Genomic DNA, 115,343 nt, shown 5'->3' with positions numbered 1-115,343 from the left:
CCGTAGCTTTTTCTTGGCCTGGCGGCGGTGTTGCATCAAAGACTCGCAACTCATTGCGGGAGAGACGTTGTGTCATTGTTGCCGCAAAATTGATTTCATATTGTGCACCTGGATCTACTTCCCCGGCGCGGCTGACTAAGGCGCGAATTTCATCGGCGCTGGTGACCAACTGTGCACGGCCTTCCTGAATGCGCTGGTGACAGCCCAGCGAGCCGCTAGTGGTTATCGGCCCCGGTACAGCCATGGCCACGCGTCCTAGCGCTTCTGCCCAGTTGAGAGTATTAAGTGCGCCGGATCGAAAAGCCGCCTCCATAACTACGGTGCCGTGACTGAGTGCTGCTACTAAACGATTGCGCGTTAGGAACCGGTGTCGCTTCGGTGCGGTTTCCGGTGCGAATTCAGAAATAACGCACCCGTTATCCGCGATCTTGGCAAATAGGTTGGCATTGCGAGCCGGATAGTCCCTATCGATGCCGCACGCTGCTATAGCTACCGTGTGCCCGTTGTTGTGCAAAGCAGTTTCATGCGCCACGGTATCAACGCCTAGGGCGCCGCCAGATATAGGAGTCCATTCGTGTTGAACCAATCCGGACACTACGTTTTGGGTTGCCTGCCAGCCATAGCGAGAAATGGCGCGAGTGCCAACAATCGCTACAGCCTGAGCAACCTCCTGCTTCACAGGGGCGCCACGCACCCAGAGGCTGTGCGGCGGCAGTGCTTGGTCATCAAAGGTAGCTGGGGCTTCCCCGCTGTTTTGATAAAAGCCGAATGCGGAATCAAACTCCTCCGTTGGCCATTCTGGGCTTTCTGCCGTGATGAGCCGAGCCCCAACGCGTTCTGCTGCTGCCATATCCTCCGCTTGACGCAGCCAATCATAACGGGAGGCCGTGCGCGCAAGCAGCGGTCCTATCCATTCGGCACGATGGTAGATTCCATGGGCGATTTCCTCGGCCGGATACTGCGTAAGCAGGGCCTGCAAGGCAGCGGAAGGGCCTTCTACCACGCGGTTGAGGTATACCCAGGTGGCATAAGGGGTGGAGAGATCTAATTCGCTCATGCCGCGAGCCTTCCCGCGTTGATGGAGCCACGCAGGTCGAGTGCGCGTCCCACCTCATCCAAGTCCGGCTGCATCTTTCCTGCTAAATCAGCTAAGGTCCACGAAAGCCTGAGCACACGGTCCACCCCGCGCTGGGAAATTTCGCCTTCCGCCAGGTAGGCGGACAACATGACCATTGCAGCATCTGCAGCCGGCCGCTTTCGGCGCAAGTAGGACGAAGGGACCTCGCCATTGGTCCGCGCGGAAATGCCATCCGCCCACCACCGCGCAGCGGCACGCTCGCGGGCAGCGGCAACTCGCTCGGCAATGACTGCGGAGTCTTCTTCGCCCTCCGCGTTAATCGTCGCCGCCTGCCCACTTAAGGTGACCACCATATCTAGACGGTCCCGGAGCGGACCGGAGAGGTTGGACAGATAGTTCATGCGCTCGTGGGGGTTACACCTGCACTGCGAAGGATCTTCTGCCGAGCACCTACACGGGTTTGCTGCCATGACCAGTTGGAAGCGAGCAGGATAGATAACTTCTCGGCGCGAGCGCGCAAGCCGTACTTGCCCTTCTTCCAACGGGGCACGCAGGCCATCGAGTACCGGTGCGGCAACCTCGCTGACCTCGTCGAGGAAGAGCACACCATTGTGAGCCAGGCTTACCGCTCCTGGGCGCGGATGCCCGGATCCGCCACCCAGCAGCGCGGCCCGAGTAACCGAGGCATGCGGGGCGATAAACGGAGCATGCTCAATGACCTCACCTGGCGTTCCGGTAAGCGAATGAATCGCGGTGGTCTCTACCTGCTGATCCGGGGTAAGTGTAGGCAGGATGGTGGGCAGACGGGAGGCAATCATGGACTTTCCCGCCCCGGGAGGGCCAATCATCATAAGGTGGTGCCCACCGGCCGCAGCAACCTCGGCGGCCCATTTTGCATTAGCTTGGCCCGCGATATCGCAAAAGTCCAAGCGCATCGTGGCTGCAGGCGCAGCTTCGAGCGAGCCAGAAAAACTCGCCGCCTGCGGTAACCCTCGGTTTCCGCACGCCCAGCTAAAAGCCTCTTTCAAAGATGCTGCGACGAGTACGTCCAAATCCGGCACCAAGGTTGCCTCGGCTGCGTTACCCGGCGGCACGATAAGAGTTGATATTCCCTGCTCCCTTGCGGCTAGGAGGGCCGGAATAATACCTGCGACGGGCCGAACGGATCCGTCGAGACCGAGCTCTCCCAAAACCAAGGTGCGCTGCAGCCGCCTCGCGGGCGAAGGCGAATTGCCAAAGCGCGGAAAGTCACCTTCTGCCTGCGCCGCCAGGATCGCGAGCGCTATGGGTAAGTCAAAGTGGGAACCGGATTTGGGAAGCGACGCTGGAGACATCGAGACGACCACCTTGGTCTTGGGCCAAGGAAGGTGGGAGTTAAAGGCTGCAGTCTTGATCCTATCCCGCGATTCAGAGATCGCGGTATCCGTCTGCCCCACAACATGTATCCCTGGCAGGCCGTGGCCAACGTTCGCTTCTACATCGACTAGCTGTGCTAGAACTCCGTTGAGGGACATCGTTAAGCAATTACCTAGAGCCATCTTCAACCCCCTTGAAGTGTTCTAGCGCAAATCCCTGCCCGCGCTCCAACAACGTTATAACGTCGAATCGCACCGAAGACAGTGGCTTTCCATCGAGCCACTGCGCTGCAGCCTTGCGAAGGCGCGCTAGCTTCTGCGGGGTTACGGCTTCTGCTACCCCGAAGCTGGGAGTAGCGCGCGTTTTAACCTCAACAAAGACGATGGTTCCGTCCGCCTCGCGCGCGATGAGGTCAATTTCTCCTACCCTATAAGAGACATTAGCGGCAATAATTTCGGCCCCGCGTTCACGGAGGTAGCGCGCGGCGAAGGCTTCTCCCCTTTTCCCTAAGACTTGCTTATGGCGAGGCTTCTTCGTGGCTAGGTGGTGTTCTGAACTAAATTGCATTGCAGTTTATCCTTGTGCGTCGTGAAATTCATCGGCCTGCACAGAACACCGCAGCTAGCATGGGGTGCACAAGGTGTACAAAACGGAAAGTGCCCAGGCTGTGGATAACTATGCTTCGAGGCACTGTTATCCACAACCAGGGCACAACGCTTGTAGTGCCGAGTTGACAAAATTACTCCGGCATCATGAATTCAGGCTTATCCAGCTCTTCGATATTGACGTCCTTGTAGGTAATGACGCGAACATAGCGCACAAAGCGGGCGGAGCGGTACATATCCCATACCCAAGCATCGGACATGCGCACCTCGTAGTACACATCAGGTCCAGAGGTATGCGGAATGAGCTCTACCGCATTAGCCAGGTAAAAGCGCCGCTCAGTTTCAACGACATAGGAAAACTGACTGACAACGTCTCGGTACTCGCGGTAGAGGGACAGCTCTACCTCAGCCTCGTAGTTATCGAGTTCCTCTGCACTCACGGTGGACCTCCAGGTTGTGGGTTAGCTCGCTTAAGCTTAGCGCGCAGGAGGCTAGATTCTAGCTAGGCACGCGCGGCGAACTCCGCATGAGCGCGGCGGACATTGTCATAGCTCATCCGGTGTTCCGGGCACGCTCCAAGCGCCGAAATTGCAGCCTCGTGTGCCTTAGTCCCATAGCCTTTGTGCTTGGCCAATTCATAGCCGGGATAGCGCGCATCAAGGTCGCGCATCAGGTGGTCGCGACTCACTTTTGCCAAGACACTTGCCGCGGCGATACACCGCGCGGCTGCATCGCCGCCGATGATGGGCAGCTGGGGTTGGGTAAGGCCGGGGATAAAGAGGGCGTCGCTAAGCACATAGCCTGGGCGGATATCCAGGCGTGCTACCGCCCTGCGCATACCGGAAATATTAGCGTGCTGGATGCCGCGCTTATCGATGTCCCCCGCGCTAATGTGCACCACAGACCAGTCCACAGCCTTGTCCTTAATGAGTGGAAAGAGCCGCTCGCGCTGCCGGGGAGTCAGTTTTTTGGAATCGCTAAGCTCCGCCAGCTCCTTGATCGGGCGATTAGGCATAATGCAGGCCGCGATGGTGATTGGCCCGCAACACGCGCCGCGCCCGGCCTCATCCACTCCAGCCACCGGCCCGAGCCCAGCCTTGCTCAAAGCCAGCTCATAGGTGCGTCGTTGCTTAAGCCGCCGCATGCGAAATCTCTGGGTGTTCCACCCCACCCCACCGCGACAGAGGCAAGATGACAGCCTCAACTCGGCCGCGAATATTGTCCACTGGCACGGTGCCTTGTAGGTTATCGCCCAAGTGCGCACGCGAATCGAGGGAGTTGGTGCGATTATCTCCCATTACCCAGAGATGCCCCTCCGGGACGGTGACGGGGCCGAAGTACTCGCCGCCACACTCCTGGGAGCCAACACCGGGGTCTACGGGAATCTCCGGTGGATCAAGCACGAATGATTGATCAATCGGCTGACCATCCACCATCACCGAAGGATCACCAGCCTCACAGCTCACCGTTTGTCCGCCGGTAGCAATTACCCGCTTGACGAGGATATTTTCCCCGTTGGGCAAAAGCCCAACTGCCGCCAAAGCATTCTGCGCACCTCGCACAATAATATTGCGCGAGCGTGTGACCTGAAACTCGTTATTCCACGACTCCGGCCCTTCGAAGACAACCACCTCCCCAGGTTGTGGGTCTGTGAAGTAATAGCTGACCTTCTGCACTGCGATGCGATCGTTTTCGCAGCCGGGACAACCATGCAGAGTAGGTTCCATCGACGCAGAAGGAATGACATACATCCGTCCCACCAATGCTTGTAAGAGCACCAGCAGGACAAAACCTGCCACCACGGGGAAGAAAAAATCCCGGGTGCGCAGGCGTTGGGAAGAAGGTTTATTCCTGGATGTCCGGGTCATCGATGCCACCGATGCGGGTAAACGGCCAGAAGACGAACTTCACCTTGCCGCGGACATTTTCCACCGGTACTGTGCCGTGGAATTTATCGGTCATGTGATAGCGAGAATCTGCCGAGGCCGTGCGATTATCACCCATGACCCAGATATTGCCCTCCGGTACTTCCACGGGACCAAAGTACGGGCCTCCACAAGCTTCCGAGCCTGTCGACTTATCTACCGGGTACGTTGGCGGGTCTTGCACGTAGTCTTGCTCGATGGGCTTGCCATCAACCATGATTGCAGAATCACCCTCCTGGCAAGACACTGTCTGCCCACCGGTGGCAATCACGCGCTTAACCAGGGTATTTTCATCGGGCGGCGCCAAGGATACAAAGCTCAATGCATCCTGCACCCCGTGGATTACCGGGTTGGACGAGCGCGGCGAGACATAGCTGGAATTCCAGTCCTCGGTGCCTTTGAAGACGACAACATCGCCTGGTTCTGGCTCTCCATCGCCGTAATAGGAGATCTTTTCCGTAAAGATACGGTCATTCGTACAGCCCTCGCAGCCATGCAGTGTCGGCTCCATCGAGCCGGAAGGGATCACATACTGCCGTCCGATAAAGTTCTGGAAAAGGCCCACGATAACAAGGACCGTTGCCACGACCAGAAGGGTTTCCAGCAGCCACGGCATGTCTTTTTTCTTGGTTGCCCCTTCGCCTTGCGGGGAGGCGATCCCCTCTACGGGGTTGGCCCCCTCACCTTCAGGCGACTGTTCCTGCGAGATGCTGTCTTTATTCACGCGCTAAATCCTAGCAACCCCACGTCCCGGTTCCCGCCTTATCCCCCTCGCGGCTGGAGAATTCACAGGCAACTATCCGGTTAAAGCCTGCCGGCTGACACCAGGAAATAGCTGGCAATAGGCACAAAAATCCCCCTTGCGCCCACAAGGGTGCAAGGGGGATGGTGGCGCGCAGCGCACTACTACTAGCGACGCTCCTTGATGCGAGCCTTCTTACCGCGCAGATCGCGCAGGTAGTACAGCTTCGCACGGCGGACGCGGCCGCGGCGGGAGACCTTGATGGACTCCAGGTTCGGGGAGTGAACTGGGAAGGTACGCTCAACGCCGATACCGAAGGAGACCTTACGGACGGTGAAGGTCTCACGGATGCCGGAGCCCTGACGACGGATGCAGATGCCCTTGAACAGCTGTGCACGCTCGTTGTTGCCCTCGATAACCTTTACGTTTACGTCGAGGGTATCGCCTGGGCGAAAGGACGGGATATCGTCGCGCAGCTGTGCTGCATCGACCTTGTCAATAATGTTGGACATGCCAATATTCCTTTTCAGTTTGGGACAGAGGACCCTAGCGGCGCTAAGCCTAACCGGTTCGTGCCCGTTACATAGAACGGTCACCTATTTTTCCATATGTACCTGCAGGAACCAAATTTCCTTCCCGGCACTTCTTTCTCTCCCCCGCCCAAGCTACGCCGCCGCAGCTTAGGAGGGAAACTGCTAAGCGGCCGCCCCCACCACCGCTAGGTGAAGTTTGCGCAGGTGATTGGATGGGTTCCACCTCGCCCGCATCATGGTTCCGACAACATCGTGGCAGAATCCTCCCTCCGGACTGCAAAAGCTCCCACCGTAGGCAACGATGGAAGCAAAAGCAGCAGGCAAAAAGGCTAGCCCACGGCGGCTAAAAGCCTGCTTTCTTCAGGGCATCAGCCATGGCACCACCACCGCCGGAGCCACCTCGACCGCCAGTGCGGCCGCGCGAGCCACCTCGGGAACCGCGCCCGGATTTGTGTCCGGAGCGCTTCCCTTCTCCCCTGGCGGCAGAGTTTGCGGCATGTTGCGCATCGCCACGGCGCTTGGGAGCCTGCTGCCCCGGTTCATCATCGAGGCGCAAAGACAAACCGATGCGCTGCCGCTCGACGTCGACCTCCATGACTTTTACCTTGACCACTTGGCCAGAGCGCACAACCTCGTGCGGATCAGAGACGAACTTATGGCTCATGGCAGAAACATGGACGAGGCCGTCCTGATGTACTCCTACGTCGACAAAAGCGCCAAAGGCCGCCACGTTGGTAACTGTGCCCTCAAGGATCATTCCCGGGGTGAGATCGGAGACCTTATGTACCCCCTCTTTGAAGGTTGCGGTCTTAAATTCCGGACGCGGGTCGCGGCCGGGTTTATCCAGCTCAGCGATGATATCGGTCACCGTAGGGATACCAAAGGTCTCATCTGCAAAATCTGCTGGGGCCAGCTTGGAAAGTACGCGGGTATTGCCAATAAGCTCGGAAATGCCCAGACCGGTCTTTTCCGCAATGCGGGAGACAACTGGATAAGCCTCAGGGTGCACGGCGGAGGCATCCAATGGATCGGTGCCGCCATTGATGCGAAGGAAGCCGGCTGACTGCTCAAACGCCTTAGGTCCGAGACGCGGCACCTTCTTCAGTTCCTTACGGGAAGCAAAGGAGCCGTTTTCATTGCGGTAAGCCACAATATTGGCAGCGATGGTGGAATTAACTCCAGCCACCCGCTCCAGCAGCGGGACGGAAGCAGTGTTGAGATCCACGCCCACGCCGTTCACGGCACTTTCCACCACACCATCAAGGGTGCGAGCGAGCGCGGTCTGGTTAACATCGTGCTGATACTGCCCCACCCCAATAGCCTTCGGATCGATCTTTACCAGCTCCGCCAGAGGATCCTGCAAACGACGAGCGATGGAGACTGCACCACGCAGCGAGACATCCATATCGGGGAATTCCTCCGCCGCCAGCTGCGAGGCAGAATACACCGAAGCGCCGGACTCTGAGACTACGACGGGCGTGGGACGCTGGCCTCCGGCCTGTTTGATGAGGTCCGCAATCTCCTGGGCGAGCTTCTCGGTCTCACGGGAGGCAGTACCATTTCCGATGGCCATAAGGTCCACCGAATGCTTGGCGCACAAGGTAGACAAGGTCTGTAGCGCCTGGCTCCACTGATTCTGCGGCTGGTGCGGGTAGACAATAGTGGTATCGAGCACTTTGCCGGTTTTGTCCACAACCGCACACTTGACGCCATTGCGGTATCCCGGATCCAGTCCGATGGTGGCACGCTGACCTGCCGGCGCAGCAAGTAGCACGTCCCGCAAATTGGTGGCAAAAATCTTGAGCGCACCTTCCTCTGCCACTTCTTTCAGGCGCATACGTACATCCAGGCTGGAGGAAATATAAAGCTTGGTGCGCCAGCCCCAATGGACGGCGTCAGCAAGCCACTTGGAGGAGCGATCCAGTTCAAAGCGGGAGGCAATAACGTCCTCATAGTCCGCGTCATCGCCAGCATCAAGCTGCAATTGCAATACGCCTTCATTCTCGCCCCGCAGGAGCGCCAAAATGCGGTGCGAGGGCAATGTGTGGAAAGACTCGTTGAAGGAGAAGTAATCCTTAAACTTCGCCCCTTCTGCTTCCTTGCTCTCAATGACGTGCGCGCCCATAACGCCTTCAGTAAACATGCGCTCTCGCACCTCACCCACCAGGTCAGCGTCCAGTGCGAAGCGATCCACCAGGATGGCGCGGGCGCCGTCGAGGGCTTTCTTTGTATCTTCAAAGCCCTCGCAAAGGAAGGCCTGCGCTAGATCTTCTGGGGTGGCGTGAGGATCCGCGATGAGCTTATCGGTCAGCTCTTCTAGGCCGGCCTCGCGGGCAATATCCGCCTTAGTTTTACGGCGCTTCTTATACGGCAGGTACAGGTCCTCCAGGCGCGCCTTGGTTTCGCAGGCAAGGATTTGTTTCTTCAGGGCGTCGCTAAGCTTGCCCTGCTCCTCAATCGCCGCAAGGATGGTCTCCTTACGCTCCTGCAATTCCTTCAGGTAATTCGCGCGCTCCTCAATAGTGCGCAGCTGGGAGTCATCCAGCCCGCCGGTGGCCTCCTTGCGGTAGCGAGCAATAAAAGGCACGGTATTGCCCTCCGTAAGGAGCTGCAACGCGGTGGAAATCTGTGTTTCCTTCACGTTGAGCTCGGCGGCGATGGTTGCCGCAATATTCACGTGGTCTCCTCACTCTTTTCTCGAGGTTTGGGATTAGACCCACCCAATTTACCGCACTGCCCCTTCACCGCCTTCGCTTGCCGACGCCCCTCTCAACGCAAAAACCTCCTTTCCAGCAAGGAAAGGAGGAAGGTGCGGCGCGTGCTTAGTGGATAACCACGCGGGCGTTATCGCCGCCGGTGCAAGTAACCCGGGCGGAGCTACCGGAGCAGTACATGGTGTAGGTACCACCGGTGGTCGGCGAATGGACGCTCAAGGTGACGTTAGTGCCGCCACCCGCAACCCAGTTATTCATAAAAGTGGTGTAGACGTTGCGAGCAAAAGGACTGGAAGTCGGGCCAGTCGCATAATAGTTAGGGTAATCACCCCAGGAATGTCCATTGCTGGAGCCAGCGGAACCAGCCTGTGCCGGTGCTGGTGCCGGGGCTTCCTTGGTCTCGGTCACCGTGACCGGGCTGGAGTCCTCATCCTCTGCAGAATCCTTGGAGGAACCGGACTTCTTGCCGGACCCCGACCCAGCTCCGGATCCGCTATTCGCATCCGCCTGCTGGAATTGGCTATCCCCTGCAGCGCTATCCGTAGAGTCACTCTTGTTATTGGTCACGAACATAATGACCATGGCAGCCACCGCGATTACCGCCACAATGGCTGCGATAATCGCAGCGATCGTGGCACCGCTGACGCCGCCATTGTTCTGCTGGGGATAATACTGTTGGTTGTACTGGGGCGGCTGCTGGTTAAATCCACCGTAATTATTGCTATTGGGAGCCGTCATGGTTTAGGGACCACCTTGGGAATAGAAGTTTGGAGGGAATGTCCCCTTACTATAACCCCAAACGGCCTAAGCGCTGCAGATTTAGCGTGAAAATGCGGCGATTAATTTTCTCGTCGGCGCCTATTGCGCAGCTTCCGCTCGCCATACCGCTGGGGTACCAAGCCCCATCTCTGTAAAACCGATTTCCGCGCTCCCCAACCACAGCGCTTCCGGGGGCAAACATTCCGCCACAGTGGGGGCCACGGTGGCTAAGGGGTGTGCGGTCTCACCGTTAACTATAAGCCGCCACACCGGAATTCCCTGCGGTCGCTGACCAAACCTGAAACGGTATTCCTGCGCTAAAGGGCTGCTCTCCGGGCATGACTCCGCTACCTGAATGACGAAAATGCTAGCTGGATGAAAGCCCTGAGCACGTAGCCTGTCAGGCAGTCCTGCGAGGCAATCCTCATTCTCTCGAGTTCCTAGAAGCACGGAAAGATCAGCACTAACCTCCATTAGCCTTCACCCTTAGCCTTAGCTTCCTGCTCCAACTGCGCAATGAAAGCCCTATCATCCTTGTCTAGCTCGGCTACTTCCAGCAGCTCGGGACGGCGCTGCCAAGTGCGCAATAATGCTTGTTCGCGCCGCCACTTATCCACCAAGGCGTGGTTTCCCGAGGTCAAAACGTCCGGTACGGCCAGACCCCGCCACTCTCGCGGCTTGGTATAGCTCGGGCCCTCCAAGAGACCATCAGAAAAGGAATCCTCTTCATGGGAGCGCTTATTGCCCAGCACGCCTGGAATGAGTCGCACGACGGCCTCTGCAATTACCAACGTCGCTACTTCCCCACCGATCAACACATAATCACCGATGGATACCTCGCGGACGCGGTAGCGACGCGCGGCATCATCCACCACACGCTGATCGATTCCCTCATAACGCCCGCAAGCAAAGACGATATGCTCCTCAGTCGACCACGCACGCGCATCCGCTTGACTAAACGGCTTACCCGTTGGGGTAGGCACAATGAGCAGTGGGAGGTCACTATCCTCCTCGGGCTGGGCGTCAACGGCATAGGCGTGCGCCTCTACTCCTTCAAGCTCATCGTGGCGGGGACGGTTCAAGTGCGGAAGGGCCGATTCTAGGTTCGGTGCACTTTCCTGAGCAGCAACACTATCGAGTGCCGGCCCCCATACTTCCGGCTTCATAACCATGCCAGGGCCGCCGCCGACCGGCGAATCATCGACAGACTTATGCGCATCAGTCGCCCACTGCCGCAGATCATGTACGCCTACTTCAAGGCGACCTTGTTCAATGGCTTTTCCTAAAAGTGCATGCCGCAACGGCTCCAAGTACTCCGGAAAGATGGTGACAACATCAAGCCTCATAGGTCCAGCAATCCTTCCGGCGGGTCAATGGTGCACGTCCCTGCTGCAAGGTCCACGTCAGGAACAATGGCATGCACGAAAGGAATGAGTGCTTCCTTGCCAGTGTCGAGATTTACCTCTAGCAAATCTTGGCTTCCACCGTGGATGACCGACGTAACCTCACCAATGTTTTTGCCCGCCAGAAGTACGCGTAGTCCTTCCAGCTCATGGTCATAAAAACCGCCATCATCGCTATCGAGCGGCGCGGCGAAAAACTTCGTGCCGCGCAGGCTATCCGCCACATTGCGGTCTTTTACTTCTTCGAAGGTAACGAGCAGCCTTCCCTTGTGAGTGCGGACTGCCTTGATAGTTAGCGTGTGCTCTTTTTTGCCCTGCGTGCCATGGAGCGCTTCCCCCACCGCAAAGCGCACCTCCGGTTCGTCAGTAGTGGCCTCGATTACTACTTCACCCTTCACGCCGTGCGATTTAATCACGCGACCAATCATCAATTCCATAGCGGAAATTCTACAGCACGAGCCTTTTCCCTTGTCAGTGATGGGTTTTCAGCTACTTCGAAAAAGTTCCAGTTTTTGGGGCTCATTGTCGTTAAAGTAGGCACATGAGCGATTTACCTACCAATTCCCCGGATACTTTTGGCACGGCTTCCCATCTGGGCACTGCTTCCGCTATGACTACACTTAATTTGCTCGATATCGCACCGGATACGGATCTGCAGCGGCCCCGCCCAGGCGTACAGCGCGTCTTGAGCACCGATGGCGCTAATCTCATTCTCTTTAGCTTTGCACCAGGACAGTCCCTACCGGACCACAAGGCCGCTCATCCCATTACCGTGCAGACGCTCCGCGGGCAGCTCAACTTCACCTATGGTGAAGAAACCGTCACCCTTACGCCGGGCACGATCGTGCATCTTCCTGCATATGAGGTGCATAAAGTCGAGGCTGCAGCTGCGGATTCCGGTACCTCTACCCCCGCAATTTTGTTGCTCACTATGCTGACAAAATAGTTTATAGGAACATAAGTTTCGGTGATAAAATGACTCTCATGGAATCGCATAATAAGCCTTACCATCATGGAAACCTCCACGATGAGCTGCTCCGCATCGCAGTCCAGCTAGGCAAGCGAAGCGGCCCCAATGCCATCACGGTCCGTGCCGTTACCCGCGAAGCCGGAGTATCCCCTACCTCCGCCTACCGCCACTTCAAGGATCAAGAAGAACTACACGATAAGGTAGCAGAGCTTGCCACCGACGAACTGGTCCGGCGCCTGCATGAGACTACTAAAGCTGCCGGGCACTTGGATTTTCCAGAGCACTTGGTGCAAATCGGTTACGCTTACCTCGAGTTTGCCTTGGATGAGACCAATTTCTTCCGTTGCATGTTGGAATGGAAGGCGCTGCGCTTCATGCTCGGTGTGGATCCACACACCGAAGATGATCCGAAGATGGATCACCTTCAGCAGATTCGCGATTTCTTCGCCCTTCTCGCCCGCCACGCGCAAGCTTTGGACAATACTACTGACCCCACATATTTCATGCAGAACGCCCTTTTGGCATGGTCTACCATCCATGGCTTTACCGTTCTTGCCGTCAACGGCCCCATGTCACAGCTACCACGCGAGCAAATCCTAGAACTTTTTGCTCCGGTTGTTGCCGGCGGCCTGCGTGGCATGGACTTTAAAGATCCGTCTAATGTCTACAGTCGCTATGCCGACTACAAGCCACAGAGCTAAGGGAAACATTCACCCTCCCCCACCCGTTGTAGCTTGCTGGGTTTCACCGTGCTTTTCTAAAAAGATGACCGCGCACGCAACTCCACCAAGGACATGCGTGCGCGGTCATCTTTTTGGGCCGGTTGATTTCATCCACACAGCACAAAAGCCCCACCTACACGACTTGCACAGTGGTGTAGGCAGGGCCCGAAGGTAGAAGCGCTGTGCGCTGAGCAAAGGAAGGCAGATTACTCTGCAGACTCCTCGGAAGCTTCCTCAGCCTTCTCCTCGGCCTCGGCATCAGCTTCGCCGGCAGCAGCAGCGGCAGCCTCTGCAGCAGCCTCTGCAGCAGCAGCTTCCTCAGCGGCCTTCTTCTCAGCCTCTTCCTTGGCCTTCTTCTTCTTTTCGGTGATAGCCTCGATGGTCGGGCCGTTGTTAGCCTCAGCCAGTGCCTCGTTGAAGATCTCCAGCTTGGACTTCTTCTCCTCAGCAACCTTCAGGGTGCCTTCTGCACCAGGCAGGCCCTTGTGCTTCTGCCAGTCACCGGTGACCTTCAACAGAGCAAGAACCGGCTCGGTTGGCTGTGCGCCGACGGACAGCCAGTGCTGCGCACGCTCAGAATCGATCTGGATGAGGGAAGGCTCTTCCTTCGGGTGGTAGATACCAATGTTCTCGATTACCTTGCCGTTACGACGGGTGCGGGCATCAGCAATAACAACGCGGTACTCAGCAGCGCGGACCTTGCCCAAACGCTGCAGCTTAATCTTGACAGCCATGACGGCTCCTTTTCTAGTCACTGGGCAGTACAGACGCGCACCAGGTAGTGCGCCGGTTCAACCCTTGGATTTAATCTGCGTGTGACATACCGGCCGACCGTAGACGGGAACGGTGCTACGCAGAATATTACGTTCTGTGGACTACCTAGCCCGGAGTATCCGAGTAGATAACCTGAAGTATTTTAGCGCGAGTATCTGCAATTTTAAAAATCACGACGCCACTCACGCAGGTTCGTTATGCCATCGATACTAAAGCAGAGTAGCCTTAAGGGCCGAATATAGACATTTGGTTTCATATGTATGGCGCGCCTTCTGCCTCACTGTAAAGGCGTTGACGCACGAAAAGACAGTTTATGACTAAAGAATCACCGCGAAATTTCCGGTACCGCTATGACCTTGATGGTCTTCGCGGTATTGCCATCGGCCTAGTAGTTATCTACCACGTCTTCGTTGGACGCGTCTCCGGCGGCGTGGACGTATTCTTGCTGCTATCCGGCTACTTCTTCTTGGGCTCCCAGCTGCGCTACGCCAGCAAGCCCAACGCTTCTTTAAACCCTTGGTGGCCCATCTGGCGCACCCTGCGACGTTTGGTACCCAGCTTAGTTTTGGTCATTGGCGTGACCTACATTCTGGTGCGCATTTTCACCCCACAGCTCATGCGCACCGAGCTCACCCAGCAGATCACAGCCACCATGCTGTACTACCAGAACTGGGAGCTAGCGGAACAAAACGCCGACTACACGGCGGCCGCAGCGGATACCTCCCCGCTGCAGCACATGTGGTCCATGGCCGTACAGGGCCAGTTCTACATCATGGGCATTGCCTTTGCGACCATCTTGGCAGCCATCATGAAGTTCCGGCCGAAGCACCAACCACTGGGCAAGCGCAGCTTCCCCACAGTCAACCAGATTGCGGGCCCGATCCTCATTGTGGCCACCATTGCCTCCTTCGCCTATGCTTCACGCCACGGCCTCTACGGCACCCCGGAGAACTACTACTCCACCTGGTCACGCGCTTGGGAGTTGACCTTGGGTGCTGTCCTAGCCATCTACGGTTCCGCCTGGAAGATTCCGCCCCGCCTTTATGACCTCTTTACGGGTTTGGGCCTTGTGATGCTCATCTTTACCGGTGCCATCATCGCCGATACCACCGCGTATCCTGGCCCGCTTTCGCTCTTGCCGCTGGGCGGCGCCGTGCTCATCATCTTGGGTGGCGGTGGCAAGATTTCCAAGGCCATGGCCTCCAAACAGGCCCGCTGGCTGGGCGATGTAGCCTATCCGCTCTACCTATGGCACTGGCCTCTGCTTATCCTGTCCACCTCTTATTTGGGTCAAGAAACCCCATCGTGGTGGCTGGGCGTTATCATTATCGCCATTTCACTGGTGCTGGCGGACCTCACGCACCGCTTTTTGGAGCGGCCACTGCGCCAGCATCGCAAGCGCCCCACCGCCGAGGATCTGCCGGTACGCAAGGGCCTATCGACATTGCGGAAGCCGGCAGGCGCTGCTCGCGGCGTCGGTGGTGTAGTGGTTGCTGCGGCCGTTGTCGGCCTTCTGGCCATTCAGCCGCTGTGGATGCGCACGCTTGATGATGCCGACGCAGAACTTCTGAATCCTTCCCTCTACCCCGGTGCGACGACGTTCATCAATCACCTCACCCCACCGGATAATGTAGAGATTAAGCCTGACCCAATTCTGGCCGGCGGCATCCAGCCACCAGTGGCTGCTAATTGGTGCTTTGTTCCGGATAGCCAGCCCGCTGATTTCTTCTTCGAAACCCGCAAAGACGGCAAAACTCCGTGCATTTTCGGTGACACAAACGCAGAAAAGGAAGTCTATTTGGTTGGCGGCTCCCACGCGGAACAGTATTCTTCCGCGCTTGACCGCCTGGGCAAAGAAATGGGCTTTAAATTGGTTCCGTTGCTACGCCAAGGTTGCCCCATCGAGCTGGGTGACGATGTCACCGTGACCCCTGAGTGCGCCGAATGGGGCAAACTAGTGATGGATCGCATCGAAGAAGCAAACCCAGCCTTGGTGATTTCAAATACCACGCGCCCGCAAAATGAGTACGGCACGGGCCCCGATGCTGTTCCCGCTGGATACCAGGCATTTTGGGATGAATTAGCCGAGCGGGATATCCCCTTCTTGGGCTTCCGCGATAACCCGTGGGGCTTCGATGAGGAAGGCCGTCCGCGCGAGTTCGATGAGTGCTATGTAGCCACCGAAGATGCCTATGGTTGCGGCATGCGCTTTGAGCAGGTCTACCAGCCCTATGACCCCGGTGCAGTAGTGCTCTCGAAGTACCAGAATATGCTCTCGGTAGATACCGCCCCGTGGTTCTGCGATGACAATGGTGACTGCCCAGTCATCATCGGCAATACGATGGTCTACCGCGACATGCACCACATCACCAATGCCTTCGCGGAATCGGCTATGCCAATGATTCGCGAGGCCCTGAAGCCATTCCTCAACGGGGAAAAGGTCCAACAGCAAGCCCCTGATATCCCCCCGGAGCAGGCCGCAGCAGCTGTGGAGCCGGCACCTGCCGCACCTACCGACGCCGGCAAGCCACATGCCAACCCAGTCCCCTACCCCAACGCTGTGCACGACGACGCCGTCTAGGCCATAGCGCACGAACACGCGCCAACGCCTATGAGCACGGGCGCTGGGGATAAGGCACCCAACTGCCTGCATAGAACGAAGGAGGCTCCCACAATAACGTGGGAGCCTCCTTTGCTATGCCTTAAGACTGAGGCAGACTATTTTTTGCCCTTGCCAAAGTCCAAGTTGTTGAGGTCAATATTTTCCATTCCCTTCGGCATCTTTGGCATGCCCGGCATTCCCGGCATGCCACCGCCGCCGCCCATTTGCTGCTGGAGTTTTTGCAGTTCTTCCATGGACGGCATGCCGCCACCACCGGGCATACCTGGCATTCCGCCCATGCCCGGCATTCCGCCCGGCATCTTCGGGCCGCGGTTTCCACCGCCGCCCTTGCCTTTCTTGCGCTTGCCGTTTTTGCCCTTGCGGCCCTTCGGCTTCTTCTTGGTAGCAGAGCGGCCACCCATACCACCCATGCCGAATTGGCCGGCCATCTTGGACATCATCTTCTTAGCTTGGTTGAAGCGCTCGATGAGCTGGTTGACCTCAGAAACGCTCACGCCAGAGCCATTAGCAATACGCTTGCGGCGCGAAGCATTGAGGATCTTCGGATCCTCACGCTCCTGCGGAGTCATACCACGGATGATGGCCTGGATGCGGTCCAGCTGCTTTTCATCCACCATGGCGGCCATCTCATTCATCTGCTTGCCGCCGGGCATCATCTTCAGCAGGTTGCCGATGGGCCCCATCTTGCGGATCATCAGCATCTGCTCAAGGAAGTCATTCAGCGTCAGCTCACCAGAACCAAGCTTGGAGGCGGCCTCCTCGGCCTTCTGATGATCCAAGGTGGCCTCGGCCTGCTCGATGAGGGAAAGCAGGTCACCCATGCCCAAAATGCGGCTGGACATGCGCTCGGGGTGGAAGACATCGAAATCATCGAGCTTCTCACCGGTAGAGGCATACATAATGGGCTTGCCGGTGACCTCACGAATAGATAGGGCCGCACCACCGCGGGCGTCGCCATCCAGCTTGGTGAGAACCACACCGGTAAAGTCCACGCCATCGCGGAAAGCCTCAGCAGTCTGCACAGCATCCTGGCCGATCATGGAGTCGATGACGAAGAGGACTTCATCCGGCTCGACGGCGTCGCGAATATTGCGCGCCTGCGTCATCAGTGTCTCATCAATGCCCAAGCGGCCGGCGGTATCGATGATGACCACATCGTGCTGCTTCTGTTTGGCCTCAGCAATGCCGCGCTTGGCGACGTCTACCGGATCACCGTGGGAGGTACCCATTTCATGCTCATTGGAGTCCAGGGAGGTACCCGGATCTGGCGCGAAGGTCGGCACCTCGGCGCGCTCGCCGACGATCTGTAGCTGCTGCACCGCACCCGGGCGCTGCAAGTCACAGGCCACCAGCATCGGGGTATGCCCTTGCTTGGCCAGGTGCTTGGCCAGCTTGCCGGCCAACGTGGTCTTACCGGCACCCTGCAAACCGGCGAGCATGATCACTGTCGGCGGGTTCTTCGCTAGGTTCAGGCGGCGAGTTTCGCCGCCGAGGATCTCAATGAGCTCTTCATTGACGATCTTGACTACCTGTTGGGCTGGGTTGAGCGCCTCAGAGACTTCCGCGCCACGGGCACGTTCCTTGATGCGCTTGATAAAGCCACGGACGACGGTCAAAGACACGTCAGCTTCCAGCAGCGCGAGGCGGATCTCGCGGGCGGTGGCATTAATGTCAGCCTCGGTCAGTTTGCCCTTACCGCGCAGGCCCGCCAGGGCTGACTGTAGGCGGTCTGATAGTGAGTCAAACACTACGGATGCGCTCCCTTAATTTAGATCGATCTAAAGTTCAACTATTTAATCTTAGTCCCTTGCCAGGGCCCTGGTCACATTCCCCACCACCGTAGCGCGGGAAGCCTCCCCGGCAAGGAAGACATTGACGATCATTGTCGCGCCCATAATCTCATGGCGCAGCCACACAAAGTCTGGCAATGCCTCTATCAAGTGCCCCAAAGCACCAATGCGCTCGACGGTACGGATCACCAAGATGCCGCCCACATCAAAAGCCGCGGTGGTTACTTCTCCCTCGATATCTGGCAGCTCCGTATAGGTACGGGAGTTATAAGACTGGATAAACCTTATCTCCTGGGCCGCTTCCTTGAGGGTCTGTTGTACGGTGCGGATGAAAAACTCCGCCTTATAAGTACCGTCATCCTCTTTGACGATATTGGCCCGCACGATGGTCCACCCCAAAGCGGACAGCAAGGCAAAAATGCGCTTGAGCTCCCCTTTGGAGGAGCCACACCAGGACACAGTAACTTCTTGGTCTTCCCAATCCACCGTAAGCGCAACGCCCTCAGTAGATAGCGGCACGTGCACCGCGGGGCGCTGAAGGACGCCTGGTTTGAGTGCTTCCAGAGCGCGAGAGACAATAAGCTTCTGCGCTTGCTCTACCCGCGGTGTCCAGACGCTAGGCCCTGTCGATTGCGCATCAGCCTTAGCCAATACCGCCAGCAGCGAAATAATCAGCTGATCGTAATGCGCTGCGGCCAACAATGCGTCACGAGCGGCATCGGAGAACGGGTCCATTGTCGCAGCTAGCCGCGCTAAGGTGGTATGCTCTGCCACCAGAATTTGAGCACGCGACCTATCGGCCACGCTCAACCGCATGCGGGCTGCCTGGCGAGCTATCATTTCCGCGCCTACCTGAGCGTGGGGGCGCTCGTAGCCCTTACCAATGTCATGGTAAAGCGCGGCCAGCAATAATAGATCAGGGCGAGCTACCGAGGTGCGCACCTCCGCGCACCGAGTAACCGTCGCAATGAGATGATGGTCCACCGCTCTGACGTGGCTGCGCTCGCGCGGCAACAAACCGCGCACATGCCCCCATTCCGGCACTAGACGTTCCCACAGGCCATAGCGGTCCAAATCCTGAATAACCCGCGGCGTATATTGCGGGGACGACAAAATGGCGAAGAAATCATCCACCGCTGCTCGCGGCCAGCGTGGCGGCAGATTCGGCAATTTTTGGAGCTGGTGCCAGGTGGTCTCGGCAACGGCATATCCCGTGCGCGCCGCGGCTGCCGCAACGCGTGTAAGCAACCACGGATCCTCCACATTCGGTTTGCGCGAAAGGTAGATAACGCCGCCCTCTGCCACCACGTCCACATCGAGTGGACGGCGCTGCCCGCGGCCCGCCGCCAGCGCATTTCTCCCCAGCACCCCTCGGGCGGTGGCCAGGCCGCGTTCTACGGCCTTATTAACAGTGGCTGCAGCGCCTACCAAAGCGGCGGTTAAGGCATATCGGTTTTCAAAGCCCAAATCCGCAGCCACGTCCGCGGCGAACTCGGGGTCTAAGATATCGCGGTGGCGTCGGGCTTTGACATGCAGGAGTGTGCGGACGTCGAGAAGCAGCTGCTTTTCGACGTCTAGATCAGGAAAGTCGCACAGGTTACCCAAAGCCATCGCGCGCAGAAGCTGAATATCGCGCAGTCCCCCACGGCCATTTTTCAAGTCTGGATTCGTCATTGCTGCTACCGCGCCCGAGCGCTTCCAGCGAATAATCGCGGTATCCACAAAGTCATCAAAGCCGCGCTGCAGCTGGCGCCGCCACGCTGCGAGCAGCTGTGCCCGCGCCTCATCCACTAATATCTTGCGCCCTGCGACAAAGGCCAAGTCCAACTGTGCAAAGCCAGCAGAAGCATCTTCTGCAGCAATCGCCGCACACTCCTGCGGGGTGCGCAGGGCATAATCTAGGCGATACTTGGCATCCCATACGGGCAACCACAGCTTCTCCACCAGCGCTGGGTCTGGATCGTGGCCCTCCGGATAGATAAGGATGACGTCAATATCCGATTGCGGGGTCATCTCATTGCGGGCGAAGGACCCGGTGGCAGCGAGCGCAGTCCCCGCTGGGAGCTCGAGGCTGCGCAATACACGAAGCGCCGAGGCATGGGCCTCGGCGCGAATCTGTGCGGCGTTAAGCATACTGGTTTTACAGTGCCGCCTCGCCGTGCTCCCCGGTGCGTACACGAATGGCATCTTCTACTGGGGTTACCCACAGCTTGCCATCGCCGATTTTGCCAGTGTAGGCAGCATCCACAATGGCGTTAATGATGTCTTCAGCGTGGTCATCCGCCGCTACTACTTCCAGCTTGACCTTAGGCACAAAATCGGTGGCGTATTCTGCTCCGCGATATACCTCGCTATGCCCTCGCTGCTGCCCAAAGCCCTGGCTTTCAGTAACAGTGAGACCGCGTACTTCCTGCTGCTCTAGCGCCTGACGGATTTCCGGCAGGGTAAAGGGCTTAACGATGGCCGTGATGAGTTTCATTGTTACTCCTTGTTTTCTCTTCGGGGCGGGCTAGAAGCACCGAATAGTGTGCATCCATTCTAGCCCGAGCACGGCAGTTGCTGTGCACTATATTCGCGTCATGAATCTAGGGCCCGGTGAATGCCACAATCCAGTAAAACCAAAAGGCGGCGAGCTCGTCTGCATTTCCGCCATTGAGCGCTATTGCAGATAAGACTCGCCGCCAGAAGGCGCTGAGGGTGACTAGATATCGTCTTCCTTGGCTTGCACGGTTTGGACTTTTTTGTGGTTATGCTTGGCGTGTTTGACGTCAGTAACTGTTACGCCGTAGATGGAACGTCCCAGGTAGAAGGAACCTACTGAACCGATAATCCACACACCGAAGCAGGCGATCAGGGCTTGAATGAGCAGCCACAGGGAAAAGCCATCGCGGCCAAAATCTACAACTAGTTTGGCCACGATAATCAGCGGTACCGCAAGACCCACGGTCGGCCCCAGCAGGTTAGCGCGCGTCAATGCGTCGGGCGCCCGCCACAGGGATATAACCGTCGCGACCACCAAAATGGTGGCGATAATAAGTAGCACCGAGGCGATAATCTCAGAAATAGCCATTTTATCGCCTGCCCTTCGAGATAATGCGGGCCATAGATAGCGTGGGCAGCACGCCCGCGGCAATGGCACCGAGGAGTGCAATGTAGTAGGCCATCGGGGCGTTATTGGTCATCGACCATGCCAAGTACATGCAGATCATGCCGTAGAACACGATGTCAGACGTAATTGCGCGAGTGAGCTCATCGCGTGTGCGCAGTGCAAGCACCACGCCGCACCATGTGGCGATGCCAATGATGAATACGCATACAAATACGACCCAGCCGAACGGGGACAGTGTGGCAAAATCAATCATCGCTCGGTCTCCTTCCTGCGTTTTATGTTCCGGGCATGACGCTTCGGCTTTTCGACGTCCGCTTCGCTTTCTGAAAGCGGAGTGTCCTCCGCCCGCGCCAAGTCAGGCGAGCGCATAAAGCGACCGACAGATTCGAGGGGATACTCGTAGAAAGCCTCATCCAATTGCGTCGTCTCTCCTTGGCCTGGGACGCCGTAGTCGATGTCTTTCACCCGTGGGGCAAGGCGCTGCTCCATATCAGCCAAATCAGCCACGATTGCCGCCGGGTCAGATCCCTGAACGGCCTGCACCAGCACGATACGTGGCAGCCCCTTGCGGGGTGGCTCGCGCAAACCCAGCGAAAGGGTTCCCGGCGTTGCGGTAATAGAAGAAGTAAACCAGAAGATCTCCCATGCTCCAGTCACACGCAGTGGATAGCGAATGATAACCGGGTGGTATTCGTTATCTGGCTTAAAGGCCGCCATTGCCAGGCTAATGCCGGCCACAAAGATTTCCTTAATGAGCCACAATGCATACACCACTGCGTTCATTTAACGGCCCTCCTGAATTTCATCGATATTGGGAACTGCAATCGGCTCGTCTCCCAAGACGGTTTCAGTATAAGCGGTGGTATCAAGCAGCTGCTCCGAGGCGCTATCCACAACGTCCAGAACGATCCCAGAGAAAATGAACATGCACAGCGAACCAAGGATGAGTGCGGCAGAGGGGGCCATGAGCTTTTTGCGGATGATCAGTTCATCCGGAACCTTATCTTCCGGCAAGCCCTTGCCCCAGAAAACCTTGCGCCATACCCGCAGCATGGCCAAGAAGGCGGCAAAGGAGGCAATGATAATAGCCGCGATAGCGATCCACGCCCACGCGCCTCCTACCCGGGCAATCTCGAAGACGATCATCAGCTTGCCCCACATTCCGGAGAACGGCGGGAAACCTACGACGGAGAACGCACCGGCAGCGAAAATCCACGCGATAATGGGGTCCCGACGAGCGAGACCGGACAGCTTGGTTAGCAGGCCCGTGCCGTAGGTTTCCTCAATGGCGCCAGAAGCCAAGATCAGCGAACCAACAGTCAACATGTGGTGAATCGTGTACATAATGCCGGCTGCTAGTGCGCGGCGTGGGTCATCAGAGGTAAAAGCAAGCATTACCAAGATGAAAGGCATGCCGTTGAGCATCTGATAGCCGAGCACGCGGCGAATGGAGTTCTCCGCTAGGCCGCCAAAGGCACCGATCATCATGGAGATGATCATGATCACGATGATCAACACATTCCAGCGCTGATCCAGACCGAATAGCTGCACGTAGAGGCGATAGAGCATGTACACGGCCACCTTGGTGTGCAGGCCGGAAAACAGGCCCATCACCGCAGCTGAGGTCCCCGGGTAAGTGCGAGGCAACCACGACTGCACAGGGAATACGCCGGCCTTGGCGGTGATTGCAATGAGAATCAAACCCGCGGCGACGGTGACGGGCCCGTTACCTGCTGCCGCACCCTTCAATGCGCCAAGGTTAACCGCGCCGGTAACCGAATACATATAACCCACGCCAACGACCAGCAAGGTGGAGGCGAAAAGGTTCACCAAGACGAAGGCACGTCCGGCCGCCAGACGCGACCAAGTACCAGACATGGTGATAAGGCCATAAGACGGCAGAAGCATAACCTCAATAAAGACGAAAAAGTTAAAGAGGTCAGCAGTAAGCAACGCACCGCAGACACCGGTAATCAAAATCAAGGTGAGCGATGGATAAAAGCGAGACTTGGTCTCCCCGCCCGCAATGGCAAACCAGTTGGCGCCAAAAGCGACAATCATCGTGGTGATGATCATCAACGCGGAGAAAGCATCCGCAGCAAACGGGATACCCACATTGCCTTGGTATAGGCCCACTGTGTGGGCAACTACCCCGTTGTTCATGGTGTACATCAGCAGACCCAGGCCAGCAAAGATTCCCATGCCCGGGATGATCAACATGATGGAATCGCGCACCGCACGCCACGGTGCCAGCAGTGCAAAGGCTGCTGCAATCAGCGGGACCGCTGGGAAGAGCGGAAGGAGTTGAGCTACAGCATCAGTCATTATTTATCATCCTCCTTCTGTTCAGCTGCCCCGCGCTCTGCTACGGGAGTGTCGTGGTCCACCTGACCGATACGGTCAAGTTGGTTGGTGGATTCTTCCAGAATCTGGCGATTTTGGGCGTCACGGCCCAAGGTTGAAAAGGCATGGTCGATGGTGTTGTCATCAACCGGCTCCACCACATCGGTGTCGTCGTTCTTGCCCATTGCCGCCATCGTCAACAGGATGGTCGAGGTTGCCATGGAAATAACCACCGCGGTCAACACGAAGGCCTGCGGCAGCGGATCTGCCATCTGGTCGTGTGGAACCTGGGAGGGGAAGGACTCGCCGCGGTAGGAGTACACGCCCGTAGCCAGCAGCATTAGGTTAGCTCCGTGTCCGAAGGCCATCATGCCCAACACGATGCGCACCAAACCGCGCTGCTGGATGAGGTAGACGGCACTGCCTATGAGCAAAGCAATAGTCAATGCAAGGATCATTACTTCTCTCCTCCTCGCTTAGGCATGGACCGTTTATTTTTCCTCTTCGTCCTTGCTTCCGATGGCGTCAGCAAAGCCAAAGGATCGGTCGAGGGGTTAATCGGGTCCGGATACGGATCATCGACATCCTCAAGCGAAATGCGCGGCGTGGTTGGCAGCGCGGAATTATCATCATGAATCCACGGCAGGAAGTCACGCTCCGTGCCAGGGCGCAGGTAACCGCCCAGGGCATTAATCGCCATGGTCAACATGCCCAACACCGCTAGGTAGATGCCCAAATCGAAGATGAGCGAGGTAGTCCAGTGCTGACCAAAGGCCTCAGCATGAATAGCCGCCAAGAAGCCACCGTTGCCAAGGCCGTGGTGCAAGTAGCCCACGAAGCCTGCAGCCAAGGCAGTGATAATGCCGATACCGGTCAAGTGAATCGGAGTCATGCGGCCGAAGACGATTTCATCAGATCCTCGGGACAGGTAGATAAGCCCGATTGCTGCGCCCATAATCAATGCTGCCGGGAAACCACCACCAGTGGCATTATGGCCGCGGAAGAAAACGATGACAGACATGATTACCAGCAACGGGATCACCACGTTTACGCCCTTGCGCAATGGCACAGAGTTCAGCTGCGACTGGCCAAATGGCGCAGGACGTGTACCTGACCTGAATGGGAATCGCGGCAACGTTGTAGTAATGGCTGCGATAACCACTGCAGCCATGCCCAGCACGGAAAGCTCGCCCAATGTATCGAGCGCACGGAATTCCACGATGATGGTAGCCACGACGTTATCGCCGCCGGTAATATCCGGCGCATTATCGAGATACCACATGGCCAGATCCGAACGCTCGTGTCGGCCCATGAGGCCCCACACGCCCAAGAATGCAGCAACACCGGCCAAAACTGCGATGACAATAGAGCCGGTCTTGCGGGACTTATCCTTCACCGGTTGGAAGGTTTCCGGCAGGTAGCGCAGCACCATCATCATAACGATGACAGATAGGGCTTCCACCATAAACTGGGTCAAAGCTACGTCCGGCGCCCCGAGCAGGAACATCTGCAGGGTTACACCAGAGCCGGCAATGCCGATCATGATGGCACCGGTCAAGCGGTTCTGAGTTCGCACCAAACCAAACATAGCCAGCGCGATGATTCCCAATGGAAGCAGATCCCATGGGTTATCCAGACCATCTACCCGCGGCTGCAGCGCTACCCCATCGACGCCATCGCGGATGAGCGTGGTCGCGGCCAACACGATAATCAAAATGACAATGGGCAGCATGTGGCGGGACGGATTATGCGAATCGGACATCTTGCCCAAGACTCGTCCCAGCCGCGAACAGCCCAACTGCAGAGAGTGCAGCAACTCATTGCCGCTGCGCGGCATAAACTTCTTGTCCTCAAAGCTTGCCCACATCGTCTTGCGGGCAAAGATACCGGCAATACCGGCGATAAGGACCACGAGCGAGATAAGGAAAGGAACATTAAGCCCGTGCCAGAGGGCAAGGTGCGAATGATGTTCCAGACCAACAGCAGCCACTGCATGGTCAATCGGGTTATTAAAGATTCCGAGTACAAATACCAGCGGCAGGGACATAAAGCCCGGTAGTGCGGCAGGCAGCCACAGGGAAACCGGAGCCTCGTGGACATGTCCCATATCGCGAGGTCCATCAAAGAAGGCGCCGAAGACGATCTTGGCGGAGTAGGTAAAGGTAAAGAAGGCGCCGATGGCGGCAACGATAAGCAAGATGACCTGGCCAGTGCCACCAATCGGGGCGTCTTCAAACGCAGTGAGCATGCCTTCCTTGGATACAAAGCCCAAAAGCGGTGGTACCGCGGCCATAGAGGCCGCGCCGATGACTACCGAGCAAAATGTCCACGGCATCTTATTCCACAGTGGTCCGAGGCGGCGAATATCGCGCGAACCGGCCTCGTGGTCGATGACGCCAATAAGCATAAACAGCGAGGACTTAAATAGCGCGTGCGCCAACGTGTGTACCAACGCTGCGGCGATAGCGAATGGGGTTCCCACACCAATGGTGGCGACAATCCAGCCCAAATGGGAGACGGTCGAATAAGCCGTGAGCTTCTTCAAATCCGTCTTTTGCACTGCAAAGACCGCGGACATTACCGCGGTACCCATTCCAACCACGATGAGCAGCCAATTCCATACCGCCACATCGTGGAAGATCGTGGAAAAGCGAATCAGCAGGTACACGCCAGCCTTGACCACTGCGGCTGCGTGAAGGAAAGCCGAAACCGGAGTGGCGGCGGCCATAGCCTCAGGAAGCCAAAAGTGGAATGGGAATTGCGCCGATTTGGTAAATGCAGACGCCGCGATCAACACGGCTACGGCCGCTGTTACACCGGGGCGCTGTGTCCATACCGGCGACGCCAGAATCTCAGATACCGCAGTCGATCCGGTCACTGTCGCAGCAATACCCAACCCGGTCAGCAGGGTCAATCCACCAACGAAGGTCAGGATCAAGGTGCGCTGCGAACCAGCTTCGCCGCCCGAACCGGAGCGCGCAATCAGCATAAAGGAAGCCAAGGAGACTAGCTCCCAGGCAAGGAACAAAACCACAACGTCATTGGCCAAAACCAGCAATAAAATGGACAGCGTAAACGCTGTCATCAAGGTGTAGAAGCTGGTATTACCCTCATTCTTAGGCAGATAAGCCGCCGAATACGTAAAGACGACGGCACCAATGACCAGCGCCAACATAGCAAAGAAAATACTCAACGCATCCCCGCGGAGAGCAAAACTTACGTCGACGCCCGGTGCGATAAAATCGCGCACCCAAGTGGCGTGGAAACTCAATTCCTCCCCGGCTGCAATGGCAGGAAATTCCTTGGCAATAAGGACCGCTGCAATAACAAAAAGGCCAGCTAGTAGATAGCCTGCCTTTCGGTCAATAACCTTTACGGTTACCGGTGCCAAGATCACTGCCAGCGCCGCGAGGAGGACTGCATAAAGTAGCGTCACGAAATACTTGCCTCACGAACCTTGGTCTAGGTTTAATGCGAATTTCGCATTAAATACAGCCCCTTCAGGCTACCATTCCCACCAAGGCCAAACCACATTGCAGCATTCCCTGGCGACTGATAAAAGGCGAGCACAACCGCCCCAATTACGCTTATAGTCAGAAAAACCACAGGCACTTAGCAGGACATTCTTCCATAGCAATTGAATTGCCCATTCCGCATAGTTTGCGAAGTGGTGATCCCAAATCGACGAAAAGAATTCGCGAGCAAGGTACACGCTGGAACTCAGCCAGGAAAACGAAGAACTCCCCCAGCACACCGTGGCGCACGCTCGCGCTTCCCGATATGCAGGGGGAGCTTTGAAGTTAGGCGTTATTTCTCGCCCAAGAGAGCGTCGACAAAGCCTTCGACCTCAAACGGTGCGAGATCATCGGCGCCTTCGCCCAAGCCCACAAGCTTGACCGGAACGCCCAATTCCTCTTGCACCTGGAAGACGATTCCGCCCTTGGCAGTACCATCCAGCTTGGTTAGGACGACGCCGGTGATATCTACTACCTCGCGGAATATGCGGGCCTGAGTCAGACCATTTTGTCCCACGGTAGCGTCCAGTACCAGCAGAACCTCGTCCACATCGGTCTTCTTTTCCACCACGCGCTTGACCTTGCCCAACTGGTCCATCAAGTCTGTGGAGGTATGCAGGCGGCCTGCGGTATCTACCAAGACCACATCTACTTGCTGTTCTACACCGCGAGCTACCGCGTCGAAGGCGACCGATGCTGGGTCAGCGCCCTCCTTGCCGCGCACGGTATCGGCGCCAACGCGGCGACCCCATGTCTCGAGCTGATCAGCGGCCGCAGCACGGAAAGTATCCGCCGCGCCCAGAAGTACCTTATGACCCATGGCTACAAGCACACGGGCAAGCTTGCCCGTGGTGGTGGTTTTGCCGGTGCCGTTAACGCCGACAACCATAACGATGGCTGGCTTACCCTCATTCGGCATGGCCTTAATGGAACGGTCCATCTCTGGGTGGCCTGCCTCGATGAGGCATTCACGCAGCATGGCACGGGCCTCGTCCTCGCTGGAGACGCCGCGCTCAGCAATCTTCTCGCGCAGGGAGTCAGTCACTTTCATAGTGGACTTGGTGCCTAGGTCCGCCATGATGAGAGTATCTTCTACTTCCTCCCAGGCATCTTCATCCAGATCGCCTGCGGAAAGAATTCCCATAAGTCCCTGGCCGATGGCATTTTGCGAACGGGACAGGCGTCCACGCAGACGCCCAAGGCGCCCGCCTGCGGGAGCAATGTCTTCCTGTGGTACTGGCGCTGGGGCTGGCTCTCCCTCTGGAGCCTCGGTCTGCTCCTTGGCTGCTTCGGCCGCGCCGGTTTGTGCCTCGGCTGCAGCCGCAGCCTCTTCGGCCTCCTCGCGGTCATCGACGCGCTCTTCAATGTCTTCCGCGTTCTTGTCTTCAACGACCTCGTCAAAGACTGGGGATTCCTCTGCTACTGCGGCGTCTTCCACAGCCACGGTATCTTCAGGAGCTTCTGCCTTTTCAGCAGCTGGCGAAGCCTCTTCCGCTGGCTCCTTCGGCTCGGATGTTGCTGCTGGCTGCTCGACCGATTCTGCGACATTATCCGCAGGCGTTTCTTTACTTTCTGCAGCCGCAGCTGCCGTACCCGCTACCCCTGCTGCACCGGCAGCGGTTGCCGCCGTGGCTCCAGCGCCCGTGGACGGGTTCTTTTCGGACTTATCTGGGAGAGAGTCAGTCGGCTGCTCTTTGACATCTGCCGGCTTCTTGGTCTCAGTAGTTTTATTGGTTTCTGCCGGCTTTGCCTGCTGTTGTGGTGCCGGCTTATTTTCCTTTGGTTGCTCTACCGCGGGCTTGTCGGCCGCAGCATCGGTCTTAGCCTGAGCAGGCTGTGGCTTGTCCGCAGGTGCTTGCGGCTTGGCCTGTGGTTGTGGGGTCTTGCCGCTAAGCTGCTCGTTGGCAATGTCGGTAGCATTAGGCTCTGCCTTTGCCTCCTGATGTGCCGGAGCTGACTTATCCGCAGCTGGCTGGTTCTTCACGGGCTTTTCCGCTTGCACCGGGCTTTTCTGCTTTTCCTTGGCACTACCGGCAGGAGCGAAGTTAAAGCCGGACTTAGCTTGATAATTGCCGGACTTTTGCTCCTGAGTAAGCTGCTTCGGTTCTTCCTCAGTGGGCTTGTCAAAGGACACCTTCTTGGCGTCGCCGCGTTTTTTGCCGATTACTACGAGAAGAATAATCAGCACAATGACGACGATCGCAATGCCGATCCATAACCATAAAGAATTCATGTCTCTATAGTGCCAGTCTTGCGGGCTCGCGGCACGCCAAACCCCCTCCTATCCCGGATAGAGGGGCCTACCGGCAGGCGACGCCCGCGGCTACCACCCTGGCTAGTCGCCCCGTGGAGCATCAACGCCCAGGCGGGTAGCGTCCTCGCTGGCTTGCTCTGTTCCAGGGGCACTACCTGCGGGATTCATGCGCTGCGAAATAACACGGGTGATACCGTCGCCGCGCATGGTCACGCCATACAGCACGTTAGCTACATCCATCGTCGGCTTTTGGTGCGTAATGACGATAAGCTGCGAATCCTTGCGCAACTCTTCAAAAAGGGCAATGAGGCGGCGCAGGTTGACATCATCAAGCGCTGCCTCAACCTCATCCATGACGTAGAACGGGCTGGGGCGGGCGCGGAAGATTGCTACCAGCATTGCCAGCGCGGTGAGCGACTTCTCACCACCAGAAAGCAAGGACAGGCGCTTGACCTTCTTGCCCGGTGGGCGCGCTTCCACCTCGATGCCGGTGGTAAGCATGTCCTCCGGCTCCGTGAGGATGAGGCGGCCCTCGCCACCAGGGAAAAGGGTCTGGAAGACCTTGGGGAATTCCGCTTCCACGTCATGCCAGGCATCGGTGAAAAGCTGTAAAATCTGCGCATCCACGTCCTCAATAACCCCGGCAAGATCCTTGCGGGCTTGGATGACATCTTCCAGCTGGGTGGACAGGAAGGAATAACGCTCCTCCAAAGCCTTATATTCTTCCAACGCAAGTGGATTAACCTTGCCCAAAGAATTCAAGTCCTTTTCTGCTTGCTTCAGGCGCGCATTTTCCGCCCCGCGATCGAAATCCTCGCCTGGGGTGTAGTCCTGCAAAAGGTCCGAAATCGCAATGCCGAGCTGCTCCACAATCTTGGCTTCTGCTTCATCGACGCGCACCTGTGCCTGCGAGCGAGCAATTTCTGAGTCATGAGCGCGGTTGGTCAACCGGTCCAGCTGCTGTCGCGCGGCCGAGACTTGCTGTTTTACCTGTTGCAACTGCGCGTTCAAGGAGGTGCGCTGCGCAAAGTAGTCATCGCGCTCAGCGGTGGCGCGCTCTAGCAATTGCGTGGCGCGCGCGGCCAAATCACGCGAATGCCTTGCCACTGCACCGGCCAATTCCCCTTGGGCTTTGCGCCGGGCCATGGCCTGCTCATGGCGAGCCTTGGCTTGGCGCTCATGCTGCGCTTGGCGACGCAATGCCTCGCCCTTCCCCGCTACCTGACCCACTTGGTCTTGAGCAGAGCGGGCTGCAACCTGCGCCTCCATCTCCATCGACTTAACCTGCTCTAATGCGGCCGAAGCCTCGTCACGTTCCGCCGAAGAAGGCTCATCTGGCTGCTCGTCCGCATCGACGCGGGCGAGCCTATCGCGGGCGTCGGCAAGCTGCTTGCGGGCTTCTGCGATCTTTACCTCAATCTCGGTCGCCCGCGCAGCGGCCTTTTCGTGTTCCGATTTATTGGCCTCGTATTGCTTAAGCAGGCGCTGATGATCACGCTTCCACGCGTCAACCTCGGTATCGTGTTCGCGCAAAGCAGCCTTCGCCGAAGCGGCGGTCACGCGGGCATCTTCTGCTGCAATCTTTGCACCTTCAAGCGTGCCGGATAGCTCTTCTAGCTCCTGCGTCGCAGATTCCAGCTGTTCCTCTGCCTCTGCGATGCGAGCGGTGACCTCTACGGTAGACGAGGCACCGGTGCCTACTTCTACCCAACCTTCGCCCAGCACCACGCCCGATTCGGTAACGGCGCGCAGGCGAGGATCCTCTGCCACCAATTTTTTCGCCGCCGCGAAATCGGGAACGAGCACGACATCCGCAAGGAGGCGGTGCAGCGCGGCGGATACCTCCGGAACCACAGCAATGTGGTCGAGCAACCACGAGGTTCCGGTGGGCAAAGTTGCATCCACGCGCCAGGAAGTGGCGGGGGCGGCCACGGAGACATCGATAAGCGCGGAACGCGTACCTTTTTCCAGGTCCGCAATGAGCTGAACGGAAATCTCGCCGGCCTGAGCCTCAGCGAAGGCGCCCAATGCGGCAGCAACCGCTGTCTCATATGAGGTGCTGATGAATGTGGCCAGCGGCTGGAACTGCTCACCTACATCGATTTTTTCTGGTGCGGTCTGGGCCAAGGTATCGATGCGGGAGCGCAACGTGTACACGGCGCGCTCGCGTTCGCGCTGCTCATCGCGCAGCTGTTCCAAGCGCTTATCAGCCGCACCCGATTCACTGGCCGCGCGCACATGTGCCTCCTCGAGCGGCTCGCGCTCGCCAGCCAAAGATTGCAGTTTATCCGCCACCTCATCCGCCTCTGCCTGGGCAGATTGAGTGCGCTGACTGGTAGAAGCAAGGGTTTCTTCTTGCCGCGCTAGCTCCTCTTCCGCCGAAGTAACCTGGCCTGCCGCCTTTTCCTCCGCCGCGATAAGGCGGACTACGCCCTCGCGCCTATCAGCAATGGCGCGCAGCTGGGCCATGTGTTCGCGCTCGGCCGCCTCGAAGGCTTCGCGGCGCTCTGCTACCTCTTCGCGGATCGCTTCCAGGCGTTCTGCAGCTTCTTCCGCCGCGGCGAGAAGCTCCGCATGCTCCTCATCTGCACGGGTGGCCCGTGCCTCTAGGTCCTCCGGATCTTGGCCAGAATAAGCCACCTGCGCACCAGCATTGGCCGCTCGCTCTTCCGCGATGCGCTGCGTGGCGGAAATGCGCTCAGAAAGCGTAGACAGATCGAACCACAGTTTTTGGGCGGCATCTGCCTTGGGGCTTATTTCTTCTAGTTGGGCTTCTACCTCTAGCTGGGAGCCTGTCGCTTCTTCCAGCTGCGCCGTAACTTCTTCAACCTGCTCGGCGAGAACTTCGGCCGTGCGCTCGGCCTCCTGAAACTTGCTGCGCAGCCGCACTACCCTATCGCCGGCTAAGCGCAGGCGGGCATCGCGCAGATCAGCTTGCACCGTGGCCGCACGCTGCGCGGCCTCGGCCTGGCGGGCCAAAGGCTTAAGCTGCTTTCCTAGCTCATCCGTAAGGTCCTGCAGGCGATCCAAATTGGCCTGCATGCCAGTGAGCTTTCGCTGCGCTTTTTCCTTGCGGCGGCGGTGCTTGAGCACACCCGCTGCCTCTTCGATATAGGAGCGCCGATCTTCGGGCCGCGATTCGAGGATTTCAGAAAGCTTGCCTTGGCCGACGATAATGTGCATCTCGCGGCCAATACCCGAATCAGAGAGCAGCTCCTGAATATCCATAAGGCGCGCCTTGGCGCCATTGATTTCGTATTCGCTGGCACCGTCACGGAACATTCGGCGGGTGACCGAAACTTCCGAATACTCGATCGGCAGCGCGCCGTCCGCATTATCGATGGTGAGGGTTACCTCGGCGCGCCCCAAAGCCTTGCGGTCGCCGGCGCCGGCAAAGATGACGTCTTGCATCTTTCCGCCACGCAGCGTCTTGGCGCTTCCCTCGCCCATGACCCAAGCTAGCGCATCGACCACATTGGACTTGCCGGAACCATTCGGTCCGACAACAGCGCAAATGCCCGGCTCAAATTTCAGAGACGTCGCCGACGCAAATGATTTAAAGCCTTTGAGCGTCAGCGATTTCAGGTGCATTTGGGTTAGTTTAGCAAGCTTAGAGCACGCCTGCCCAGCCGAGCCTCAAGGCTCGAAACTGCGGGCATGTGCTATGCATCAGCGTTCAATGAAGCCAGACTCTCCCTTGGGGGCAGCCCATTGCTCGACTACTAGGTCCACCGTTCCTGGCCGGCGAGTCATACTGGGCTGTTCTTTGAGGAGTCCTAGCAACTCCTCACATTTCTCCCGCGGTCCCTCGGCTACAACCTGAACCCGACCGTCGGCCAAATTAGTAGCATGCCCCTTCAAGCCGAGCTCGAGGGCACGGGAGCGCGTCCACCATCGAAAGCCCACGCCTTGGACGTGCCCGTGGACAAAAGCGGTCATTCTTTCCCTGGTCAAGCGGCCTCCCTAGCTCCTAGTAGTGATCTTGTTGACCCTTATCGCGCAGGACGCGGCGGTCCTCTTCGCTGCGACGAGTGACGGGGTCGGAGCCGTCCCAGCACTCCACGCCTTTAAGCTCCGGCAGCATATCGCGGTGGAATACCGGGTCAATGCCATGGCTGCGCTGCTCGTTGTAGTTCTTGAGCAGTTTGATGGCCACCCCGGATAGCGGCACGATGGCGAGGATATTGAGGATAACCATGGTTGCCGCGCCGGTATCGGCCAAGGCAAAGACCAGCGGCAAGGAGCCCACCGCACCGAACCAGACAAAGAAAAGTACGACGAGGCGGAAAATCACCAGCGCAGGCTTGCTCTGGGTGAGGTACTCCAGGTTAGACTCCGCCAAGTAGTAATTGCCCAGGATGGAAGAGAAGGCCAGGAAGAAGAGGATAAAGCTGACGAAGTGGATTCCCCACTCGCCCACCTCAGAAGATAGGGCTGCCTGGGTCAAGGACACGCCTTCTGCTTCTGCACCATAGGCAATCTCTGGTCCCAGCAAGATAATGAAAGCAGTGATGGTACATACCACCAAGGTGTCAAAGTACACGCCGAGGGTCTGCACCAAGCCTTGCTTGACTGGGTGAGATACGGCCGCAGTTGCCGCCGCGTTAGGGGCAGAGCCTTCGCCGGCCTCATTTGAAAACAGACCGCGCTGAATACCCTTCATCATGGCCGCGCCAAGACCGGCTCCCGCAATTTCCTTGATTCCTAGGGCGTGACCGACGATATCGCCAATCATTCCCGGTACCTTGTCAAAATTGGTAATGACGACAAAACCACCGATGAGCAGGTAAGCCACCGCCATAAATGGCACGATGACCTGGGTGATATTGGCAATGCGGTTCACACCGCCAAAGATGATAAGACCCGCAACCACGGCGATAACAATGCCGATAATGGAGCGGAACATCGTGTCATCGCGGTCAAAGGAAAAGGACACCGCATCCGCAATGGCGTTGGTCTGGAAGGCGTTATATACCAAGCCAAAGGTAAAGGCGATGGCGATGGAGAAAAGCACGCCGAGCGGTCCCCACCCCAAACCGCGCTTCATATAATACGCCGGACCACCGCGGTACCCATTGCCATCGCGGACCTTCCACAGCTGGGCCAAGGTTGACTCGATGAACGCAGTAGCGCCACCCAGGATGGCAATCAGCCACATCCAGAAGACGGCACCTGGGCCGCCAACGGAAATGGCCACTGCCACGCCGGCAACGTTACCGGTGCCAACGCGGGAAGCAGCTGAAATGGTGAAGGCCTTAAACGCGGAGATTCCGCCATAGTCTTCGTCCTCATCGCGGCCCTCCCCCTTGGGGCGCTCGACGACGGCGCGGAACATATCCGGCACCATGCGCACTTGCACCAAAGCAGTACGGATGCCGAAGAATAGGCCCGCAGCAATCAGCAGCCACGGCAAAATCCACGACCACACGCCGTCATTAAATGTCGTTACGACATTTTCAAGAAAATCCATGCAGAATAATTTACTGCCTTAAGGTTCACAACGTGAACCCCATACGCCATAAATTATTGACAATGGGGGCAAAAATGGGTGGACCGCCCTGAAATTATGCAGCGCTCCAAGGGCGTTTCACACCGCAGACAGGGCTGGCCAGCACGCCCATACGCGGCCAAGGAACGCGAAAAATACCCCGATTCGCCGTTCACATTTACGTACAGGGAATCAAAACTCGTGCCACCCACTTTTAGGGCCGCTGTCATGACCTCCTGAGCTGCTGCAAGCAGAGCAACAGCATCTTTTTGCCGCAAGGTCGAAGCTTTCTTGCGGGGTGAGATTTGCGCGTCCCACAGGGATTCATCAGCGTAAATATTGCCGATTCCAGAGGTCAGCGTTTGATCCAAAAGCGCGGTCTTCACTGCGGTCCTCTTCGCACGCAGGCGCCGTGCTGTAGCCGCACTATCGAAATCCGGTTCCAGCGGGTCAATGCCAATGTGCGCAATCTTGTCCCACGGCGCATACAACCAATACCCAAAGGTGCGCTGGTCAACAAAGCACACCTCTACCCCACCGCTCAGCTGGGCGGTAATGCGAAGGTGCGAAGATTCGGTGGCACCTATTCGGATCTGACCCGACATACCTAGGTGGATAAAGAGGACGTCACGGTGGGGGTCCATGGCATCTTCGCCCACAAATTCCAGCCACATAAACTTCCCGCGCCTGGCCACCGCAGAGATCTCTTTGCCCTCAAGGAGACCGGAAAGCGGCTCATCTTGGCCACGATTGGAACGCGGGTGTAACACCTCTACAGACTCAAAAGTCCGTCCCACCACGTGTGGTGCAAGGCCACGGCGGACGGACTCGACTTCCGGCAATTCCGGCATGCTCAGCCCTCTTTATGTGCAGTGCCTTGCACCAAAAGCGGAGTTTCGCGCAGGGTCTGGCAGGCCTCCTGAGCTGCCTGCTGCTCGGCCAACTTTTTATTGTGGCCCACACCATTTCCTACGGTCAGACCAGCCACAGTAGCTACTGCATTAAAGGTCTGGTCATGCTCTGGTCCGGTGGAAGTAGCCGAATAAACCGGCATCGGCGCCTTTAGCTCCGCGCACAGCTCCTGCAAAGAGGTCTTCCAATCCAAGTGGCGCCCGCTCACAGTCGCATTTTCGATCTTTTCCGCAAATAAGCGCAAGATGACGTCACGCGCCGTTTCAAAACCATGCTCGCGGTAAATGGCACCAAAGATTGCCTCAGTGGTATCCGCAAGAATGGAATCTTTATCGCGGCCACCAGTGGACTGCTCGCCCTTACCCAACAAAATGTGCGGTCCTAGGTTTATTTCCCGGGCGATATCAGACAGGCCGTAGCGCGAGACAATCGATGCGCGCATCTTGGAAATATCCGATTCCGGACGGGACGGGTAGGTGATGTAGAGCTGAGAGGCTACCGAAAGGCCCAGCACCGCATCGCCCAAGAACTCCAAGCGCTCGTTGTTTGGCAAGTGCCCATTTTCATTAGCAAATGAACGGTGGGTCAATGCTAGGCACAGGTGCTCTGGTTGCAATTCCACACCGAGCGATTCCAACAACGGGGAATGGTCTACTGCAGCGAACTCGGCAGCCAGTGCCTCTTCCCCAGTTAGCTTCTTCTTGCGGCTCATAGGAACTTCTCCAAACCAGCCCAGCGGGGATCGACCTTTTCTTCATCCTTTTCGCCAGAGATACCCGTGGTTACGCCCTCAGGCGTGTCAATCTCGCAGCCATCTTCGCATACTGGGGCAAAGGGAAGATTAAGGCCTGCCTCATCGATCACGGCCTGCAAGAGATCCAGCTCATCATCTTCAATCTCTGGAATCTCATCTCCGGATCCTTCGTCACCGTCTGAAGGGGTATCTCCCGAGACAAAGGATTCGTCGGCTGCAAAGACCTGTGTGACGTGCAAGTCCAACTGTGGGTGCAATTCCTTCAAGCAGCGAGCGCATTCCCCGGTCAGCTGTCCGGATACGTTGGCATCCACTAAGACACCTGCACCAAGAGGGGTCAAGGTAGCGTCTACGGTGAGCTCTTCGCCCTGCGGGATGGCGATCATCTCCACGCCGATCCTCTCAGGTGAGGGGCCGGTTTGGGTGCGTTGTTCCGGCAGTGCGTCAGCGCCTTGGGCGTTCAACAATTCGCCCACATCGAACTTCAATGGTGATGTCATAACACTAGGTAGTCTACCTTGCCCCGCAAACTCCGCCTAGCGGCCCGCGCGAGGAAAGTTTCTGTCAAGAATCTGGCGTTTAATGTAAAAGGACATATGCCTTTGCGGATTAGCCTTTTCCCGAACGAAAGCCGTCCTTAGTCTGGAAGCATGACCTACCACTTGGCACTAGCCTCCACGGATCTACGCAGCATAGCGCTCGGTTTCACCGTGTTTAGCTGTCTTCCCGCTGCGGTGTTAGCTACTGCCGGTATGCTCGTTCACGCCACTCCACGCCCGGACCGTTCAGGCATGTACGGCGCGCGTGGCATTCGCCTCTTTACCGCACTCATCTGTAGCGTCGTTGCCGGTTTGGTAGCCGGTGCCATTTTAGTATTGCCCACCGGCATGGACCTTTCGGTCCTTACCGGCGCGCTCATCTTTTCCCTAAGCGCAGGTGCTATTACTTGGTTCTCCCGCGCGACCATTCCTACCGCGCTCATTTCTGTGGGCACGATGGTGCTAGCTACCGGTGCGCTCCTTAGCGTGTGTGCCGTGTGCTTTCCACAAAATTTCAGTGATAATCCCTTGACATCATTGTCTTCCTATTTCTTCACTGCACTCGTTGCGTTCCTTTTTCCAGGCTTGGTAACCGCGATTATTGCAGCATGCATGGCCGTCCAATCCGCCGCGCCTGCACACCTTCTCCCGCAGCAGGAAGACATCTCCGTTCCCCTACACACCCACATAACGCCTACTCCCCATGAAAAAGGAAAGGCCATTGCCGCTAAGCAACCTCGCACTCGTGCCACCACCTAATTTACTCAGACCAGCGGCGATGAATAAAGGCCCTATTTGGTGAGTAGACGGTGTACGACGAACCGCCTGCTCACCAAATAGGGCCTTTGGCCGTGCCTAGTGCATAGGTCTTTCCTAGCCCCTTACTCTACGGCCCGGTGTGCACCGAACCATAGAGCTTAAGGCCGATAAAGAAACTAAAGTTTTAGCGCTCGTTATAGCGGCGCTCATAGGTCTCGCCTTCCGCGTAACGTGTGTTGCTTGCGGCGCCGCCGGCGCGTCCCGGAGCCGAATAGTCGCCGCCACGGGAGCGCACTCCGGCGCCGCCGCGCAGGGCAGAGCGGTCGGAGTTTACTGTACGCAGCAGACCATTAAGGGTGGTTTCAAATTCGCTTAGCTTGCCATCCACAAATTCATCGCATTCACTGCGCAGACGGTTAGATTCGGTGTGGGCGGATTCCACAATGCGATGTGCTTCTTCATCGGCGCGGCGAACAACTTCTGATTCCGAAACCAGACGCTCTTGCTCTGCGCGGCCTTCAGCGACGGAACGCTCATATTCATCATTCGCCTGAGCGATAGTACGGTCTGCTTCCGCGCGGGCCTGCTCCACCATGGACTGAGCGCGAGCTTCAGCATCAGCCACCAGCTTGGCGGCATGCTGCTCTGCATGGGACACCGTGGCATCCGCCTCTTCGCGTGCGTGGCCCACAATGTCATCTGCTTGAGCATTAGCATCATTGATGGTTTGGTCCGCGCGCTCCTCAGCGCCGTGCAGGATTTCATCCTGCTTATCCAACACATCCTGCGCGTCATCAATCTCAACGGGCAGCGCGTTACGGAGGTCGTCGAGAAGCGCGAGCATTTCATGGCGCGGAACTACGCAATTAGAGGTCATGGGGAAGCCATGGGCCCCCTCCAAGTGCTGAACTAATTCATCTAGAGACTCAAAGACACGGTACATACCGCGAATTTTACATACCCTCACCCGCCATGCGTGGAGGCCACGCACCGAGTGTGTACTGCAGATTTTACTTCCACAACCGGTCTTGCCAGTCCGCGCCCACACATACAGAATTTATGGCACGCATATACAAAAACAAGCGCCCCTTTTACCGCCACGCTCTGTGGCGCAAAAGGGGAGCTTGAATAAAGGCCGATTTTTAGATGACGCCCTGTGCCAGCATGGCATCCGCTACCTTCTTGAAGCCGGCGATATTTGCGCCGGCTACGTAATCGCCTTCGCGGTCGTATTCCTTCGCCGTGTTGTCGATGTTTTTAAAGATATTAGACATGATCGCGTGGAGGCGGTCATCGGTGTAGTCAAAGGACCAAGAATCACGGGACGCATTTTGCTGCATTTCCAGCGCGGAGGTAGCAACACCACCAGCATTAGCGGCCTTGCCCGGCGCGAAGTTGATCTTGGATTCTTGGAATATGTGGACGGCCTCCGGGGTGGACGGCATATTGGCACCTTCGGCCACGTAGCGCACGCCGCCTTCCACAAGCTTTTTGGCCGAGTCGCCGTCCAGCTCATTTTGGGTAGCACACGGCAGTGCCACGTCCGCCCCTACTTCCCAGATATTTCCGCCCTCATGAAATTCCACGCCGCTGCCAGCCTCTTGTGCATAAGTGGAAATACGCTCACGACGAGTTTCTTTGACGTTCTTGAGAAGCTCGATGTCCACGCCTTGTGGGGTGGTGATATAGCCGGAGGAATCGGACATGGCCACCACGGTGGCGCCCAGTTCTTGGGCCTTCGCTGCGGCGTAGATGGCAACATTGCCAGAGCCAGAGACAATGACCTTGGCACCATCAAAGGACTCGCCATGGGTCTTCATCATTTCATTGGTGAAATAGACCGTGCCAAAGCCTGTGGCCTCGGTACGAACCAGGGAACCGCCCCAGGTCAGGCCTTTGCCAGTAAGGACACCGGATTCATGCTGGGTAGTCAGGCGGCGGTACTGACCAAAGAGGAAGCCGATCTCGCGGCCGCCGACGCCAATATCACCAGCTGGAACATCGCGGTATTCTCCGATGTGGCGGTGCAACTCCGTCATAAAAGACTGGCAGAAGCGCATGATTTCCACCTCGGACCTGCCCTTGGGATCAAAGTCAGAACCGCCCTTGCCACCGCCAATGGGCAGGCCGGTCAGGGAATTTTTGAAGATCTGCTCAAAACCGAGGAACTTAATGATGCCCAGGTTGACCGAAGGATGGAAACGCAGTCCGCCCTTGTAGGGGCCGAGCGCAGAATTGAACTGGACGCGAAAACCGCGATTGACTTGGATATCACCATTGTCATCGATCCACGGCACGCGGAAGATGAGCTGGCGCTCAGGTTCACAGAGACGCTCCACCAAGCCGTAGTCCGCGTACTGCGGGTCTTTTTCTAGGACAATCTTCAGCGAGTCCAGAACCTCAGAAACCGCTTGGTGGAATTCTGGTTCTCCCGCATTGCGCTTGAGCAATTTGTCGTAGTACTCAGAAATTTGGCTATCTACTGACATGGCGTGCATTCCATTCTGTGGACGTATAAGAACAGATACCAGTTTCCTATCAAACTACCGATAAAGCAAGCAGTTTCTAGACCTTGCATAGATCCGAACCGTCTTTACCAGCGACAATAAAGTAAAATATTTTCTGTAGAACGTTCGGATCTTCAGCCGCACAGACTCCTTTCGCAGGCGGGCTTTATAATCACGGGCATGCATATTGTCGTCGCGCCAGACTCGTTTAAAGGCACCGCCTCCGCGCCCGAGGCCGCAGCAGCCATTGCTATGGGGGTGCGCCAGGTTCTTCCCGAGGCCACGGTTACCACCCTGCCCATGGCCGATGGTGGCGAGGGAACCGCCGCCGTCCTCGCACAAGCGGCCGCAGCCGGCGGACAATCCGTCGAAAACATCACCCTGCCTACCACCGACGCCATAGGCCGCTTGACTCAGGCAAGCTATGCTCTGGCCGGAACCACTGCGTTTATCGACGTCGCCTCTGCCACCGGCCTGTCCGCAGTGCAGGACAGCCTTGATCCGCTGCACGCCGATTCTTATGGCACCGGCGTGCTGATTGCGGATGCAGAAACACGCGGCGCCACCTCGATTGTGCTCGGATTGGGAGGAACTGCCAGCATCGACGCCGGTATGGGCATCCTTACCGCGCTCGGCGCTGCCGCGCACGACGCCCGCGGCTACGCCCTGCCCAAGGGCGGCGCTCCCCTAGTTCAGCTCGATCACATTGACACCGCGCAGCTCAATATCAAGGCGGGCATGCTTGATTTCACATTGCTGGCAGATACCCGCGCTACTCCAGTACAGGCGGCAACCATGTACGGCCCCCAAAAAGGAGCGCAAGGCGAGCAGGTAGCCCTGCTGGCCGGTGCCATGTTGCAAACATGCGAAGTCACCGGCGCCGATGCGGACTCCGAATATTTCGGTGCCGCGGGTGGCCTTCCCATCGGCCTGCACTGGCTTTCTCGCACACTCTGGGGCTCAGATGAGCATGTTCGCGTCTTGTCCGGCGGCGCACATGTCGCCACTGCACTCGGGCTGCCAGAAAAAATATCCTCCGCCGATCTCGTCATCACCGGCGAGGGCAGGTTTGACGAGCAATCTTTGACTGGAAAGGCCGTCGGAACCATTGCGGCTCTCGCCCGGGACGCAGGCACGCCCATGGGCATCATCGCCGGTTCTTTCGAGCATGGAACGGACGCCTACTGCGCATCGCTTAGCCAAGAAGGCCCCCTGGCGCAACAGCTGGCGGCGGCCGCCAGGGACATCGTCAAGCAGCTCTAAGGCCGGATAGACAGCGACCACGGGAAGATAGCTGGCTGCTCATGCGCCAGCTCATCTTCCAACAAGACGTGGTCTTTCGGCAGCACTGCATGCGGGGTAAGAAGGCGCGAGAGCACCATGCCTAGTTGGTTAACCGAGCCGCTCACCCCTGTCACCGCAATGTCGTAGCGGTACACGCTCGCGTCCTCAAGGTCGCGGTCCTCATGCTCATCGCGATAATTTTGCCGCAGCTGTTCTTCCAACCCCTCTGGAAACTGCGGCGCATCGGGGCGAGTAACCTCAGCGGAGGCTAATGAACCGCTTTCTACCAACTTGTCGGTGGCAGTGGTAAAGATATCCGCGACGCGCTCTGCTTGTGCGTTGGGAACCAAAACATCAAATTGAATAACCGGCATAGCGCTAACCCTACCCAATTCCTAAGGTGTGAAACCATGTCTGATTCTGCCCGCATCGCCCAGCTCGTCACTTCCCAGCAGGCCGATCTGGAATGGCAGCAGGACTTTTATGAGGACCTGCACCGCCACCCCGAGCTTTCCCACGAGGAAGAGCGAACCGCCGGTCGCATCCGCGCCAAGCTCGCCGATTTTGACTGCGAGGTAGTAGAGAACATCGGGGGTTATGGGATGGTCGCCATCTTCCGCAATGGCGATGGACCCACCGCTTTGCTGCGCGCGGATTTCGATGGTCTGCCGGTAGAGGAGGCCACCGGTGTTTCCTATTCCGCTGCCAATGGAAATATGCACGCCTGCGGACACGACATGCACACCACCGCGCTGCTAGGTGCCTGCGCGCTTCTCGACGCCTCCCGAACCACCTGGTCCGGCACCTTCCTCGCCCTTTTCCAACCGGCCGAAGAGTCCTCCATGGGGGCTAAATTCATGCTGGCTGATAACCTCATCGACCGCGTCCCGCGCCCCGATATTTGCCTTGGCCAGCACATCATGCCCGGCCGCGCCGGCACGGTTCGCCACACCGCCGGCCCGATCATGGCCGGATGCGACTCCCTGCGTATCCGCATCTTTGGCAAATCCGCCCACGCCTCCATGCCCCATAACTCCATCGACCCGACCTACATCGCGGCTATGATCGTCACCCGCCTCCAAGCCATTGTGGGCCGCGAGGTCGCCCCGCACGAGTTCTTTGTCATCTCCGTAGGCGAGCTTCACTCCGGCGATAAAAACAACATCATCCCCGACTCCGCCGAGCTGGTACTCAATACTCGCTACTATGATCCCGCGCTGGCAGAAAAGGTCTATCACTCCCTCGAACGCATGGTTAAGGCCGAGTGTGTCGCCTCCGGAAGCGAGCAGGACCCCACTTTTGAGTACTACGCCCACGGCGAGGTCACCGATAATGACGCCGCTGCCCATGCCCCAGTAGGCGAGGTTTTCGACGCCGCTTTTGGCTCCGATTCAGTCATCGCGGCCCCCTCCACCGCCTCCGAGGACTTTTGCTACCTGCCGCAGGCGTGGGAGGTACCTTATGTCTTTTGGCACATCGGCTGCACCCCGGAAGATGAGTTGCAGGATCCTCCGGTCAACCACCAAGCAACCTTCCTGCCTGACTATGCCCCCACTGTTTATGCCTCCACCCGGGCGGCATATGGTGCGGCATTGACCTACTTGGCCACGCCCTAGGTGCCCGAGACGCGTCTTCTCATTCCCCCGCCTGCGGCGCAGGGCCAATGCTATTAAGCTGGCAGGCGTTTCGTGACTCCCCACAAACTTAAGGTTGAAAATGAGCCAGCCACGGCATTCTGCTTTCGAATCCACTGTTCCCTCCCATGTCCGCGCGGCCTCTGGCGTGAGCCCGCACAGCGCTTCCAACCGTAAGTTCTGGTCGGGCCTCTCCGGTGCCGTCATGGAGCAGATTGCCGATAATTGGGAGCGCACCCGTGCTGCCTACGCGGAAACGCGCCAACAGCACTACTTCTCTGCGGAATTCCTGCAGGGACGCGCGCTGCTCAATAACCTCACCAACTTGGGTCTTGTTGACGATGCCAAGACCGCGGCCAAGGCAACCGATCACGAGCTGAGCGATGTCCTCGAAGCCGAGCATGATGCCGCGCTCGGCAACGGCGGCCTCGGACGCCTTGCCGCCTGCTTCCTCGATTCCGCTGTCACTCAGGACTACCCCGTAGCCGGCTATGGCCTTCTCTACCGCTACGGCCTTTTCCGACAGTCCTTTGAGAATGGCTTCCAGAAAGAACAGCCAGATGCGTGGATGGAAAACGGCTATGACTTTGTCATTCGCCGTGCCTCTGAACAGCGCCGCGTCCACTTCGATGACATGGACGTGCGCGCAATTCCCTATGACATGCCTATCACCGGCTACGGGACCGATAACGTAGGCACCCTGCGCCTATGGAAGTCCGAGCCCATCGATGACTTCGATTACGATGCCTTTAACTCCCAGCGCTTTACCGAGGCCATCGTCGAGCGCGAGCGTGTTATGGACATCTGCCGCGTGCTCTACCCCAATGACACCACGTACGAGGGCAAGGTATTGCGCGTGCGCCAGCAGTACTTCTTTGTCTCCGCATCCCTGCAAACCATGGTGGATAACTACATTGCCCAGCACGGCGAGGACCTCACCGGTTTTGCGCAGTACAACTCCATCCAGCTCAATGACACTCACCCAGTGCTCGCCATCCCAGAGCTCTTGCGCATATTGCTCGATGACCATGGTCTGAGCTGGGATGTGGCGTGGAAAATCGTCACCGAGACCTTCGCCTACACCAACCACACCGTGCTCGCAGAGGCACTGGAGAGCTGGGAAGTGTCCATCTTCCAAAAGCTGTTCTGGCGCATCTGGCAGTTGGTGGAAGAAATCGATCGCCGCTTCCGCGAAGATATGGCCCATCGCGGCCTGGATCAGGGTCGCATTGACTACATGGCGCCGGTGTCCAACGGACAGGTTCACATGGCCTGGATCGCCTGCTACGCCGCTTACTCCATTAACGGTGTCGCCGCCCTGCATACCGAAATCATCAAGGCCGATACGCTGTCCGAATGGCATGAGCTCTGGCCAGAAAAATTCAACAATAAGACCAATGGCGTCACCCCGCGCCGCTGGCTGAAGATGTGCAACCCCCGCCTGGCAGAACTGCTCACCCAGCAGGCTGGTTCCGATGCGTGGGTTACTGACCTCACCCAGCTGGCCAGACTCGCCGATAAGGCCGACGATGCTGACCTACTACGAGAACTGATCGCCATCAAGCAGGCCAATAAGCGCGACTTTGCGCAGTGGGTAAACGACCACCAAGACGCTGAAATCGACCCTGATTCCATCTTTGACGTGCAGATTAAGCGCTTGCACGAGTACAAGCGCCAGCTGATGAACGCCCTCTACGTCCTTGACCTCTACTTCCGCATCAAGGACGAGGGCGAAACCGTGCCGAAGCGTACTTTCATCTTTGGTGCCAAGGCCGCGCCGGGCTACGACCGCGCCAAGGCGATTATTAAGCTCATCAACACCATCGCAGACCTGGTTAATAACGACCCGGACACCAAGGACATCATCCGCGTCGTTTTTGTGGAGAACTACAACGTCTCCCCCGCAGAGCACATCATCCCGGCCGCTGATATCTCCGAGCAGATTTCTGTGGCTGGCAAGGAAGCCTCCGGCACGTCCAATATGAAGTTCATGATGAATGGTGCACTGACCTTGGGCACCATGGATGGAGCAAACGTAGAAATCGTCGAGGCGGTTGGCGAGGACAACGCTTATATCTTCGGCGCCCGCAATGAGGAGTTGCCGCAGCTGCGCGCCGAGTACAACCCGGGCGAGCTTTACCAGAGCGTGCCAGGCTTGGCCCGCGTACTGGATGCGCTTGTCGACAGCACCCTGGGCGCAAACAATGCCGGTATCTTCGGCGATCTGCGCGCCTCGCTTCTCGACGGCTTCGGGGAGCACGCCCAAGACCAGTACTACGTCCTAGGTGACTTCGCCGACTACCGCGAGACCCGCGACCGCATGGCCGCAGAGTATAAAGAGGACGAGCTTGCGTGGGCAAAGAAGGCGTGGCTAAATATCTGTTATTCCGGTCGTTTCTCCTCGGACCGAACCATCGCGGACTACGCGAACGAGGTGTGGAAGATCCAGCCGACCCCGATTTCCCAGCGCTAAGAAAAGGTCCTGCCCTTCGCTTCCACGGCGAAGGGCAGGACCTTTAGGTAAGGCGGTGTGCCTGATTCTGTTTAGCGCAGGTCCACGCGCTTGAGCTGCTCATAAATGGGCTTCAAGTCAATGTTAAGCACGCCCATCTGCGTAGCTAGGAAACCGAGTCCACCAACGACAGCGCCCAAGATTCCTAGGCCTGTAGCTAGGCCTGCGGCAAATTCCTTGCTGCTGCCTTCCTTGCCGACGTCATCGGACGGGTTGGCAGCGTCTTCTGGCTGCTCTGGGTCGTCTGCTTGGCCGGTGCCATCGTTCCACCACTCATCAAAGGTCAAGTTGGCTACCAGGGTGTTGTCGATGTAGTCACCGCGGACCGAATCGGTCCCAAAGATACGGGCCATGATGTCCCCGGAGCCGGCGCCCTTGAAGAAGAACGGCACCAACTGGTTGGTGTGCTGACCGGAGTACCAACCGTGGCGAGCAACCTTGCCCTTCTCACCTTCCATAGCGTTGAAGCGGTTATCCGCCTCAGGGTTATCCTCAGTCGGAGCCTCGTTCGCACCGGAGAGATAGCCGGTTTCGTGGTCTGCGGTAACAACCAGCAGGGTCTCCTCCCAGGAAGAATTCTCCTCGACCCATTTGATGGCGGCATCGACCGATTTGTTGAAGTCCTGGGTTTCTTCGATATCGCGCACCGGGTTATTGCCGTGTCCGGCCCAGTCGATGGCACCACCCTCGATCATGACGGAGAATCCATCTTCATCCTGTCCCAGTGCGTTGAGTGCGCCGGTGGTCATGGTGGGGAGATCCACGACGTCGTTAAGCGGATCAGAGTACGGCTCCTTCGCCTCGCCAGAGCGGGAGTTCTGCAAGGTGGATCCTACCTGTGCGATACCCCAGTACTTCTGATCCGGCTTGACGTCGCCTTCCGCCATCTTCTTGAAGTCATCGTTGGACTCAAAGTAGTTCCAGTCGGTCTCGCCAGCGGAAAGCTTGGCGTAGTCCTCCTCATACATGAAGCTGTAATCCGGAGTATCGACCTTTTGGTGGTCATTGTCGTAGAACGGGTGACCAGCTGCCATGACCACGTCGAGGTCGCTGCCAAGCATCTCGCGGCTGATGTCCGGCAACTTATTGCGGTCCATGTTGTGCGCGGCCCACGCCGCCGGAGTGGCTTCGGAATAGAGAGTGTCTGATGGTTTGTGTGTGGGTTCCCAACCTGCATAAGGAGATAAGCCAGAATGACTACTGTGACAAGACGAGATCCGGCTGATAAGGCCAAGATTGATGCGATTGAAAAGAAGTTGCTTGCTAACCCAGAAATCGCGAAACTGATTGATGACCTAGGCACGTCCACGACGGATGCCAATGACCTGGTTCGCGGCATGTTACAGGCCTCGATTACCAGAGGCCTCAACGCTGAAATGGATGCCCACCTGGGCTACGAGTCTGGCGACAGGAGCGCTAAAGCTGCTGCTGGGACAGACAATCACCGCAACGGGTCGTATCCAAAGACTGTGGATTCTAACTACGGGCCAGTTGCCGTTGATGTCCCGAGAGATCGGGCTGGAACATTCTTGCCAACTATGGTCCCTAAAGGTTCTAGGCGCTTGACTGATGTCGATGACATGATTGTCAGCTTGTACGCCGGTGGGATGACAATTAGGGATATCCAGCATCATATGGCAACGGCGATGCGTGTTGATATTTCCCATGAGACGATTTCCGCAGTCACCGATGCCGTCCTCGATGAGGTCATGGTCTGGCAAAACCGCCAGCTAGACGAGTTCTACCCGGTCATTTTCCTGGACGCGCTGCGCATTAAAATCCGCGATGGCGGCCTAGTGGTCAATAAGTCCGCGTACATGGCAATCGGCGTGGCTCTCGACGGTATCAAGCACTTTTTGGAATCGTGGATTGCCAAAGAAGAAAGCGCTTCATCCTGGGCGCAAGTATGCGCCAATCTTTCTAACCGTGGGGTTAAAGACGTCTTTATCGTTTGCTGTAACGGGTTCAAAGGCTTGCCGGAAGAAGTAAAGGCAACCTGGCCGAACTCTATGGTGCAAACCTGTATCGTGCACCTGATTCGTGCCGCTAACCGATGGGTAGCCTACAGGGATCGCCGGGGCGTATCGGCCGCGTTGAAAAAGATTTACACCGCCACGGACGAGTCCACAGCTCAGGCTGCCTTAGACGAATTTGAAGCCTCTGAATTGGCAGAAAAGTATCCACGCTCAGTCAAAGTCTGGCGAGATGCATGGGCGCGTTTCGTACCGTTTCTCCAGTTCCCACCAGCAGCCAGCAAGGTCATTTACACGAAGAATTCGATTGAATCATTCAACAATGAACTGCGGAAAGCTACCCGCAACAGGGTGCAGTTCACTAACAATGAATCAGCGCTCAAGACGCTATGGTTGATGATCTGCAATATCGAAGACAGACGAGCTGCCAAGAGAGCGAAGCAGGGCAAACGAGTCTCAGCGACAACCGGCAGACTCATGGAAGGGACCCGAGTTTCCGGCTGGAAACAAGCCATTAACCAAATGGCCGTGGCCTACCCCGACAGCTTCGACAAATACCTATAAACCTAGCCCCACACACAAACAACTTGACACCCTCCGAACAAGCAAGCATTGATAGATGCAGGTCTGCACTACATTTTGTCGGTGAAACCCCACCGTGCCTGAGGTGATTGAAACCTGGCGGCGGGAAATCCCTGGTGAAGCCTACGCCCACGGCCAGATCTGGACACAAGCCTCGGCAAGCGATGCGCGCAAACACACAACCCCGAATACGGTGACCCACTTCCAGTACTCCTATGATCGGGCCAGACGCGGCCTGCGCGGAATCAAAGAGCAAGTCGCAAAAGCCAAACGCGCTGTTGACGGCGAAATCGCCATTAAGCGCAACCGCTATTTCGATCTTTCCACCCCGAACAAGAAGGTCAACTACGCTCTTGCTGCCAAACACCGAGCCCTAGCCGGAATTAAAGGCTATGAAACCGACCTGACCGCTCTTCCCGCCCAGGAGGTTATCGGGCATTACCGCAGGCTATTCCACATTGAAAATGTCGTATCGGATGTCGAAATCAGACCTGAAAGCACGCCCAATCTATGCGAGGAAACAAAACTCGATCACAGCACATCTCAATATTGTGATGGCAGCACTAGCCGTGACCCACCTGATGGAGACCCGCAGTGGTCACTTCATCAAACGCCTCGTGAGAACACTCAAGAAATACCGCAGCTTTCAACTCGTCGTTGGCGGCGAAACCATTCACGCCGCCGTACCATTCCCGCCCGACCTCACTGCCACCATCCAAGTAATCACCGGCCGCGAACTTCCGCACAAAATTGGCCTAAGTCAGGTTAGAAGGGAATCAGCACACCGTCTCGTGGGATTCGTGCTCTGGGTGCTCAATCTGGATGGTGGAGTGCTCGATACCGTGTTCGCGCAGGGCCTGCTGGGCGGCATCCAACAGCGGGCCGGTGCCGACGGTGCCGTCGCGCACGATATGCACGGTCGTGAGCACGTTCACGCCGTCCAGGCTCCACAGGTGCAGGTCGTGGATGTCAGCAACGCCCTCGACCTGCCGCAGCGCGGGCTCGATCGCACTGGCGTCGAAGTCCGCCGGGACTTGCTCGAGCAGCACGCTCGCCGAAAGCCGCATGAGCTGCCAGGCGCGCGGCAGCACCATCGCCGCGATCGCTAGGGAGGCGATCACGTCCGCCGCCACAAACCCCGTGGTCAGTACCACGATGCCGGCTACGATTACTGCGACCGAGCCGAGCATATCCACTAACACGTGCAAGAACGCGCCCTCCACGTTGATCGAGGATTTGCGGTGCCGGTGCAGAACCCACGCCGATAGCGCATTCGCCACCAGGCCGATCACCGCGATGATCAGCATCGTTTTTCCCTGCACTTCGGCCGGGCTCTGCAGGCGGCGCACCGCCTCGACGACAATCCACACCGAGATCGCCAGCACCATCACTGCGTTCGCCAGTGCAGCAAGCACCTCCACTCGTCGGTAGCCGTACGTGGCCTGAGCCGATGCTTGTCGGCGCCCAACCAACACCGCTAACACCGCGATGATCAACCCCGCAGCGTCGGAAAGCATGTGCATCGCATCCGCCATCAGCGCCATCGAACCCGCCAACCAGCCGCCGATCAGCTCCGCGAAGAAGACGGTGCCGGTAATGCCTAGCGCAATCAAGAGTGCGCGCAGCGGCGTGCTGGAGTGATCGTGGTCGTGGTGCTCGTGTGCCATGCACTCAGCCTATCCCCGTCGACGCTTATTGACAATTAAATGAAAATGGATGGCGGTAAGCGCAGCCACTGAGGCCAAGTCGGCCTGATTTAGGTCATTGTGCAGTTGTCCTTTGAATGTGTAGAGAAGCTGAAACATGAACAACCAAAAAGTACTGCAGCCGCATGTCAGGAAAGCAACCGCTGAGTGTACTCGAGGTAAATATAAATCTACATTTGTATAAATGTATATAGAAAAGCGCCGCGACCCGTGGAACGTGTTAAAGGGTGGGTCGCGGCGCTCGTGCCAAAAATCTACTTCTTGGTTTCACCCAACAAGTGACACTGAATCATGTTGGTGTTACCAGCGATTCCTGGAGGGGTACCAGCAATGACGACAATCATGTCGCCTTCTTCATAACTGTCCATCTCCAGCAATGCATCATCGATGGCTTCCATCATGTCATCGGTGGACTTAACGTGCGGGCTCAAGAAGGTCTCAGCACCCCACGTCAAAGCCAGCTGGGAGCGAACCGCTGGGTCCGGCGTAAACGCCAACAGCGGAAGCTGGGAGCGCAGGCGAGCCACTCGCTTAGCGGTATCGCCGGAGGTAGTAAAGGCTACGATGGCCTTTGCATTGAGGCGCTCGGCAATGTCGCGGGCGGAATAGGACACCACACCACGCTTGGTGCGCGGAACGTGAGTCAGCGGTGGCACCTTGCCACCATCTTCAGCATTAGCCACGATCTTGGACATGGTGCGCACGACGTTCTGCGGGTCAATACCCACGGAAGTCTCACCAGAGAGCATAACGGCGTCAGCGCCATCGAGAACGGCGTTAGCCACGTCGGAAGCCTCTGCACGGGTCGGGCGCAGGTTAGAAATCATGGAATCCAGCATCTGGGTAGCCACGATGACCGGCTTAGCGTTCTCGCGAGCAATCTGGATAGCGCGCTTCTGGAACAGCGGCACGCGCTCCAGCGGCACCTCAACACCTAGGTCGCCACGGGCAATCATGATGGCATCGAATGCCAGCACGATGGACTCGAGCGCGTCTACTGCCTCAGGCTTTTCCAGCTTCGCAATGACCGGAACGCGGCGACCCTCTTCGTCCATAATCTCATGGACCTTATCCACATCTGCTGGGGAGCGGACAAAGGACAGTGCCACGAGGTCAACGCCGAGCTTCAAAGCGAAGCGCAGGTCGGCGATATCCTTCTCCGACAGGGCCGGCACGGAGATATCCATGCCAGGAAGGGAAACGCCCTTGTTATTGGAAACTGGGCCGCCCTCGGTAACCTCACACACGACGTCATTGCCGTCGACTTCCTTACAGACAACGGCGACCTTTCCGTCGTCGATAAGCAGGCGGTCACCCGGCTTGGCGTCCTTGGCCAAGCCCTTATAAGTGGTAGATACTCGGTCGTGGGTGCCTTCGATATCGTCCACGGTAATGCGGACGATTTCACCGTTATCCCACTGCTCCTCGCCGTTAATAAAGCGGCCAAGGCGAATCTTGGGGCCCTGCAGGTCCGCCAAAATACCGACGGCGCGGCCGGTCTTATCAGTAGCCTGGCGCACCCAGTTGTAATTCGCCTCGTGGTCCGCGTGCTCGCCGTGAGACATATTCAAGCGGGCAACGTCCATGCCGTCTTGAACGAGGCGCAAAATGCCATCCTCGCTAGCAACGGCAGGGCCGAGAGTACAGACAATCTTTGTTCTTCTATCCAGCATTATTGGCCTATTCCGTCGGGGAAACTGAACACTCCCCAACCTACTCCTTCGTATGGATTGCGGCCACAATTTTGGACCCCTATTTTCCGAACGGACACTCAAAAATGCCCCAACCCCCACACAATCAAACCTATTCGGAAATACTGGGGTAGAACCTACGTTGCTGCAGAGTCCGGATGCTGCCCCTCAGGTACCGCGCTACCATCGCCACCCCCGTTACTATCGCGGCGCTCGGCCCAATACTTAGGATCTACCTCTGCGGGAGATTCTGGGCCTTGGCGGCGCCTATCAAGCAAGAAAAAGACGACCGCAGAGATGATGAAAATCACCAGGGAGACGATGATATTCACGCGCAGCCCGAAGATATGGGTAGCTTCATCGGAACGCATTCCTTCGATAAAGAACCGGCCCAACGTATAGCCCATGACGTAGAGGGCAAAGACTCGTCCGTGCCCCAACTTCCATGCCTTGTGCGCCCACAAGAGGAATAGACATACAAGGACGTTCCACACCAGCTCGTAGAGAAAGGTCGGATGCACCGAAGTCATAATCTCACCCGTGGAGTGCCCGGAAACCGGCGCATAACCGCCGTTGTCATTGACTCGGTAGTAAATATCTAAAGCCCATGGAACGTCGGTCGGGCGCCCGTAGAGTTCTTGGTTAAACCAGTTGCCTAGCCGCCCAATCGCCTGCGCGAGGACCAAGCCCGGGGCCACGGCATCAGCGAAGGGGCCGAGTGGCACCTTCTTCACTTTGAAAAGTATCCACAAAGCCAGCGCGCCGAGAGCAACAGCGCCCCAGATGCCAAGGCCGCCATTGGTAATCTTTAGCGCATCCGCGGGGTTGCAACTATCGCAGAAGTACTTCTGATTATCGGTGATGACGTGGTAGAGCCGCCCGCCAATGATGCCGGCTGGGATAACCACGATGGCAGCATCCCATACTGTGTCTGGGTTGCCGCCGCGAGCGGTATAACGGCGCAAGGTCATGCGCAGGCCGACGATAATGCCCACGATGATGCACAGCGCGTAGGCACGGATGGGAAGTGGCCCCACCTGCCACACGCCCTGCGGCGGAGACGGAATATTTGCAAGAATTTCTGTGTGCACGTAGCCAGTGTGCCTTATCCCCCGCCCCGCCAGCTAATGGGGGTATTACTCTATTTTGCGCGCGGGGCACGCTGGGTGCTGGCCGGCGGCCACCAACGACCGAGCCAACGCTGTAGGGTCTTGGGCCGCCATGACTGATTCGCCGACGAGCACCGCATCGGCGCCCCGGGAAGCATAGTGAAAAAGGTTGCGCGCGTTGTTTACCCCACCTACTGCAATGCGCAGGATGGATTCGGGCAGGCCCGGGGCAATATCGTTGAACGCGTCACGGTTAATCGCGTCCGAGGCTAAAGACCACGCATTGATGGAAATAACGCTACTTCCAGCCTTAATAGCGCGGTCGACCTCTGCACAGTTGCGTACCTCGACGATGGCGGTCATACCAAGCGATTCTACGCGGTCTAGTAGCGCCTCCAAGCGAGCCTGCTCCAGCAGCTCTACTTGCAGCGGAATAGCATCGGCCCCATAACAGCGGGCCTCATGAATTTGGTAGGGATCCACGATGAGATCTCGTGACATCATGGGCACACCAATCGCGGCGCGGGCAGCCGCCATGTCCTCCAAAGAACCGTGGAAGCGGCGGAAATCAGTCTGGCACGCCATAAGGTGTACGCCGCAGTCCTCAAAGGTGCGGGCCCATTGCGCCATGTGCTCCGCAGAGCCAATATGTGCAATCTCACCGCCGTAGGGAACGGCACGCTTGAGCTCCGTGATAACGGAGCAGCCGGGGCGCAAGAGAGCTGCGCGCACATCCCGGGGAGATTCCATGTCACGCGAGCGTGCCTTTACTTCCTGGAACGACACACGGGACTCCCGCGCAGCGACGTCCTCTAAGACTCCTGCTACTAGGTGGTCAACGGCAATGGGCGTAGGCATCAGCACCTCCCTCCACGGGCGATTGAAATCACACTTAGGTTAACCCGCTCACGTGTAGTTGCGGAAATTGCACAGGCTACGGGGCTATTTTTTATCCATATCAGTGGGATCGATATCACTATCAAGCGCGTCCCACATCACGCGGCCAGAATCAGAGGAGGTTTCCAAATCCTCCTCCAATTTCGCTTGGCGCGCTGCCGGCGTCTCGTATTTGCTAGATGCCTTCATTTTATCCTTGCCGGGGTTGCGAGCTAGCATAACCGCACCAAAAAGGGCCATTGCCGCTCCTACCAGGGCCAGAATCGGCCCCCAGGCATGCACCTCGGTGGAAACGACTGTGGCCCATTGAGAAATTTGCGCGGAATCTACTGCATTCTTATTAGCCGAGGCACCTTGCAGGATCTTCTGCGCGCGCTCAGCATCCGCGCCCGCCGTCAGCAGGCTAACCGGGGTCCATGCACTGGCCGCTGCTGCGAGGGCACAAATAATGCCCACTACGCGCCTACCGATGCGGCGCAGAGCCATTCCCGCGACGGCGCCGGCAACCAACACAAGGGTCAAGGCCATAATCTCTAGCGACCATGCCGAACCTATGATGTCATTGGCGGCGGAGCCGGCCTTATCATCTTCGCTGGCAGCAACCACCCACGTGGCACGGGAAGACAGCCACAATACGATGGCTCCTACAGCGATAAGTAACGGTCCAAGGCGTTTAGCCTTCACGATTGTCCTCCTAGGAGATCTGTGGCGTCAAAGCACGTGCGGTCACCGGTATGGCAGGCGCCGCCACGCTGCCGCACGGTCAGCAGGATAGTATCTCCATCACAGTCAAGGCGAACGCCCAGCACCTCTTGGGTGTGGCCAGAAGTCTCACCCTTGACCCAGTACTCATTGCGCGAGCGCGAAAAATACGTGGCCTTGCGCGTGGCAAGGGTATGCGCCAAAGCATGGTCATCCATCCATGCCATCATCAGCACCTCACCGGACTCAGCCTGGGCAATGGCCGGCACCAAGCCTTGGTCATTGCGCTTGAGCTGCTTGGCGATGCCCCCATCTAGTTCATAGTCGGCCGGGTTACTCATCGGCGCACCTCGTAACCTGCGGCGTCTAGGGTGTCCTTTACGTCGCAAATTTCTACCTCACCAAAATGGAAAATGCTTGCGGCCAAAACGGCATCGGCACCGGCCGCAACGGCCGGTGGGAAATCCGCGGCGCTGCCCGCACCGCCAGAAGCGATGATGGGAATAGTCACTGCCTCGCGCACGGCATACAGCAGGTCCACATCAAATCCTTGCTTGGTGCCATCGCCATCCATCGAGTTGAGGAGAATCTCCCCTACTCCGAGTTCCTCGCCACGGCGAACCCACTCAATGGCGTCTATTCCGGCCGACTTCGTGCCACCATGCGTGGTGACCTCGTAACCAGAGGGCGCAAACTCCTCCCGGCACCGGCGGGCATCAACGGACAGCACGATGCATTGGGCCCCGAAAACCTCGGCCATTTCGCGCAGCACTTCCGGATTCTTAATCGCTGCCGTATTTACGGAAACCTTATCTGCACCGGCACGCAGTAGCTCCCGGACGTCGTCGACGCTGCGTACCCCGCCGCCAACTGTTAGTGGGATAAATACCTGGTCCGCAGTGCGGCGTACAACCTCTAGCATGGTTGAACGCCCTTGCTTTGAGGCAGATACATCCAAAAATGTAAGCTCGTCAGCGCCTAAGGAGTCATAACGCGCGGCCAACTCCACCGGGTCACCGGCATCGCGCACGTTTTCAAAGTTAACGCCCTTGACCACCCGGCCTTGGTCCACGTCTAGGCAGGGGATAACACGTACGGCTACAGCCATATCGGCCGCCTCCTTTGTGAGAATGAAGTCTTAGCGGTGAAAGGAACCGCTATGACGGGACAGGATGTCCACGATAGTGGCATGGACCTGCGGGGTACCTGCGACCAAGCCATGCGACTGCGCAGTCCACGGATTTCCTTCCGGATCAGTCACTACTCCGCCGGCGGTTTGAATTTGCAGTGCACCAGCGGCGTTATCCCACGGGTGTGGGGAGAAGTTAATCGCGCCATCAAATACGCCCTGCGCAACAAAGGCATTATCCAGCCCCACTGAACCGGTCATCCGCGGGCGCAGGCCGGTTTCGCGCAGCTCGTGGAAGATCTCAGTGGGCAGATGAGAAGAGCAGCCCACGTGTCCGCGCGCTTCATCGAAGCCCATCGCGTCCTCCCCACCGCCGAAGCCAGTAGCAGGCCCGCCTACTGAGCGCAGTGGAGAGCCATCGCAAGTAACCAAACGTCGCCCCAATAATGGGAAATCAGACACCGCTACAACAGGTGCGCCCTTATGGATGAGCGCCACCAAGATGCCGGCTAGGGGGTTTCCGGCGGAGTAATTTGCGGTGCCATCAATCGGATCTACTACCCAGACGGTATCTAGCACGCTGCCGCCGGATTCTTCTCCGTACACCGGGATGCCGGTCATTTGAGTCAAAATATCCCGCAGCTGTTGCTCGATGACGAGATCTACCTCGGTGGCAAAATCTCCCTGCCCTTTAAATCGGGCGGGCTGCGCACCAAGGCCGGAACGAAAAATGGGTTCTACTTGGTCTACGGCCGCCTCCGCGAAGGCCACCAACTCGCGGGGTTCCATCATGGCTTAGTTGTCCTCAGGGTCGAACAGATCAATGGTTTCTTCCGCCGGCAGCGGCTCTACCTCGGCCACTGCTGTGAGAGCTTCTTCGAGGCTGAATTTCCCCTCGTAGAGGGCTTTTCCAATAATGGCGGAATCAATGCCCTCATTTTCATAGAGAGCAAGCTCGCGCAGGTCTTCCACGCTAGAGATACCACCGGAGGCGGTGATTTTAGCTTCCGTAGCCATGGCGACCTCGCGCAGCAGCTCGATATTCGGTCCGCTTAGCGTGCCGTCTTTAGATACGTCTGTCACCACAAAGCGCTGGCATCCGGCAGCATCGAGGCGCTCGAGCACCTCCCACAGGTCGCCGCCATCGGAAACCCAACCATTGCCCGCAGTGCGCCACTCGCCGCCTTCCTCGCGCACGGCGAGATCCACGGCAACCTTATCGCCATAGCGCGCAAGGATATCTTCTATCCATTCCGGCTGTTCAAGAGCAGCGGTGCCAATATTAATGCGCTGCGCGCCGGTAGCCAGTGCTTGCTCTACTGCGGCATCGTCTCGGATGCCGCCACTAAGTTCCACGTTTATGCCCAGCTCTGCGGTGATATTCGCCATCTGCTCGTGGTTGGAACCGCGGCCGAATGCCGCATCCAAGTCCACAAAATGCAGCCATTGCGCGCCGTGGGACTGCCACTTCAATGCGGCATCGCGCGGCGCGCCGTAGGAGGTTTCGGTGCCTGCTTCGCCTTTGTCCAAGCGCACCGCTTGACCTTGAGAGACATCAACTGCGGGCAAGAGCGTAAAAGTCATAGTCATCATCCTACCTAGAGCGTGCGCATCCAGTTTTCCAAAAGCTGTGCGCCAGCGTCCCCGGATTTTTCCGGGTGGAATTGGGTCGCCCACAAAGCGCCATTTTCCACCGCCGCGACAAACCTATCACCCGCGTGCTCGGCCCAGCTGACCAAGGGTGGACGGGTGATTTCCGTTTCCAACTCCCAGCGGCGGACGCCATAGGAATGCACAAAATAGAACCGCTCGTCTTCGGACAAGCCTGCAAACATATCGCTGCCGACGGGAACCGCAACGGTATTCCACCCCATATGCGGCAGGACTGTAGAGTGAAGTTTTTCAACGGTGCCGGGCCACTCGCCGCAGCCGGTGGAATTGATGTTGTGCTCCACCCCGACGTCGAAAAGCACCTGCATACCTACGCAAATACCCAGCACTGGCCGCTCCCCTGCCAGGCGCTGGCCGATGACCCTTGGCCCCTGAACCTCGTTTAGCCCGCGCACACATGCGTCAAAAGCGCCAACGCCGGGGACAAGCAGACCGTCTGCGTCCACCGCTGCTTTGGGATCCGCAGTCACGGCAACTTCCGCGCCTACTCGCTCCAGCGCGCGCTGTGCCGAGCGCACATTGCCCGCGCCGTAATCCAATAATGCGACCGTCTTTGCCATGGGCTATACCTTACGCATGCGACGCAGACGCGTTCGGATATCGTTGGTTTCACTCACGCGGGTGCGCCCAAGGATAAAATCTGCCAGCGTCATTAGTACGCCAACGCCGAGGATAGCCACACCGGCGCCAAACGCCCCCGCGTAGCCGTAGCCGGCAACCAACGCACCCAAAAGGGTCGAGCCCAAGCCGGTGCCGCCATCATAGAAGATATTCCAAATGGCCGAAGCCTCCGAGACACGCTCGCGCGGTAGACGGTCAAACATCGACAACAGGGCTTCATTTTGGGCAATGCCAAAGGCCCCGCCGAATAGGAAGGCACCCAGCACAAGCCACCACACGGAGCCGTCGAGGTAGAGCGGGACGGCGATGGCGAGCACACCCACAATGGCCATGATCTGGCTGGGGATATACAACCGGCCGGGAGTGCCCACGCGGTCTGCCACCATGCCGGCGAAGTAGCGGAAAATCATGGCCGCGCCACCCACGATGGACAGCATGATGCCGGCAAGGCTGGCGCCACGCTCTGCATCTAGTTCCTGCACCGCCGGCGGCAGGAAGGACGACACGGCGCCGTAGCTCATGGAGAAAGTCGTTAACGCTAGTGCAGGCACTGCCACCAGCTTCCACGTGGGAACGCGGATTAGGTTGGGCTCGTCTTCGGTATCAGAAGCCAGCGTGACCTTTATCTTGGGAATGCGCAAGCACAAACCAAAGCCCACGAAGCCAATGATGCCGGCAGTGATATACGTCGAGGCATAACCCAGCTTTTCCGCCATGACCAACCCCAAGGGCAAAAAGACCATTTGGCCTAGTCCCGTAAACACACCGATCATGCCGGTGGCCTTGCCCAAAAGGCGAACAGGTGCCAACTCGGCAATAAGCGCAGACTCGGAAACGGTCAGCGCGCCAAAGCCCACCCCGCGCAAAGCGGAAAAGAGTAGGACAACCCAAGCATCTGTTCCCAAAAGATGTCCGAAGGCAGGGACGCCCAAGGTAAAGGCGGAAAGTGCCATCACGCGGCGATAACCCCAACGGCGCAAAAGCCACGGGGAAATGATCTGCGTAAGCACGGTAAAGGCCATAAAGATACCGGTGGATGAGCCCGCCAAAGTAGCTGAGCCGCCGGAATCAATGACAGCGAGTGGCACCACCGGAAGGAGGATGGACCAAGCGCCGAAAGCAGCGGCAATGGCCATCATAGTGGCGGTATAGCCCGGAATCTTCCAAATATTAGTCTCTTGGGTTTTGCTCACTTACCAAACGCTCCTACCATCCACGAAATTGCTGCTACCACGGTAATTGCGGCCAACAGGGAGGCTACTACTGTCATTGCCTTCGACCCCTGTTGGTAGGCAGACCATGCACCGCCTACTAACATGCCTGCCACGAGGAAAAGAACCAAGATCATAACATACATGCTTCTTAGAGTGCTCCCTTCGTCGAAGGAATTCCAGTCCGACGGGGGTCGGGTTCCACGGCAGCGCGCAGCGCACGCGCCACGGCTTTAAACTCCGCCTCCGTAAGGTGGTGCGGATCGCGCCCATAGCGCACGTTGAGGTGCAGCGTTATCGCAGCGTGAGCAGCAAGCGTTTCAAAAAAGTGGCGGTTAATCACCGTGGCGTAGTGGCCACCAACTATGTGCCACTGCAGGTGCTCTGGCTCGCCGTTCATCACGAAATAAGCGCGGCCAGAAAAATCCACCACCGCTTCAACCAACGTTTCATCCATGGGCAGTAGCTGGGATCCGAAACGACGAATGCCGGCCTTATCCCCCACTGCTTCCCGCAGTGCGGTACCGAGCACGATGGCGGTATCTTCCACGGTGTGGTGGGCATCGATCTCGGTATCACCCGCTGCCTGCACGGTGAGATCAAAGCTGCCGTGGGCGGCAAACGAGGTCAGCATATGATCGAAAAAGGGCAGGCCGGTGGAAATATCGCTGCGTCCCGTGCCGTCTAGGTCGATGACCACGGAAATCTGCGATTCAGAGGTAGACCGCTGGGCGCGTCCTACACGGTTGCTCATGGTTCGCTCCTTTCTCCTCCGGCCGGATTATCCGCTACTACTGTATCCGCAAGGTCCTCAGCTACTGCCAAAAAGGCCGAGTTTTCTTCCGGCAGGCCCACGGTCATGCGCAGGTGCCCGGCAATCCCGACATCCCGGATGAGTACTTCTTTATCCAAGAACTGCTGCCATACGCGCTGCTGGTCAGCAAAGCGGCCGAAGAAGAGGAAATTGGATTCACTAGGCAGAACCGTATAGCCCAGTTCCCGCAAGCGAGCTGCCACGCGCTCGCGCTCGCTGGCGATCTTTTCCACGGTGGCGAGCGTATCCGCGCTATGGCGCAACGCCACTGTCGCCGCAGCTTGGGAGAGCACAGACAGGTGATACGGAAGTCGCACTAACATGACGGCTTCTACAAAGGCCGGATCTGCCACAAAATAGCCAAGGCGGCCACCGGCGAAGTCGAAGGCCTTGGACATGGTGCGCGAGACCACCAACGTTGTGGGGTATTTATCCAGCAGCGTCACTGCGGAGGGCGAAGAGGAGAATTCGCCGTAGGCTTCATCGACGATGAGGATTCCCGGCGCGGCGTCGGCAAGCGCGGCAATATCGTCCAGACTAGTCACCCCGCCGGTGGGGTTATTCGGCGTTGTCACAAAGATGATATCCGGCTGGTACCGTGCTACGGCCACCAGAGCCCGGTCCATGTCTATGCGGAAGTCCTCGTCCCGCGGGCACTCCACAAACTGCGTATAGGTTCCGTCCGCAAGGATGGGGTGCATGGAATAGGACGGCGTAAAGCCGAGCACGCTGCGGCCTGGGCCGCCAAAGGCCTGTAGAAGCTGCTGCAAAATCTCATTGGAGCCGTTCGCCGCCCACACCTGCTTATAGCTAATACCCACGCCGGTCTGTTCGGAAACGTAATGGGCCAAGGCTTTACGCAGCTCTACGGCATCGCGTTCCGGATAGCGATTGAGCGTGGAGGCAAGGCGCTGAGTCTCCGCCACCAAATCAGCAACGAGCGCTGGAGAGGGCGGATAGGGATTTTCATTGGTATTGAGTTGGTAGGCCACAGTGAGTTGCGGCGCGCCATAGGCGGACTTGCCGCGCAATTCCTCGCGCAGGGGAAGATCTGTCAATTGCGTCATTTAGTTCTCCTCGAATCGGGCGCGGATTGCTTCGCCGTGGGCAGGCAGCCCCTCGGCCTTAGCAAAGGCGATGACCTGCGGGGCAATTTCTTCCAGCGCAGCTCGGTCATAATTAATGAGGTTGACCGGCCGCATAAAGGTGTGGGTAGACAGGCCAGCCGAAAAGCGCGCCGTGCCGGAGGTGGGCAGCACGTGATTGGAACCGGCAGCGTAGTCCCCGAGTGGCACAGGGGCGAAGCCCCCCACAAAGATGGCACCAGCGTGCTTAATCCGCTCAGCTACCGTGCCGGGTTCTGCGGTGTGGATCTCCAGGTGTTCAGCGGCATAGGCATTGGCCACCGCAATCGCTGCGTCCAGGGAATCTACCACCACAATGCCGGATTGCTCGCCGCCTAAGGCCGCGGCCGCCCGCTCCGCATTAGCGGTAGCGCCGTAGCGCGCCTCCACCTCCGCGTTCACCCGCTGAGCGAGACTTTCTGATTCCGTTATAAGCACACTCGCTGCCATCGGATCATGCTCGGCCTGGGAGATAAGGTCATAAGCCACATACACGGGGTTTGCGGTGTCATCGGCGATGATAGCAATTTCGGTCGGACCTGCTTCTGCATCTGTCCCCACTACCCCGCGCACCAAGCGCTTGGCTGCGGTAACGAAAATATTTCCCGGCCCCGTAATCATGTCTACTGGTACAAGCTCGGCATCATCATCGCCGTAGGCCATCAGCGCAATGGCCTGGCCACCGCCTATAGCCCACACCTCATCCACGCCAAGCATCTGGCACACAGCTAGCACCGTGGGGTGCGGTAGACCGCCGAACTCTTTTTGCGGGGGCGAGGCCACCACTAAGCTTTCTGCGCCGGCCGCCTGCGCCGGCACCGCGTTCATGATCACAGACGAGGGATAGACGGCCTTGCCTCCCGGCACGTACAAACCGACGCGCTCGATGGGGCGAAAGACCTCGGTCACCGTGGCGCCCCGAGCCAGTTCGGTGGTATGTGCGGTCGGCTTTTGTTCGAGGTGGACCTTGCGGACGCGCTCAATCGAGGCCTCAATTGCTCGGCGCACCTGGGGGTCTAAGCCAGCGACGGCCTTGTCCAATTCCGCTTGCGGTACCCGCAGGTGGCGCGGGCGCACGCCATCAAAAAGTTCGCTGTAGTCCAGTGCCGCCGCGGCGCCTTCTTGACGGACGCGATGAACCATTGGCGCCACTTTGTCCACTACAGCGGCGACGTCGGTGCCGCCGCGTGGCAGGACTCGCCGCAGCTGGGCAGGGCGCAACTCTGTGCCGCGCAAATCGATGGTTCGAAGCATTTCCGGCTCCCATTATTCTTATCGGATTTCTATTATTAAACCAATATCCTAATGCCCAAATGCCAGCGAGGGGGCGGGTTTGGACGATAGACTCGGACTCAACACAGCTTTAAGGTGGTGGCAGTGATGAGCGAGAGTGATCCTTCCCTTCTGCTTGCGCATGTCCGCGCCATCGCCCGCGAACATGGCTTGTCCTGCTGGGCGCTACCCTCAGGCGAACTTTTAGTACCCCACTCAGCCGGCGGATCTACCTTCATCTTTATAGACCAGCTAGAAGAACCGGTACTCCACCTACACACCAGCCCCCGCGGCGGCGTAAATCTCAGCGAAATATCCGAACTAGCGCGTGTGGCCAACGAGTGGAACCACGATTGCCTCTCACCGGCGGTAGTGGTTGATTTTGACCAGCCTGAGTGCGTGAGCGTATCCGGTCATAGTTATCTACCTGCGGATATCTCCCCGAGCCGGGAACAGCTCGCGACGTTTGTCTTACCGGCGCTGCGCAATGCCGAGGTCCTCATGGACTTGCTTGCCCAATCCCGTCCAGGCCTCGTGCGCGAAGCCCCACCGGAGCTAGACCCGCTTGCCGACGCCCCCTTAGAGCCTTTCACCCTCGATAGCTTGGCCGAAATCCTGCCGCTTATCGGAATCCAACGCTTCCAAAGCGACGGCGCCACGGCTATCTACGCGTGGGTCAATGATGTTCTCTTTTCCTTCGCTCTAGACAACGGCCCCAGCCTTATCATCAAGGGACATTGGGACCCTAGCTTGGAGGAAGCGGAATTTACCCGCCTATTCCTTATTTGCAATGACTGGAATCGCGCCCATCACGGCGCCGTTGCATATTGCCACCACACCGCCGAAGGCCTGCAGGTGCGGATGGATGCCACGACCATTGCCGCCGCCGGCCTAACGCGGCCCCAACTCTTTAGCGCTATCGGCCGCGGCCTTAAACACATCCTGCACGGAATCGATGACATCGCGCAAGAAGTCACCGGCGCCTCCCCCGTGGAATGGCCCTAGGCGCGCGGCTTACCAATCATCATCGGAACTCACAAAAGCCGTGGACCAGTAGGAAAACATCGCCATAAAAGGCGCCACCGCCCAAGAGATGGCCGGAGAGAATTTCGGTGCAAATTCCACGAACTCTCCGGGGTTTTCGGGCGGATGTGTGGCGGTGACCCCGCCAAATACGTAAAACGAGGCCGCGCCTGCCAAGGCGCACACGCCGACCCACAAGAGCATCGACAAGCCCCGCTCTTGCCGTCGCAGATACGCACCCAAGCCCAAGAGCAGTCCGAGTAGGCCGGTAATGAGGGCAAAGGTAATGAAGGCGATGAACTGGGCGCTGCCCATCGCTTCGATGGCATAACCACCATCGTCTACCTCATGGCCGGCAAGCGTCGGACGGAAAAGCCCCCACAGCGCACCTGCCACGCCAAAGACCAAGAGCGCACACGCGAGTAACCCCGCACCAAAACCTAGGGTGCGGGGTAAGCGGCGCTGGGAAAGAGACAATTTAGTTGCAGAAGGTCCAGTTGCCATTCTCGCGACGGAAGCGAACCGTAGAGGTCTCATTGCCCTCAGAGTTGGACACGCTCACGGTTGCAGAAGCATCGTCACCGTTGACCACAATGTCGTTAACAGACTGCAGCTTGGTCGACTGCGGGATGGACTCCAGCTGGCTAGCAAACTTCTCTACCTCACCGTTGCCGCCGCCCTGCTGACGCATGGAGTTGGCGTACTCAGCGAAGGACTCGTTCGGCAGGCTATCGACGTACTGCTGGTACTGGCTAAACTCCTTGGCCTGGCCTTCACGCACGGCTTGGCAGGCGTGCTGCGGCATGTAGTTGAAGTATTCCTTCACATTATCGATTTCGTGCTGACCGCGGACCAGCTGCTCGATGGCCTGCTTGTCAGCATCATTTGCGTCCTGGCCACCCTCAATCGGCTTGATGTCCTTCGCCCCAGCGAAAGGATCCTCGCCATTATTTAGCGGGTTGGCCATCTGATCTGGGCCCTCGCCAGGGGCGCCCTCGCCGTCTTGGCCCTCTGCACCAGCAGCGCCGTCCTTGTTTTCGCCGTCCTTGTCTTTATCCTTATCCTTGTTTTTGTCCTTGTCCTTATCGGCGTCTTTGTCCTGGGACTTGTCTGCAGACTTATCCTCAGAAGACTTGGAGGCAGTGGTGGCGGCAGCCTTCTTAGAATCGTCGTTGTTGTCATCCGAACCACATGCAGCCAGCGCCAAGGGGGCAACCAGCGCTACTGCGATAAGGGACTTCTTAGCAGGGGTCAAAAAGGACAAGGGAAAACTCCTGAATCAATCTTGCGAATGTGAAGCGCCTTCAGGCAGCTTCTTTTTGTCTTCGCAATACTAACAACACCACGATGGAAATGACATTGATACTCCATTAAAGGAACCTGTGAGCTACCGCCCCGCTAGTCCTAGTCCGTACAATCACCAAGGTGCATATCAATCGCGAGAGTATTATCGACGCCGCTATTTCCTTGCTTGATACCTATGGGCTGGGCGACGTCACCATGCGCCGCGTTGCATCCTCCCTCGGCGTTGCCCCCGGCGCGCTTTACTGGCACATTGCCAATAAACAGGCGCTCATTGCGGCTTTGGCTGAGTACATTATCTCCCCTGTTTCTGGGGAGTCGCTCGAGGAGCTCAGCCTCAGCCTGCGCGATGCGCTACTTGCCCACCGCGACGGCGCTGAGGTAGTCATTGCCGGTCTCTCCCTGCCTCAGGCCCCCGCCTGGGACTACCTCTTATCCGTCTTTTGCTCTGCCGCAGCGCGTGGTGCCTATGAAGCCGACAGTACCCACCGCGCCGCCGCCCTATCGGCCATTCACCTCGTACTCGGTGCCACCTTGATGGAACAGTCCCAACGCCAGCTTGCAGAAACCACCGGCGAGGCTCCTGGCTCTAATTATCGCGACGACCTCCATCGCGGCATTCGCATTATTCACGCTGGGCTTACGCACGGCACTGGAGACTAAAAAGTGGTTATGCTCGTGGGCATGAACACTCCCGCCATGGACGCAGTCCCCACGCCCACCGAGCGCTACGGCCGCCAAATCTGGCCTGGCAAACCTACCCCACTGGGATCCACCTTTGACGGATCCGGCACCAATTTTGCCCTATTTTCTGAGGTTGCAGACAAGGTCGAGCTCTGCCTCATCGACAAAGAAGGCAATGAAGAGCGCATAGAAATGTCAGAGGTCACCGCCCATGTGTGGCATGTCTACCTCCCCAATGTCACCCCTGGCCAGCGCTATGGCTACCGCGTTTATGGCCCCTATGAACCTGAAAACGGCCTGCGCTGCGATCCTTCCAAGCTCCTCGTAGATCCATATGCCCGCGCCTTCGACGGCGAATTCGACGGCGATGCCTCCCTATATTCCTATGACATCCACGCCGAAGAACCTGGCACCGGCCGCAACGAAGAAGATTCGCTGGGCCACACCATGCTCTCCGTGGTCATCAACCCTTTCTTTGACTGGCGCAGCGACCATCGCCCGCACATTCCAGACAACGAGAAGGTCATTTACGAAACCCACGTCAAGGGCATGACTATGACCCACCCAGACGTGCCGGAAGAACTGCGCGGTACCTACGCCGGCATGGCGCACCCCGCCATCATTGACTACTTCAAGGAGCTCGGCGTCACCACCGTCGAGCTCATGCCCGTCCACCAATTCTTGCAAGACGATCGGCTGCGCAACTTGGGCCTGCGCAACTACTGGGGCTATAACACCTTCGGCTTTTTCGCCCCGCACCATGACTACGCCTATGCCAAAAAGCCAGGCGAGGTGGTCTCCGAATTCAAGACCATGGTCCGTGCCTTCCACGAGGCAGGCATCGAGGTAATCCTCGACGTGGTTTATAACCACACCGCCGAAGGCAACCACATGGGGCCCACCATTGCCTTCCGCGGCATTGACAATGGCGCTTACTATCGCCTCGTCGAAGGCGATGAAGCCCACTACATGGACTACACCGGCACCGGCAATTCCCTCAATGTCCGCAACCCGCACTCGCTGCAACTGATTATGGATTCCCTGCGCTACTGGGTCACCGAGATGCGAGTCGACGGCTTCCGCTTCGACCTGGCGGCGACTTTGGCGCGGGAGCTTGACGACGTCGATAAGCTCGCTACCTTCTTCGACCTTGTCCAACAAGACCCCATTGTCAGCCAGGTCAAGCTCATCGCCGAGCCCTGGGACATTGGCCACGATGGCTACCAGGTAGGCAACTTCCCACCTATTTGGAGCGAATGGAACGGCAAGTACCGCGATACCGTCCGCGATTTCTGGCGCGGTGAGCCCGCTACCCTGGGTGAATTCGCCTCCCGACTGACCGGCTCTTCGGATCTTTATGCCGATAATGACCGCCGCCCCACCGCTTCTATCAACTTCATCACCGCCCACGATGGCTTCACCCTGCGCGACCTCGTGTCCTATAACGACAAGCACAACGAGGCCAATGGCGAGGACAACCGCGACGGCGAGTCCTTCAACCGCTCTTGGAACTGCGGTGAAGAAGGCCCCACCGATAACGAAGAAATCCGCAAGCTGCGCCGCCGCCAAGTACGCAATTTCCTGACCACTCTCCTACTCTCCCAAGGCACTCCGATGCTCTCGCACGGCGATGAGTTCGGCCGCACCCAAGACGGAAATAATAACGTCTACTGCCAGGACAACGAGCTGGCATGGATGGACTGGTCCATGCTGAAAGAGGAAAAGTCCGCCGCGATGCTGGGATTTACCAAGCGCGTGCTGGCCATTCGCAACCACCACCCCGTATTCCGCCGCAAACGCTTCTTGGCCGGTGGCCCGCTAGGCGCGGATGTAAAAGAACGCGATATCGCCTGGCTGGTCCCCTCTGGTCGCCTGATGACCCAAGACGACTGGGACCACGATTTCGGCCGCGCTCTTATGGTCTACCTCAATGGCAATGCCATCACGGAGACCACCTCCCGCGGCGAACGTATCACCGATGATTCCTTCATCATGATATTCAACTCCCACGACGGCGAAATCGAGTTCACCCTGCCTACCAAGGATCTCGGCGCCACCTGGCGGCTGATGGTCGATACCGCCGATTCCGGCGGCTACCCCGCGGAGGAAACCCTCATTGAGGCAGAGGGTACGATCACGGTGCAACCGCGTTCAACGCTGATCTTGCGTCAGGTTGAGCCGCCCGTTTTTGACTCCTAGAGAAAGGCCCCTCGTGTCATTTCCCGCGCACGGCGTACTCATCGATGTCACAGCGGATAAACTCGTGCTCCACCGCACGCTGCTGGCCACCAGCCTTGGCGCCCCCGCCACGCAGGATATCCCGCTCGATTCCATCGACACTGTGCGCGTGAATGAACCGACCGCCACCGGCTTTGGCGCCCTCGACCTTGGCGCCGCCGGTTCCATCGCTTTCGCCCCGCACCAAGACCCGCAGGCCGTCGCCCGCGCCATCGCCGCCGCCCAGCGCGGCGAGGCCCCCTCCGCCACCGCCACCATCCCGGGGCTCGATTTCACCGCCGTGGATGTAGAAACGGCCAATGATAACTGGGGCTCTATCTGCCAAATCGGCGCGGTTCGCTTCCGCGATGGCCAAGAGACCGACTCCCGTTCCTGGCTGTGCACCCCTCCGCCGGGCCTAGAGCACTTTGCGGATATCAACGTCTCCATCCACGGCATAACCGCGAGCGATGTGGAAGGGGCGCCAGCTTTTGCCGACGTCGCCAAGGAGCTCTTCGACTTCCTCGGCGGCGACGTACTTGTCGCACACAACGCCCAATTCGATTCCACCGCACTGCGCTCCGGCCTGCTTGCCGCCGGCGCCGAGGTACCCACGGTGCCGCTGGCATGCTCCCTCGCGCTAGCCCGCGACGCCTCTAAAGCCAAGGTAATTTCGGTGCGCAATCACAAGCTGCCCACCGTCGCAGCCCACCTTTCCGCTCCGGATTTTAGCCACCACGACGCCACCGAAGATGCCCGCGCAGCCGGCGAAATCATCGCCCGCTTGGCAGAGCGCTTCGAACACACCGGCAGCATCCGCGATCTATTCACCGCCCGCGAGTTCACCCTTGGCCGCCTCGAGTCCACGGCCGTCCTTCCCGTCCTGCGCGCCCACACGGCCCCGACCTCCGGCGCCGACCTCGGCGCAGGCACCGACTTCCGCGACCAAACCCGTGCGGCCGGCTCGGCAAAAAAGAAGTCCGGTGGCCCCGCCCCCTGGCAGTCTGTCGCCACGCCGGATACTATCCCCGAGCCCAATCCAGACGCTGATCCGGAAGGCGCACTTTATGGCAAGCATGTCACCCTCACCGGTGATTTCGAGCCCTATGACAAGGGGATGCTGTGGCAGGGCATCGCCGAGCGCGGCGGCCAGGTAGCCAAAAACGTCACCAAAAAGACCACGCTGCTTATCGTGGGCGAATGGGCCAAGAAAACCTCCAAGGAAAAGCGTGCGGAGGAACTGCAGGCCAAGGGCCAAAAAATCGACATCTGGCCGGCCGATAAGCTCTTTGCCGAACTCCAACTCGACGCCGAGCCGCCCTTCTAAATTTCCCGGGAACCAAACGGCGGTTTCTCCAGTCCAATAAAGGCGACTGCACCCTACCCCACTGGAGAGCCCCGTCGTGACCGTCGCCCTGCGTTCGCCGCGTCCTACCACCGCAAACCTGCTGCCTGCCCTCTTTGCCCGTTCCTGGCTAAAAGAACAGCGGCTTTCCGACGACGGCTTTTGCGATTCCCTTGCCACCATCCAACTCTCCCCCAGCCTGTCCATGGCGCTTGTCTTTCCAGGCAAGCGTAGCTTTCGCCGACTGAGCCACCGCGGCTTGGCAGACATGGACATTTCCACGCGCCGGGCGTGGAACCACGCCTCACACAATCTGCAACGCGCCGCCCTCGATTCGCAGGGACTGCGTTTCTGGACTCGTCCGGCTGCCTGCGAGCTCCCTTCCGCCTCCCACCTCGGGGGCCTACAGGTTCGCTCCCACGGCGCACCGATTTCCTCCTGGATCGCTCACCCAGAAACATTTACTGTGCTGGACAAGCACATGCGCCGCCTCCTGCGTTCGCACTCGCTGACCTACCTTGTCCCAGACTCCGCCACCCTCTTCGTTTTTGCCCGCCTGCCGGACACCTATGCCTGCCAGCTGGCTGCCGATGCCGTCGCGCGCGTGCCCTACCATCGCACCGTGCTCCACCCGCGCCCGCTAGTATGGTCTAACGGATTCCCGCGGGAGTTATGAAAGGAGCACCATGCCGGAAAGTAGGATGTCGCGGCTAAGCAACCAGTACCACGACTGGGCGCGCAACCACCCCACCGCTGCGGGGGACTTCCGCACCGCCATCGAGGATCTCCTCAATGACGCCGGCATCATCTTCGACCGCGTTTCTACCCGCGTCAAGACTTGGCCCTCGCTTAAGGCAAAGGCCAAAAAGCGCCGCGAGAACGGCGATTTTGTCTACCCCCAGCCGTGGCAGGAGATCCACGATGTGATGGGGGTGCGGGTCACGCTGTTTCACTCCACCGCGATTCCAGAAGCGCTGAGCGTTTTTGGTGAATCGTTTAAAGTCGAGCGTTCCGTTGATAAAGCAGCCGAGACCCGCATTTCCGGCGGCTTTGGCTACGGCTCCCACCACCTCGTGCTCACCGTGACCGAAGATAGCGCTGCCGCAATGGAAGAGCTCGCGAACTACGTAGGTTGGACCTTTGAGGTGCAGATTCGCACCGTTCTGCAGCACGCATGGGCGGAGTTTGAACACGATATCCGCTACAAGCAAGGGCCCAACCCACCCTCACCTGAAGTGGACCGCCTCTTTACCTTGGCCGCGGGGCTTATCGAGCTTGCGGACCAGCAATTCGACGAGATTGCTGCACTCAAGGCCCCAGGTACGGAAACCGATCGGGACGTCGAGCTTACCGCCGAGACCCTACCGGGCGTGCTGGCCATTATCCTGGGCAACCGTTTCCCGCTCTCGCGCTCGGAGCACTACCGATTCTTGGCGGAGTTATTGGAGCAAAACGGCGTGCGCCACTTGAGCCAGCTCGAGCAGCTGCTTGACGATACTGCCATTGCCCACGTCCACGACGCCATGCGCTACCGCTTTCGTCCCGGCCAGGTGCGGCTTATCGACGACTTGCTGCTCAACAAATTTGGCAAGCAGCATATCGAGGCCACCGCCGAATCCGGCGACCGCCCGGGCCGCAAGCGTCGGCTTACTGCGCGCCTGAAGGCCTTGCGCGCTGCCCACTAGTTTCGGCTGATTATCGGAAACCGCCGCGGAATTTCTCCATATCGCGTCGTTCCTTCTTCGTCGGTCGGCCCGCCCCGCGTGGGCGCACGGGTACCGACGGCATAAACTCCTTGGGTGGAGGCGGCGGCGCATGGTCCGTGTAGCACGTACGCGCCACGGGTGCGCCCACGCGCTTGGCCACAGTCGCTAAGACCTCAAGGTCATGCTCGTGGTGATTGCGCCACACGCGCACACGGTCGCCCGGCACCACCTGCTGGGAGGGCTTGACAGCCTCGCCATTTATCTTGACATGCCCGGCGCGCACGGCCGTCGCGGCCGCCGAACGGGTCTTAAACATGCGCACGGCCCACACCCAGGCATCAATCCGGACGGGGCGGCCGCTAGGTTGCGGTGCCGGCATCTAATACTGGTTGTGGTTCTCGTTGACGATTTTCTGGATCTTCAGCCAGTTATAGCCGCCACCGACTACGGCGACGATGGCACCCACCAACATCCAGGCCCAGAAACTTGCCGCAGATAGCACGCCCAGCACTGCGCCCACGCCGAGGCCGGCAACCACGCACACAACGGCGTTGCGGGAGTGCTTGCGCACCTGCTGCTTGCGCTGCGCAATGGGGTTATTCGGTCGCTGCTGCATACTCATGTTCAGGATCTTACCTCAACCCACGCGCTGCCAGCTTCTGCCGCCGCGAGCTGGCCCTGCGAGATCGCTGCCAGCGTTGCTTCCAGCTCTTCCAGCCCACCTGGGCGCACGGCCACGGTAAAGGTTACTGCGGCCGCGTAGGCGGTATCGGTTATCTCATAGCCGCGCCCGCGCAGGTCCGCCTCCACCCGCCCGGCAGTTGCATGTGGGCACTCCACGGCATAAAGCTCCCGGCGCGCCCGGGTTACCGCACGCACCTTTTCCATGGCCTCACTCACCGCGCCACCATAGGCATGCACGAGGCCGCCGGCGCCTAACTTGATGCCACCAAAGTAGCGCACTACCACTGCGCAGACATCGAGCATGCCGGAGCCTTTGACCACATCCAGCATGGGTTTTCCGGCAGTGCCGGAGGGCTCGCCATCATCGGAGGAGCGCTCCACCGGGTTTGCGCCGTCGACGTGATAGACGTAGGCGGAGCAATGGTGACGGGCGTCGGGAAAGCGGGTGCGGGCGGCGTCGATAAACGCGCGGGCCTCTTCCTCATTGGTGACGCGACCGATCAAAGTAATAAATCGGGAACGCTTGATTTCAATGTCGTGTTCAACCTGGCCTACGGGGCGACGATAAGAATTTTGCATTAGGCTACGAGGAATTCATACTCGGGGGTGCCGGGCTTGAGGTACTGCACCGAAATCTTGGATTCACCCATGCGTTGCAGCAAGCCGTCGAGGTCCTCGGCGCGGCTAAGCTGCAAGCCTACCAACGCAGCACCAGTTTCCCGGTTATTGCGCTTGAGATACTCAAAGAGTGTGATGTCATCGGTCGGACCCAAAATCTCGTGCAAAAAGTGGCGCAGCTGCCCGGGCTCCTGCGGGAAGTTCACCAGGAAGTAGTGCTTGAGGCCCCGGTGAACTAGGGAGCGCTCCATGATTTCTGCATAGCGCAGCACGTCATTATTGCCGCCTGAAATCACGCATACCACCGTCGAGCCCGGTTTCAGGTCCAGCTGATGCAGGCCCGCCACCGACAATGCACCGGCCGGCTCGGCAATGATGCCCTCATTTTGATACAGGTTGAGCAAGTCCGTGCACACCGCGCCTTCGGACACGGTGTCAAAGCTCAGGCGCTCGCGATTGGCGTCCAAAATCTCATAGGGCAGCGCGCCCAAGCGCTTTACGGCCGCGCCATCAACGAAGGGGTCGACCGCATCCAGCGTGACTGGGCCCCCGTGGTCAAATGCCGCTCTTAGCGACGCCGCCCCTTCCGGCTCCATGCCCACCACCCGAGTATCCGGTGCCATATCCGCCAGATAGGAGGTGATGCCAGAAATCAGGCCACCGCCTCCTACGGGAACGACAACGGCATCGGGCGACTTGCCCTTGGCCGAAAGCTGCGCGAGAACCTCTGCGGCTACGGTGCCCTGCCCGGTGATGGTATCGCGGGCGTCGAAGGGCTCGATGAAGGCGGCGTCGCGCTCGGCGGCGTCGGCATGCGCGGCTGCGGCTGCCTCATCGAAGTTGGAACCAACTACCACCAGTTCTACTTGGTCGCCGCCGTGAACCAGGATGCGGTCGCGCTTTTGCATTGGCGTGGGCTCTGGCACAAAAATCTTGCCGGCGATTCCCATTGTGCGGCAGGCATAAGCCACGCCCTGCGCATGATTGCCGGCCGAGGCCGTAACAATTCCCCGGTGCCGCTGCTCTTGCGGCAGATTCGACATCCCGTTTAACGCGCCACGAATCTTATAGGAGCGCACGTCCTGCAGATCCTCCCGCTTGAGGTAGACCTCGCAGCCCGTCTCGGCCGAAAGCCGGGCGCAATACTGCAGCGGAGTCGGGGCGATTTCCGAGCTAATCCGTGCCTGAGCCTGCTGGATATCGGATGCATGGATGGTCGAATCAGTCATGTCTTGACAGTCTACCCATTCACTGGAAATTCACTGGCCTTTAGTTGCACCGTTACCTACGTAGGCAATAGTGGACATAACCACAAGAAAGGAATATCTATGCTCAAACGCATCTCTCTCTGCGTTACCTCCTCGCTCGTCCTCGCCTGCTCCCCTGCCGCGCATGCCCACGTCGTGGATAACGTGCTGGAGCATTCCGCGCCCACCGCTGCGCTGCAGCTTAACCCCATCGGTTCTCATGAATCGGGTGTGCTGGGCAAATCGGCCGCCGAAATCGTCGCTTATCACGCCGCGTCCCAGCGCGTCCTCACCGTCAATGCGCGCTCCGGCGAGGTCGATATCTTAGATGGTTCCGATCCCTCCCACCCGCACAAGATCGGCGCCATCTCCGCCGGTGGTAACAGGGAGATTAACTCTGTGTCCGCGCGCCCCGTTGGCCTGGCCGCCACCGCCGTGGCAGCAGGCCTCGTCGCACCAGCTACCGCTTCTGCCACAGAAGAGCAGCCAAAGCAACTTTCGGCTGAGTGCCAGGCCGAGGTCGACAAGGACAAGGAAGAGCACCTCAAAAAGATCAAGAGCGGCGAGCTCGGATCTTCCGCTCGCACCCCGCAGGAGCTTATGCAGGGCCTTGCCAATGGCTACGGTTCTTCCGGAATGCCCAAGGAGCCGGACTGCGTCGCCAAGGAGGCGGAGCAGCACCAGATCGAGGCACTTGAGCGTCTGCCTATTTGGGGCTCTTCCACCCCCGAAAAGTTCCTCGAGGTCACGAGCTGGGTGACCGTGGCAGCCAGCCTCGTGGCTGCGCTGCTGCAGGCCTTCAACATGGTTGCCACGGTAAACCCGGCTGTGCTGGAGCCGATGAAGAACGCCCTCAAGCAGCTGGGCGTGCGCTTCTAAACGCCACAGATTAAGCCGCTCCGGAGTTTCGGAGCGGCTTTCGGCGTTTTAGAACAGTTCGCGGGTAGCGATGTCAGCGCCTTCTACCAAAGATTGCAGCTTCGCCCACGCAATCTGGGGGTGCAGGCGACCGCCCAAACCGCAATCGGTCGACGCGATAACATTTTCAGGGCCTACTACCTCGGCGAATTGGATGATGCGATCTGCCACGAGGCGCGGATGCTCTACCGCGTTGGTGGAGTGCGAAACCACGCCTGGGTAAATCACGGTGCCTTCCGGCAGCGCGTGGTCCTGCCACACGCGCCATTCGTGCGCGTGACGCGGTGACGCGGCTTCGAAAGAGAATCCGCCGACCTCGGCCCGCAAAATTTCCTCGATGATATCTGCAAATGGGACGTCGGTTACGTGCGGGCCGTGCCAGGAGCCCCAGCAGATGTGCAGGCGCGTTTGTTCCTTGGGCAGGCCGGCGATGGAATCATTAAGGACATCGATGCGCTCACGAATGAAGCCACGGAAGTCCTCTACGGTTGGCTCCGGGTTGATTTGGTCCCAGGCCTCGGCCAGGTCGGGTGCATCGAATTGCACAGTGAGCCCGGCATCGGTGATGGCTTGGTATTCAGTGCGCATGGCACGGCCGACGTCGGCAAGCAGCTGGTGCTCATCGTCGTAGTAACGATTGTTAAGGCGCGCAGCCGAACCGGGGGAAAGGGCGGCGATGAAGCCTGGGGTGCCGGAAGGTAGGGCGTCGGCAAGCAGGCGGACATCGGCGGCGACCTCATCTTGTCCGATGTAGGTTACCGGGCCGGTAAATTCTGGGTTTGCCACCTTGGCTCGGCCGGTGAAGATGCCAGAATCCGGGTCGTTGTAGGCCTCGGAGAACAGCGCGCGGTCGCGGCGGTCAATAAACGACGTCAGCCGCGGCTCCCCCGGTTTCGAGCGCACTACCTCAGCCGATTCCCAGCGGTCGGTATCCGTCATCGTCAGCCCGCCCAGGCGGCTAAATGAGTAATTCCACCATGCGCCATAGTCCACAGCGCCCGAGGTGATATGGCCGTATTCGCCCTCGTTAATGATATCGAGGCCCAGATCAAGCTGCCGCTTGACGACGTCCGCCACCGCAGCCTCCAAAATCCCCTGGAACTCCGCGGCCGGCAGCTCCCCGCGCTTCAGGTTGGCCTCCAGGAGCTCCGGGGTGCGCGGCAGCGAGCCGACATGGGTAGTGCGAATCTTACAAACCATCAGGTTTCCTCCATCAAAATAGACTGTGCTGTCTATATTAGTGGAGGGGGTCGCCGGCCACCGAAATTAGATTCAGCCTAAGATGCCCGCGCCCATAGTGGCTTTGAGATCGCCCATGAGGTTGCCGGAGCGTTCCACGCGCAGGTGGTCGCCGAGGATCATGGTGGTGGACTCGGAGCCGTCGACAAGCTCGAGATACACGTCCGACTCGCCCTGGTTTTTGAGCAGAACCTGCTTGAGCCGGGCAATATTTTCCATGGTGCACTGGTCCGTGCGCATAGTCAGGCGCAGCGGCAGGCCCGCACCCCCGCCCGGGCCGAGGTCTGGGACGCGAATATCGGAGCAGAACAGGGAACGCCGCTCATCACGAATCTTGACGTTCACGCGTGCCAAGATGATGTTGTCCTCCACAATCTGCGGGGCGACGAGAGAGTAGACCTTGTTGAATACCAAGATTTCCACCTGCGCGCCGTTGTGGTCTTCCACCGTGACAATGGCCCATGGGGAGCCATCGCGCTTGGAGAAGCGGCGGTCCACGCCCGAGATGATGCCACCGATGATGAGCTCTTGGCCGTTGCGCACCTCATCGTTGAGGATCTTAGTCAGCGGGGTATCCGTTTGCGCGGCCAGCGCCTCTTCGAAGCCATCGAGCGGGTGGCCGGACACGTACAAGCCAAGCATCTCGCGTTCGAGGGCAAGCTCGTGTTTTCGGTCCCACTCATCTTCTGGGATATCCATGGCAAAGGCATTGGCGACCTCGTTATCTTCTCCTCCGCCGATTCCGGCGAAGAGATCGAACTGGCCCTTATCAGCGGCCTTCTTGGTGGTTTGCACTGCATCCACCGCGTCCTCATGAATGAGCATGAGACCCTTGCGCGGGTGGTTCAAGTCATCGAAGGCACCGGCCTTGATGAGCGCTTCTGTTACGCGCTTAGTACAGGCGGTCAGCTCGATCTTGTCCAGGTAGTCACCAAACGAGGTAAACGCGCCCTTGTCGTGGCGCGACTTAATGATGGATTCCACCACTTCCGAGCCGACGTTGCGGATAGCGCCCATGCCGAAGCGGATATCCTCTCCCACCGCCTGGAAGTCTTCTTCGGACTCATTGACGGAAGGCGGGAGCACCTTAATGCCCAGGTGGCGGCAGTCCGAAAGGTAGATGGCAGACTTGTCTTTCTTATCGCCCACCGAGGTCAACAGCGCGGCCATGTATTCCGGTGCGTAGTAGGCCTTGAGGTAGGCCGTCCAGAAAGACACCAGGCCATAGCCCGCGGCGTGGGACTTATTAAACGCGTAGGACGCGAAGGGCTCGATGGTGCCCCAAAGCGCATCCATGGCGGACTTTGAATAGCCGTTTTCTTGCATGCCGCCCCAGAACTTGTCGTACTGCTGGGCCAACACTTCGGGCTTTTTCTTACCCATCGCCTTACGGAAGCCATCTGCCTCGCCGGCCGTGTAGTTGGCGACCTTCTGCGAGATACGCATGATCTGCTCCTGGTAGACGATGAGGCCGTAGGTCTCATCCAGGATTTCCTTCAGCGGCTCTTCTAGCTCCGGGTGAATCGGGGTGATTTCCTTCCGGCCGTTCTTGCGGTCCGCATAGTCCCAGTGGGCGTTCACACCCATCGGTCCCGGGCGGTAGAGCGCAAGGGATGCCACAATATCTTTAAAGCCGGTAGGCTTCATGCGCTTGAGCAGCTCTTGCATACCACCGGAGTCGAGCTGGAAGACGCCCAGCGTATCGCCGCGCGAGAGCAGGTCATAGACCTTGGAGACTTTGGGGTCGTCGGCATGCAGCTGCTCCAAGTGAACTTCTTCGCCGCGGTTGCGCTTGATGTTTTCAATCGCATCGCCGATAACGGTGAGGTTGCGCAGGCCCAAAAAGTCCATCTTCAGCAGGCCGATGGCCTCACACGCCGGGTAGTCCCAACCAGTAATGTAGGCGCCGTCGGCTGGGCGCTTCCACATGGGGATGTGGTCCATGAGGCGGACCGAGGCCATAATCACCGCACAGGCGTGCACGCCCGCCTGCCTGACGACGCCTTCCAAGCCCCTAGCCGTGTCATAAATCTTTTTCACATCCGGGTCGGATTCCACCATCTGGCGAACCTCGGTGGCCTCAGAATAACGCTCGTGATCCGGGTCCGTGATGCCCTTAAGCGGAATATCTTTGGCCATGATCGCAGGTGGCAACGCCGCGTTGATGCGGTCGGCCATCTGGAAGCCAGGCTGGCCAAAGTGCACCTTGGCGGAGTCTTTAATGGCCTGCTTCGTCTTCACCGTGCCGAAGGTAATCACCTGCGCCACCTTGTCCTCGCCCCAGCGCTCGGCCGCGTAGGTGATCATTTCGCCGCGGCGGCGGTCATCGAAGTCGATATCGATATCGGGGGCGGACGGGCGCTCGGGATTCAAGAATCGCTCGAAGAGGAGATCATGTTCCAGGGGGTCGATATTGGTAATGGTCAGCGCGTAAGCGACAAGCGCGCCGGCCGCCGAACCACGGCCTGGCCCCACACGAATGCCCACCGAGCGCGCGTGCTTGATGAGCTCGGCCACGATAAGGAAGTAGGACGGGTATCCCTTCATCTCAATAACGGAAATCTCATACTTCGCGCGCTCGATGTACTCCTCCGGAACATCCTGACCGGGGAAGCGAGCTTGCAGGCCCTCCATAACCTCGTGGGTGAGCCAGGAAGTTGGGGTGTGGCCCTCGGGGACGTCGGCAATAGGCATGCGATCGTGGGTGTGTTCTTCCCAAATCTCGCCATAGTCTTGTACACGCTCGGCAATCCACAGCGTGTTATCGCAGCCATCTGGAATCATATCGTCCCAGGTCTCGCGCATCTGCGCGGCCGATTTAATGTAGTAGCCGGTGCCGCCGAACTTGAAGCGATCAGGGTCCATAAAGGTCTTGCCGGTCTGCACGCACAACATCGCCTCGTGCGCCGGCGCCTGGGATTCCAAAACGTAGTGGCAGTCGTTGGTCACCAGCGGCGGCAGGTCCAGCTTGCGGCCGATCTCTAATAGGCCATCGCGCGTGCGCTTTTCGATGTCCAGCCCATGGTCCATCAACTCCAAAAAGAAGTTATCTTTGCCGTAGATGTCTTGCCACATGGCCGCAGCCTCAAGCGCCTCATTGAACTGGCCTAGGCGCAGTCGGGTCTGGACATCGCCCGAAGGACAGCCGGTGGTGGCAATGATGCCGTCAGCATGCTCCGCGATGAGCTCAGCATCCATGCGCGGCCACTTGCCCAGCTGGCCCTCATAGGAGGCCAACGAGGACAGGGTAAAAAGGTTGCGCAGGCCGGTCGCGTTTTCCGCAATCATTGTCTGGTGGAGGTAGGCGCCGGAAGCGGAAACATCGTCGCGCTTTTGGTCCGGTGTGCCCCACAGCACGCGCTTTTTATTGAAGCGAGACTCCGGTGCCATATACGCCTCGATGCCGATAATGGGCTTGATACCGGCGCCGGTCATGCGGCGGTAGAAGGCATCGGAGCCGTACATATTGCCGTGGTCGGTCATGCCTACGGCCGGCATTTTCTGGCGGACCACCTCGTCTGCCAGCATATCGACCTTGGCCATGCCGTCCAGCATGGAAAACTCGGTGTGGTTGTGCAGGTGGACGAAGGAGGAGTTTTTGGCCATGCGGCTCATCATAGCGGGGCGGTCAAAATGGGCTATTATTTTGTGATGCTCTACACGCTGGCCGCCTACATCATGTGGGGATTTTCCCCGCGTTCTTCCCTCTCTTGTTGCCGGCATCGCCTTTAGAAATCTTGGCCCACCGCGTGCTGTGGACCGCGGTGTTGGTCACGGGATTTTTGTGCCTCGCCGGCCGATGGCGCGAGTTAGTGCGCATGGACAAGCGCACGTGGGGCTGGCTCGCGGCCGCGGGAGTATTCATCACGGCTAATTGGGGCACCTACGTGGTGGCGATTAATAGCAACCACGTAGCCGATGCGGCGCTGGGGTACTTCATCAATCCCCTCGTATCAGTTGCCCTCGGCATGGTGTTTTTGAAAGAGCGGCTGCGGCCGTGGCAGGCCGGCGCGGTGGGGGTTGCGGCCATCGCGGTGCTGTATTTGACATTCTTTACCGGCCAGGCGCCCTATATTTCGCTGTTATTGGCCTTCAGCTTCGGGATTTATGGGCTGCTCAAAAAGCAGGTGCGGGTATCCTCGGCCGTCTCGGTGGCAGCGGAGGCGCTCGTGATGTCACCACTAGCGGTGGGCTACATCCTGTGGCTAGAAAGTAGCGGCCAGGGCACCTTCGCTAGCGAAGGAACCGGCCACGCGCTGCTTTTGGTGAGCGCCGGCTTAATCACCGCACTGCCGCTTCTTTGCTTTGCAGAGGGCGCGCGGACGCTACGCTTATCGACGATCGGCATGCTCCAATACCTCACCCCCATCATGCAAATGCTATGGGCGCTTTTCGTCACCCACGAGCACTTTTCGACCCACCGGTGGATCGGTTTCGGCATCATCGGCTTAGCCGTAGCAATCTACGTGGTCGACCTAGTGCGCATGGCTAGGAGCGCTTGAGTTCCTCGCGGGCAGCGCGAGCACGGCGTCGTGCGGCCTGCTCTTCCTCCGCTTTTAGTGCCCAGCGGGGCATCACTGCGATAAGGAAGATGCCATAGGCACACACGATCCCCGAAAACACCAGCGTCATCGGGGTGCCGCCGGAAACGAGGCCAATAAGCAGTGCGATGCCGGAGACCACCGCCGCAACCCAGGCGGCGATATAAGCAAACTTGTAGTTGGGCATCCACTGCGAAAAAGGCTGCTGCGAGAACATAGGTCTAGCCTACCTAGGTAGGGCTAGTGTCAACCAGATCCGGCGGGGGCTCTTCCCAGGGGTTGACCCAGCGCACGCCGTGGGCCGTGCGCTCAAAGCGTCCGTTGCGCGGCGGGCCGGTGCGATGATCGTCATTGCGGCCATTGTGATAAGCGCAGGCGGTGGTGAGGTTCTTCGCGTTCGTCCACCCGCCGCCGGCCCAGCTGAATATGTGGTGGACTTGGCACTCATCGGCAGGCTTGTGGCAGCCCTTAACCGGGCAGGTGGGGTTTTCCGCCGCGGCCATCATAAACTGCTTCCAGGTCGCCCCGCGGCGCATGCGGTACAGATTCACCGGACCTTCCACGGGATGCAGCAGGGTGACAAACCCCTCCTCTGCCAGCGCGCGCTGGGCCAATTCGGCACCGGTTATCTGCGCGCCGTTGGTCATGGTCAGCACCACATCATCACTGCCATGGGCCACGCCGACCAATTTATCTAGTGGCACCACAACATTAGTGCGCACGGTAGAGGTAGAGGCGCCGGTGCGGAAGAAAGAGGCGACGTCGGCAAGCGAGCCGGCATGCTGGTGGAGTTCTGCAATCAGCGCGGAAGGGCCGGTAATAGACAGCGTCCACGGCTTTCCGGCGGCGCGGCGCCGCAACCGCACCCCCGGCTTGGGTTCGCGCGGCGCGCGCATCTCACGCAGCTTCTTGCGGGCACGCCTTTCCATCTCCCGCGTATCGCACGCGATATGGGTGAGCTCGGCGCGCAGGGCCCAGGCGCGGGCTTGGGTGGGCGCGCGCCGAGCATGCTTTTCGATGACCTCCAGCGTCGGCAGTGAATGCCTGTTAAGACGCGCCCCATCCACCGCGCGCCGTTGGCGGCGGCGAAAGCTGGTGGGGCCGAAGTAGACCTGCGCGAGCTGGGCAATATTGTCCGCTGCGGCATCGGGCATGCCGGCGGCGGCAAGGTCGGCAGCAGAAACGGCGGCGGCCTCGGCGAGGATATCCATTGCCGAGTTGAGTGCCGCGATATAGGCCCGTATATGTTCCATGCCCCTGATGCTAAAAGCGCTGCGGGGGCACAGAAGGCGAAATTAGCTGGGAGGGCGGATAGCGAAGCTGCCCCAGGCGGCGTCGGCAGGCGCGGGTTCGACGGCGGCGACGGAGGGGGTGGAGGCGACGTCGGCAAGCTGGGCGCCCGACCCCCACACCACGGCCGCGCTCACCGCGGTGGGACGCTGCCCATAGGAGGCACCGATGCGGTCGAAGGCGCGCTGGATGACAGCGGCGCGATCCTCACCGGCTGTAGGTTCGGGGACGTCGATGGGGGCGGTGGATCCGATAAGGATGGCGTCCATGCGCGGGGCTGCGGCAACGGCGGCCGCGGCGGCTACGGGCGGCAGATCCTCGTCGAAGGTAACCAGGGCGTAGGCAGGCTCATTGGGAATGTCGCTGCCCGCCACGCGCGCAATATATTCCGCTCGCGATTCCCCATCCGGGCCGAGCTGGTCTCCTTGCACCTGCGAAGAAGCCTGTGTCCCCAAGGCACCGAAGAGCGCGAGCACCGCCAGAAAAAGCACCGCGAGCACCGCCAACGCCGCTAGCCGACGCCGCCGGTAGACCTCCCTCATCCCCGCAGCACCTCCAAGGCATGATCGAGGTCGGTTGGATATGGTGCCTGAATCTCGAACCATTTGCCGGTGCCGGGGTGGGTAAAGCCGAGTTTTACCGCGTGGAGCCACTGCCGCTCGAGTCCAAGGCGCTTGGCCAGGTTCGGATCGGAGCCGTACATGGGATCGCCCACGCACGGGTGCCCGGTGGCAGACATGTGGACGCGGATTTGGTGGGTGCGGCCAGTCTCCAGGTGCACTTCGATAAGGCTGGCCTCGCGGAAGGCCTCGATGAGGCTGTAATGGGTGACGGCCGCTTTGCCGTCGTCAAGCACGGCGAATTTCCAGCCCGACTTGGGGTGGCGGCCGATGGGCGCATCGACGGTGCCCTCAATGGGATCTGGCAGGCCTTGGACCACAGCGTGGTAAGTCTTTTTCACGCTCCGATACTTAAAGGCATGCTTGAGCGCAGAGTAGGCGCGCTCCGAGGAAGCCACGACCATCACGCCAGATGTACCCACATCGAGGCGGTGCACGATTCCCTGGCGCTCGGTCGGCCCGGACGAAGCCACGGTATAGCCGGCCGCGCGCAGCCCGCCGATCACCGTCGGCCCGTCCCAACCCACGCTGGGGTGCGCGGCCACGCCCACCGGCTTATGCACGCAGATGATATCGGCATCGCTGTAGAGCACGTCCATGCCCTCGACCAGCTCTTCGCGCGGCAGCAGCGGCTTTTCTGGCTCCGGCAAAAGCACGGAGACCACGTTGCCGGAAATCAAACGCTCGGACTTGCCCAGCTCCTGGGAATCGATGGTGACGCTGCCTTCGGCACATAGCTGCGCGGTGGCGCTGCGGGAGAGGCCAAGGAGCTTGGCCAGGGCGGCGTCGGCACGCATGCCTTCTAGCCCTTCGGGGATGGGGAAGCTGCGCATCTGCCTATTCATGCTCGGCCTTCCTTTCCTCCAGCACCATGGTGATAATGAAAAGCACCACTCCGCAGGTGATAGCCGCATCTGCGATATTGAACACGGCGAAAGAGCCAACCGAAATATAGTCCACCACGTGCCCGAACCAGAAGCCGGGGGCGCGGAAGATGCGGTCGGCAAAATTACCCAGCGCACCGCCAGCAATGAGCGCTAGGCCTACTGCCTGACCGGAGTGGGTAATGCGCGGGGCGGCTACGGCCACGCCGAGCACAAAGACCAATTGGATGGTAGTAAACAGCCACGTAGATCCCTCCCCGCCCATGGAAAAGGCGGCACCAGGATTAAAAAGCAGCGTAAAACGGAACCAGTCCCCAATCACCGGCAAGGGTTCGCCCTCGTTAAGGATGGAGAGCATTACCTGCTTCACGGCTTGATCCACCAGCGCCACGGCAATGACTACTGCGGCGATAAGTCCTGTCTTGCTCCTTCGTTTTTGACTCACCCGGTCTATTCTAAACGGGAGCGTCCGGTATTTTGGTAAGCGTGTTTCGAGTCAAAGTTTTTGCAGCCCTGACCACAGCCGCCGTAGCGCTTACGGCGTGTTCCTCTGAAAAGCCAGGCCCGGCGGTGGAACAACCCGTAGGCCTGACCATCGACGCCCCGCGCGTCACCGTGGACAATCCCGGAACCGGAGAGAAAAAACTCCTGGAATACCGCGATATCGACTCCACGCAGGACCTAAACTACCGCGTTACCGAGGGCTTTGCGCAGGACCTGCTCAAAAAGTCCGCAGCTGAGAAGTTTCAGGCCGCCGACGTCGATTCCACCACTACTACCCTGCCGCTATCGGCCAAGGTAGAAAAGGCCAGCGAGGACGTCGAAGACCAGCTACCAGCCAGCCGCAATGCCTTCGTCACGGCCGGAACTCCAGAATCTACCGGAGATAAAGACGTCTCCTCGGCGGAGGGATTCCAATTCGGTTGGCGTGGCCAGGACACCGGCCAGATGAATTCGCTGCGCCTAGCTGCGCCCCAGAATGCCACGGATGATGCCCGCGGCTCCGTCGAACAGGCGATTATGAAGCTGACGGCCCTACCCGTAGTTTTCCCTACCGAGGAGGTGGGCAAGGGCGCGAGCTGGTCGGTGGATTCGCGTGTGACCGGCGAGTCTACCCTGCTGCAGACCACGCGCTATACGGTCGATTCCATCGATGGCGACCGAGTGAAACTAAACGTAGAGGTAGAACAGCGGCCCTCGCTAGGCGCACTGTCCTTTGAAGGCCAGGCCCAGGGCACGGAGCTGGAGAACAAAGAGCTCAAGGTTTTAGATTCCAGCACCAAATCCAAGGGCAGCATCACGGTGGATTTGAGCAAGCCGCTGCCCGTAGACGGTGACGTGTCTTTCGACACTAAGGTCATTTATGGTGCCGCCGGCTCGGAGCTGCGCGTGGTGCAGTCGAGCCTGACGGAGCTGAACTTTTCCTAGTTACTCGGCCGGGGCTTCTACAGGAGCCTCTGCCGGGGCCTGCTCGGCACCAGCAGCGGGGGCATCGCCTTCCGCGGGTGCACCGTCGCCCTCGGCCGGAGCCGGGGCAGGTGCGGAGGCACCGGCGCCAGTGTCCGCACACATTTCTGGAACTTGCTCTGGCGGCACCGTGTTTTGGATAAGCGTGCAAGCCCAAGCCTTGGAAAGCTTCCAGGTGCCATTTTCATACACAAACTCCACCTGTTCTGCGGTCTGCTGCTGGCCGTCAGCGGTGGTGAAGTTCACGGTGGTAAGCACGGACTGCGGGTCATAGCCCGGCAGTACAGGATCAACGACCTCGAATTCAGCGCCGGATTCCGCCTTGGACTTTGCCATAGTGTCAAAGATTTCCGGCGCGGTCTCGCCGCCTTGCACGGTGGAGGTCTTTTCTTGCTCGGAGGCATTGGGGTCGGTGGCCTTGGCCAAAATTGCGTTTAGGTCGGCCGGGGACGGCAGCGCGGGGGCGGCGGAATCGCCGTCCGAGGAAGCGGATTCCTGTGCCTCGGTGTTGGCGGCGGCGGAATTGTCCTGCTCATCGTCGGAAGAGCAGGCGGCCAGGGCGGTAGCCGCGGTCAGTGCGAGGCACGCGGCGCTAAACTTGCGGAATTTCACTTCTAACTCCTCACGTGTGGGTTCCAAACTCCCATCAGTTTACAGCTGCACCACCCTTTTCCGGATTGCGCCCGCCGCGTGGACGCAGATTTCTTTAACCTTAGATACATGACCCGAATTGCTTTGATCGCCACCGGCGGCACAATAGCGTGTACCACCACAGCCGATGGTTCCCTTGTTCCCACCGTCTCCGGCGCGACCCTAGCCGCAGATATCGACGCCGAGGTAGTGGAGTTTCGGCAACTCGACTCCTCCTCTATCACTTTGGCGGACCTCGATGAGCTCATCGCGGTGGTTAATTCCCAAACGTCGCGGGAGGACATCGACGGTGTAATCATCACCCATGGCACCGACTCGATGGAAGAGACCGCGTTGGCGCTGGAGATTTTCTGTAGCGGTGCAAAGCCCATCGTGCTTACTGGTGCGCAGCGTTCCCACGATCACCCCGCGGCGGACGGCCCTAGCAACCTGCGCGATGCCCGCAATCTTGCAGCCAGCGGGCGCGCCGGGGTATTCCTCTGCTTTGGGGGTGCGAGCATTCCGGCGCGCGGTGCGCGCAAGCGACACACCAGTGACCTGCGCGGATTCGAGTCTCTGGGTATCCCTGGCACCACGCCGCGCCTAGCTCCTGCCCCGCTGGCGCCGCATCCGGTGGAGATCATCCCAGCCTATCCGGGGGCCGGGCGCCTGCTGGTTGATGCCGCCGCCAATTCCCCTGCCAGCGGCCTCATTATCGAGGCCATGGGCTCGGGCAATATGGGCGAGGACATGGGCCGCGCGCTTGCCGACGCCCTCCGCGCCGGCCTCCCCGTCGTCATTTCTACCCGCACGCCCTACGGCCCAACAGCGCTGGCCTACGGCGGCGACGGCGGTGGCGCGAGCCTTGGGAAACTGGGCGCTATTAACGCCGGGTCTTTCCGCCCGAGCCAGGCGCGAATCTTGCTGGCAGCGGCACTGGCCACTGGCACCGACCCAGCTGAGCTATTCCGACAGTAAATGCTTAGTCTTCGGCGGTGAGCCAATCCTGCCAATCAAGCGAGTCGAGCGGATCCGCCGGCACGAGCGCGGGGTCATCGGCCGCGAATGACTTGGTACGGCCGGGCCCCGTGGCACGGGTTTCAAAGCGCACGCTCACTACCCCATGCCCGGCGCCCTGAATCCAGCCGTGGCCGTATTCGGGGTGGAATACGTCCTGCGTTGCGTGCCACTGGTTATCGGTTTCTTCTTCCACCGTCACCGTCGGTGTCGGTACTGGCGGCGTAACGTCATCGCTCACCCCGGTTTCATAGTCCGTATCTGCCGGTGCGGGCCGCACGATTTCGCGGTCCAATTCCGGGAAGAGCACGTCCTGGCGGGCGGTTTCTAACCCGGAATAGCTTACTCCCACTAAGCGAATGGGCCCGAGCTCATCGGGATAGCGGGCGAGCTTGAAAGCGGCGGCGGTGAGCACGGCGGCGTCGTCAGTCGCGTACGGCAAGGTAGTTGAGCGTGACTCGATGTGAAAGTCCGCCATGCGCAGCTTCACCGTCACGGTGCGTGCGCCACGCCCGTCCTTGAGCAGCCGGCGGTGCGCGCCCTCCGCCGCGCGGGCTATAGCTGCATCGACCTCCGGCACGGTTAGCAAATCCTTCGGGTAGGTGTGCTCGGTAGAAATCTGCTTAGAAATAGCGCGCGGCGCTACCTCTCGGTCATCAATACCGCGGGCCAGCTGCCACAGCTGCAGACCTACCACGCTGCCGATAGAAATCTCCACTTCCTTGCGCGTCATCGCCGCGAGCTGTCCAATGGTTTCCACCCCAATGGAATTCAGCTTCGCGCCGGTCACTGGGCCGACTCCCCATAGCTTGTTCACCGCAAGCGGGTGCAACATCTCAAGCTGGCGCTCGGCCGGGATGACGAAGGTGCCATCGGGTTTCGCCTCGCCTGAGCCAATCTTGGCAAATTGCTTACCCGAACCCGCACCGATGGAGCACGGCAGCCCCGTCTCCTTACGGATGAGCGCGCGCAATTCATCCGCCCAGCGCTTGACCTCATCCGCGCTCGCGCCTTGCAGGGCGGCGGGTTCCATAAAGGCCTCGTCGATGGAAAGTTGCTCGATGACCTCCACGTGTTGCGCGATGATGTCGAATACCCGGCGCGAGGCAGCGGAGTAGACCACTCGGCGCGGCTGCACCACTACCGCGCGCAGCCCAACGAGCTGCTGCGCGCGGTACATCGGCATGGCCGAATGCGCACCGTACACGCGCGCCTCGTAGGAGGCGCCTGCCACCACGCCGCGCCCGCTGGTACCGCCCACCAAAACCGGGCGCCCCTGCAGCGTAGGCCGGGTCAGCTGCTCGACGGAGGCGAAAAATGCGTCCATGTCGATGTGTAGAACCCAGCGTTGCATGCAGCCCAGTCTAATAGGCGTCCCCCAGAGCGTTTATGTGCCGTTAATTAAAGCTTTGATTGCTTTCCATCTTCGGGCCACTCCCCTGCAATGTCACGGTTTTATCTTTTACGGGTCCTTTTTAAGGAAGGCATTTTCTAGATATGAACTCACCACACGTAGTCTTGCGCGGCAGAAAGCGCGAATTCGCCGGCAATAAGGCCTGCCCCGAGACCAATCTCCGCGGCAAGTCCACCGTTGACTTGGTAGCTAGCACGTGGTGGCGCACCCGAAAGACCGCACATGCCCGCTAGCATCTTTGTCTTTGCCGATCTGCACCTAGGCCACCCTGACTCCCCTGGACTGCGCTGGGCCCTTCAAGAACTTGAGGCTGCCGCCAATAGCGGTGCTACGGCGTGCGTGTGCCTAGGCGATATCATCGACCGTAATGCCACAGCGAGCGAGTGTGTGCCCCAGGTCCGCACCGTTTTGGACCGTGCTGTCGAGCTTTTCAACGAAGTCCACTTCATTTCCGGAAATCACGATACTCACCATGAGCTAGACTTCCCGCCCGAGGTCACCGTGCATAGCACGCAAGTACATACCTTTCAGATTGGGGAGACCACAGTGCTTAGCGCAGCGGCCGCAACCGATCCGGACCTGCGCCGCCTCCAGCTTCCGCCGCGACCCAGCGACGCACCCTTTCTTGGCCTCCTGCACTCCTCCGTCACCGGCGAGTTTTCCCACGCCATCTGTCTACCACTTTCTGTAGACCAGCTACGGGCTTGCGGTGCCGACGCCTGGATCCTTGGACATGTACATTCGCCGCTCACGCTTGCCGACGCCCCCTTCATCGGCTGGGTCGGCATGGGCAACGGCTTACTCTTCGACCCCGATACGTGCCACGTCACACGATTGCCTAACTAGATTCGTTCCCCACAAAGTACACCTTCACGCTTGCTTGCATGCAAGCTTGTATGCAAGATGGATGCATGTCCAATGAACGAATGCAGCCCGCTGCGGAGCGCGCCTATGACTTCGTCAAAGAGAAGATCATCGACGGCTCCTTCGAGCCCTCGCAGATGCTTTCCGAGGCCTCCCTGGCTACCGAGATGGGGATTAGTCGCACCCCAATGCACGAGGCTTTCCTGCGCCTAGAGGTCGAAGGCTTCCTCCAGCTCTATCCCAGGCGAGGTGCACTTATCGTGCCGATTAGCCCGCAGGAAATCCGCGAGGTTTATGAGGCGCGCTTACTCGTAGACAGGCACTGCGCTGAGAAAATCTGCGCCATGCCTGATGCCGAGCGCGCGGACATCGCTGATCAGCTAGACGCGACCATCACGGAACAAGACACGGCGTTGGATGGCGCAGACCTACGCGCCTATGCCCAGCTGGACGCACGTTTCCACCAGATCATCATGGATGGCGGGGCGAATAGCCTGCTGGCGGGACTGGGACACCAGTTGCGCGAGCGCCAACAGCGTTTTACCGCCACAGCCATTGGCCGCAACGTGGCCCGCGCCCGCACCTTCGTGGATCAGCACCGCACGCTTGCCGATGCCCTCCGCACCGGCGACCTCGACGCCTACCTTTCTGCATTGGATACCCACCTAACCAACTCGAGGAATCAACTATGACCGAAAAGTTTGCCAAACACTCATGGTTTCCCGTCGCCGGCAGCATGGTTGCCGTGGCGTGGGGAGGCAATGAGTTCACCCCTCTCCTAGTTATGTACCGCGAGCAATCACACTTCTCGCAGGTCACCGTCAACGGGCTCCTAGCCGCTTATGTGCTCGGCATCGTGCCTGCACTGCTTATCTCTGGCCCGCTTTCTGACTACATCGGCCGCCGCCCCACGATGCTGCCTGCCGCACCACTATCGCTTCTAGGTTCCTTCCTTCTATCCATCGCACCGAACGAGCCACTCGTCATCGCCGTGGGCCGCATCATGTGTGGCTTAGCTCTAGGCATCGTCATGGCGGTCGGCTCCACGTGGGTGGCGGAGCTTATCACCCGCGCCGGCGGCGACCCCGCCGCTGGACCGCGCCACGCTTCGATGTGCCTGACCCTCGGTTTCCTCATCGGGGCTGGCCTCGCCTCGGTGCTGGCCCAGTGGGGGCCATGGCCTACCCACCTAGCCTATATCCTGCACATCCTGCTCACCGTCGCCACCGCTATCTGGTTGATGAAGACACCGGAGACTCGCCCGCCACGTGGCGCTACGGTAAAAGACACCTTCCTTGACTTGAGCATCCGCGACATGCTGCGCATGCTGCACATTCCCTCCGCAGCACACCGCCGCTTCGTGCGCATCGTCTTGCCGGTAGCACCGTGGGTCTTCGGCTGCGCTGGTGCCGCCTACGCGCTCTTGCCCCAACTTTTGTCCAAGTCTGCCAGTGAAGCACCCATTGCTTTCTCCGGCCTCATGACTGTTATCACCTTGGGCTGCGGCGTTGGCGTCCAAATGCTCGGCAAGGTCATTGACACCAGCCGGTCCGCCCGTGCTTCCGCGGTGGCAATGGGAGTTATCACCGTAGGCACCATCCTCGGTGCGGTTGCCTCTAGTACCCGTTCGCTGCCGCTCGGTATCGCCGGCGCAGCCGTCATGGGTGCAGGATATGGCCTAGCCCTTGTCGCCGGTCTATCCGAGGTCCAGCGCATCGCCCGCCCTGAAGAACTCGCTGGCCTCACCGCCGTGTACTACTCGGTGTCCTACACCGGCTTCTTTATCCCCATGGCCTTCAGCGCGCTCGCCCCGCTGCTCGGCTTTACCACCCTATTCCTCATTGGCGCCGTGCTTGCACTGTGCTGCCTAGTTAACGCGGTCCTCGGCTGGCGCGCTCACCTGCCCGGTCCAGTCCGCTAAGTCCTATCACTCATAAAAATTGCCCAGCCACGCCGGCTGGGCAATTATTTTTAGGTGGCAGCTAGCGCGCTACTGCTTGACGACGGTAGCGCTAACCCCCTTAACCACCTCGTGCACGCCCTCGCCATCAAGCGCCTCGGTGGTCACTTGGAAGTCGGTGGCGAGTACTTCACCGGCTATATGGTCGGCGTGACGCTCAGCCCATGCCTTCTTCGCCTCCGGTACGGCAAGTACGGCCGCGATGCGATCCGAGACCTCGAACCCAGAAGCCTTGCGGGCATCCTGGAGGCCACGGATAACGTCCGCCGCCCAGCCTTCAGCCTCGAGCTCTTCGGTCACTTCAGTATCGAGTACCACAAGGCCATCGAGCCCTTCGATACGCGCGGTCGACTTCGGGTTCGCTGCCTGGAGGCGCTCCGTGTACTCATCCGGACCAAGCACAATATCGCCGTCAACCACGACCTCATCGCCGCGGCGCTCATAATTGCCCGCCTTGAGGTTCTTGATGGCGCGCTGCACGTCCTTGCCCAAGCGCGGGCCGGCGACCTTGGCGTTGCAGACTACCTGGAAGGTGCCCACCGAATCGACATCATCGGTAAGCTCAACTTCCTTAACGTTGACCTCGTCGCGAATGATATCGGCAAAGTCCGCCAAACGCTGTGCCCCTGCAAGAGCCACCGTCAGCTTCGGCAGCGGCAACCGGTTGCGCAACTTATTGGACTTGCGCACCGACGATGCCGCCGAGGCCACCGCACGGGTCGCATCCATCGCAGACACCAGATCTGCATCGGCTGGGTAATCCGCGGCCTGCGGGAAATCCGCCAAGTGCACAGAACGCTCGCCGGTTAGCCCGCGGTAGATAACTTCCGCCACGTGCGGCAAAAGCGGCGCGACCACGCGAGTCACGGTTTCCAACACGGTGTACAAGGTATTGAAGGCCTCAGGATGGGCTTCCTCGCCCTCCCAGAATCGCTCGCGCGAGCGACGCACGTACCAGTTGGTCAAAACGTCTGCAAACAGGCGTACCTCTTCGGTTGCCGTAGCGATATCGGTATCGGCAAGCGCCGCGTCCACCTTAGCTACGACATCGTGGGTTTTGGCCAAGATATAGCGGTCCAAAACATGCGTAGAGGTGGTGTCGAACTTGGCTTCTTTTTCCGCGTAGAGCTGCAGGAAAGTATAGGCGTTCCAAATAGGCAAGATAGCCTGGCGCACGCCCTCGCGGATGCCCTGCTCGGTCACGATGAGGTTGCCACCGCGCAGGATAGGCGAAGACATCAGGAACCAGCGCATGGCATCCGAACCGTCACGGTCAAAGACTTCATTGACGTTTGGATAATTGCCCTTGGACTTGGACATCTTGAGGCCATCGTTGCCCAGCACGATGCCATGGGCTACGACCTTCTTGTATGCCGGACGATCAAACAGCGCGGTGGACAGCGCGTGCATCACATAGAACCAGCCACGCGTTTGACCGGAGTACTCCACGATGAAGTCAGACGGCGAGTGGGTTTCAAACCACTCTTTATTCTCGAAGGGGTAGTGCTTCTGCGCGAACGGCATCGAGCCGGACTCGAACCAGCAGTCCAATACGTCCGGCACGCGACGCATCATAGACTTGCCGGTTGGATCGTCCGGGTTCGGGCGCACCAACTCATCGATGTGCGGGCGGTGCAGGGACTCCGGGCGGACGCCGAAGTCACGCTCCAGCTCATCCAAGGAGCCGTAGACATCCATGCGTGGGTAATTGTCATCATCGGACATCCACACCGGGATAGGCGCACCCCAGTAGCGGGTACGCGAGATATTCCAGTCGCGCGCACCCTCGAGCCACTTGCCAAACTGACCGTCCCGAATGTGCTCCGGCAGCCACTCGATCTCATTGTGGTTGAGCTCCACCATGCGATCGCGGAACTCGGTTACCTTCACAAACCAGGCTGGCAGAGCCATGTAGATTAGCGGCTCACCCGAGCGCCACGAATGCGGGTAAGAGTGCTCGATGGTCACGTGGCGCACCACTCGCCCAGCGGCCTTCAAGTCCTTGATGATGTCCTTATTGGCATCAAAAACCAGCTGTCCCTCATACGGCGGTACCTGCGAGGTGAACTTGCCGTCCTCGTCCACTGGGATAACCAGCTCGATATCGTACTGGTTAGTGGTATTCATATCGTCTTCACCAAACGCCGGAGCCTGGTGAACCACGCCGGTGCCATCCTCGGTAGTGACATAATCAGCGACCAATACCTGGTAAGCATTGCGCAAATCCGGGAAGAAACCAAAGATCGGCTCATAGGTAAAGCCCTCGAGCTGCGCGCCGGTGAAGGTCTCCAGTACCTCGGCCTCACCTAGTTCCTTTTCCAAGGTAGCCAGCAGGTTTTCCGCCATGATGAAGGTACGACCGGAAAAATCGCCGTCGGTGGCCCTAAAGAGCACGTAAGAGACCTCTGGGTGAACCGCCAATGCCTCATTAGAAGGCAAGGTCCAGGGGGTGGTGGTCCAGGCGAGGAAGGAGGCGTCGGCAAGCGCGGGGTGCTCCGCCAGTGTCTTTTCTGCCGCGCTTCCCTCACGAGCGCCGTCCACAGGGAAGGTAACCGTCAGGGTCGGGTCCTGACGCATCTTATAGGAGTCATCCAGTCGGGTCTCCTGGTTGGACAGAGAAGTATGCTCTGCCCAAGAGTAAGGAAGGACGCGGAATCCCTTGTAGATCAGGCCTTTGTCATAAAGCTCCTTGAACGCCCACATGACCGATTCCATGTAGTTGATGTCCATGGTCTTGTAGCCGTTGTCAAAATCCACCCAGCGGGCCTGGCGGTTGACGTATTCTTCCCACTCGTCGGTGTATTCCAACACGGACTTTGCGCAGTATTCATTGAACTTTTCCAAGCCCATGTCCTCGATCTGCGCTTTATCAGTAATACCCAGCTGCTTTTCCGCTTCCAGCTCGGCGGGCAGACCGTGGGTATCCCAGCCGAAGACACGAGGCACGTAATTGCCAGCCATGGTGCGATAGCGCGGAACGATATCTTTTACATAACCGGTCAACAGGTGACCATAGTGCGGCAAGCCATTAGCAAAGGGAGGGCCATCATAGAAGATGTATTCTGGGCAATCCTTTGTCTTTTCTAGCGAAGCCTGGAAGGTATCATCCTGCTTCCAGTACTTCTGAACTTCCTCTTCCATATCCGGGAAGCGACTTGAGCCTCCGGTCATGTCAACCTTGGGGTAAATCTTTTTCGCCATTACAATCCTTCACTCATCACTCGGTGCAGGGACGCGCCTGTCAGGCTCGCGGTACCACCCTGCTTGAGCCCGAAGGCTCCGCTTCGTTTCGGTGAAGGAGTTGACGGTCCCACCCGTTCAGTTCTACTAGGCCGCACTGGCTGTTCTTCTGAATTGCTCCCCGGTGATGGCCGGATCACTGCATGTAGCACAAAGTATAGCGCCCCAGAATCTTCGTGCACAATAAGTTATCCACAGGCTAAAAATTTTCCCTTGTGGGGGCTTACGCGGGGCAATAAATTGTGAGTCGTGAACGCGCTAGATACTTACCTCGCAGCCATGGCACCTGGGATGGACATCGTCCTTGGGTGCGCAGGCATGTCTGAGGACGACCTCTGCGCACGGGGCGCTGCCGAAAAGACTGCCCGCGAGCTGGCCTTGTTAAAGGAAGCATACTGCGGCACGACCAAGTTCACGGGGAAACGTCGCCGCGCTATCGAAGGCGCCCAGCACAATGGGCATTCCATTGTTGCCTTATCCATCATTGAAAAGTATGCGCGGAAAATGCCTACGCTTTTCGACGCCTGGGTTCTCCGCGAACAACTCTGCACCACCAAGGCCACAGCAGGGGCGCTGGAGAAGCTGGCTCAGTCCAAAGTCCCGAAGAAAAAGCGCACTGTGAAACCGGGCGTGCGCATCATCCGACGCAAAGATGCTCCGTGGACGCTTGCGATCGATGGATCGTCTTCGTTTATCGCGGATTTGCACGCAGCGGTAGAAAACCAGAATAAAAAGCCGCTAGAGGTGGTGGAAGATACCTTCTTCGGGGACGATAGCGCGCAACGGAGCACCGTAGTAACCAATGTCATCGTGCGACTGGAAGATTACGTACGCATCGTCAACGGTGACGGTGAGGAAATCACCCTGCAGATGACAAACGGGGCAACGCTTTCGGGTGCGCAATACTTGCGCCGCACGTTAAAGGAACATGGACTCATCACGCTGGTCAGCCCCTACGAAGGCGCGGTGAACCTGTATCGCACGGAGCGCTTCGCCAATGCTAAACAGCGATTGATGGCGGGTGCAGAAAATCCTGTGTGCCCGTGGCCGCGGTGCGCTAAGCCAGCCGACGAATGCCAAATTCACCATTTGGAACCCTGGCTACACGGTGGATTGACCAATATCGCAAACTTATCCACAGCCTGCGCCTACCACAATGGAGCCAACGATGACGATCCCAATGCCCCACCGCTACGCGGGCGACTTAGCCGCACGAATGGGCAGATTCGGTGGCAGCCCCCTGACTGCTAAGACAAGACCGCGAAATAAGGCGCCTCGAGCGCCTTTTTGGCGTGCTATTTTAGTTCTCGCGTAAAGCCTCGCGCAAGGAATCTTGCTCAGGGTGTTGTGCTGCCCGGGCTTTATCGCTGCGATGCTTATGCGCCCAATCCAGAATAAAGCACACCAGACCGAGGCCAGCGGCGGCGAAGACGATATACAGCGACCAGTCGGCACCCGAGATGACGAAGTTGACCAAGGCTACGAATGCCACGAGGGCGAGAACTAAGGCGGCAACAAGCACAATGGTTCCTTTCGGTTAGGTCGGGATAGGGCACCACGGTCTAAAACAACAATAGCGCCCCCGCAGCGGTGGCGGGGGCGCTAGAGAGAACGCGGTGGCTTAGTTATTGCCAGCTTCGCCGTTCGGTGCGGCGGTGCCGCGAGTAGCCAGCTCTTCCAGCTGAGACTCGAGCAAGGTCTTCAGGCGAGTGCGGTACTCGCGCTCGAAGGTACGCAGCTCGGAGATACGAGCCTCCAGTGCGGTCTGCTGCTGCTTGACCGTGTTCATAACCTCGGTGTGCTTGCGCTCAGCATCGGCCTGCAAGGAAGCAGCCTTCTCCTCAGCCTGACGGATTTGTGCCTCAGCACGGGAGGACGCATCGGACTCGGTCTGCTTTGCCTTAGCCTCGGCGTCAGACACCAGCTTCTTGGAGCGGGAATCCGCGTCCTGCAGCTGGGCATCGTACTTCTTCTGGGCGTCGGCAAGCTGCGCCTTGGAACGAGAGTCTGCGTCGGTCAGCTGCTTCTCGGCGGCGGTGCGTGCCTCCGACAGCATGGACTCGGACTCCGCACGAGCCTCGGAGGTCAGGCGGTCTGCCATCTCCTGTGCCAGACCCAGAACGCGAGCGGCCTGCATGTGGGTTTCTGGGGTAGCCAGACCATCTGCAGTCTGAGCTGCACCAGCGCCTGCAAGGCCTGCAGCTGCAACGCCGGCCTTGGAAGAACCAGCTGCGGAAGCGGACTTCTTCAGCTCATCATTTTCCTTCTTGGAAGCCTCAAGGTCCTTCTTTGCCTGTGCAGCCTCTGCACGAGCTGCCTCAGCTTCCCTCTTTGCCTGTGCTGCCTCATCGCGGGCGGCCTTCAGGTCTGCAGAAGCGGAAGCGGCGGCAGAGCCGGTCTCCTGTGCCTTGGAAGCCTCAGCTTGGGCTGCCTTTACCTGCTCGCGTGCCTTCTTGGTTTCTTCCTTAGCACGGGACAGCTCGGACTTGGAGTCCGCCAGCTTGGTTTCGTACTCGGCGCGCAGCTTGGCCTCAATCTCCTTGCGCAGTGCAGCCTCATCGGTACGAGCGGAGGCTGCCGTTGCGGTACCAGCAGCACCGGCGCCAGCGTCCGCCTTGGCCTGAGAATTGAGATCGCTGACCTGTGCCTGTAGATCTTCGTTCTCATCCTGCAGCTGGGCAAGCGCATCCTCTACGAGGTCGAGGAACTGATCCACCTCGTCTTCGTTGTAGCCGCGCTTGCCAATGGGCGGCTTGCTGAACGCGACGTTGTGAACATCAGCTGGTGACAGTGGCATGTCTTCTCTTCCCCTTCAGGTTGATACAACCCCGGAGGTTCCAGGGCCTTAGGAGCTGCGGTTCAGGTCTAACTAAACCTTCCCCACAAAGGTACATGTGGTTCATAATACGGGTTATCGCGATTTATCGTAACCAAACGACCACAATAATCGACGCCCCGCCGAGTCTCAACGTTTACCACAGGTTGCGAGGCGACGGGGGTGCTAACCGAAAAATACGATTTGCAAGATTCGTGTAAGTATCGAAAGCAAAATAAATAGCACGAGCACCGATACGTCGAGGGCCACCCCGCCCATCTGGAGCGGCGGGATCAAACGGCGTAGCGCCTTTACCGGCGGATCCGTAATTACAAACAGTGGCTCCGCCACAACCATAAACCAACGTGGCGGGTTAAACTGCCGGGAGAAGGATTGAATCATCTCAATGATGATGCGGGCGATGAGAACCCACGTATAAATCCGCACGAGCAGGATAAGAATAATTCCGAGTTGTGTCACAATAACCGAGCCTATCTAATAGACCCCCGCAGGTGCCCAATCGGCACCCCGCGGGGGTCAAGAAAAACTTACTGCTTTAGCGCAGGCCAGCGGCGCGCTCGAGCTCGTGCCTAGCGATGTCCGCAGACTTCGGCACGATAGAAAAGACCTTGCGCTCGGTATCCAATCCCTTGGTGAGGTTAAGCATGCGCCCTTCCAAGCCGAAGCAGAGACCGGCAGCGAAGTCGATGAAGCGCTTTGCGGTGGCCTTGTCGGCGTCGGTAAGCTCAAAGACCACTGCGTCGCCGTCGCGGAAAGGCTCGCCCACCTTGGCAGCGTCATTGAAAGACGTCAGCGAAATAGCCACGATGGTCGGCACAAACTCTTCTTTCACCGGAGCAGGCTCATAAGACTGCGGAGCACGACGCGGGGCGTAGGCGGAGGAGGCATTTTCGGAATAACGCGGCTCCTCGCTGTAGTAGGCATCGTCTTCTTCGATGTCCACCGGGCCCAGCCCGAAGAAATCCTTCGTCTTATCAATGAATGACATTTTTGGGTCTCCCTCTGACCTAAATTTGTACAAGTCTAAACGCGCAAAATGTGTCTAGTGTGACTCATGTGATTTACGCTGTGAAATGCGCTTTTGCAATGCTTTCAACCTACTGGCCGCGGCCCCATGATACTGGTTCCGACACGCACGATATCGCTGCCCGCAGCAATTGCTTCGGCCATGTCCGCGCTCATTCCAGCAGACAATTTCAGCGGGCGCTTCAGCGCGGCAGATAGCCGGTCGACCTCATCTCGCACACCGCGAAAGACCTCGCCCGCATCGGCGTCGAGGGGCGGGACTACCATGAGGCCAGCGAAGTCGAGGTGTTCGCTTCCTTCTACTGCTTCGACGAGCTCGTCGAGCGCGTGGCGAGAAACGCCTCCGCGAGCGTCATCGCCATCGGCAGACACTTGGACAAAGACCGGCAGGTTGCTCTCGCGTTCCCCTCGTTCCTTTGCCAAGGCGACGCCCCGTTCCAAAGCCTGAGCAAGTTTGAGGGAATCAAGCGAATGAACGCTGGCCGCCCACCGAGCCACGTGATTGGCCTTTTTGGTCTGCATCTGGCCGATCATATGAAAGCGCAGCTGTGGCAGTTCAGCCGCTTTGGCGCGAGCTTCTTGCTCCCGGTTTTCGGCAACGTCACTAACCCCGAGTTCAGCAAGAAGGGCGATATCCGCAGCTGGATGCAACTTCGTCACCGGCAGTAGCTGCGGGGGCTTGCGGTCTGCTTGCGCCGATAGCCGTTCAATTTCGGCTCGAGTGGCGGCGAGATTTTCTCGAAGCTGTGCTTTACGGTCTGCCATTAGTTAGCCTCCAACCAGATCAGCCCGGCCTGGCGGCCGGTAGTGCCTTCGCGGCGATAGGAAAAGAAATTTTCGTCTTCAATTGTGCAGCGCGGATCGGATTCAATCGCGGTGATGCCGAGGCCCATGAGCTGGCGGATCAAACCTGCGCGAACGTCAATTCCCCAGGTTCCTTTCGACGTCCGCGTCTTCGAACCGGGCAGCCGACGTTCTACATCCTCAGCCATCTCTTTCGGCACCTCGTAGTTTTTGCCGGAGGCAGCTGGTCCCATAACCACCTGGATGCGCTCGGGCTGAGCGCCGAGTTTCTCCATTTCGCGCACGGTATTGACGATGATGCCGTTGCGGGCGCCCAAGCGGCCAGCGTGGGCGGCGGCGATGACACCAGCGGCGACGTCGACAAGCAGAACCGGCGTGCAATCTGCAACAAGGACGCCCAGCCCAAGGCGGCGCTGCGTGGTGACAATCGCGTCGGTGGCTGGCACAGGTTCATCCTGTGGACCATCGATAACGGTGACTGTATTGGTGTGTAGTTGTTCCATCCACACGATATCGTCCACGCCGGTCACGCGTTTTAGGCGATCTCGATTCGCAGCAACCGCGGCGGGGTCATCGCCAACATGGTGCCCTAAATTAAAAGAGTCATATGGAATAGCAGACGCCCCGCCGGCACGGCTGGTAAAGACCATGCGGACGGGGCGTTTGGTGCGATGTTCCTCGTTTACTGGCATGCACACCAGCGTAGCGCTTTGCGCTTAGCGCATGAAGGAAGGCACGTCCAGATCGTCGTCGCCATCATCATCGCGGCGCTGGGATGGGCGAGACAAACGGTAGTCATCACGACGCTCCTCGCGGGAGAAACGGTCAGAATTGGTGAACAGACCGGTAGATTCTGGGCGGCGCTCCTCGGCAGGGCGCTCTGGGGTGTAGCGCTCCCGCTCCTGGCCGGCACGCGGCTCGTAGGAGTGGCGCGGGGAGTAATCATCTTGTACCGGCTCGGCCGCACCAGGCTGTGCCGGAGCCGGGGTGACGGGCTCTGCGGCCGCGCGCTGGCGATTGTCAAAAAGGGACCCTGGCTTGCGCTGTTCCTGCTGCTTCTGCGGTTGTGCAGCGGCCTGGGTCATATTGGCCTCGGCATCAAAGCCGGTGGCAATGATGGTGATGCGGATTTCATCACCCAAGGTGTCATCGATGATGGTACCGAAGATAAGGTTGACGTCTTCGTCAGCGCGCTCCTCCACCATGGAAGCCGCGGCATTAACCTCGTGCAGGCCAAGGTCGGAGCCGCCGGCGATGGACAACAGCACGCCCTTGGCGCCTTCCATCGTCGATTCCAATAGCGGGGAATTAATGGCCTGCTCGGCAGCGGTCATGGCGCGATTATCGCCGCGGGCAGAGCCGATGCCCATCAGGGCAGAGCCGGCGTCGGACATGACGGAGCGGACGTCGGCAAAGTCGACGTTGATCATGCCTGGGATGGTGATCAGATTGGTAATACCCTGCACACCATTGTGCAGCACCTCATCGGCGGCGCGGAAAGCCTCAACAATGGAAAGCTCTTCCCCACCGAGCTGCATCAGGCGGTCATTCGGAATAACGATAAGCGTATCGCATACCTCACGCAGCTCTTCGATGCCGGCCATAGCCTGGCGGGTACGGCGGGCACCCTCGAACTTGAACGGACGGGTGACAACGCCCACGGTCAACGCGCCCATCTTCTTCGCGATGGATGCCACAACCGGAGCGGCACCGGTGCCGGTACCGCCGCCTTCGCCAGCAGTCACGAAGACCATATCGGAGCCTTGCAGGGCGTCTTCGATTTCGGACTTATGATCTTCTGCGGAGGTCTTGCCCACCTCAGGATTAGCGCCGGCACCGAGGCCACGGGTGGCCTCGCGGCCGATATCCAGCTTGGTATCGGCATCAGAGAAGATGAGGGCCTGAGAGTCAGTGTTGATGGCGACGAACTGAACGCCCTTGAGGCCTTCTTCGATCATGCGGTTGACGGCGTTGACGCCGCCACCGCCGACGCCGACGACCTTGATATCCGCGAGATTGTTATTGGAAGAGATCATGTGAGTTGGTCTCACCTTTCGCTACTTTAAGTCTGCACGTGCATTAAACGAGGAATGTAATGCGGTCCGCCGAAGGCGAATCGCGTTCCTTTCCATCTTTAACGACAGCCGTGTAATTTTCACGCACATTTTGCGCGTGTCGAGACCCTCAAGTTGCACTTTAGGGTTGTTCACCTGCGGTTTTGTTAGTCACACCCGCACCATCCGCCCCACATTGGTGCCAGAGAAAAAGGCCCCTGCAGCGCACGCGCTTAAGCGGCGCTGCAGGGACCACAGAAGGGTAAAAAATGCGTCCGGGGGGCACCCGTCCCCTATCCGCGGGTGGTCACCAACTCAGGGTTGGAAATATTCCACTCGCGACCTTCCATCTTCAACACGGTGGCAAAGGCACGCGCCTTGTCATCATCATTGGAGTCGCTCGCGCCCCAAAAGACGCGGCGGCCATCCTTAGTGGTAAAGATGAGCGAGTATTCATCGTCCACATCAAGGGTTCCTACTTGGTTGCGCACATCATCCGATAACGCAGCGATCGCGCGCACCGCGTCTTGGGTTTGGCGGGAGCCGCTATCAACAGAACCAGTGACCTCAACCGCGCCGGCGGGAGGCTCCGCGGAGGTAAATTCCTCGCCCTTATCATCAATCAGGAAAGGCTTATTATCGCGCTTTACAAAAGCCACAGCCTTGTGTTCGTCCACATTGATAGTCAAGGTGGAGGGGAAATCGCGCGAGACAGTTACCGAATCAACCCAATCCAATCCAGCAACACCGGAGGCTGCCTTGCCTGCATCTACGCGCAGGAGGTTTTCTCCTTCGGCAACCCCGGCGGCCTCCTCTACCTGCGCAGCATCAAGCTGGTGGGTACCTTCCACCTGAAAATGGCGGACTTTTAAGATGGGCACCGTCCACACTACGACGGCAATGATCAAGGCTACGACAACGACAGCTGCACTGATCCCGGCAATGAGCTTGGTGGATACGCGCACTAGCTCGCCCGCAATTCATCGAGAATTTCTGCCGCGACCATAGTTACCGAGCCAGCACCGATGGTCAGCACAACATCGCCAGGTTCTACGAGCGAAACAACGTCGCGGGCAGCGGCAGAAAAATCTGGTTCGAAGATGACCTGCATGTCACTTGGCATTTTATCGGTAATGATGCGGGAGGTAATTCCCTCCACAGGTTGTTCGCGCGCGCCGTAGATGTCGAGGACTACGGCGGCGTCGGCAAGCGAGAGCGCTTGGGCAAACTCGGCGTCAAATTCAATGGTGCGCGAGTACAGGTGCGGCTGGAAGCAGGCGATGACACGGCCGCCGTGGCCTTCGGCCTCAACCTTTGCCCGAGCGGCGCGCAGAACTGCAGCAACCTCGGTGGGATGGTGCGCATAGTCATCAAAGACGCGCACGGGCTTGCCCTGCTTGTCGACGCTCCCCCGGTACTCAAAGCGCCGGCGCACACCGCTAAAATCAGCCAATCCCTCAGCAATGGCAGCCGGGGCGCCACCGGAAAGCACACCAGCCAACAAGGCGCCCATCGAGTTAAGCACCATGTGGTGTCCCGGGATCTGCAGCTCGTAGCGCACAGTTTCAGAGATGCCAGGAAGGTTAACCTTTACGGTGGTGTCCATCCCCTCAGCGGTGGTCTCCTCGCGTTCCAGCTCAGCAGCCAGAGACACGGTAGTGGTAAAAGACTTGTCCGCTGCGCCATAGGCCACGACGTTGATGCCGCGCTCCTGCGCACGCTCGCCTGCTTGGGCGGCGTTCTCATCCTCGGCGCAGACAACAAGATAGCCGGTATCTGGGGTGACCAGGCTAGCAAAGTCATCGAAGACCTTGAAGTAAGCCTCCTCGCTGTGGAAGAAGTCGAGGTGATCGGGCTCGATAGTCGTAAGCACCGCAACATCGGGGCTGTAGCGCAGCAGGGAGGCATCGGATTCATCAGCCTCGGCGACAAAGGCCTCACCGGTGCCGCCGTGGGCGTTGGTGCCCGCGCGATTGAGCTGGCCGCCGATGGCAAAGGAAGGATCGAGACCTGCGTGTTGCATCGCACTCACGGTCATCGACGTAGTGGACGTTTTGCCGTGCGTGCCGGCTAGCAATACCTGCTTGTGGCCTTCCATCAATGCGGCAAGCAAATCGGAGCGGCGGATGACGGGGATATCGTTTTCCTGCGCGGCTACTAGCTCCGGATTGTCTTGCGGAATGGCAGCGAAGGAAGTCACCACGACGGTCGGTAGTTCACCCGATAGGCGCAGGTTTTCGGCAGCGTGCCCGATGGCGACCTTCGCGCCCATGGTGCGCAGCACCTCCACCGGGGTGGAGGCTTTTACATCGGAACCGGTAACCACGGCGCCGCGCGTGGCAAGAATTCGCGCCAGCCCCGACATGCCAGAGCCACCAATGCCGATGAGGTGGACGCGGCGGAGATCGTAGTGTGCGGGATCAGTCATTTACTTTTCCTTCCTTCCGGCGGCGGTTTCGGCCTCGGACACGCGGGCAGCGATGCGGTCTGCGATGGTATTGGCCACGTCGCCGGCGCTGGCGTGGGCGGCGGCATGCGTCATCGATGCTAGACGTTTAGGGTCATCGAGAATGCCGCGCACCTCAGAGATAAGACGCTCAGGGGTCAGCTCCGCATCGGGAATCTGGATGGCAGCGCCCGCCTCGACCACTTCACGGGAATTGAGCGCTTGTTCACCGTTACCATGCGGCAACGGCACGTAAATCGCTGGCAGCCCTGCGGCAGATACTTCGGCAACGGTCATAGCACCGGAGCGGCATACGACGAGATCGGCTACCGCAAGGGCCGAGCCCATATCCTCGATATACGGCAAAGCAGCGTAGTTCGGATGTGCTGCGGGCTCGTCATTCTTCTTGCCATAAGCATGCAGGAGCTGGAAGTCCTTGGCTAGGTCTTCCACTGCCCCAGCAACTGCGCGGTTGATGCTGGCTGCGCCTTGGGAGCCGCCGGTAATGAGGACGGTGGGAAGCTCGGCCAAGTTCCACTTGGTGCGCGCGCCTGCAGCAAGAGTCCCCTTCGGGTCCTCCGCCAAGCTCGGGCGCACGGGAATGCCCACGACCTCACCCGGCATTCCGGAGTCCGGGTGGGCGTTGAGGCCGATGCCGCCCATTTTCACGCCGAGCTTATTGGCGATTCCGGCTAAGGCATTGGTCTCCAAAACATAGAACGGGATCCCAAGGGAGCGCGCAGCAATATAGGCTGGGCCGGCCACGTAGCCGCCGGTGCCAAAAACAACGTCTGCTTCGAGGTCCTTGAGTACCTGCTTGGCCTCCCTCACCGCGCGGGAGAGGTTAAACGGTAGCTTGAAAAGCTGCGCGTTGATTTTGCGCGGAATCGGCACGGGGGTAATCAGTCTAAGGTCCACGCCTCGGGCGGGAATGATATCGCGCTCAAGGCCCTTTTCGGTACCGAGAGCAGTGATGCGAGCGCCGTGGCGCTCACGCAAAGCTTCGCCCACGGCAAGGGCGGGTTCAATGTGTCCGGCAGTGCCGCCACCTGCAATGACGACGGAAATAGGCGTGGAATTCATAGCCTAAAGGCTACCAGCGCCACCTATCGATAGCGGCGCTCGGCGCGCGGATAGCGGCGGCCGCTTCCAGTCACCGGGCGACCAAATTGCTCTTCGCGCACACGGGAGCGTGGCTCCTGCGGGCGGGCGTGACGCCCCCGCTGCTTCTTTTTCGGCTTAGACACCGGCTGCGGCTCGCCAATGAAAAAGAGGCGATCAAAAAACGGGCGGCCAAAGTTCTGCATTGCGGAAATCTGCATCGGCTCGTGGCGCGCTACATTGCACAGCACGCCCATCGAACCGATGGTGATAATCGCCGCGGTACCGCCGGCGGAGATCATGGGCAGCTGAATACCGGTCACTGGCAGCAGGCCAATGACATAGCCAATATTGACGAAGGCCTGAGTAACCACACCGATGGTCAACGAGGCGGCGAGCAAAGATTGGAACTGATTCTGTGCCCGCATCGCGGTGCGCAGGCCCACATATCCCAAAGCGGCAAAGAGCAAGATAACGAGCGCGCCGCCCCACCAGCCAAGCTCCTCACCCACGATGGCGTAAATAAAGTCATTTTTCGCCTCTGGCAGGTAGAACCACTTGGCGCGGGATTGGCCGATGCCAACGCCCCAGAAGCCGCCGTCGGCAAGCGAGAGAAAGCCCTGATAAGACTGGAAACCAGTGCCTTGAGTATCGGAGATATTGCCCAACAAGGCGTCGAAATAGGTGTGGAAGCGATTCGAGCGGAAACCGCCTTTCAAGAAAATCCCAATCAACCCCAAGACCGCGGCAACGCCAATCGTTGCGGGAACTCTCCAGTCAACGCCGGCGAAAATGAGGGTAAAGACCACCACGATGGCGAAGGACAACGCCATGCCCATGTCCCCTTGACCGACGATGAGCAAAAACATTCCTGCAGAAATAAAGGAATACATCATGAAGGGGTCAGAAAGCTTCATGGATTTGTGTTCCTTGTCAGCCAGGACGCTCGCACCAAACATGCCTACGGCAATGCGCGCGAGTTCCGAAGGCTGCAAGGAAAACGGACCGAGGTAAATCCACGACTGCGAACCCACCTCTTCACGGCCGGTGCCTACACCGGGGATAAGCACCGCAATGAGCAAAATAATAGAAAGGCCCACGATCCACGGCACGCACTTGCGCAAAGTATGTGGCGAAACCTGCAGGCCCAGCCAAAAGGCAAGGAGACCAAAAAACACCATGACGCACTGCCGTAGCGCCTGGTTCCACACCCCGCCGTCCTCCGTCAATGACGTGGCCATTGAAGAGGAAAAGACCATGAGCACACCAATGCCCACGAGTGTGAAAATGATAAAGCGCAACAGCTGATAATCCAGGCCGGCCTGCTGGCGGGCTTGCTCGCGCAGCTCACGAACGCGGTCGCCAAAGCTCTTGGAGCGCGGGCGCTGCTGGGAGGTGGCCGTCATATGTTCTCCTGATCTTCAATATCTAGCTCTAGTCGCGGGTGAGCTCCCGCGCGGCTACGGCAAAGAAGTCACCGCGTTGAGCCATGCCGGTATACATATCCAACGATGCCGCAGCCGGTGCCAAAAGGACGGTATCCCCGGCTTCGGCGTGTTGCAGTGCAGCATCCACCGCTGCATTCATGGCCGCGGCAGGGTCGTTGCTTTGGATAACGTCTACAGGTGCATGTGGTGCGTGTTCGGCCAGTGCTTGGGCGATTTCTTGCCTATCCGCGCCGAGAACTACCGCGGCCTTGATCTGGGCGGCGTGCTTGGCGACGAGCCCGTCTACCTCCGCCCCCTTCAACTGCCCGCCGGCAATCCATACAACGGAATTGAGCCCTTTTAGCGCCGCATCCGCTGCGTGTGGGTTGGTGGCCTTGGAGTTATCGATGAAACTGATGCCGGAATGCTCATGAATCACAGCGCCACGGTGCCCGGCGACGGTATACGCTGCCAGCCCCTGCGCGATGGAGCGCGGGCTAGCGCCTGCCAAGCGCGCGACGCTTGCTGCGGCCGCAGCGTCCAAGACTCCTGCCAAGCCAGCGGGCTCGATACCCTCGGCGGAAGCGAGATCCTCCCGCTCCTGGGCGAGCCGAGAGAGAAGGCGGCCGGCGCTTACGCCTACCTCCCCCTCTGCAGGTTCAGCGGCGGTAAAGCCGTATAGATTAGCTGTATTCTCGGCGTAGCGCACCGCCGCGTCATCGTCCTTGCCCACGACGGCGGCTTGGCCGTCGAGCACCTTGGCTTTGGCCTGCGCATAAGCGTCGAACGAGCCATGCCAATCGAGGTGGTCTTCTGCCAAGTTCAACAGCACGCCCACATCTGGGCGCAACTGGCTAGACCAGTGCAGCTGGAAAGAAGAAAGCTCGGCACAAAGGACGTCGACGCGAGGGGTGGCGGTGAGGGCGTCGAAAAGCGAAACGCCAATATTGCCCACCGCCAGTGCGCGCTTGCCGGTGCGCTCGGCATCGGCCTGCATAATCTGGGCCAACATTCCGGTGGTGGTGGTTTTGCCGTTAGTTCCGGTGACCACTAACCAGGTGCGCGGTGCCCCGAAGACGCCGGATCGGTCCAAGCGATAGGCAAGCTCCACATCGCCGATCACCTCTACCCCAGCGTTCTGAAAAGCAACCAACAAAGGCGAGTCAGGACGCCAGCCGGGCGAGGTAATCACGAGGTCAAACTCGCTTTGGGCAGCGGAGTCAACGGAAACCGTAGCTACGCCGTAGTCCTCCGCCAACGCCTCTAGAGCAGCCTCGTTGGAATCTGCCACGGTAATATCCACGCCGAGTCTGGTGAGCATAGCGACGCAACCGCGCCCGGATACTCCCGCCCCAGCCACGAGCACGCGACCGCGCAAGGAGGATGGCAACTCGGTCATCTGTTTTTCCTCTTTCCTCGATAAAGCTAGAAGGCGTGAGTCTTAAGAACTAAAACCGACCGCGGACAGCCAGTCACCATAAAAGATGCATACGCCGGCAATGGCGGCCATGGCGCTGAGCAACCAAAAGCGAGTGACCACGGCGGTCTCTGCCCAGCCACCGTTTTCAAAGTGATGGTGGATGGGCGCCATGCGGAAAAAGCGCTTTCCGGTGCTGCGGAAGACGATGATCTGGATAACCACGGAGACCGTCTCAATAACGAAGATGGCGCCGATGATGATCATGAGCAGCTCGGTACGGGTGGTCACGGACAGGCCAGCGACGAGACCACCGAGTGCTAGTGAGCCGGTATCGCCCATAAAGATTTTCGCCGGTGCGGCATTCCACCACAAAAAGCCCAAGCAACCGCCCAGGCCAGCTGCAGCCAGCACGGCGAGGTCGAGTGGGTCACGGACCTCATAGCACCCCGCCGCGGGCGACACCGCGCAAGAGTTGCGGAACTGCCAGAAGGAAATGAGCGCGTAGGCTCCCATGACCATCGCAGTGGTGCCGGCGGCCAAACCGTCGAGGCCGTCGGTGAGGTTTACGGCATTCGACCACGCCGCGATGAGTAGATAGAGAAAGACCAAGAAAACGATGGTGCCGATAATGGCGCCGCCCACGGCGATATCGAAGGTGTCAAAATCGCGGACGAAGGACAGGTTTGTAGACGCCGGGGTCAAGCCGTGTGCATCTGGGAACTGCAGTGCCAAGATGCCGAAGATAAGCGCGACGGCTAGTTGACCTACCAGCTTGGCGGTCTTATTGAGGCCGAGGTTACGCTTTTTAAACAGCTTGATGAAGTCATCGGCAAAGCCCAGTCCGCCCAAGCCCATGGTGAGGAAGTAGACCAAGAGACCGGAGGGGCTAAAGCCACCGTTGCCCGTCACGCGGGCGTAAATGCCCACCACAAGGTAGGCCACAGTGATGGCGAGCAAAATCGCCAGTCCGCCCATGGTTGGGGTGCCGCGCTTGCGTAGGTGCAGCTGTGGCCCGTCCTCACGGATTTCCTGCCCCTTGCCTACGCCGGAAAAATAGCGGACCAACATGGGAGTGGTAAAAATCGCGACGAGGAAGCTGAGGATGCCCGCGATAATGATCTGAGTCATTGCTAGAGGTCTTTCTCCTTGTACTGAGGACTAACGGCGATTGAGCTTTTCTGCCACGCGCCACAGGCGCTGGGCATTCGATGACTTGATGAGGACAACGTCTTTGGCCTCGCGCTCCGCCCAGTCTTCGATGCCGGCAGGCGCTACCCTAATGATGTCTTCGACCGCCGCCGCAGCGGTGTCAACATCTGGGCTGATAGTAGTATTTATACCCTGCGCCCGTGCGGCCTCGACCATCGCCCTCATATTCTCGTTATCTCCCACGGCCACGAGGTAGCCAACGTGGTATTTGGAAAGGACCTCGCCCAATGTGCGGTGGGCAGCCACCGCTTCGCCGCCGAGTTCTCCCATCTCACCGAGCACGGCGATGGCTCGGGCATCCGGACGAGCGGCTGAGGTATAGGCCAGCGCGGCAATCGCCGCGTGCATGGAATCGGGATTGGCATTATAGGAGTCATCGATGGTGGTGACTCCATCGCGGCGGGTGCGTACGTCCATGCGGTGTTCGGAGGCATTTTGGTGCCCCGATAGCGCGCTGGCTACCACCTGCGGGTCCATGCCTGATTCAATGGCTGCGGCCGCCGCTGCCAAAGCATTAGATACTTGGTGCCGGCCAAAGACCTGCAGTTTTACTGGAAGCGGGTCTGTGCCCGGCGCATGCAGCACGAACGAGGGGCGGGCCACATCATCGAGCTGGATTTCACTGGCGTAGTACTGGGCGTCGGCAGCCGGCGGCTTATTTGCCGAGTAGTAAACCACCTTTGCTGAGGTGCGTGGCGCCATGCCGGCGACAAAGGGATCATCGGCATTGAGCACAGCGACCCCGCCCTCAGCGGCCGAGGGCAGGGCCTCCACAAGCTCGCCTTTGGCTTGGGCGATGTTTTCACGCGAGCCAAACTCGCCTAGGTGAGCGGTGCCGACGTTGAGCACTACGCCCACGGTGGGTGCGGTAATAGTTGTCAGGTGGCGGATATGGCCAATTCCGCGGGCAGACATTTCGGCAACAAGGAAGCGAGTGTGCTCATCACAGCGCAAAGCGGTATAGGGCAGACCGACCTCGTTATTAAAGGAACCAGGAGGGGCAACGGTATCGCCCTCTGCGCGGAAAATAGTGGCCAGCAGGTCCTTGGTGGAGGTCTTTCCGGCTGAGCCGGTCACACCGACTATCTCTAGGCCCTGCTCCGCGGTCAGGCGGCGGGTGACTTCCCTGGCAATATCGGACAGCGCCTGGACAACCGCAGCGGCAGAGCCGTCCTCGTCGTGAGCATAGATATCCGCGTTCGCAGCATCACCGGTAACGCGGCCTTGAGGCTTGACGACGACCGCCGGAACGCCGACCGGCCGCGCGGCAAGCACCGCTACAGCGCCCTGCTCAATGGCCTTTTCCGCATAGTCGTGGCCATCCACTCGGGCGCCGGGCAGGGCAAGAAACAACCCGCCTGTGGTTACCTTCCGGGAATCGAATTCGATGAACCCGGTAACGCGCTGGTCTGGGTCAGAGACGCAATCGAGGCTGCCCCCGGTGATTTCGGCAATATCGGCAATAGAAAGTGGAATCATGACTACTCCTTCGCATCCCTAAGGGTATCGCGCGGTAGGGTTCCGGCCAGTTTCTTCTCGATGGCGCGTGCCATTTCTTCGCGGTCATCAAAGTGCAAGGTTTTCCCGTTAACAAGTTGGCCCACCTCGTGGCCCTTGCCGACGACGATGACGGCATCGCCTGGCTCGGCCCAGTCAACGACTTCATCGATGGCACGGGCACGAGAACCTACCTCACGAATATCGCCCTGGGGCGCGGCTTCGCGTGCACCGTCCACCACCGCAGCACGAATAGTGGCAGGGTCCTCAGAGCGTGGGTTGTCATCGGTGACCACAGTGAGGTCAGCGCGGGTGGCCGCGGCAGCGCCCATGATGGGGCGTTTTGAGCTATCACGGTCTCCGCCGGCGCCGACGACGATGCCGACGCGCCCCTTGGTTCCTTCTAGTTGGCCGCGCAGAGTATCAAGCACCGCGGCGATAGCTGCCGGCTTATGGGCATAGTCCACCACGGCCACAAAGTCTTGGCCGCGGTCGATGCGCTCCATACGGCCGGGAACAGCGACCTTTTCCACGCCCGAGAGGAACTCCGCCGGCTCCTCTCCTACCGCTACGGCCATGCCCAGCGCCAAACAGGCATTGGCGATATTGAACTCGCCAGGCAGTGGCAACCGGAAGGAGAAATCGGCACCGTCATAGTTCAAGGCGACCTCTTGGGCGCCGGTAGCCTCGGTGGCGGTTTGGTGCGCAGAAATCGTGGCCGCAGCCCCCTGAGTGGCCACCGTGGTTACGGGGTGGCCAGCGCTCTCGGCGACGCCGCGCATGCGCCCGCCCCACTCATCATCGAGGCAGATTACAGCCTGCTCGGCCGCCTGTTCCCCAGCAAAGAGCTTGGCCTTAGCTTCAAAGTAGTCCTCCATGGTGGGGTGAAAATCCAGGTGATCCTGGCTTAAATTCGTAAACCCGCCCACGGCAAACCGGGTTCCGCGCACGCGTCCCAACTCCAGTGCATGCGAAGATACCTCCATCACCACGTGGGTGACGCCCTCGCTTTTCATGCGCGCGAATAGCTCTTGCAAGGTAGGTGCCTCGGGAGTAGTAAGCGAGGTAGGAACCGGGGTGCGGTTAATACGAGTACCGGTGGTACCGATAAGCCCCACGGAATGCCCAGCATGGAGCAGACCAGCTTCAAGCAGGTAGCTCGTGGTGGTCTTGCCGGAGGTACCGGTGACGCCAATGACCGTCAGTTCCCGGGTGGGGTGGCCATAAATTTCAGCGGAAATCGGACCGAGCACGGCACGAATATCGTCCACCACCACAATGGGGCGGGTCTCTTGGGCCCGGCTGAGCAGGTCGAGTCCGGCGGCGTCGGTAAGCACAGCCGCAGCCTTAGTATCGCGGGCGAACTGCGCGCCGTGTGCACGTGTGCCCGGCAGGGCGGCAAAAAGCGCGCCCTCAGGCAGACGGGAAGAATCCAGCCCGCACGCGGAGACCTCCACGGAGGCATCACCAATGACGCGCCCGCCAGAAAGCTGGGCGAGAGTATCCAATGAAACGGTCATACTAAGCTCCTATTGTGCCCGCAGGGTCAGCCGCGGTGCTGGTTTCGAAGTCGGAATATTGTCACGGTTGAGCAGCCAGGAGGCGATGTCTCGGAAAATCGGCGCTGCCGATTGGCCGCCGCCTCCATTGTCCTCCACACCGGATTTGGGTTCATCCAACATGACGGCAACGACGAAGCGCGGATCATCGGCCGGTGCGATACCGGCAAAGGTGATCCAATAGGCGGAGTTCGAATAGGCCCCGGTATTCGGATCGACCTTTTGAGCTGTACCAGTCTTGCCGGAGAGCTGATAACCCTTGAGTTGCGCATTACCGGCCGTGCCATTTTGCAGGCCAGCGTCATCGTCTTGGAAGACGGCCCGGAACATATCCACCGTTGTCTTGGCGGTTTCAGGGCTTATCACCTGGGTCTTTTTTGGCTCCTCCAGCTTTTCTTCCTTGCCGTCTGGCCCCTTCACAGAGTCAATGATGCGCGGCTCGATGCGCTCGCCGCCATTTGCCAATGTTTGGTACACGCTCGCCATCTGCAAGGTGGTCCAGGACTGGCCCTGACCAATGGGCAGGTTGGCGAAGGTGCCGCCGGACCATTGCTCCAGGTCCGGCACGCTACCGGCAGATTCATTCGGTAGTTCTACGCCGGTGGTATTACCCAAACCAAACTTTTCCAAGTACTTCGCGTACTTTTCTTGGCCCAATTTATCGGCAAGCATCAAGGTGCCCACATTGGAGGATTTACCAAAGATGCCGGTCGTTGTATAGGGCTCGGTGCCGTGCTGCCACGCATCGTTAACGGTCACACCCGCCATATCGATGGATCCCGGAACCTGGTGCACCTCGTCCGGGGTGGTCACTCCCTCTTGCAATGCGGCAGCAGCGGTAACCACCTTGGCTACAGAGCCTGGCTCATAAGGGTGCGAGACGCTGTGGTTTTCAAAGTCTTTGCCCTCATCGAGCTGATCCTCAATATTCTTGTTGGGATCTACGGTATCGGTATTGGCCATGGCGAGAACTTGGCCGGTCGCAGCATCAAGGACCACAGCCTCCGCGCCAGAAGCCTTGGAGTTGGCCTTGGCCTTCTCCAGCTTTTGCTGCACATAAGTCTGCAGGTCCAAATCGAGGGTGAGGGTGACATCGCGGCCATCAACGGTATCAACGACATCACGGAGCGTGCCGGGGATAACCTGGCCATCCGCGGATACGTCCTCGGTTGACTGGCCGTCAATGCCGGTTAGTTCCGTATCGCGCGCGGCCTCGAAGCCAAATTGGCCATGGCCATCCATGGATACCTTGCCCACGACATTCTCCCCAATAGCGCCATTGGGGTACTGGCGAATGTCTTGCCGGTCTGCTGCCACTCCGTGGTACTTATTGGAAATCTCTACGGCTACATCCGGATCGACATTGCGCACCAATACCTCGTATTGGGTATCGGCCTTGAGCTTATTAAGAATGTCTTCCTTTTCCACCTTGGAGGTCGAAGCTCCCGAATCCTCAATCATCTTCGGGATTCCCTCCGCCATGTCTTTGAGGGTCTCCTCCATTTTCTGGTTGAGGAAGCTATCGAGCTTCTTATCGTCCATACCCTCAGTCGAGCCGTCATTCTGGGCCTCGATTTCGGCCTTGTCTTTTAGCTCATCGCGCAGACGAGTAGGTGAGACGGTCAAGGACCGAGACTTCATCGTATAAGCCAAGCGCTGGCCGTCGCGGTCTAAAATCTCTCCCCTACGGGCCGGCTCAATATAGACGCGCTCGCGCTGAGTTACGGCCTTGGCGGAAAGGTCCGGACCCCATACGAGCTGCACCCAGGCTAGTCGGCCGACAAGGACAACCATAGCCACGAGCACCACGGAGACGATAATGCGCAGACGCTTGCGCATCAGCTTCTTTTGCGGCACCGCGGAGCTGGTGGTGCGGCGCGGGCGGCGCCTAGCCCTACTTGGCGTAGTCACAGTCCAATGTCACCTTCCCTATTTCCGCCACAATTTCTTGCGTGTATTGATTGTGCCCTACAAAAGTCAGAATGCCCGCGCCACCACGCGCGAGCATCATCATTTTCACCGAATATTCTTTCCTAGCTACTCCGGCTACTCGGCGCGGCTGGCGTACGGCGCACGTGCGGGAAGGTTGGGGCGCGCGTCATCCTGCGCGGCGCCGGTATTCCCGGCATCACCGCCGCGGGTGGTGCGCTGTTGGCCTTGCGGCACGGCGTTTAAGGAATCCGAGAGGCCTTCAGTATCCTTCGGGTCGCTGGAAGCTTGGCCGGGGCGGATAGGTTCTCCGTTTACGTCAATAAGCTTTTCCGTATCCGGGGTGCCTTCGCGCTTATCGACGATCTTTCCATCGCCGCCGACTTCCGCAATACCTGGCTGCTTAGGAATGGCCATGCCCATTTCATCCGCACGGCGCGCGATGTCTGCAGAAGAGCTGAGATTTTCTGCATCACGGTTGAGGGTTTCAATCTGGTTATCCAGTTGGGAATCCTGAACGGTGAGCTGTTGGATGGCAAAGGTTTGCTTGGTAGACAAACCGGACAGCCACATTGCCACAGCTACGCCGACGATGAGAAGCGTAAGCGCGATGACAGACAGGCGGGCAAACAGCCCGCTCTTCTTAGTCTGCGGCTGCAGCTGCCGGCCGCGGAAGCTAACAACCTGCTTCGATCCCAGGCGGTTCGTGCTGCGGCTGCGGTGCGGAACCCGGGTGCGGCTCGGGGCACGCTTCGTGCTGGGACGCTCACGCAGCGCCGTCGGGGCTCCGGTATCGATTCCGGTGGTGAAGTCTCGGCTGGCGCCCATGGTGCGAGTGGCCTCTCTGTCGCGGCTGTCAGTCTTTAGGTGGTTTCGACGTGGGATTGTGCTCATGGCCTGCCTCCCGGCGGTAGAAATTCTGGCATTCCCTCGAGCCTTTCGATGGCACGAACACGCACCGACGCGGCCCGGGAATTTTCTGCAATCTCCTCTTCGGAGGCCTTTTCCGCGCCTCGCGTCACGATTGTGAATTTCGGCGCGGTGCCAGGAAGGTCCATTGGCAGTCCGGCCGGAGTTGTGGACGTGGTCAATTCTTTAAAGGCCGCCTTCACGATGCGGTCTTCCAAGGACTGGTAACTCATAAATACGGCACGGCCTCCTACCGATAGTGCTTGGGTAGTAACCGGCAGCACATTTTCGATAGCCTCCAACTCGCGGTTGACCTCGACGCGCAAGGCTTGAAAGGTGCGCTTCGCGGGGTGTCCCCCTGTACGCCGGGTCGCGGCCGGAATGGCGTCGTAAAGCAGCTCAACTAAGCGCGCGGAGTTAGTGAAAGGCTCCTTACCGCGCTCCTTCAGTACAGCCGAGGCAATTTTCCCGGCAAAACGCTCATCGCCATAGGTCTTGAGGATCCGAGCCAAATCACCGTGCGAATAGGTGTTGAGCACATCCGCCGCAGTAATCCCCTGCGAGGGATCCATACGCATATCCAGCGGTGCATCCGTCTTGTACGCGAATCCGCGATCCGCCTGATCGAGCTGCATCGAAGAAACGCCAAGGTCAAAGAGGGCTCCCGCAAGGCCAACGCTGCGGGCCAGATCAAAGTTATAGCCCTCGCCTTCCGCAATGGCACTGCCCAACTCATCAAAGCGAGCGTTGACGCCAATGAAGCGATCGCCATAAGGAGCTAGACGTTCGGTTGCGTTGCGCAGCGCCTGCTGATCGCGGTCTACGCCAATCACTCGGACATTGGGGAAAGCTTCTAGAAAATAGCGGGTGTGGCCGCCGGCGCCCAAGGTGGCGTCAACAAGCACGGCATTATCCCCCGCCATTTCTACTTGGGGGCGCAGGAGATCGGCCATGCGCTCGCGCATGACAGGCACATGGCCGTGATTATCAGCCACGTCATAATTTAGGTTTTCAATAGCCATGTCTCCCCGCAACCCCCTTTCTTCGAATCCCGGAATTCCAGTGGTGGAAAGCATGCGAGTGCGTATAGGGCCCTGTCCGAGGCAGGTTTCTGATATCGGGGAAGTACACCAGAATCATCCGCCTCGGACAGAGTCCTTACACGCACTCTTGTGCAGGCTTAGAGCAAGCCCGCCAGTACGTCATCGGCATCTGCGGCCGAATAAGCATCTTCAGTTTGCGACTGGTACTCGGCCCACGCGGCCGCGTCCCAAATTTCGAGAAAGTCCACAGAGCCAACCACAACGCATTCCTTGGACAGGTTCGCGTACTCCCGATGCCCCGCGGACAACGTGATTCGACCATGCCCGTCCGGTCGCTGTTCGTCCGCACTTGCTGCCAAGTTGCGAATGAAAGCGCGTGCTTCTGGGTTGGTTCGAGAAACCGCCGCTGCCTTCCGTGCTCGTGCCGCAAACTCCTCCCGTGGGTACACGGCCAACGAGTGGTCCTGCCCCTTGGTGACCATAAGGCCACCCGCGAGTTCATCGCGAAACTTTGCCGGAAGCGTAAGACGTCCTTTGTCATCGAGCTTCGGAGTGTAGGTTCCGAGAAACATCCCGGCATCCACCTTCCTTACTCGAAAACTCCGGATTCTCTCACTTCAGAATCGAGACGTTGAAGCCCCTCTTTCCTCCGCTGCGCCCCACTCTACCCCACTTTCCCCCACCTAACCCACTTATTGCCGCGTGTCTTTCAGTTAGTCCACAATTTCCCGCAGCTAGATAGCGGTTTCTTCAGTGGGAAGAAATCCCCTAAAAGACCTTGACAGCCCACTACAGCCACCCCTTACGCACCACCCGCAACACCAATATAATGCGCCCCGATTCCCTCACCTCCCCCATATCCTGTGTTATCAAGGCGTTTTGACTGGACTAACGGGAAAGCTACCCCACAACAGCCCACCGAACGCTTCTCCGGTGGGGCAAAGTGGGGAATTTTGGTTGGATACAAAAATCCCCGGTCAACCTTTACTGTGAACTGCTCCCCATTAGTTGGACTGAGAAATCAGTTACCTACTAGTGGGGAGCAGTTGTATGCGTGAACGTAGTTC

The 115,343-nt window shown here is 58.8% G+C and carries 106 protein-coding genes and 1 pseudogene (1 of these 107 running past the window's edge); 24 read left to right on the top strand and 83 right to left on the bottom strand.

Features of this window, described 5'->3' with window-relative positions:
* The 12 genes from dprA to rimM all read right to left on the bottom strand — a co-directional run.
* Positions 1–1,057, bottom strand: partial view of a DNA-processing protein DprA gene (gene dprA, locus QP990_RS03180; RefSeq protein WP_023021297.1) — the 5' portion only. 125 nt of this gene lie to the left of the window's left edge; 1,057 of the gene's 1,182 nt are visible here — the first part of the coding sequence; it begins with the start codon at positions 1,055–1,057; the stop codon falls past the left edge of the window.
* On the bottom strand, positions 1,054–2,616 hold the full coding sequence (locus QP990_RS03175; RefSeq protein ID WP_284798391.1) for a YifB family Mg chelatase-like AAA ATPase: 1,563 nt from the start codon (positions 2,614–2,616) through the stop codon (positions 1,054–1,056). Before QP990_RS03175 ends, dprA begins: the two co-directional genes overlap by 4 nt.
* Positions 2,603–3,001, bottom strand: coding sequence for a YraN family protein (locus tag QP990_RS03170; protein WP_086587468.1), 399 nt, complete (start codon positions 2,999–3,001; stop codon positions 2,603–2,605). The genes QP990_RS03175 and QP990_RS03170 overlap by 14 nt, the downstream gene beginning before the upstream one ends.
* A 172-nt stretch (positions 3,002–3,173) precedes the next feature.
* Positions 3,174–3,479, bottom strand: a complete 306-nt coding sequence (locus tag QP990_RS03165) for a DUF2469 domain-containing protein (RefSeq protein WP_005325239.1) — start codon at positions 3,477–3,479, stop codon at positions 3,174–3,176.
* Positions 3,480–3,541: 62 nt separating this feature from the next.
* Positions 3,542–4,183, bottom strand: a complete 642-nt coding sequence (locus tag QP990_RS03160; RefSeq protein WP_200288919.1) for a ribonuclease HII — start codon at positions 4,181–4,183, stop codon at positions 3,542–3,544.
* A complete protein-coding gene (gene lepB, locus QP990_RS03155) occupies positions 4,170–4,907 on the bottom strand; it encodes a signal peptidase I (protein ID WP_200288918.1) in 738 nt (245 codons plus the stop codon). Before lepB (QP990_RS03155) ends, QP990_RS03160 begins: the two co-directional genes overlap by 14 nt.
* Positions 4,885–5,688, bottom strand: coding sequence for a signal peptidase I (lepB, locus tag QP990_RS03150; protein WP_284798386.1), 804 nt, complete (start codon positions 5,686–5,688; stop codon positions 4,885–4,887). Before lepB (QP990_RS03150) ends, lepB (QP990_RS03155) begins: the two co-directional genes overlap by 23 nt.
* Positions 5,689–5,873: 185 nt before the next feature.
* Positions 5,874–6,218 carry a 50S ribosomal protein L19 gene (rplS, locus tag QP990_RS03145; protein ID WP_005325245.1) on the bottom strand — a complete coding sequence of 115 codons (345 nt, stop codon included), beginning with the start codon at positions 6,216–6,218 and terminating at the stop codon, positions 5,874–5,876.
* Positions 6,219–6,582: 364 nt separating this feature from the next.
* On the bottom strand, positions 6,583–8,916 hold the full coding sequence (locus QP990_RS03140; RefSeq protein WP_284798384.1) for a Tex family protein: 2,334 nt from the start codon (positions 8,914–8,916) through the stop codon (positions 6,583–6,585).
* Positions 8,917–9,061: 145 nt separating this feature from the next.
* Complete coding sequence (locus QP990_RS03135) at positions 9,062–9,691, bottom strand: hypothetical protein (protein ID WP_259824677.1); 630 nt, start codon at positions 9,689–9,691, stop codon at positions 9,062–9,064.
* A gap of 494 nt (positions 9,692–10,185) precedes the next feature.
* Positions 10,186–11,058 (bottom strand): tRNA (guanosine(37)-N1)-methyltransferase TrmD, encoded by an 873-nt coding sequence (gene trmD, locus QP990_RS03130; protein WP_200288915.1) that lies wholly within the window; start codon positions 11,056–11,058, stop codon positions 10,186–10,188.
* The gene (rimM, locus tag QP990_RS03125) at positions 11,055–11,552 is read right to left on the bottom strand and encodes a ribosome maturation factor RimM (protein WP_200288914.1); all 498 of its coding nucleotides are present in this window, start codon (positions 11,550–11,552) and stop codon (positions 11,055–11,057) included. Before rimM ends, trmD begins: the two co-directional genes overlap by 4 nt.
* A gap of 104 nt (positions 11,553–11,656) precedes the next feature.
* On the opposite strand from rimM, the gene QP990_RS03120 reads away from it, so the two are divergent.
* Complete coding sequence (locus QP990_RS03120) at positions 11,657–12,061, top strand: cupin domain-containing protein (protein ID WP_284798381.1); 405 nt, start codon at positions 11,657–11,659, stop codon at positions 12,059–12,061.
* Between the two features lie 38 nt (positions 12,062–12,099).
* Positions 12,100–12,786: a TetR/AcrR family transcriptional regulator gene (locus QP990_RS03115; RefSeq protein ID WP_234288180.1), complete on the top strand. Its 687-nt coding sequence runs from the start codon at positions 12,100–12,102 to the stop codon at positions 12,784–12,786.
* A 227-nt stretch (positions 12,787–13,013) separates the two neighbouring features.
* Here the strand turns inward: QP990_RS03115 and rpsP are convergent, their stop codons facing one another.
* Positions 13,014–13,541: a 30S ribosomal protein S16 gene (gene rpsP / locus QP990_RS03110; RefSeq protein WP_284798375.1), complete on the bottom strand. Its 528-nt coding sequence runs from the start codon at positions 13,539–13,541 to the stop codon at positions 13,014–13,016.
* A 353-nt stretch (positions 13,542–13,894) separates the two neighbouring features.
* Here rpsP and QP990_RS03105 point away from each other — a divergent pair, with 353 nt between their 5' ends.
* Positions 13,895–16,162 carry an acyltransferase family protein gene (locus QP990_RS03105; protein ID WP_284798373.1) on the top strand — a complete coding sequence of 756 codons (2,268 nt, stop codon included), beginning with the start codon at positions 13,895–13,897 and terminating at the stop codon, positions 16,160–16,162.
* Between the two features lie 137 nt (positions 16,163–16,299).
* On the opposite strand, the gene ffh is transcribed toward QP990_RS03105, so the two are convergent.
* The 16 genes from ffh to QP990_RS03025 all read right to left on the bottom strand — a co-directional run bounded on the left by ffh (position 16,300) and on the right by QP990_RS03025 (position 36,869).
* Positions 16,300–17,952 carry a signal recognition particle protein gene (ffh, locus tag QP990_RS03100; RefSeq protein ID WP_049361138.1) on the bottom strand — a complete coding sequence of 551 codons (1,653 nt, stop codon included), beginning with the start codon at positions 17,950–17,952 and terminating at the stop codon, positions 16,300–16,302.
* 51 nt (positions 17,953–18,003) lie between these two features.
* Positions 18,004–20,127, bottom strand: a complete 2,124-nt coding sequence (locus QP990_RS03095; protein ID WP_284798370.1) for a [protein-PII] uridylyltransferase — start codon at positions 20,125–20,127, stop codon at positions 18,004–18,006.
* A 7-nt stretch (positions 20,128–20,134) separates the two neighbouring features.
* Entirely contained in the window at positions 20,135–20,473 is a 339-nt protein-coding gene (locus tag QP990_RS03090) for a P-II family nitrogen regulator (RefSeq protein WP_200288908.1), read from the bottom strand.
* A gap of 222 nt (positions 20,474–20,695) precedes the next feature.
* On the bottom strand, positions 20,696–21,064 hold the full coding sequence (locus QP990_RS03085; RefSeq protein ID WP_049361135.1) for a Na+/H+ antiporter subunit G: 369 nt from the start codon (positions 21,062–21,064) through the stop codon (positions 20,696–20,698).
* A gap of 1 nt (position 21,065) precedes the next feature.
* Positions 21,066–21,356 (bottom strand): cation:proton antiporter, encoded by a 291-nt coding sequence (locus tag QP990_RS03080; RefSeq protein ID WP_284798369.1) that lies wholly within the window; start codon positions 21,354–21,356, stop codon positions 21,066–21,068.
* Positions 21,353–21,886, bottom strand: a complete 534-nt coding sequence (locus QP990_RS03075) for a monovalent cation/H+ antiporter subunit E (RefSeq protein WP_259825598.1) — start codon at positions 21,884–21,886, stop codon at positions 21,353–21,355. The genes QP990_RS03080 and QP990_RS03075 overlap by 4 nt, the downstream gene beginning before the upstream one ends.
* Positions 21,887–23,428 carry a monovalent cation/H+ antiporter subunit D family protein gene (locus QP990_RS03070; protein ID WP_023021276.1) on the bottom strand — a complete coding sequence of 514 codons (1,542 nt, stop codon included), beginning with the start codon at positions 23,426–23,428 and terminating at the stop codon, positions 21,887–21,889.
* The gene (locus QP990_RS03065) at positions 23,428–23,904 is read right to left on the bottom strand and encodes a sodium:proton antiporter (RefSeq protein WP_023021275.1); all 477 of its coding nucleotides are present in this window, start codon (positions 23,902–23,904) and stop codon (positions 23,428–23,430) included. The genes QP990_RS03070 and QP990_RS03065 overlap by 1 nt, the downstream gene beginning before the upstream one ends.
* Positions 23,904–26,882, bottom strand: a complete 2,979-nt coding sequence (locus QP990_RS03060) for a DUF4040 family protein (protein WP_284798368.1) — start codon at positions 26,880–26,882, stop codon at positions 23,904–23,906. Before QP990_RS03060 ends, QP990_RS03065 begins: the two co-directional genes overlap by 1 nt.
* 371 nt (positions 26,883–27,253) lie before the next feature.
* Entirely contained in the window at positions 27,254–29,194 is a 1,941-nt protein-coding gene (gene ftsY, locus QP990_RS03055) for a signal recognition particle-docking protein FtsY (protein ID WP_284798367.1), read from the bottom strand.
* A gap of 102 nt (positions 29,195–29,296) precedes the next feature.
* Positions 29,297–32,806, bottom strand: coding sequence for a chromosome segregation protein SMC (gene smc, locus QP990_RS03050; protein WP_284798366.1), 3,510 nt, complete (start codon positions 32,804–32,806; stop codon positions 29,297–29,299).
* Between the two features lie 78 nt (positions 32,807–32,884).
* Complete coding sequence (locus QP990_RS03045; RefSeq protein ID WP_284798365.1) at positions 32,885–33,154, bottom strand: acylphosphatase; 270 nt, start codon at positions 33,152–33,154, stop codon at positions 32,885–32,887.
* Between the two features lie 31 nt (positions 33,155–33,185).
* Entirely contained in the window at positions 33,186–34,685 is a 1,500-nt protein-coding gene (locus QP990_RS03040) for a sodium:alanine symporter family protein (RefSeq protein ID WP_200288901.1), read from the bottom strand.
* 53 nt (positions 34,686–34,738) lie between these two features.
* The gene (gene mutM, locus QP990_RS03035) at positions 34,739–35,554 is read right to left on the bottom strand and encodes a bifunctional DNA-formamidopyrimidine glycosylase/DNA-(apurinic or apyrimidinic site) lyase (protein WP_284798364.1); all 816 of its coding nucleotides are present in this window, start codon (positions 35,552–35,554) and stop codon (positions 34,739–34,741) included.
* 2 nt (positions 35,555–35,556) lie between these two features.
* Positions 35,557–36,327 carry a ribonuclease III gene (gene rnc, locus QP990_RS03030; protein ID WP_200288899.1) on the bottom strand — a complete coding sequence of 257 codons (771 nt, stop codon included), beginning with the start codon at positions 36,325–36,327 and terminating at the stop codon, positions 35,557–35,559.
* Positions 36,324–36,869 (bottom strand): DUF177 domain-containing protein, encoded by a 546-nt coding sequence (locus tag QP990_RS03025; protein ID WP_086587445.1) that lies wholly within the window; start codon positions 36,867–36,869, stop codon positions 36,324–36,326. Before QP990_RS03025 ends, rnc begins: the two co-directional genes overlap by 4 nt.
* Positions 36,870–37,019: 150 nt before the next feature.
* Between QP990_RS03025 and QP990_RS03020 the strand changes: the two genes are divergently transcribed.
* Positions 37,020–37,667: a hypothetical protein gene (locus tag QP990_RS03020; protein ID WP_023021266.1), complete on the top strand. Its 648-nt coding sequence runs from the start codon at positions 37,020–37,022 to the stop codon at positions 37,665–37,667.
* 184 nt (positions 37,668–37,851) lie between these two features.
* On the opposite strand, the gene QP990_RS03015 is transcribed toward QP990_RS03020, so the two are convergent.
* Together QP990_RS03015 and gdhA are read right to left on the bottom strand one after the other, a co-directional pair.
* Positions 37,852–38,610 carry a DivIVA domain-containing protein gene (locus tag QP990_RS03015; protein ID WP_023021265.1) on the bottom strand — a complete coding sequence of 253 codons (759 nt, stop codon included), beginning with the start codon at positions 38,608–38,610 and terminating at the stop codon, positions 37,852–37,854.
* Between the two features lie 199 nt (positions 38,611–38,809).
* Positions 38,810–40,156 carry an NADP-specific glutamate dehydrogenase gene (gene gdhA / locus QP990_RS03010; protein WP_200288898.1) on the bottom strand — a complete coding sequence of 449 codons (1,347 nt, stop codon included), beginning with the start codon at positions 40,154–40,156 and terminating at the stop codon, positions 38,810–38,812.
* A gap of 198 nt (positions 40,157–40,354) precedes the next feature.
* Here gdhA and QP990_RS03005 point away from each other — a divergent pair, with 198 nt between their 5' ends.
* Positions 40,355–41,437: a glycerate kinase gene (locus tag QP990_RS03005; protein WP_284798363.1), complete on the top strand. Its 1,083-nt coding sequence runs from the start codon at positions 40,355–40,357 to the stop codon at positions 41,435–41,437.
* Here QP990_RS03005 and QP990_RS03000 read toward each other — a convergent pair.
* Positions 41,434–41,832 carry a hypothetical protein gene (locus QP990_RS03000; RefSeq protein WP_023021262.1) on the bottom strand — a complete coding sequence of 133 codons (399 nt, stop codon included), beginning with the start codon at positions 41,830–41,832 and terminating at the stop codon, positions 41,434–41,436. The genes QP990_RS03005 and QP990_RS03000 overlap by 4 nt on opposite strands.
* Positions 41,833–41,868: 36 nt before the next feature.
* On the opposite strand from QP990_RS03000, the gene QP990_RS02995 reads away from it, so the two are divergent.
* A complete protein-coding gene (locus tag QP990_RS02995) occupies positions 41,869–43,074 on the top strand; it encodes an amidohydrolase (protein ID WP_284798362.1) in 1,206 nt (401 codons plus the stop codon).
* Positions 43,075–43,174: 100 nt separating this feature from the next.
* Positions 43,175–45,565: a glycogen/starch/alpha-glucan phosphorylase gene (locus QP990_RS02990; protein WP_284798361.1), complete on the top strand. Its 2,391-nt coding sequence runs from the start codon at positions 43,175–43,177 to the stop codon at positions 45,563–45,565.
* Between the two features lie 71 nt (positions 45,566–45,636).
* On the opposite strand, the gene QP990_RS02985 is transcribed toward QP990_RS02990, so the two are convergent.
* Positions 45,637–46,821 carry an alkaline phosphatase gene (locus QP990_RS02985; RefSeq protein ID WP_284798494.1) on the bottom strand — a complete coding sequence of 395 codons (1,185 nt, stop codon included), beginning with the start codon at positions 46,819–46,821 and terminating at the stop codon, positions 45,637–45,639.
* On the opposite strand from QP990_RS02985, the gene QP990_RS02980 reads away from it, so the two are divergent.
* Together QP990_RS02980 and QP990_RS02975 are read left to right on the top strand one after the other, a co-directional pair.
* Positions 46,798–48,141 carry an IS256 family transposase gene (locus QP990_RS02980; protein WP_023021258.1) on the top strand — a complete coding sequence of 448 codons (1,344 nt, stop codon included), beginning with the start codon at positions 46,798–46,800 and terminating at the stop codon, positions 48,139–48,141. The two genes, QP990_RS02985 and QP990_RS02980, sit on opposite strands and share 24 nt — an antisense overlap.
* Before the next feature lie 103 nt (positions 48,142–48,244).
* Positions 48,245–48,928, top strand: a complete 684-nt coding sequence (locus tag QP990_RS02975; RefSeq protein WP_198010462.1) for a hypothetical protein — start codon at positions 48,245–48,247, stop codon at positions 48,926–48,928.
* 7 nt (positions 48,929–48,935) lie between these two features.
* Here QP990_RS02975 and QP990_RS02970 read toward each other — a convergent pair whose 3' ends face one another.
* From QP990_RS02970 to hisD, 15 genes are all read right to left on the bottom strand, one after another.
* Positions 48,936–49,826: a cation diffusion facilitator family transporter gene (locus QP990_RS02970; protein WP_005328806.1), complete on the bottom strand. Its 891-nt coding sequence runs from the start codon at positions 49,824–49,826 to the stop codon at positions 48,936–48,938.
* 293 nt (positions 49,827–50,119) lie between these two features.
* A complete protein-coding gene (pyk, locus tag QP990_RS02965) occupies positions 50,120–51,535 on the bottom strand; it encodes a pyruvate kinase (RefSeq protein ID WP_284798493.1) in 1,416 nt (471 codons plus the stop codon).
* Positions 51,536–51,693: 158 nt separating this feature from the next.
* Positions 51,694–52,647 (bottom strand): prolipoprotein diacylglyceryl transferase, encoded by a 954-nt coding sequence (lgt, locus tag QP990_RS02960; protein WP_284798360.1) that lies wholly within the window; start codon positions 52,645–52,647, stop codon positions 51,694–51,696.
* A 45-nt stretch (positions 52,648–52,692) separates the two neighbouring features.
* Complete coding sequence (locus QP990_RS02955) at positions 52,693–53,523, bottom strand: indole-3-glycerol-phosphate synthase (protein WP_284798359.1); 831 nt, start codon at positions 53,521–53,523, stop codon at positions 52,693–52,695.
* A gap of 84 nt (positions 53,524–53,607) precedes the next feature.
* Positions 53,608–54,246: a TIGR02234 family membrane protein gene (locus QP990_RS02950; protein ID WP_284798358.1), complete on the bottom strand. Its 639-nt coding sequence runs from the start codon at positions 54,244–54,246 to the stop codon at positions 53,608–53,610.
* Positions 54,243–54,605, bottom strand: a complete 363-nt coding sequence (hisI, locus tag QP990_RS02945) for a phosphoribosyl-AMP cyclohydrolase (RefSeq protein WP_023021253.1) — start codon at positions 54,603–54,605, stop codon at positions 54,243–54,245. Before hisI ends, QP990_RS02950 begins: the two co-directional genes overlap by 4 nt.
* Positions 54,602–55,372: an imidazole glycerol phosphate synthase subunit HisF gene (hisF, locus tag QP990_RS02940; protein WP_284798357.1), complete on the bottom strand. Its 771-nt coding sequence runs from the start codon at positions 55,370–55,372 to the stop codon at positions 54,602–54,604. The genes hisI and hisF overlap by 4 nt, the downstream gene beginning before the upstream one ends.
* Before the next feature lie 30 nt (positions 55,373–55,402).
* Positions 55,403–56,185 (bottom strand): inositol monophosphatase, encoded by a 783-nt coding sequence (locus tag QP990_RS02935; protein WP_284798356.1) that lies wholly within the window; start codon positions 56,183–56,185, stop codon positions 55,403–55,405.
* Between the two features lie 3 nt (positions 56,186–56,188).
* Positions 56,189–56,977 (bottom strand): bifunctional 1-(5-phosphoribosyl)-5-((5-phosphoribosylamino)methylideneamino)imidazole-4-carboxamide isomerase/phosphoribosylanthranilate isomerase PriA, encoded by a 789-nt coding sequence (gene priA, locus QP990_RS02930; RefSeq protein ID WP_284798355.1) that lies wholly within the window; start codon positions 56,975–56,977, stop codon positions 56,189–56,191.
* Between the two features lie 14 nt (positions 56,978–56,991).
* Positions 56,992–57,624: an imidazole glycerol phosphate synthase subunit HisH gene (gene hisH, locus QP990_RS02925; protein WP_284798354.1), complete on the bottom strand. Its 633-nt coding sequence runs from the start codon at positions 57,622–57,624 to the stop codon at positions 56,992–56,994.
* Positions 57,625–57,627: 3 nt separating this feature from the next.
* Positions 57,628–58,878, bottom strand: coding sequence for an MFS transporter (locus QP990_RS02920; RefSeq protein WP_023021248.1), 1,251 nt, complete (start codon positions 58,876–58,878; stop codon positions 57,628–57,630).
* Positions 58,875–59,033, bottom strand: coding sequence for a hypothetical protein (locus tag QP990_RS02915; protein ID WP_239207681.1), 159 nt, complete (start codon positions 59,031–59,033; stop codon positions 58,875–58,877). Before QP990_RS02915 ends, QP990_RS02920 begins: the two co-directional genes overlap by 4 nt.
* A gap of 14 nt (positions 59,034–59,047) precedes the next feature.
* Positions 59,048–59,650 (bottom strand): imidazoleglycerol-phosphate dehydratase HisB, encoded by a 603-nt coding sequence (hisB, locus tag QP990_RS02910; RefSeq protein WP_284798353.1) that lies wholly within the window; start codon positions 59,648–59,650, stop codon positions 59,048–59,050.
* The gene (locus tag QP990_RS02905) at positions 59,647–60,777 is read right to left on the bottom strand and encodes a histidinol-phosphate transaminase (protein WP_284798352.1); all 1,131 of its coding nucleotides are present in this window, start codon (positions 60,775–60,777) and stop codon (positions 59,647–59,649) included. Before QP990_RS02905 ends, hisB begins: the two co-directional genes overlap by 4 nt.
* Positions 60,778–62,088 carry a histidinol dehydrogenase gene (gene hisD, locus QP990_RS02900; RefSeq protein WP_284798351.1) on the bottom strand — a complete coding sequence of 437 codons (1,311 nt, stop codon included), beginning with the start codon at positions 62,086–62,088 and terminating at the stop codon, positions 60,778–60,780.
* A gap of 126 nt (positions 62,089–62,214) precedes the next feature.
* Between hisD and QP990_RS02895 the strand changes: the two genes are divergently transcribed.
* A complete protein-coding gene (locus tag QP990_RS02895) occupies positions 62,215–63,111 on the top strand; it encodes a YbjN domain-containing protein (protein ID WP_284798350.1) in 897 nt (298 codons plus the stop codon).
* Positions 63,112–63,120: 9 nt separating this feature from the next.
* Here QP990_RS02895 and QP990_RS02890 read toward each other — a convergent pair whose 3' ends face one another.
* A complete protein-coding gene (locus QP990_RS02890) occupies positions 63,121–63,633 on the bottom strand; it encodes a hypothetical protein (protein ID WP_232212597.1) in 513 nt (170 codons plus the stop codon).
* Complete coding sequence (locus QP990_RS02885; RefSeq protein WP_284798349.1) at positions 63,608–64,393, bottom strand: hypothetical protein; 786 nt, start codon at positions 64,391–64,393, stop codon at positions 63,608–63,610. Before QP990_RS02885 ends, QP990_RS02890 begins: the two co-directional genes overlap by 26 nt.
* A 161-nt stretch (positions 64,394–64,554) precedes the next feature.
* Here QP990_RS02885 and QP990_RS02880 point away from each other — a divergent pair, with 161 nt between their 5' ends.
* From QP990_RS02880 to QP990_RS02860, 5 genes are all read left to right on the top strand, one after another.
* Positions 64,555–65,094: a TetR family transcriptional regulator gene (locus QP990_RS02880; protein ID WP_023021240.1), complete on the top strand. Its 540-nt coding sequence runs from the start codon at positions 64,555–64,557 to the stop codon at positions 65,092–65,094.
* A gap of 21 nt (positions 65,095–65,115) precedes the next feature.
* Positions 65,116–67,314, top strand: coding sequence for a glycogen debranching protein GlgX (glgX, locus tag QP990_RS02875; RefSeq protein WP_193387609.1), 2,199 nt, complete (start codon positions 65,116–65,118; stop codon positions 67,312–67,314).
* A gap of 13 nt (positions 67,315–67,327) precedes the next feature.
* Positions 67,328–68,659, top strand: coding sequence for an exonuclease domain-containing protein (locus QP990_RS02870; protein ID WP_284798348.1), 1,332 nt, complete (start codon positions 67,328–67,330; stop codon positions 68,657–68,659).
* A 76-nt stretch (positions 68,660–68,735) separates the two neighbouring features.
* Positions 68,736–69,353 (top strand): hypothetical protein, encoded by a 618-nt coding sequence (locus tag QP990_RS02865; protein WP_023021237.1) that lies wholly within the window; start codon positions 68,736–68,738, stop codon positions 69,351–69,353.
* A 10-nt stretch (positions 69,354–69,363) separates the two neighbouring features.
* Entirely contained in the window at positions 69,364–70,362 is a 999-nt protein-coding gene (locus QP990_RS02860; protein WP_023027873.1) for a GTP pyrophosphokinase family protein, read from the top strand.
* A 10-nt stretch (positions 70,363–70,372) separates the two neighbouring features.
* On the opposite strand, the gene QP990_RS02855 is transcribed toward QP990_RS02860, so the two are convergent.
* The 4 genes from QP990_RS02855 to ilvA are packed head-to-tail and all read right to left on the bottom strand — an operon-like array spanning position 70,373 to position 72,914.
* Positions 70,373–70,762 (bottom strand): RNA-binding S4 domain-containing protein, encoded by a 390-nt coding sequence (locus tag QP990_RS02855; RefSeq protein WP_023021235.1) that lies wholly within the window; start codon positions 70,760–70,762, stop codon positions 70,373–70,375.
* Positions 70,763–71,005 (bottom strand): hypothetical protein, encoded by a 243-nt coding sequence (locus QP990_RS02850; protein ID WP_023021234.1) that lies wholly within the window; start codon positions 71,003–71,005, stop codon positions 70,763–70,765.
* A 2-nt stretch (positions 71,006–71,007) separates the two neighbouring features.
* The gene (locus tag QP990_RS02845; RefSeq protein WP_023021233.1) at positions 71,008–71,646 is read right to left on the bottom strand and encodes a YigZ family protein; all 639 of its coding nucleotides are present in this window, start codon (positions 71,644–71,646) and stop codon (positions 71,008–71,010) included.
* On the bottom strand, positions 71,646–72,914 hold the full coding sequence (gene ilvA, locus QP990_RS02840; protein ID WP_023021232.1) for a threonine ammonia-lyase IlvA: 1,269 nt from the start codon (positions 72,912–72,914) through the stop codon (positions 71,646–71,648). The genes QP990_RS02845 and ilvA overlap by 1 nt, the downstream gene beginning before the upstream one ends.
* Positions 72,915–73,013: 99 nt before the next feature.
* Here ilvA and QP990_RS02835 point away from each other — a divergent pair, with 99 nt between their 5' ends.
* Positions 73,014–73,811 (top strand): hypothetical protein, encoded by a 798-nt coding sequence (locus QP990_RS02835; RefSeq protein WP_284798347.1) that lies wholly within the window; start codon positions 73,014–73,016, stop codon positions 73,809–73,811.
* 48 nt (positions 73,812–73,859) lie between these two features.
* On the opposite strand, the gene QP990_RS02830 is transcribed toward QP990_RS02835, so the two are convergent.
* Together QP990_RS02830 and dnaE are read right to left on the bottom strand one after the other, a co-directional pair.
* Positions 73,860–75,050 (bottom strand): cobalamin-independent methionine synthase II family protein, encoded by a 1,191-nt coding sequence (locus QP990_RS02830; protein ID WP_200288885.1) that lies wholly within the window; start codon positions 75,048–75,050, stop codon positions 73,860–73,862.
* Positions 75,051–75,122: 72 nt separating this feature from the next.
* Entirely contained in the window at positions 75,123–78,695 is a 3,573-nt protein-coding gene (gene dnaE / locus QP990_RS02825) for a DNA polymerase III subunit alpha (protein WP_284798344.1), read from the bottom strand.
* Between the two features lie 45 nt (positions 78,696–78,740).
* On the opposite strand from dnaE, the pseudogene rarD reads away from it, so the two are divergent.
* Positions 78,741–79,591: pseudogene (gene rarD, locus QP990_RS02820) on the top strand (EamA family transporter RarD).
* Here rarD and QP990_RS02815 read toward each other — a convergent pair.
* The 5 genes from QP990_RS02815 to lspA are packed head-to-tail and all read right to left on the bottom strand — an operon-like array spanning position 79,578 to position 82,869.
* Positions 79,578–79,847, bottom strand: a complete 270-nt coding sequence (locus QP990_RS02815) for a hypothetical protein (RefSeq protein WP_023021226.1) — start codon at positions 79,845–79,847, stop codon at positions 79,578–79,580. The pseudogene rarD and the gene QP990_RS02815 overlap by 14 nt on opposite strands.
* 13 nt (positions 79,848–79,860) lie before the next feature.
* Positions 79,861–80,883 (bottom strand): HNH endonuclease signature motif containing protein, encoded by a 1,023-nt coding sequence (locus QP990_RS02810; RefSeq protein ID WP_284798341.1) that lies wholly within the window; start codon positions 80,881–80,883, stop codon positions 79,861–79,863.
* A gap of 42 nt (positions 80,884–80,925) precedes the next feature.
* A complete protein-coding gene (locus QP990_RS02805; protein ID WP_284798338.1) occupies positions 80,926–81,462 on the bottom strand; it encodes a hypothetical protein in 537 nt (178 codons plus the stop codon).
* Positions 81,459–82,385 (bottom strand): RluA family pseudouridine synthase, encoded by a 927-nt coding sequence (locus QP990_RS02800; RefSeq protein WP_284798336.1) that lies wholly within the window; start codon positions 82,383–82,385, stop codon positions 81,459–81,461. The genes QP990_RS02805 and QP990_RS02800 overlap by 4 nt, the downstream gene beginning before the upstream one ends.
* Positions 82,378–82,869 (bottom strand): signal peptidase II, encoded by a 492-nt coding sequence (gene lspA / locus QP990_RS02795; protein ID WP_034655419.1) that lies wholly within the window; start codon positions 82,867–82,869, stop codon positions 82,378–82,380. Before lspA ends, QP990_RS02800 begins: the two co-directional genes overlap by 8 nt.
* A 41-nt stretch (positions 82,870–82,910) precedes the next feature.
* Between lspA and QP990_RS02790 the strand changes: the two genes are divergently transcribed.
* Positions 82,911–83,852 (top strand): hypothetical protein, encoded by a 942-nt coding sequence (locus QP990_RS02790; RefSeq protein ID WP_023021221.1) that lies wholly within the window; start codon positions 82,911–82,913, stop codon positions 83,850–83,852.
* Here QP990_RS02790 and QP990_RS02785 read toward each other — a convergent pair whose 3' ends face one another.
* Positions 83,853–84,503 carry a hypothetical protein gene (locus QP990_RS02785; RefSeq protein ID WP_239207534.1) on the bottom strand — a complete coding sequence of 217 codons (651 nt, stop codon included), beginning with the start codon at positions 84,501–84,503 and terminating at the stop codon, positions 83,853–83,855.
* Positions 84,504–84,611: 108 nt separating this feature from the next.
* Here QP990_RS02785 and QP990_RS02780 point away from each other — a divergent pair, with 108 nt between their 5' ends.
* A complete protein-coding gene (locus QP990_RS02780; RefSeq protein WP_284798333.1) occupies positions 84,612–85,499 on the top strand; it encodes an asparaginase in 888 nt (295 codons plus the stop codon).
* Between the two features lie 4 nt (positions 85,500–85,503).
* Here QP990_RS02780 and QP990_RS02775 read toward each other — a convergent pair whose 3' ends face one another.
* Positions 85,504–86,892: a DNA polymerase IV gene (locus QP990_RS02775; RefSeq protein ID WP_284798330.1), complete on the bottom strand. Its 1,389-nt coding sequence runs from the start codon at positions 86,890–86,892 to the stop codon at positions 85,504–85,506.
* Positions 86,893–87,035: 143 nt separating this feature from the next.
* On the opposite strand from QP990_RS02775, the gene QP990_RS02770 reads away from it, so the two are divergent.
* The 4 genes from QP990_RS02770 to QP990_RS02755 all read left to right on the top strand — a co-directional run bounded on the left by QP990_RS02770 (position 87,036) and on the right by QP990_RS02755 (position 89,737).
* Positions 87,036–87,185 carry a hypothetical protein gene (locus QP990_RS02770; RefSeq protein WP_248099895.1) on the top strand — a complete coding sequence of 50 codons (150 nt, stop codon included), beginning with the start codon at positions 87,036–87,038 and terminating at the stop codon, positions 87,183–87,185.
* Complete coding sequence (locus QP990_RS02765) at positions 87,175–87,798, top strand: metallophosphoesterase (protein WP_248099893.1); 624 nt, start codon at positions 87,175–87,177, stop codon at positions 87,796–87,798. The genes QP990_RS02770 and QP990_RS02765 overlap by 11 nt, the downstream gene beginning before the upstream one ends.
* Before the next feature lie 65 nt (positions 87,799–87,863).
* On the top strand, positions 87,864–88,508 hold the full coding sequence (locus QP990_RS02760) for a GntR family transcriptional regulator (protein WP_248099891.1): 645 nt from the start codon (positions 87,864–87,866) through the stop codon (positions 88,506–88,508).
* Positions 88,505–89,737 carry an MFS transporter gene (locus tag QP990_RS02755; protein WP_248099889.1) on the top strand — a complete coding sequence of 411 codons (1,233 nt, stop codon included), beginning with the start codon at positions 88,505–88,507 and terminating at the stop codon, positions 89,735–89,737. The genes QP990_RS02760 and QP990_RS02755 overlap by 4 nt, the downstream gene beginning before the upstream one ends.
* A 69-nt stretch (positions 89,738–89,806) precedes the next feature.
* Here QP990_RS02755 and ileS read toward each other — a convergent pair whose 3' ends face one another.
* Positions 89,807–92,977, bottom strand: a complete 3,171-nt coding sequence (gene ileS / locus QP990_RS02750) for an isoleucine--tRNA ligase (protein ID WP_284798324.1) — start codon at positions 92,975–92,977, stop codon at positions 89,807–89,809.
* A 288-nt stretch (positions 92,978–93,265) separates the two neighbouring features.
* On the opposite strand from ileS, the gene QP990_RS02745 reads away from it, so the two are divergent.
* A complete protein-coding gene (locus QP990_RS02745; protein WP_200288872.1) occupies positions 93,266–94,267 on the top strand; it encodes an HNH endonuclease signature motif containing protein in 1,002 nt (333 codons plus the stop codon).
* Positions 94,268–94,316: 49 nt separating this feature from the next.
* Here QP990_RS02745 and QP990_RS02740 read toward each other — a convergent pair whose 3' ends face one another.
* The 19 genes from QP990_RS02740 to mraZ all read right to left on the bottom strand — a co-directional run bounded on the left by QP990_RS02740 (position 94,317) and on the right by mraZ (position 114,848).
* On the bottom strand, positions 94,317–94,538 hold the full coding sequence (locus tag QP990_RS02740; RefSeq protein WP_200288871.1) for a zinc-binding dehydrogenase: 222 nt from the start codon (positions 94,536–94,538) through the stop codon (positions 94,317–94,319).
* A 99-nt stretch (positions 94,539–94,637) separates the two neighbouring features.
* The gene (locus tag QP990_RS02735) at positions 94,638–95,813 is read right to left on the bottom strand and encodes a DivIVA domain-containing protein (protein WP_284798321.1); all 1,176 of its coding nucleotides are present in this window, start codon (positions 95,811–95,813) and stop codon (positions 94,638–94,640) included.
* Positions 95,814–96,017: 204 nt separating this feature from the next.
* Entirely contained in the window at positions 96,018–96,311 is a 294-nt protein-coding gene (locus QP990_RS02730) for a YggT family protein (RefSeq protein WP_023021209.1), read from the bottom strand.
* Positions 96,312–96,387: 76 nt separating this feature from the next.
* Complete coding sequence (locus tag QP990_RS02725) at positions 96,388–96,840, bottom strand: cell division protein SepF (protein ID WP_023021208.1); 453 nt, start codon at positions 96,838–96,840, stop codon at positions 96,388–96,390.
* A 104-nt stretch (positions 96,841–96,944) separates the two neighbouring features.
* Complete coding sequence (locus tag QP990_RS02720; RefSeq protein ID WP_284798317.1) at positions 96,945–97,643, bottom strand: YggS family pyridoxal phosphate-dependent enzyme; 699 nt, start codon at positions 97,641–97,643, stop codon at positions 96,945–96,947.
* Entirely contained in the window at positions 97,643–98,374 is a 732-nt protein-coding gene (gene pgeF / locus QP990_RS02715) for a peptidoglycan editing factor PgeF (RefSeq protein ID WP_284798316.1), read from the bottom strand. The genes QP990_RS02720 and pgeF overlap by 1 nt, the downstream gene beginning before the upstream one ends.
* Positions 98,375–98,398: 24 nt before the next feature.
* Positions 98,399–99,718, bottom strand: coding sequence for a cell division protein FtsZ (gene ftsZ / locus QP990_RS02710; protein WP_023021205.1), 1,320 nt, complete (start codon positions 99,716–99,718; stop codon positions 98,399–98,401).
* A 311-nt stretch (positions 99,719–100,029) separates the two neighbouring features.
* A complete protein-coding gene (locus tag QP990_RS02705; protein WP_239207527.1) occupies positions 100,030–100,701 on the bottom strand; it encodes a cell division protein FtsQ/DivIB in 672 nt (223 codons plus the stop codon).
* Positions 100,701–102,164, bottom strand: coding sequence for a UDP-N-acetylmuramate--L-alanine ligase (murC, locus tag QP990_RS02700; protein WP_284798312.1), 1,464 nt, complete (start codon positions 102,162–102,164; stop codon positions 100,701–100,703). Before murC ends, QP990_RS02705 begins: the two co-directional genes overlap by 1 nt.
* A complete protein-coding gene (gene murG, locus QP990_RS02695; RefSeq protein ID WP_200288866.1) occupies positions 102,165–103,265 on the bottom strand; it encodes an undecaprenyldiphospho-muramoylpentapeptide beta-N-acetylglucosaminyltransferase in 1,101 nt (366 codons plus the stop codon).
* A gap of 23 nt (positions 103,266–103,288) precedes the next feature.
* A complete protein-coding gene (locus QP990_RS02690; protein WP_200288865.1) occupies positions 103,289–104,689 on the bottom strand; it encodes an FtsW/RodA/SpoVE family cell cycle protein in 1,401 nt (466 codons plus the stop codon).
* Between the two features lie 28 nt (positions 104,690–104,717).
* On the bottom strand, positions 104,718–106,109 hold the full coding sequence (gene murD, locus QP990_RS02685) for a UDP-N-acetylmuramoyl-L-alanine--D-glutamate ligase (protein ID WP_284798309.1): 1,392 nt from the start codon (positions 106,107–106,109) through the stop codon (positions 104,718–104,720).
* Between the two features lie 42 nt (positions 106,110–106,151).
* Positions 106,152–107,258: a phospho-N-acetylmuramoyl-pentapeptide-transferase gene (mraY, locus tag QP990_RS02680; protein ID WP_023021199.1), complete on the bottom strand. Its 1,107-nt coding sequence runs from the start codon at positions 107,256–107,258 to the stop codon at positions 106,152–106,154.
* A gap of 30 nt (positions 107,259–107,288) precedes the next feature.
* Complete coding sequence (murF, locus tag QP990_RS02675; protein ID WP_284798305.1) at positions 107,289–108,818, bottom strand: UDP-N-acetylmuramoyl-tripeptide--D-alanyl-D-alanine ligase; 1,530 nt, start codon at positions 108,816–108,818, stop codon at positions 107,289–107,291.
* Between the two features lie 2 nt (positions 108,819–108,820).
* Positions 108,821–110,356, bottom strand: a complete 1,536-nt coding sequence (locus QP990_RS02670) for a UDP-N-acetylmuramoyl-L-alanyl-D-glutamate--2,6-diaminopimelate ligase (RefSeq protein WP_284798303.1) — start codon at positions 110,354–110,356, stop codon at positions 108,821–108,823.
* Positions 110,357–110,365: 9 nt separating this feature from the next.
* On the bottom strand, positions 110,366–112,234 hold the full coding sequence (locus tag QP990_RS02665) for a penicillin-binding protein 2 (protein ID WP_034655422.1): 1,869 nt from the start codon (positions 112,232–112,234) through the stop codon (positions 110,366–110,368).
* 207 nt (positions 112,235–112,441) lie between these two features.
* A complete protein-coding gene (locus QP990_RS02660) occupies positions 112,442–113,218 on the bottom strand; it encodes a hypothetical protein (RefSeq protein ID WP_259825123.1) in 777 nt (258 codons plus the stop codon).
* Positions 113,215–114,255 (bottom strand): 16S rRNA (cytosine(1402)-N(4))-methyltransferase RsmH, encoded by a 1,041-nt coding sequence (gene rsmH / locus QP990_RS02655; RefSeq protein ID WP_396127271.1) that lies wholly within the window; start codon positions 114,253–114,255, stop codon positions 113,215–113,217. Before rsmH ends, QP990_RS02660 begins: the two co-directional genes overlap by 4 nt.
* 158 nt (positions 114,256–114,413) lie before the next feature.
* Positions 114,414–114,848, bottom strand: coding sequence for a division/cell wall cluster transcriptional repressor MraZ (gene mraZ, locus QP990_RS02650; RefSeq protein WP_005324499.1), 435 nt, complete (start codon positions 114,846–114,848; stop codon positions 114,414–114,416).
* Between the last annotated feature and the right edge of the window lie 495 nt (positions 114,849–115,343).

Origin of the sequence: Corynebacterium sp. MSK071 (assembly GCF_030232125.1) — a bacterium.
Lineage (GTDB): Bacteria > Actinomycetota > Actinomycetes > Mycobacteriales > Mycobacteriaceae > Corynebacterium > Corynebacterium kefirresidentii.
This window is presented reverse-complemented; position numbering and strand designations above follow the sequence as displayed.

Bases quoted from the DNA above. Each gene is read 5' to 3' on its own strand.
- QP990_RS03175 (WP_284798391.1), bottom strand. From the start codon at position 2,616: ATGGCTCTAGGTAATTGCTTAACGATGTCCCTCAACGGAGTTCTAGCA.
- QP990_RS03170 (WP_086587468.1), bottom strand. From the start codon at position 3,001: ATGCAATTTAGTTCAGAACACCACCTAGCCACGAAGAAGCCTCGCCAT.
- QP990_RS03160 (WP_200288919.1), bottom strand. From the start codon at position 4,183: ATGCGGCGGCTTAAGCAACGACGCACCTATGAGCTGGCTTTGAGCAAG.
- lepB (WP_200288918.1), bottom strand. From the start codon at position 4,907: ATGACCCGGACATCCAGGAATAAACCTTCTTCCCAACGCCTGCGCACC.
- rplS (WP_005325245.1), bottom strand. From the start codon at position 6,218: ATGTCCAACATTATTGACAAGGTCGATGCAGCACAGCTGCGCGACGAT.
- QP990_RS03135 (WP_259824677.1), bottom strand. From the start codon at position 9,691: ATGACGGCTCCCAATAGCAATAATTACGGTGGATTTAACCAGCAGCCG.
- trmD (WP_200288915.1), bottom strand. From the start codon at position 11,058: ATGAGGCTTGATGTTGTCACCATCTTTCCGGAGTACTTGGAGCCGTTG.
- rimM (WP_200288914.1), bottom strand. From the start codon at position 11,552: ATGGAATTGATGATTGGTCGCGTGATTAAATCGCACGGCGTGAAGGGT.
- QP990_RS03120 (WP_284798381.1), top strand. From the start codon at position 11,657: ATGAGCGATTTACCTACCAATTCCCCGGATACTTTTGGCACGGCTTCC.
- QP990_RS03115 (WP_234288180.1), top strand. From the start codon at position 12,100: ATGGAATCGCATAATAAGCCTTACCATCATGGAAACCTCCACGATGAG.
- rpsP (WP_284798375.1), bottom strand. From the start codon at position 13,541: ATGGCTGTCAAGATTAAGCTGCAGCGTTTGGGCAAGGTCCGCGCTGCT.
- QP990_RS03105 (WP_284798373.1), top strand. From the start codon at position 13,895: ATGACTAAAGAATCACCGCGAAATTTCCGGTACCGCTATGACCTTGAT.
- QP990_RS03095 (WP_284798370.1), bottom strand. From the start codon at position 20,127: ATGCTTAACGCCGCACAGATTCGCGCCGAGGCCCATGCCTCGGCGCTT.
- QP990_RS03090 (WP_200288908.1), bottom strand. From the start codon at position 20,473: ATGAAACTCATCACGGCCATCGTTAAGCCCTTTACCCTGCCGGAAATC.
- QP990_RS03085 (WP_049361135.1), bottom strand. From the start codon at position 21,064: ATGGCTATTTCTGAGATTATCGCCTCGGTGCTACTTATTATCGCCACC.
- QP990_RS03080 (WP_284798369.1), bottom strand. From the start codon at position 21,356: ATGATTGATTTTGCCACACTGTCCCCGTTCGGCTGGGTCGTATTTGTA.
- QP990_RS03075 (WP_259825598.1), bottom strand. From the start codon at position 21,886: ATGAACGCAGTGGTGTATGCATTGTGGCTCATTAAGGAAATCTTTGTG.
- QP990_RS03070 (WP_023021276.1), bottom strand. From the start codon at position 23,428: ATGACTGATGCTGTAGCTCAACTCCTTCCGCTCTTCCCAGCGGTCCCG.
- QP990_RS03065 (WP_023021275.1), bottom strand. From the start codon at position 23,904: ATGATCCTTGCATTGACTATTGCTTTGCTCATAGGCAGTGCCGTCTAC.
- ftsY (WP_284798367.1), bottom strand. From the start codon at position 29,194: ATGAATTCTTTATGGTTATGGATCGGCATTGCGATCGTCGTCATTGTG.
- smc (WP_284798366.1), bottom strand. From the start codon at position 32,806: ATGCACCTGAAATCGCTGACGCTCAAAGGCTTTAAATCATTTGCGTCG.
- QP990_RS03045 (WP_284798365.1), bottom strand. From the start codon at position 33,154: ATGACCGCTTTTGTCCACGGGCACGTCCAAGGCGTGGGCTTTCGATGG.
- QP990_RS03040 (WP_200288901.1), bottom strand. From the start codon at position 34,685: ATGGATTTTCTTGAAAATGTCGTAACGACATTTAATGACGGCGTGTGG.
- mutM (WP_284798364.1), bottom strand. From the start codon at position 35,554: ATGCCGGAATTGCCGGAAGTCGAGTCCGTCCGCCGTGGCCTTGCACCA.
- rnc (WP_200288899.1), bottom strand. From the start codon at position 36,327: ATGAGCCGCAAGAAGAAGCTAACTGGGGAAGAGGCACTGGCTGCCGAG.
- QP990_RS03025 (WP_086587445.1), bottom strand. From the start codon at position 36,869: ATGACATCACCATTGAAGTTCGATGTGGGCGAATTGTTGAACGCCCAA.
- QP990_RS03020 (WP_023021266.1), top strand. From the start codon at position 37,020: ATGACCTACCACTTGGCACTAGCCTCCACGGATCTACGCAGCATAGCG.
- QP990_RS03015 (WP_023021265.1), bottom strand. From the start codon at position 38,610: ATGTACCGTGTCTTTGAGTCTCTAGATGAATTAGTTCAGCACTTGGAG.
- gdhA (WP_200288898.1), bottom strand. From the start codon at position 40,156: ATGTCAGTAGATAGCCAAATTTCTGAGTACTACGACAAATTGCTCAAG.
- QP990_RS03005 (WP_284798363.1), top strand. From the start codon at position 40,355: ATGCATATTGTCGTCGCGCCAGACTCGTTTAAAGGCACCGCCTCCGCG.
- QP990_RS03000 (WP_023021262.1), bottom strand. From the start codon at position 41,832: ATGCCGGTTATTCAATTTGATGTTTTGGTTCCCAACGCACAAGCAGAG.
- QP990_RS02995 (WP_284798362.1), top strand. From the start codon at position 41,869: ATGTCTGATTCTGCCCGCATCGCCCAGCTCGTCACTTCCCAGCAGGCC.
- QP990_RS02990 (WP_284798361.1), top strand. From the start codon at position 43,175: ATGAGCCAGCCACGGCATTCTGCTTTCGAATCCACTGTTCCCTCCCAT.
- QP990_RS02980 (WP_023021258.1), top strand. From the start codon at position 46,798: ATGACTACTGTGACAAGACGAGATCCGGCTGATAAGGCCAAGATTGAT.
- QP990_RS02970 (WP_005328806.1), bottom strand. From the start codon at position 49,826: ATGGCACACGAGCACCACGACCACGATCACTCCAGCACGCCGCTGCGC.
- QP990_RS02955 (WP_284798359.1), bottom strand. From the start codon at position 53,523: ATGCCTACGCCCATTGCCGTTGACCACCTAGTAGCAGGAGTCTTAGAG.
- hisI (WP_023021253.1), bottom strand. From the start codon at position 54,605: ATGAGTAACCCGGCCGACTATGAACTAGATGGGGGCATCGCCAAGCAG.
- hisF (WP_284798357.1), bottom strand. From the start codon at position 55,372: ATGGCTGTAGCCGTACGTGTTATCCCCTGCCTAGACGTGGACCAAGGC.
- QP990_RS02935 (WP_284798356.1), bottom strand. From the start codon at position 56,185: ATGATGGAACCCCGCGAGTTGGTGGCCTTCGCGGAGGCGGCCGTAGAC.
- priA (WP_284798355.1), bottom strand. From the start codon at position 56,977: ATGACTTTTACGCTCTTGCCCGCAGTTGATGTCTCTCAAGGTCAAGCG.
- hisH (WP_284798354.1), bottom strand. From the start codon at position 57,624: ATGGCAAAGACGGTCGCATTATTGGATTACGGCGCGGGCAATGTGCGC.
- QP990_RS02915 (WP_239207681.1), bottom strand. From the start codon at position 59,033: ATGATCTTGGTTCTTTTCCTCGTGGCAGGCATGTTAGTAGGCGGTGCA.
- hisB (WP_284798353.1), bottom strand. From the start codon at position 59,650: ATGAGCAACCGTGTAGGACGCGCCCAGCGGTCTACCTCTGAATCGCAG.
- QP990_RS02905 (WP_284798352.1), bottom strand. From the start codon at position 60,777: ATGACGCAATTGACAGATCTTCCCCTGCGCGAGGAATTGCGCGGCAAG.
- hisD (WP_284798351.1), bottom strand. From the start codon at position 62,088: ATGCTTCGAACCATCGATTTGCGCGGCACAGAGTTGCGCCCTGCCCAG.
- QP990_RS02895 (WP_284798350.1), top strand. From the start codon at position 62,215: ATGAGCGAGAGTGATCCTTCCCTTCTGCTTGCGCATGTCCGCGCCATC.
- QP990_RS02890 (WP_232212597.1), bottom strand. From the start codon at position 63,633: ATGGCAACTGGACCTTCTGCAACTAAATTGTCTCTTTCCCAGCGCCGC.
- glgX (WP_193387609.1), top strand. From the start codon at position 65,116: ATGAACACTCCCGCCATGGACGCAGTCCCCACGCCCACCGAGCGCTAC.
- QP990_RS02860 (WP_023027873.1), top strand. From the start codon at position 69,364: ATGCCGGAAAGTAGGATGTCGCGGCTAAGCAACCAGTACCACGACTGG.
- QP990_RS02855 (WP_023021235.1), bottom strand. From the start codon at position 70,762: ATGCCGGCACCGCAACCTAGCGGCCGCCCCGTCCGGATTGATGCCTGG.
- QP990_RS02850 (WP_023021234.1), bottom strand. From the start codon at position 71,005: ATGAGTATGCAGCAGCGACCGAATAACCCCATTGCGCAGCGCAAGCAG.
- QP990_RS02845 (WP_023021233.1), bottom strand. From the start codon at position 71,646: ATGCAAAATTCTTATCGTCGCCCCGTAGGCCAGGTTGAACACGACATT.
- ilvA (WP_023021232.1), bottom strand. From the start codon at position 72,914: ATGACTGATTCGACCATCCATGCATCCGATATCCAGCAGGCTCAGGCA.
- QP990_RS02835 (WP_284798347.1), top strand. From the start codon at position 73,014: ATGCTCAAACGCATCTCTCTCTGCGTTACCTCCTCGCTCGTCCTCGCC.
- QP990_RS02830 (WP_200288885.1), bottom strand. From the start codon at position 75,050: ATGGTTTGTAAGATTCGCACTACCCATGTCGGCTCGCTGCCGCGCACC.
- dnaE (WP_284798344.1), bottom strand. From the start codon at position 78,695: ATGGCCAAAAACTCCTCCTTCGTCCACCTGCACAACCACACCGAGTTT.
- QP990_RS02815 (WP_023021226.1), bottom strand. From the start codon at position 79,847: ATGTTCTCGCAGCAGCCTTTTTCGCAGTGGATGCCCAACTACAAGTTT.
- QP990_RS02810 (WP_284798341.1), bottom strand. From the start codon at position 80,883: ATGGAACATATACGGGCCTATATCGCGGCACTCAACTCGGCAATGGAT.
- QP990_RS02805 (WP_284798338.1), bottom strand. From the start codon at position 81,462: ATGAGGGAGGTCTACCGGCGGCGTCGGCTAGCGGCGTTGGCGGTGCTC.
- QP990_RS02800 (WP_284798336.1), bottom strand. From the start codon at position 82,385: ATGAATAGGCAGATGCGCAGCTTCCCCATCCCCGAAGGGCTAGAAGGC.
- QP990_RS02780 (WP_284798333.1), top strand. From the start codon at position 84,612: ATGACCCGAATTGCTTTGATCGCCACCGGCGGCACAATAGCGTGTACC.
- QP990_RS02775 (WP_284798330.1), bottom strand. From the start codon at position 86,892: ATGCAACGCTGGGTTCTACACATCGACATGGACGCATTTTTCGCCTCC.
- QP990_RS02770 (WP_248099895.1), top strand. From the start codon at position 87,036: ATGAACTCACCACACGTAGTCTTGCGCGGCAGAAAGCGCGAATTCGCC.
- QP990_RS02765 (WP_248099893.1), top strand. From the start codon at position 87,175: ATGCCCGCTAGCATCTTTGTCTTTGCCGATCTGCACCTAGGCCACCCT.
- QP990_RS02760 (WP_248099891.1), top strand. From the start codon at position 87,864: ATGTCCAATGAACGAATGCAGCCCGCTGCGGAGCGCGCCTATGACTTC.
- QP990_RS02755 (WP_248099889.1), top strand. From the start codon at position 88,505: ATGACCGAAAAGTTTGCCAAACACTCATGGTTTCCCGTCGCCGGCAGC.
- ileS (WP_284798324.1), bottom strand. From the start codon at position 92,977: ATGGCGAAAAAGATTTACCCCAAGGTTGACATGACCGGAGGCTCAAGT.
- QP990_RS02735 (WP_284798321.1), bottom strand. From the start codon at position 95,813: ATGCCACTGTCACCAGCTGATGTTCACAACGTCGCGTTCAGCAAGCCG.
- QP990_RS02725 (WP_023021208.1), bottom strand. From the start codon at position 96,840: ATGTCATTCATTGATAAGACGAAGGATTTCTTCGGGCTGGGCCCGGTG.
- QP990_RS02720 (WP_284798317.1), bottom strand. From the start codon at position 97,643: ATGGCAGACCGTAAAGCACAGCTTCGAGAAAATCTCGCCGCCACTCGA.
- pgeF (WP_284798316.1), bottom strand. From the start codon at position 98,374: ATGCCAGTAAACGAGGAACATCGCACCAAACGCCCCGTCCGCATGGTC.
- ftsZ (WP_023021205.1), bottom strand. From the start codon at position 99,718: ATGATCTCTTCCAATAACAATCTCGCGGATATCAAGGTCGTCGGCGTC.
- murC (WP_284798312.1), bottom strand. From the start codon at position 102,164: ATGACTGATCCCGCACACTACGATCTCCGCCGCGTCCACCTCATCGGC.
- murG (WP_200288866.1), bottom strand. From the start codon at position 103,265: ATGAATTCCACGCCTATTTCCGTCGTCATTGCAGGTGGCGGCACTGCC.
- QP990_RS02690 (WP_200288865.1), bottom strand. From the start codon at position 104,689: ATGACGGCCACCTCCCAGCAGCGCCCGCGCTCCAAGAGCTTTGGCGAC.
- murD (WP_284798309.1), bottom strand. From the start codon at position 106,109: ATGACCGAGTTGCCATCCTCCTTGCGCGGTCGCGTGCTCGTGGCTGGG.
- mraY (WP_023021199.1), bottom strand. From the start codon at position 107,258: ATGACTCAGATCATTATCGCGGGCATCCTCAGCTTCCTCGTCGCGATT.
- murF (WP_284798305.1), bottom strand. From the start codon at position 108,818: ATGATTCCACTTTCTATTGCCGATATTGCCGAAATCACCGGGGGCAGC.
- QP990_RS02670 (WP_284798303.1), bottom strand. From the start codon at position 110,356: ATGACCGTTTCATTGGATACTCTCGCCCAGCTTTCTGGCGGGCGCGTC.
- QP990_RS02665 (WP_034655422.1), bottom strand. From the start codon at position 112,234: ATGCGCAAGCGTCTGCGCATTATCGTCTCCGTGGTGCTCGTGGCTATG.
- QP990_RS02660 (WP_259825123.1), bottom strand. From the start codon at position 113,218: ATGAGCACAATCCCACGTCGAAACCACCTAAAGACTGACAGCCGCGAC.
- rsmH (WP_396127271.1), bottom strand. From the start codon at position 114,255: ATGGCTATTGAAAACCTAAATTATGACGTGGCTGATAATCACGGCCAT.
- mraZ (WP_005324499.1), bottom strand. From the start codon at position 114,848: ATGTTTCTCGGAACCTACACTCCGAAGCTCGATGACAAAGGACGTCTT.